Raw genomic sequence first — 115343 nt, 5'->3', positions numbered from 1 at the left:
GTCTCAGTTTATTTGAATCAATTTTTATGATAATTTGCTAAGCAAATTAGTTTGAAAACAATATGAAAATATAATTTTTATGGAATTCTATTCATAAATATTAAGAACGAAGTGAATAATATTAACCATCATTGTTAATTGTTAACTGTTAATTGGCTCTAAACATGATAATAAAAATAAACTGTAAGCTTAATATTATCATTTGATAAAGATACTATTTAAACATTGATTATTATAAATATTTATAGGGGGTTATGATATGAAAGATATAATTGTAATTGGGGGAGGACCAGGAGGTTATGTTGCAGCTATAAGAGGTGCACAATTGGGTATGGATGTTGCTGTAGTAGAGATGGATAGTTTTGGTGGGACATGCTTAAATAGAGGATGTATACCAACTAAAACATTATATAGAAGTGCAGAAATAATGAAAACACTTAAACATATTGATGATTTTGGTATAGAGGTAAATGATTACAAATTAAATGTAGAAAAAGTACAGGAAAGAAAAGCAAATGTGGTAAATACATTAGTTGGTGGTGTAGAACAATTATTAAAAGGAAATAAAGTTGAAATTGTAAAAGGAAAAGCTTTTTTACAAGATAAAAATACAGTTAAGGTTGAAACAAAAGATGGAGAAGTAATTTTGGAAGGAAAGAACATAATTATTGCAACAGGATCAAAGCCAGAAATGCCTAATATTAAGGGAATAGAAAATGAAAAAATTATAACTAGTGATGAAATTTTGGAATTTAAAAGCATACCTAAGGAACTTGTAGTTGTTGGTGGTGGAGTTATAGGTATGGAATTTGCAAGTATATTTAATGCTATGGGAAGTAATGTTACAGTTATAGTTGCAAGAGATTCAATATTATATGATGTAGATAGAGAGTTAACTAAACGATATACAGCTATGGCAAAAAAATCTGGAATAAGTATAAAAACATCTACTAGAATTAATGAATTTATTGATGCTGGAAATGAAGTTATTATTAAGTGTGAAGATAAAAAAGGAGATGTAGATTTTAAAGCAAATGAAGTTTTAATAGCAAAAGGAAGATATGGGAATTTTGATGGCATGAATTTAGAAAAAATAGGCATAGAGCATGATAGAAAAAGAATAAAAGTTGATAAAAACTATAAAACAAATGTAGAAGGAATATATGCTATTGGAGATGTAAATGGAATATCATTGTTAGCACATGCTGCATCACATCAAGGTGTAGAGGCAGTTGAATATATTTGTAAAAATAAACAATGTCATGAATCAATAATTCCAGGATGTATATTTACATTTCCAGAAATAGCAACTGTGGGTATGACAGAAGAAGTGATAAAAGAAAATAATATACCATATGTAAAAAACAAATTTTTATTTGGAGCTAATGGAAAAGCTTTAGCATTAGGTGAAGGTGAAGGATTTGTTAAAGCAATATGTAATAGTGAAAATCATAAACTATTAGGTATTCATATAATGGGACCACATGCTTCAGATCTAATTCATGAAGGAGTAGTTGCCATAGAAAAAGGAATGACTGTAGATGATTTTAAAGAAGTTGTGCATGCACACCCAACACTTGGAGAAGCTTTCCATGAAGCAATAATGGGATTAAATAAGGAAGCTATACACAGTATAAATAAATAATTTCTATATATAGGGTTTTAAGCTTAAAAATGAAATTATTCAAATGTTAACAATTAACAAAGAATGATAAAACTGATTTCACTTTTCACTCTTAACTCTTACTTGGTTCCAAATATAAAAATAGAAATAAACTGTAAGCTTAATAATATAATTTGAGAAAGACATTACTTTAAATTTGAACTTGGAACCCTATATAAAATTAGAATTATCAAAGAGTAGAGTTAGAAGGAGAAAATTGGATTAGAACCATAAGATAAAATTATTATTGTAACATTGAAATCTTACAAATGGGGGATTAAAAAATGAGATATATTGATAACTTGAGTACTGAACCATATTTTAATTTGGCATCAGAGGAGTACTTTTTAAAAAACACTGAAGAGGAGTACTTTATACTTTGGAGAAATGAGCCTTGTGTTGTAGTTGGAAAAAATCAAAATACTTTATCAGAAATAGATTTAGATTTTATTGAAAAGAATAATGTTAAAGTTGTAAGGCGTCAAACTGGTGGTGGTGCTGTATTTCATGATTTGGGAAATCTTAATTATACTTTTATAGTTAATGACGGGAAAAGTTTCAATGATTTTGAAAAGTTTAGTATACCAATAATAGGTGCGTTGAAAAATCTTGGTATTAAAGCGGAATTCTCTGGTAGAAATGATTTAACTATAGATGGAAAGAAGTTTTCCGGAACAGCTCAATGTAAATATAAGAATAGAGTTATGCATCATGGAACATTACTTTTTTCAGCAGATATTTCAAATCTAAGTGGAGCATTAAAGCCTAAAAAAACAAAATTTGAAGGAAAAGCAGTTAAATCTGTTACAAGTAGAGTTACAAATATAAGTGAATATTTAGAAAAAAAGATATCTGTATTAGATTTAAAAAAAGAAATATTTAACTATATAACAGAAAATGAGAATAGTGCAGTGATAACTAATTTTACAGTAAAGGAAATAGAAGAAATAGAAAAAATAAAAAATAAAAAATATAAAACTTGGGATTGGAATTTTGGAAAATCACCTAATTATAATTTTTATAACGAGTGTAAATTCAAAAGCGGCACTATAGAATTAAGTATTAAAGTAGAAGATGGAATAATGAAAAATGTAAAAATTCATGGTGACTTTTTTGGTGTTAAAGATATAAGTAATATAGAAAAAATCTTAGAGAATAAACCACATAGGAAAAATAATATAAAAGAAGCATTAAATGGAATAAAAATAAATGAATATTTTGCAGGAATTGAATTAGATGAGCTTATGAATTTATTTTAAAATATTTTTTGAATTACACTATTGAAATTTTCAAATTATTCGAATATATTATATGGAGAATAATTACAAAATTTAAATAATAATCTAATTAGTGTTTATGTAATTATTACAAAGAATATTAACTTTGAAATAAATATTAATAATATACATTAAATATTGTAACAATACAATATTTAATGTATATTACAATATGGATATATTTTACTTAAGATATAGAAATTTTAAAAATACGGTTTAATAATAGTGTAAGGGGATATGAATAAGGATGATAAGGTTGGCATTAAAAAACGATATAGATAATGTTGAGCAGATAGTTCACGAAAGTAAGTTATTAATAGAAAAACAAGGACCTGTATGTTGGGATATAAAATATTCTAGTGGAGATAACATTGCCTTAGATATAAAAGAAAAAGCTTTATTTGTTCAAGAAATAGAAAGGAGAATAGTTGGATTTATATGTGTAAATAATAAAGAAGTAGAAGGATACGAATCTATTAATTGGAGCTGCAAAGATAATTTTTTGGTTATTCATAGGATTTTAGTAGATAGAAGAATTAGACGAAATGGTGTTGGCACTATGCTAATGAAATTTACTGATGAACTTGCAAAAGAAAAGGGTGTAAAAAGTATAAGAGTAAATATATATAGTTTAAATATGAATGCACAAAATTTTATTGTTAATTGTGGTTATAAAAAGGTAGGGGAAATTTTTATACATGGAGTAAAAGAATATTTTTATTGCTATGAAAAAATTTTATAAAGAATTTATATTACTTTCTTTCAAATGTGATTAATAATTATGGAGTATATTTAAAATTATGTTATACTCAATTTAATTAAGGCATTTGAAAGAAAATAAAAATTAAAGTTAAATATGAAAGGAATTTTATAATGGAATATAAATTTAAATATGAAGATGAAGAATATGTTATTTTAAAAGAGAATTGTGAGTACATATTAAATGATGAAGAAAAGGAAGTTAACGACTTTAATATTGATAATGTTTTAGAACTTTTAAATAATTGTGACGAAGTTTTTTTTGATAAAGAATATTATAGTGATCCTTGTGAAGTTTGCTTGGAAGGAAAAAAAGAAAAACTAAAGTTTTTTAAATTTCTAGAATATCATTTTTACATATTCACAAAAGAAGAGAATTATGTAATTAGTAGTATTTCAGAAGAATATAAAAATACTTCTTTTATGAAACTATTAAGAGATAGAAAAATAGACAATAGTTATATAGTAAGTATTATATATTGTCCTTATTGTAAAAAATATACTATAGAAATAGAACAATGTGAAATGTAGATTTAAGTATTGAAAAATAAATATATTTTTTGTGAGAAAAATTTGTTATAATTAGTATCATTCAAAAAAATATAGAGAGGGTGTTTTTATGCCTATATTAAAAGTTACTGGTGTAGAAGAGAAAAAAGTATTAGAAGTAAGTGAAGAATTAATAAATGAACTTGAAAATATAATAGAGTGCCCAAGAGATTATTTTTCTATAGAATTTACAAATTCAAAATACATAATGGATGGAAAAATTGTAATGCCACCTACTATAATTGAAGTATCATGGTTTGACAGAGGACAGGAAGTTCAAGATAAAGTAGCATTAGCTATAACTAAATATTTTAAAGATGAAAACAAAGAATGTGTGGATGTTATTTTTAATAATTTAAAAGAAGAAAGATATTATGAAAATGGAAAACATTTTTAAATGTTAACACATTTTATACATATGAATTAAGACATAATTTATATAAACTATATAGAATAGCAGGTATCTAATTAAGTATTTAATTAGATACCTGTTTTAATAATTATTTAAAACTGTTATAATACTTAATAATATATATAGAAATAATGTGAAAAGTTAGATTGTTTTTTCTATGCAATAAATAAGTAATTTTTAAGTATATACTTAATTTTTAGTGGAGGTAAAGACTGTGGGCGTAAAAATAATAACGGATAGTACTAGTTATATACCAAATAAATTCATAGAAGAATATGATATATCTATAGTATCTTTAAATGTATTATTAAATGAAAAGAGTTATAGAGAAGTTGAGCTTGAAAATGAATTTTTTTATGAAGAAATGTCAAAGGCGAATGAAATTCCAACATCATCACAACCAAGTATAGATGAGTTTTATAATGCTTACGAGAAAATCGCTGAACAAGGAGATGATATTGTAGGATTATTTATATCATCTGATATGAGTGGTACATATTCAACATCAAATTTAGTTAAAGATATGATATTAGAGAAATATCCAAACTGTAAAATAGAACTTATAGATTCTCGTTCTAACTGTATGCAGATGGGGTTTGCTGCCATGGTAGGTGCAAGGATTGCTAATGAAGGTAAAGATATATGTGATGTAGTAAATGGTGTTAAAGATGTTATAAATAAAAGTAGATTTCTATTTGTACCAGATACATTAGAATATCTAAAAAAAGGTGGAAGAATTGGTGGTGCAGCTGCATTGTTTGGTGCAATTCTTCAAATAAGACCTATACTTACAGTTGTTGATGGAAAAACTACTGTATTTAATAAAGTTAGAACTAAGAAAAAAGCTGTTGAAAAAATTATAGAAACAGTTGTATGTGATATAAAGGAAAATGGGATTGGAGAAGTTATAGTTCATCATATTAATTGTGAAGAAGAAGGATTAGAGCTTGCTAATAGATTAAGAGAAGAGCTTAACGTAGATGTAACTATACAATCTATAGGACCTATAATAGGATTACATGTTGGACCTAAAAGTGTAGGTGTAGCTTATTATACTAAAAATTAAATTGTGAGTAAAAATATAAGTATCAAGAAAAGAACACAGTATTCAGACTGTGTTCTTTTTTTCTTACAAGCATGTAATGTTTATGAAATAAAAATCGATATTGAAGTTTAAAATTATTTATTAAAATAAAAACATAGAAATTACAAAAACAAATTAATAAATAGAAAATTAATGGAGGAATAAAATTATGAAAAAATTAATTATAGCATTAGTAACTGTTGGTATAGTTGGGGTTAGTGGAATATTATTTGTAAGACAAGGATTATATCCATTGAATCATAAAATAGAAATAAAGAAATATGCAGAAAAGTATAATGTAGAGCCTGCTTTAGTTGCAGCTACAATACATTTTGAAACAAATTTCAAAGAAACACCTTATAAAGAAGGTAAACCATCAGGGCTTATGAATATAAATGATGAAAGTGGAATAAGAATTGCGAATGAGGCAAATATAAAAATTGATAATAAAGAAGAGGTTGCACTTGCAGATAACAACATTAATATAGGTACATTTTATATATCCAAAATATTTAATGAAAAAAATTACAAAGAAATGATGGCAAAATGGATAGAAAGAAATGGAGAAGTAGAAGAAGCTGATAAAGTTTATGCAAGTCAATATTATGGAGAGAAAATAGAAAAACGAGAAAAAATATATAAATTCTTATATCCAAGTCTTAAATAATAGAACTAGTTAAATGCATTATTGTTGATGAAAAATTCAAATAAGCAAAGAATAAGTTGGAGGTTATTTCATGAATAAAGTATTAGAAATAAAAAGTGTATCAAAAGTATATAGAAATAAAGGCATACAGTATTCAGCGTTAAAAAATATTAATTTAAATGTATATGAAAGTGAGTTTATAGCAATTATGGGACCGTCAGGAGCAGGAAAAAGTACACTTTTAAATATTGTATCAACAATAGATAAGCCATCTAGTGGAGAAGTTTTGATAAATGAGAAAGATATATCAAAATTAGATAATAAAAAATTAGCTAAATTTAGAAGAGAAAATTTGGGATTTGTTTTTCAAGATTTTAATTTGTTAGATACGTTAACTATAAGAGAAAATATAGCATTGCCATTAGCTATAAGTGAGGTGAATTCAAAAGACATAAAAAAATCAGTAGAGAATGTTTGTGATATATTGGGAATAAAAGAACTTTTAGATAAGTATCCTTATGAAGTATCAGGAGGACAAAAACAACGTACAGCAGCTGCAAGAGCTATAGTTAATAATCCATCTATAATTCTTGCAGATGAGCCAACAGGGGCATTAGACTCTAAATCATCCAAAGATCTTTTAGAAAGATTTGAAAAACTTAATGATGAAAATAATGCAACAATTATGATGGTTACCCATGATGCAAATGTTGCAAGTTATTGTAAAAGGGTTGTATTTATTAAAGATGGAATGTTATATAAAGAATTAAATAGAAATTCGGGCAGAAAGGCTTTCTACAAAGAAATATTAGATACCTTAGCATATATAGGTGGTGATTCCTATGACGATAATTAATATAGCTAAGCAAAATGTAAAAGGAAATATAAAAAATTATATTATATACTTAATGTCAATAATAATTTCAGTAACAATATTTTTTATATTTAAGTCTTTAGAATACAATGAATCTGTAAATTTAGCATTAGAAGGAAGTGCTAAACTTAGTGTGGGGTTTAATGCAGCATCAATGGTTTTACTGTTCTTTTCAGGTTTGTTTATATGGTACTCAAATGATTTTTTCTTAAAGAAAAGGAAAAAAGAAATTGGATTATATGCCATCTTAGGTATAGAAAATAAAAAAATAGGAAAAATTCTATTTTTAGAAACATTTTTTATAGGAATTATTGCACTTGTTGTAGGAATAATTTTAGGAAGTGTATTATCTAGAATTTCTACTTTATTATTAATAAAGATAATAAATTTAAATGTGGAATTAGGACAAGTTATAACTATAAAAGCAATAATGAAAACTGTAATATCATTTGTTGCTATATTTATTATAGTATCTTTTATAAGTGGATCTACAATTTATAAATTTGAACTTATAGATTTATTTAAAGCTGAAAATAAAAGAGAAATTGAACCTAAAGCATCATACTTTAAATCAATATTATCTCTAGTATTAATAATTTCTGGATATTTAGTCTATTTGGGAGCTATGAAATCACCAAGTTTGCAAATATCAATAGTACTAACTTTAATGTTAGTTGTAAGTGGAACATTTTTGTTTTTTTCATCTTTCTTAATTTATTTAACTAAAATAAAAAGGAAAAATGAAAAGAAGCATTATAAAGGACTTAATATGATAATAACGTCTAAATTATTATATAGAATAAAAGGAAATGCTAAAAGTTTAGCATTAATATCAGTTTTAAGTGCAACAACTATAACAGCAATGGGTATTACTATAAGTTATCATAATAAATTCATTGGTGATTTTGATGAAGTATATCCATATTCATATGTTGTATCTACAAAAGATAAAAGTTTAAATGAAGGTATACTAAATACTTTAAGTGAAGAAAATAATATAGAAGTAATAGGAAATACTAATGGAGAAATAACTGATTTAGAAGTAAGCATAAATGGAGGAAAGAATTTTGTTAAGATGATTCCACAAAGTTATTTTTATAGTATCAATAAATTAAGAAAAAATAAGTATACTATGGAAAAATTAAATAGTGGGGAATGTGCTTATTTCTACGAATATGGAGAAGGAAGTAAGAGAGAATATAAGTTTTCTACAGTAGACATAAAAGATAGTGATATAAAGCTTTCCATAAAGGAATACTATAAGGGAAATTTATTAAATGAACATATGTCTATTGAAACTATGGTTGTAAATGATGATGATTATAATAAAATTAAAAGTGCAGGAGAAATATATAATTTAAATTTATATCAAATTAAAAGTAATAATGATTTAAAAGTAACTGATGATAAAATTGAAAATATGGTAGATAAAAGTTTGTTAAAAGACAAAAATAGTAATAAAATGCTGTCATATTCATCTTATTATAAAAATTTAAAAGAGCAATCAGCATCTATTGGCGGAATGTTATTTATAGGTGTTTTTATAGGAATAGTATTTTTAGCTGCAACAGGAAGTATAATATTTTTCAAACAAATTTCAGAAGCAACAGAAGAAGTTAATAGATATAAAACTTTAAGAAAAATAGGTGTGGATGATAAAGATATAAAAATTTCAATATACAAAGAAATGTTGAATGTATTTTTAGCACCATTATTTATAGGTGTGTTTCATAGTACTATAGCTATATCATTGATATCCAATGCTTTTAACCAAAATATAATATTAATTTTAATAAAAGTATTAACTCCATATATACTAATTTATTTAGGATATTACATGCTAACAGCAAAAAATTATTACAATATAGTAAACAATTAAAATATATTTAAAAATATTTATAAGCAGGGTAAACACCTTGCTTATTTTTTCGACAAAGAGTATATAGGGTTATAGATGATAAACTAAGGATATAAATTAATAAAGGTATAAATTGAAAAGCAAAGTTGTAATACTATATAGGATTCTAAGCTAAAAAATGAAATTATTCAAATATTAAATGAGAATGGTAGTAGGAAAGGAAACAGTAATTATTTAAAACGTTGTTCATAAAAATTTCAAAGAAACTCTAATAAATTTATCATTTTATTTTCAAGACTAAACGGCTATAAGTGAACTAAATTAAGACCTATGTAATTAAATTCTAGTCTATTTTTCATAACTCTTCGTCAGCAATTCACATTAATAAAATGCCATTATTGATGAGAATTACTTCCTTGATTTATAAAAAATATACATTGAATTTTCAATTACATATTTCTAAATTTAGTTCACACTACGTCCTGTCTAGGCAGTCGCTGAACCTGTCCTTGGGTTCAGGTCTTGAAAATAAAAAATAAATTAATAAGAGTTTCTAAATCAATTTTTAAAGAAATACTAATTTAAATAATTCCTGTTTCTTGATGAAAGAAAAAAGATTTTCAATTGAGAAAGATGTTATTTTAAATTTGAACTTGGAACCCTATAATAGATTTTAAAAGGAGTGACACAGATGAGTTATAAAATAATGATAGTAGAAGATGATATGAACATATCTAAGTTGTTAGGTGATTATATAGAAAGATATGGATATGATGTTTGTAAAATAGAAGATTTTGAAGATATTATGGTGAAGTTTAATGAAGAAAATCCAAGTTTAGTTTTAATGGATGTTAATTTACCTAAGTTTGATGGATATTATTGGTGTACAAAAATAAGACAAAAGTCACTTTGCCCTATAATATTTATATCTGCAAGAGATAGTGAAATGAATCAAATAATGGCAATAGAAAGTGGAGCAGATGATTATATTATAAAACCATTTAATTATGAAATTGTAAGGGCTAAGATAAAAAGTAATTTACGAAGAGTTTATGGTGAATATGCAACAAACACAAATGAGCGAGTTGTTAATTTAGAAGGACTTATATTATATCCAGAAAGATTAGAACTAGAAATGAATGATAAAAAAATAATTTTAAGTAAAAAAGAAAGTGAACTTATAGATTGTCTTATGAGTAAATATCCCAAAGTTGCTACAAGAGATAATCTTTTGGAAAAACTTTGGGATGATCAGTTTTTTGTAGATGATAATACTTTAAATGTAAATATAACAAGAGTAAGAAAAAGGTTTTTAGAATTAGGTATAGAAAATGCAATTGAAACAGTAAGAGGTGCTGGATATAGAATTAATATAAGTTGGAGGTAGAAAATGAAACTTTTTATAAAAGATAATTTAGGATTTATATTAATATATATTTTTAGTTTTGTATTAGTTTTCTCATCAATGCTTATATTTCAAGGGTTTAATACAATAGGTAATTGCATTTACTTTGTATTTTTAAATTTATTTGTTTTAACAGTATACATGTTATATAGATATTATAAAAATAGAAAGTTATATAATGGATTATCTAATAAGTATAATAATTTTGAAGAAATAGTAAATGAATTTGGTAATTCATATTTAGGAAATGAATTAAATAGATTAACTAATGATATGTACGGATTCTATCAAGGAGAAGTAAATAATCAAATAAAAAATCAAAAAGAGCAATTAGATTTTATGAATCAATGGGTACATCATATGAAAACTCCACTTTCAGTAATTAAATTATATATGCAAGAATATGAAGATGAAGAATTTGTTGATGATATTAAAAGTGAAGTTGATAAATTAGAAAGAGGATTAAAACTTGCATTATATAATGCTAGATTGGAAGATTTTAGGAATGACTTTTCATTAAAAAAATTTGAACTGCAAGGTGTTATTAAGGAATCAGTGAATTCTTTAAAAAGTTATTTTATAAAGAATAAAATTTTTCCTAAAGTTCAAATTGAAGATAATATTATAATTAATAGTGATAAAAAATGGATAGAATTTATATTAGAACAAATTTTAATAAATAGTATAAAATATTCAGTGGGAAAGGGAAAATATGTAGAGATTATGGCTAAAAAGGAAAATGAAAAAGTAGTTATTGAGATTATAGATGATGGTATTGGAATTTCTAAAAGAGACATAAAAAGAGTATTTGAACCTTTTTATACAGGTAGTAATGGTAGAGAATATGGAGAATCTACAGGTATGGGGTTGCATTTAGTAAAAGATGTTTGTGAAAAATTAAATCATGAGATTTATATAGAATCAGAAGAAGGTGTAGGTACAAGAGTAAAATTAGTTATATAGAAAGTTGGTGGTTTAATGAATTTGCTTGAGACAAAAGGAATTTATAAGATTTATAGTAAAGGTGAGATTGCTTTAAATAATATTAATTTCAGATTAGAGGATAAAGAGTTTGTTGCAGTTATGGGACCATCGGGCAGTGGGAAAAGTACACTTTTAAATATTTGCTGTGGAATGATAAAACCATCTGTTGGAAGTATAATTTTAAATGAAAAAGAAGATATTGTTAAATATAATGATGAAAAATTAAATATATATAGACGGTCAAATTTAGGATGTGTTTTTCAAGATTTTAAGTTATTAGATTATTTAAATATACAAGATAATATAATACTTCCATTAACATTAGAAAAAGTAAATATTAAAGAAATAAATAGAAGACTTAAATGGTTAGTAGAATATTTAAATATAGAAGATTTATTGAAAAAGAAAATATTTGAGGTATCAGGAGGAGAAAAACAGAGAGTAGCTATAGCAAGAGCATTAATAATAAATCCCCAAATTTTATTTGCAGATGAACCAACGGGAAGTTTAGATTTTAAAAGTAGCCAAGATGTAATGAAGCTTTTTAGTAATATAAATAAAAAAAATGGCACAACTATATTTATGGTTACCCATGATCCATATGTAGCTAGTTTTGCTGATAGAGTTTTATTTTTGAGAGATGGAGTTATATATAATGAAGTTTATAGAGGTGATAATAAAGGCTTGTTTTACAAAGAAATCTTAGATGTTCTTTCTTTTCTAGGAGGTAGAGATTATGAATTTTGAAGAGATACTTGTAAAGAGTACCTTAAGAAATCTTAGAACATATATAAATTATATATTAAGTAGTGCTAGTGCTATTTTTATATTTTTTATAACATCATCACTTATAAATCATCCTGTTATAAATCAACATAATGGAGAAGATATAAAGCTTGCTATTTTGTATACAAAGCTTGGCGTTTTTATAATTTCTATATTTTTTATAATATATTCAATTGATTTATTTGTAAAAATGCAAAAAAAGAACTTTGGAATATTTTTAGCATTAGGAGTGGATAAAGTTAAGTTTTATAAAATTTTTATTATAGAAAATTTAATTATTGGAGGTATTTCATTAATCTTAGGAATTATATTTGGAGTTATATTTTTAAAATTATTTTTAATAATATTTAGTTCTATAACTAATATAGACAATATAAAATTTTACTTGCCTGTAAGTAGCATAATAGAGTCTATAATTGTATATGGAATTGTATTTTTTTTAATTTCTATATATGAGTGTAAAAAAGTTTTAGAAGAAAATTGTATAGAACTTTTAAAAAATAATAAAAGTACTAATATTAAAATTTCTAAAATATTCAAAGTGTTGTTTTTAATTTTAAATGTAATGTCAATTATTATGTTTAGCATAATGATAATATATAGAGATGCTAAATTTATGAATTATGCAAAACTAATTTTTATGCCATTAGTGTTAATAAGTTTAAATATATTTTTGTTGAAATATATTATTCCATGCATTATACAAGTATTGTCAAATTTGAAATGGATTAAATTAAAAGCTAATAATATTATATTGTTTGCATCTGTTAAAGAAAGTTTTATAAATATGGCAAATATAATAGTATTAGTTACATTTTTATTTACAGTTACATTTTTTATAATATCTATAAACTATGTTAACATTGTTACTGTAAAAAGGAACTTAGAAATGGAAATACCATCTACATATAATATAATTATCAAAAATAAAAAACAGAGTATACCTTTTGAAAATGAACTTGAAAGTGTATTAAAAATGAACAATTTTAAATATGACAAAAGTAAATGCAAAATTTTAGTAACAGGAGAGAAGTATGATGATATTTCATTAATAAGTAATAGTGATTATAATAAATTAGCTATTTTAAGCAATAGGAAAACTGTAGAAGTAGAAGAAGATAAGTCATTTTTTGTGCCTGTATTTTTTACTGATTATGTAAGAGTAAAAATTTTAAATATTTTAGATGAAGAATTAATAGTAAATAATCAACAAGTAGAGAATGTAATTTATGGTCTATTTAATAATAATTTATATGTTGTATCTGATGAATTTTATAAAAAATTTGAAAAACATTTAGATTATATATATTATGTAGCATATAACTTAGAAGATTGGACTGATGCAACTAGTATAATTGAAGATGTTAGACAGCAATATTATAAGTATGATGAAGATAAACATTTTTATATGATATCTAGAGTAACAAGGTATGAAGAAAATATGTTAAGTGCAAAAATAGTAATGTATTTTTCAATTTTAGTTTGCATTTTACTATATTTTATGGCATTAAGTCTGTTACATATTAGATTTTATAATGAAAAAATAAATAATCAATATAACTTTAAAAATCTAAAAAGTATTGGAATAACTAATAAAGAAATAAAACAGATTATTTCTAAAGAAATGACAATAATATTCTTTATTCCATATATAATAGGAATATTTAATACATATATATTTATGAATATAATTAAAAAAATTTATGTTATAGATATAACAAAACAAATACAATTTATATTAATAAGTATATTGATTTTTAATATACTATACTTTTTTTTATGGAAATTCAAAAGTATAGATAAAATTTTGAGTGAATTACAATAAATGTATATTACAACATTGTAAGCTAATTGAAAGAAAATTAAATGTGTTCATTTTAACATATATAATAAAATATTTTTGTAGAAAGAAAAAATATTTTATTAGGAGGATTATAAATGGATGTATTTACACTTAAAATTTTAGCAATAATATGTATGGTATTAGATCATGTAGCAACAAATATCCCTGGTATGCCAGTATGGTTTCATTGGTTTGGAAAATTAGCTTCGCCTATATTTTTCTATTTTATAGTTGAAGGATTTTTCTATACAAGAAGCAAAACTAAATATATGGGAAGATTATTTGGATTTAGTATATTAATGATAGGAGTAGATTTAATATTTAATATTCATAACAACATATTTTTATCACTTGGAACATCAATATTATTATTAACAATAATAGAATACACAAAGAATAGCAAAAAATATATAATAGGTATCCCAATTGCTATAATAGCAGGACTTTTAGGTGCTTTTACAGAAGCATCATTATTTGGTGTAGGAATGACTTTAATATTTTATTTCTTTAGAGAAAAGAAAATAGCAATGTCAACTGTGTATATATTATTTTCGTTGTTAATAACTGGAACAATATCTATAGTGATACAAGGCAATGCATATGAACAATTATTTATAAATGATCCACAATGGATGATGATATTTTCTATAATACCAATACTTTTATATAATGGGAAAAGAGGAGTAAATAATAAATTTACAAAATACCTATTCTATATATTTTATCCAGCACATTTAATAATAATTTGTACAATAGCTAAATTTATAGCATAGAAATATTATAATAAAAAAGAAGGATATCTACTTTATAAGTGTAGGTATCCTTCTTTTTACCATTGATTAATTGTGGATTTAGAACTTATAATTAATAGAGTGTATAATTTTAATATAAATTATATATAGAATCTTTTTATAAAGGTGGGATAAAATGATTTTTTTTGAAGAAGTAACGAAGATACATAATAGAGTAGTAAGTTTGGAAAATTTAAACATAGAAATTAATTCGGAAAAAATAACAGTAGTATTAGGCAAAGGGAAAAGTGGAAAGACTACAATGCTAAATATGATTAATGGTTTGGATAAACCAGATATAGGTGAAGTTTATATAAATAATATAAATATAAAAGAATTTGATTCAAAAATTTTAAAAAGCAATTGTGGCTATATGACAACTGGCGGTAATTTATTTTCTAATATGAGTGTAAAAAAGAATATATATTTATTACCTAAAAAATTGAAATGGGATAAAGAAACCTATGAAAGTAGGGTTCAAGAGTATTTTGAAATAGTAGAATTAAATTATTATGAGTATATAAATAAAAAAGTATATGAATTAAATGAAGTTGAATACTATAAGATAGCATTAATTAGAGCATTCTTAAATAATTCTAGTATTGTAATTTTAGATGAACCTTTTAAGGAAGTAACAGTAAATACAAGAATGGAACTTCAAGAGGATTTAATAAAATTTCAAAAAGCATTGAAGAAAACAATAGTATTTGCAACAGATAATATAGAAGAGGCAGTTAAAATAGGAAATTATATTATAATTTTAAATGAAGGTAAATTAGAAGTTTATGATAAGGCAGAGAGTATTATGTCTAACCCCAAAAGTAGTATTTTTACAGAAAGTTTATCAAATGACTTATATTTAAATATGTTAGAAAGTATGAAAATTGAAGATTATATGATACCTAAGTACGGAAAGGAATTTAGTGAAAAAATTTCTGAAAATAAAACATTGAAGGATGCACTTAGTTATATGTTTCAGAAAACTGTATATGATTTGGATATAATAGGTGAAAATGGAAAAATTGTAGGGGCTTTAAATGTTAAGGATATAATTAAAGCATTAACATATTTGAAAGGTGACCCAAATGAGTAAAAAAAGATATATATTAATATTAACATTATCAATAATTCTTGGAATTTCAGTTGTAGTTTTAAATTTATTTTCAAAACAACCATTTTGGAATATATCTCATAGTGTTAAGTATTTATTTCTAAGTCATATATCAATGGCAATTATAACTATGATAATAGGAATTTTATTTACAATATTTATATTTATAATTTTAAACACTAAGATATTAGCTAAATTTTATTATATATACAAATTAATTATAGATATTTTAAGCAATGTACCAAGTATAATAATGTTAGCAATTTTGGGCATTTTAGTAGGAATGGGTAGAAAATCTATATTTATAGTATTGATAATATCTAGTATAATTATTTTTAGTAAAATGATTATCGAGATGAAAAAAAATATGAATATAAATTTATTAAGAACAGCTAAATCTATGAATATGAATACTTTTGAGATTGGAATAAATATTTATATAAAAGAACATAAAAATAAAATATTTAAAAGTGTTGTAAAATCTATTAGAGAAAATATACAAATATTAATATTTGCGCCAATGGTAGGGGTGTATAGTTTAGGAACACCAATATTACTTGCAATTGAAAGAAAAAACATTGAGTTAGTACTAGTAGGAGCATTACCTATAGTAATAATGATGGTTATACTAACATTATTACTTAATAATAATGAACAATAAAGAAGAGAGAAATCTCTTCTTTTTAATTGTAAAAGAATTTAAATAAGTAGGCTAAGGTTTGTTTTTGCAAATTTAATATAAAATTTTAAAATAACATATTGATTTATTAGTGTATTAACTATATAATACATACATAAAGAAAAATAATTAGAATAGATTCATATATTTTTTTGTCTTGAGTGTATTAATGTAATGATACATTGATTTTCAAGAACTATATAGGGGAGGTGTAATTTTGGAGCTTAATCAAGGTATTGTATTTATTATTGGATTACCATTATTAATGTTAGTAGTTTTTATAAGAGATGTTAAAAGGAAAAATAAAAAAGAATATATAGACTATAATAGAGAATTTATATGGATTTTATTTGTAATATACATATTACTACTTATATCATTATTTATTTTTCCATTAAAAATAGATTTGAGAAATGATTTATCAAGACCTGATATTAATATAATTCCTTTTATCTATACTTTAGAGAAAATTAAAACTTTTGATTTACAAAACAAGGTATATATTATAACATTTTTAAAAACTATAGTAGCACATATGTTAATTGTTTTACCTATAGGAATGTTCTTACCAATACTTTATAAAAAATTTAATGATTTTAAAATTATAATTACTAGTGGATTTATAATATCATTTGGAATAGAAGGAACTAAATATATGTTATATTACCTTGGAAATGGTGAAATTTTTAGTATAGATAATATAATATTGAGAGTTTTAGGGATTCTATTAGGATATTTTATATATCATATATTTATGATAAAAATTAATAAATTTCTATTTGAAAATATATAAATTGAAGAGGTGAAGTTAAAGTGATAGAAGTAAAAAATGCATTTAAAAAATTTGGTCGAATTAAAGCTTTAGATGGAGTAAGTTTTAATGTTCAAGAAGGAAAAATAACAGCATTGCTTGGTATTAATGGTGTGGGAAAATCCACAACACTAAAATCTATAATGGGACTTGTAAAACTTGATGATGGTGATATCTTTATTGATGGTGAAAAGCTTAAACATAAAACATACAATAAAATTGCAATGGTTCCAGATGTGGACACACAATATCCTAATATGACAATAAAAGATGCATTTGAATATATGGAAGTATTTTATGAAAATTGGGATATGGATAAAGCTTATAAAATGTTGAAGGTGTTTAAATTAAGTGATGATAGAAAAATGGCTAAATTATCTAAAGGAAATTTAGCAAGAGTAAAAATAATTTTAGGTTTTTCACAAAATGCAAAATATCTATTATTAGATGAGCCATTTTCAGGAATAGATGTTTTTACAAGAGAAGATTTTATTGAATCAATGATAAATTATATGGATGAGGATATGGCTATACTAATTACTACTCATGAGATAAAAGAAGTTGAGAATATAGTTGATGAAGTTATTTTATTAGAAGATGGGAAAGTAGTTTTAGACTTTAATGCAGAAGAAGTGAGAGAAAATGAAGGATTATCTGTATTAGACAAGATGAGGGAGGTATATAGGAGTGCAAAAGAATAATAAATTTTCATATTTATTGAATAATGAAATTAATAGAGGAAAGAAAATTTTATTAACTATAATTATTGGACTTATGATACTTACATTGTTTATAGGAATATCAAGTTCAGTTTCAATAAATGAAGAAATAAAACAATTAATTAAAGAAGGTAATACTTTAGAGCAGGCCTTATATTTAAATTTTAATGGAAGGCTTATAGCACCAGGTGAAACACAAAATTATGTAAGATATGGTATAACACTAAGTTCACCTTTAATTGGTTCATTTATAATACTATGTTATGCAGCATTTTGTTGGTATAGAGAGTGGTTTGGTAGCAATAAAACTATATATTCACTAATTATGTTACCAGTATCTAAATCGGTAATAATACTTTCAAAATTAGTATCAGTTGTAATTTACTTTTGTGTATTAATTGGAACACAATTTATAGCAGAATTTATAAATTATAAAGTTTTTTATGCAATTTTACCTAAAGACGGTGTATTAAACGTAAATTTTTTAGAAGTTGTTAATAGAGGGAATTTATCTATTATATTTGGAGAATTTTTAAATCCTATAGAACTTATATTATTTTTAACTTCAGTTATATTAATTATATTTACTGCAGTTTTTATAGAAAGATTTATAAAAGGAAAAGGATTAATATTAAGCATAATTTATGGTTGTATATATATTGCATTATATACATATGTACCTTTTGAAATGCTTACATTATTTGCAGGTGAAAAATTATTATACTTCATAATTGTACCTTCAATATCAATAATATCTAATTTTTATTTATCTAAATACCTATTTGAAAATAAAGTTTCAGTGTAAGGAGGTAAAAGTATGAAAAAGACATTTAATTTAGTTATGACAATAGTAGCAGTTGGTTTGACTCTAACTTTTGCAATAAGCAGTGTTATAGAAAAGCAACCATATAATAAAGTTGAACTGAAAAAAATAAGTGGAGATTATTCGGCACTTAATGATATAAATTTAGAAATTTTAGAACCTAAAACTACTTATTCTGCTGATAAATTAGTGATTGGCAATGATGGTGAAAAGGTAAGTAAGGTTAAATATGATTCATATAGAAATGTATCAGAAGAAGTTTTAAAAAATAAAAAACTGTATAGAGATGCAATGAGGCATAGTGGATATATAAACTATGATAACGAAAATTACAAATTTGTTGTATCATCATCTTTTGATTATACAGGACGTTCAAACAGAAATAATTATAGAAATACTATACATGTAGCATATAAAAATAAGGAAAATAATAATATAGAAAAATTTGAAAAAGTTATAGAAGCAGATGGAAATATAAATTTATTAAAAGCATTTGATTTTGAAAATAAAGTAATGCTTTTACTTGAAAACTCATCAATGAATGAAAAAGGTGAATCATATAAAAGTTTATTTTTATATGAATTAGAATTACAAAGTAAAGATATTAAATTAATAAAAGAATTTAAAGTAGAGAAAATTTCAGGGGTAGGCTCAAAAGATGTATTTATTATTAATGACAATGTTTATATAAACAATATGAATAGTGTTCAAGATGATAAAATGAGTTTTATAGTATTAAACCTTAAAGAACAAACTATAAATACAATTGAAACTGAAAAATTAAACTTTGGTAAGAAGGATTTACAAGTGCATAGTTGTAGCGATTTAGATGGTGAATATATATATACATTAGTAAATATTAGAGAGCATTATATAACAAATAAAGAAGAACAATATTTTATTAAATTTAATATAAAATCAAATAAATTTGAAAATATTAAAAAAATTGGGGATATTGACATGAGTGAAGGACAGTATAGTAACATAGTTGATTTAAAGGTTAAAGATGGAAACATGTATTTACTTTCACAAAAAGTTAAAGAAGAGTTAAATTATTATAATGATAAATTTGATTTGCAATTTAAAGTTTTAAATTTAAATGAAAATAAAAATAAATTAGAACTAAATATAGGCAATACTTCAGGATATTATAATGAAATAAAATTAGCAGAAGTGAATTTAAATGAAAAGTAAAGGGAGATGGTTTAGTGAATTTTTTAGTTAATGATAAGGAACCTATATATCTCCAAATAATAAGGCATGTAAAACAGTCCATAGTAAAAGGTGATTTAATGCCTGGTGATACAATTCCATCTAGAAGAGAGCTGGCAGAAATATTAAAAGTAAATCCCAATACAGTTCAAAGAGCATATAAGGAGATGGAAAGTATGGAGATGATAAATACAGTTAGAAATTTCCCAAGTAGTATAACAACTAATGAGGAAATTTTAAAAAATATAAAAGAAGAACTTATAAATGAATCATTAGAAGTATTTATAGAAAACATGAAAGCTATAAATGTTTCTAAGAATGAAGTTATAGAAATAATTAATGAAAGATACTAAAATATAAAAATTTAAATAATTAAGAATTAAGATTTAAAGAATGAATTCTAAGATATATATTAGTTTTAATCTACAATCATTAATTCTTAATTCTTTAAAAAGTTCTATTAAGAAGGGAAAGGGAGTAAGTACATGAAGAAAATAAAGAAAATTTTTAATATTGCTATTTTTATGTTGCTAATAATTCAATTTGTTGTGCCACAAAGTGTGTTTGCAAAAGATAATAAAAGTGATATTAAAATAAATAGTATTGAAGTCGGTTACGATAAAAAATATAAAGTTGGGTATGAAGTGCCAATAAAAATAGAAGTTGAAAATATAGGTAAAGATTTTAATGGACAAGTTCAAGTATTGGTACCTACAAAAGATAATAATAATATGTTTATGGAAAAATATTCTGGATATGTTGCATATTCAAATAATATTTCAATTGAGGCTAATACAAAAAAAACAGTGACAATATATGCTGAAATAGCTGATTATATTAGTAATTTAGTTAGAGTTACTGATGGAGAGAAAGTTATTGTAGAAGAAAAGTTAAAATCTTATGGTGGCTCATACTCAGATACTCCGTATATTGGAGTTTTAACGGATAATCCTACATCTATGACATATGTAAAAGACGCAATATTAAATGGGAACTCTAAAAGTACTGTTATAAATTTTACAGAAAAAAATTTACCAGATGTTTATGAAGGATTAAGGGCATTTAACTCAATCATTATAAGCAATTTTGACACTTCAAAATTATCAGAAAGACAATATGAAGCATTAAAAAAATGGGTTTTAAATGGTGGAAGTTTAGTATTAGGAACTGGAGAAAATTATGAAAAGACACTTAGCATATTCAAAGATGATTTTATTGTAGGTGAAATTAAAGGTTCACAAAAAATAGATAGTGATAAAATAGTAAGTTTTGTAAAAGGTGATGATGGAAATATTCCATTAAATATAGCTAGTATTAAAGTTGATGGAATGAAAATTATTTTAGAGGAAAATAAAGAAAATCCATTAATAGTTAAAAGTAATAAAAATAGTGGAAATATAATTATAGCAGCTTTTGATTTTTCAAGTAACAATATTTCAGAGTGGAATAAAAATAGTAATTTAATAGCTAATATATTAAATAATAACAAATTAATTGCTGATAGTAATAATACTTTCTATGATAATATTTGGGAACTGCCTAATATATTATCAAGATTTTCAGAGATAAATCAAATAAAGATAGGTACGCTTACATGGGGATTACTAATATATATACTACTTATATTCCCAGGTGCGTATATAATTTTAAAGAAAAAAGATAAGAAAGAAAAAATGTGGGTAGTAGCACCAGGTATAGCAGTTATATGTTCTATAGCAATGATATTTTATGTAAAGATGTCAGGGGTTAATAAAATTTATGCAACATCAGTTAATTTTGTTAATTTGAATAATAATAGGGAAAGCACTCAAAGTTTAATATCATTAAATAATTTAACTAAAAAAGAAAGTAGAATAGAGTCAGAAATAGATATTAAAAGATTAGAAACTAATAAAAATCAATATGATGATGGTAATGCAAAAATGGAAATACCTAATAAAATAAAGGCAACAGTTAATCAAGATGACAATTCACTAGTTCTAAATGATTTGAATTTAGTGGAAACTAACTTATTAAAAGGATATGGAACAAAAGGCGAAGCAGGTGATATATCTTTAGAATTTAAAGTAGAAGGTACAGAATTAATAGGAATATTAAAAAATAATACAAAGTATAAACTAGAAAATGCATTTATAATATCTAATTCAGGAACAATTATGAACTTAGAATCAATTGAACCTAATGAAGTTAAAGAGTTTAACTTAAATGATGTTAAACTTTCAAGTAGTTTATACAATGGTTCATGGGATGTAATAAATGAAATATTAAAAATTGATAGAAATCAAGATATAAGTAGATTAAAAGGAAAAGAGAAAGAGGAAAGAATAAATCTTGAACTGAAAGCCTCTATATATGAAATATTATTTAGGATGCAACAAGAGCAAGTTCAGAATGTTGGAAAATACAGTATTGGGGCAATAATAGACAATTATGAAACATCACCTATATTAGTAGATGGAAAAGAAATAAAAAAATATAATAGAAATACTTTATTTACTAGTATGGATGTGAAATTTGATATTCCAACAGGCAAGGAATTTGAACTTCCGGAGGAATTTGTAAATTTCACTGTACAGCCAATAGGGAAAGAATTTAACTTTGACAATTATAATAACACATTTTATAGCAATTCAATGGGAGAAGTAATATATTCATTAGGCAATGAATTTGAATATTCTAAAGTAAATATAAACTTTAGTGGAACGAATAGTGATTATGAAATATATAACTTGGAAAAAGGCGAATATGAAAAGCTAGAAAAAGATATTAAAAACAAAATTATTGATAAAGAAAGTATAAAAAAATATTTAGATGAACAAGCTCAAATAAAAATTAAAGTAAAAGTAAGTCCTGAGGGGGAAGCACTAGTGCCTAAATTATCAGTTAAAGGGGTGAAAAGATAGATGCTTAAGATAAATAATTTAGTAAAAAAATATGGCAACTTTAAAGCTGTAGATGATCTAAGTTTACATGTTAAAAAAGGCGAAATATATGGATTTGTTGGGCCAAATGGAGCAGGAAAAACTACGACAATGAAAATAGTGAGTGGGCTTTTAGCATGTACTAGTGGAGAGGTCTATATAGATGGTATAGATGCATTGAAAAATCGTAGATTAGTAAAAAGAAAAATAGGATATATGCCTGACTTCTTTGGAGTATATGATGATTTAAAAGTAGAAGAGTATTTAGAGTTTTATGCATCTATATATGATATTGAAGGAAAAGAAAAAGATGAATTAATAAAAGATCTTTTAGCACTTGTGAATTTAACTGATAAAAAAGATGCTTATGTTGATGATTTGTCTAGAGGTATGAAGCAAAGATTATGCCTTGCCAGATGTTTAGTTCATAATCCAGAACTGTTAATACTCGATGAGCCAGCATCAGGAATGGATCCTAAGTCTAGAATTGAAATGAAAAATATATTAAGAACATTAAAAGATATGGGAAAAACAATTATAATAAGTTCACATATTTTACCGGAACTTGCAGAACTATGTACAAATATTGTAATTATTCAAGGTGGAAAAGCAATAATAAGTGGTACAGTTAAAGAGGTTATGGATAATGTGTATAAAACTAAATCTATAAAAATAAAAGTTATAGAAAATGCTGACAATGCAATAAATACATTAAAAGAATATGTAGAAGTGAGCAATGTAAAAACATTAGTAAATAATATAATAACTGCAGATTTTAATGGAAATGATGAAGTGATGAGTAGTATTTTAGAAAGGCTTATAATGAAAAAAATAAAAGTAGTTGACTTTACAACTATGGAAGGTAACTTAGAAGAAGTATTTATGAAGGTAATTGGAGGTGAAAACATTGAAGAACATTAAAATGAATCCTGTATTGAAAAAAGAAATGAAAATATCTATGAGAAGTATAAAGAGTAGTGTAGTTGTAGCAATTTATCTTGGTATATTAGTACTAACTTTATGTGGTTCATTATATTTAGAATCGGCTTATAGAGGTATGATTATAAGAAGGGATGCAACAATAGCTTTTGTAATTTTAATGATTATTCAGTTTAGTTTAATATCATTAATAGCACCAACAATTACAGCAGGAGCTATTTCAGGTGAACGAGAAAAGCAGACATTAGATATACTACTTACTACAGATATGAAATTTTCCTCTATAATTACAGGAAAGTTATATGCATCTCTAAGTAGAATAGTGCTTTTAATATTAACATCAATACCTATATTTATATTTTTATTATCTTATATTGGAATAAATTTAAAATATGCTATATGGATATTAATTATGAATTTGATAACAGCAGCATTTGTTGGATCAATAGGTCTTTATGCATCAACTTATTTTAAGAAAACTATGGTAGCGACAATAGTTTCATATATAGTTATATTTTTAATATATGTATTACCAGTTATAATTTGTGGAATAACACAAATTTATAGTGCAAGCAAAGGAATGACACCATTAGTAAACTATGATAGAACATACTATTATATTCTTGTAAGTCCAGCTGTAGGCTTTGTGTCACTTATACTTTCACAATTGGGAATTTCAGTAGAAAGTATGTTTGGAAGTACTTTAAGCTTGAATTATCTAGGATTAAAGTCATATGGTGTTACAGCAATAATAATGATAATACTTACAATAATACTAATTATATTAGCTACAAGAAGAATAAATCCAATGAGAGAACGTAGGAAAAAAAATAAAAGAAAAAAAGAAGTAGTAAAGAGTTAATTTTTTTAGAGTTAAAAAATAATTAAATAGTAATATTAGAAAATTGAGAATGAAAAATTAGAAATAATAAAAGAAAAGATATTAATAAAATTATATTTTATATTCATTCTCAATTTTAAATTGATACATAAAAGTTTTAAATAGGGGTGGTGAATATAAGTGGATGTAAGAGATATTAAAAAAAAATTATTAAAGTGTAAAATTAGAATAGCTATAAAAAATTTCCTGAACAATATAGTAATTGCGTTGAGTGTAGTTTTTGCAATAGGATGTTGTATAAAAATAGCATCTATGATTATACCAATTTATGATATTTTAAATAAAACTATATGGTTGTCTTTTATAGTTTTAGCATTATCTTGTGTTTATAGTATTTACAAAGTTCCCAGTTATAAAGTTGTTGGAAAAGAAGTTGATTTTCTTGGATTAAAACAGAGAGTCACAACAATTTTAGAAATGAAAGAAGAAGATACTCCATATTACAAATTACTTTTTAATGATGTAAAAAATGAGTTAGACAATTTTGAAGTAAATAGTATAAGCATATTTCCACAAAAAAAGTATTTAAAAATTTGCTGTGGATTAATAGTAGTTTTTGCATCAATATTATTTATTCCAAGTCCAATGAAAGATAAAGCAGAAAAATTAAAAGCATTAAATGTTGAGCAAAAACATGAAGTTGAAAAAGTGGAAAAAATAGAAAAAGAAATAAAAAACAATAATGAAATTAATGAAATAAAAAAATTACAGATAGAAAAAGAATTAAAAGATTTAAAAAAAGAAATAAAAAAGAGCAAAGATGAAAAAGAAATTACAAAGTCGTTGGAAAAAGCTACAGTGAAATTAGATAATATAAAGAATAAGAATTTAAATGCTGTGGCAAATAGTTTAGAAAAGAATAAAAGTTTAAAAGGATTATCAGAAGCTATAAAAAATAAAGATAAATTAAAGGAAGAAATAAAAAAAGCAAAAGAAACTTTAAAAAGTGCTGATGATAGTGAAAAAAAGAGTATTGCAGAAGCGTTAAAAAAAGCAGCAGAAGACATGGATGATGCAAAATTAGGTGAAGCATTAAATAAAGTTGCAAAAAACATGGAAGAAAATGATGATGAATTATCAGAAGCTACAGATGCTTTAGAAAAAGAGTTAGAAGATGAAATGAATGAAGATGCCATTGAAAGTGTAAAAAAACAAGTTAAAAAGAATTGCAGTAGTGGTGGAACATGAAGTGCTAGTACGGATGGTAGTGGAACTACAAGTGCAAAGGGAACAGGAAATGGATCTGGAAATAGTGGAAGTAGTGGAAGTGGTTCAGGAAGTGGTGCAGGGAACGGAACTAAAGTATCAAATACTACAAAGGGTAGTACTAGTATTAGTACTGGTGTAGGAAAAGATAAAAAGAGCAATTATGAGGAAACTGAATGGGATAAAGTTTATGTAGGTGAAAGAATAAATAAAGATGGAAATGATGAAAAGATGAATGGAAAAGTAAATGATGATGGAAGTAGCACAATGCAGAAATCAAGTAAATCTAAAACTTCAGCTGGAAGTTATGTAGAGTACAACAAAGTTATAGGTGACTACAAAAATGAATCATTAGAATCTATGGAGAATAGCAGTATTCCAAAATCAATGAGAAATATAATAAAAGAATACTTTTCAATAATAGAAGAATAAACTTTTAAGCTATTCATGATGTGGTTGAGAATGAGAGCGTTGCAATGTTATACACAAATTAACAATTAACTATGAACAATTAACAATGAAGGATAAAACTGAAGTCTCAGTTTTTTAAAATCAATTTTTATAATGCATTACAAAGGAAATTATTTAAACACCATATAAAAACTAAATTTTATAAAATATACAAAGTAATAATTATATTTACTATTAAAACTATGATTAGTAAGAATATTATAATGGGGAATTTATTCTCCAAAATGAACTTTTTATGGATAAATATTATATTAATTTTATTTGAAGTGCAAATAAAACATTGTAGCGAGGATTTCAATCCTCGGGGATATCAACCATCATTGTTAATTGCTAACTGTTAATTGTTAATTGTTAATTGGTTACAAATATAATAATGGAATAAACTGTAAGAATAGTAGTATCATTTGATAAAGCTATTATTTTAAATTTGAACCCTAGAGTTATATTCAAGAGAAATTAAATATTATATGAAATACAAATTGAAACACAATAAAATGAGGAGATGATAAAGATGGAAAAACAAATAAGTTATGATGAAGATAGAATTAAGGAAATTATAGATAAGATAAATAAAGTTGAGAATGAGATTGGAAAAGCTATAATTGGACAGAAAGATGTTATAAGACAGGTTATTATAGCAATATTACAAGGCGGAAATGTTTTGTTAGAAGGTTCTCCAGGGCTTGGAAAGACACAACTTGTAAAGACATTATCAAATGTTATGGATTTGCCTTTTTCGAGAATTCAATTTACGCCAGATTTAATGCCAGCTGATGTTGTTGGTACTAATATAATTGTGAAAGATAAAGATGGAAATAGTGATTTTTCATTTCAAGAAGGACCTATATTTTCAAGTTTAGTTTTAGCAGATGAGATAAATAGAGCAACACCTAAAACACAATCTGCATTGCTAGAAGCCATGCAGGAGCATACAGTTACAGTTGGAAAGAAAACATATAAGCTTAAGGAACCATTTATAGTGCTAGCAACTCAGAACCCAATTGAAATGGAGGGAACTTATCCACTTCCAGAGGCACAGTTAGATAGATTTTTATTTAAACTAATTGTACCTTTTCCAACATTAGAAGAACTTAAAGAAATAATGAATGTAACAGTAAAAAATAAGGCTATAGATTTAAACAATGTGATTACTGGAGAAGAAATTTTAGAAATAAGAGAAATTTTAAGAGAAGTTCCAATGTCAGAAGCGGTTGAAGAATATGCATTAAGAATTGTTTTAGCAACTCATCCCGAATATGAAAAGGCTCCAGAAATAACTAAAAAATATATAAGATTTGGAGCAAGTCCAAGAGCAGCACAAGCATTAATTACTGCCTCAAAAATAAGAGCAATAATGGAAGGAAGATTTAATGTAGCTTTTGAAGATATTAAATATATAGCATATCCAGCACTTAGGCATAGATTCTTTTTGAATTTTGATGCTATAACAGATGATGTAAGCAGTGAAGATGTTTTAAAAGAAATATTAAAAATTGAATTAAATAATCTTCGCTAGAATAAGGTGAATCAAATGGAAAATAAGATTTTTGATAAAGAGTTTTTTAATAAACTAAAAACTATGTCATTACAAATAAAAGCATTGACAGAAGGTGGACAGTCTGGTGTACGTCGCTCAAAATCAAAAGGTACATCTGTTGAGTTTTCAGACTTTAGAGAATACAACATAGGCGATGATATAAGAAGAATAGATTGGAATGCATACGGACGATTTGAAAAATTATTTATAAAATTATTTGTAGAAGAAAAGGAAGCTAATATAAATATATATATAGATTGTAGTAAATCTATGGACTTTGAAGGAAAACGAGAAGTTACATTGAAGATTTCAGCAGTATTAGCTTATTTAGCATTAAATAATCAAGATAAAGTAAATATTAATTTAATTACTAGGGATGGAATAAAAAGTGAAAAATATTCAGGTATATTATCTTTTCAGAGAATACTTAATTTTATAGAAAAAGAGACTTTTGAGGGAACTGTAAAAATCAATAATTCTATAAAAAGAAATAAAATAAAATCAAAAGGATTATCGATAATCATATCAGATTTTTTAAATGAAGAAGATATAGAAGATAGTATTAGATTTTTAAAATATTGTCATCAAGAAATATTAATTATAAATGTTTTAAGTGACAGTGAATTAAACCCAAAGTTAAATGGTGAGGTTACACTTGTAGATAGTGAAAGTGATAAAAAAGTTCAACTAACAGTAACATCAAAAATTTTAACAAATTACAAAAAAGCATTAGAAAGATTTACATTAAACTTAAAAAATGTATCACAAAAGTATGGTGGAAAATTAATTCAGGTTTCAAGTAATGAATCAATAGATAAAATTATTTTTGATAAGCTTTTTAAGGAGGGAGTGATATAAAATGAAATTTTTCTCTCCAATGAATTTATGGTTTTTAATTTTAATTCCAATGTTTATAGCTATGTATATATTAAAGAGAAAACATGAAGAAGTGAATGTTTCTAGTACAATGCTTTGGAAAGAATCATTAGAAAATTTAGAGGCAAGTACTCCTTGGGAAAAGTTAAAAACTAATGTACTCTTTTTTTTACAATTACTAACATTATTGTTATTAATATTTTCACTTGCAACTCCTTTTATTTATAGCAATTTAAAAGGATATAGTAATGTAATTATAGCTTTTGACAATAGTGGTAGCATGAATTATAAAACTAAATCTGGAACTAAGCTTGAAGATAGTAAAAAGGAAGCAATAGATATAGTGAATAATCTTCCAAGTAGTGCTGAAGTTACAATAATAAAATCATCACCAAAGGCAGAGATAATTTTATCATCATCAAAGGATAAAAAAGCTGCAAGGAATATAATTAATGAAATAACTTCAAGTAATGCAATTGATGCAAATGATGGTGCAATCTCACTTATAAAATCTATGGCATCTGTAAATAAAGATATTGCATATTATTATTTTACAGATGAAGAAATTAAGATAGATAATGTAAAGGGTCAGGTAGTATCCTTTGAGAAGGTAGGAGAAAATGCATTAGTTGAAAATTTAGCTACGGTTGTAGAAAATAATGAAATAAATGCATTAGCAACTATAAGTAATAATTCAAAGGAACCTAAAAATTTAGAGGTATCACTTTATGGAGATGATAAGTTACTTCAAATTAAAGAAATTTCAATAGGTGGAGAAGAAAGTTTAAATGTTCAATTTGATAAAGTAACTAATAACATAGAAACTATGTATGTAGAAATAGATATAGATGATAGTTTAAATGAAGATAATAGATATTATAGTGTGGTAAATCAAGCAACTAGGAAAAAAATATTGATGATAAGTGAGCGGAATTTATTTTTAGAAAAGGCTATATCATTAAGAAATGATGTTGAGTTTTTTAAAACTAATGATGCAAATGAAATAAAGGAAGGCTATGATGTATATATTTATGATGGCATTATGCCAGAAGAACTGCCTAAGGGGGGAAATGTTTTAATTATAAATCCAAGTTTAGAGAATAAATATGTATCACTAGATAATGAAGTAGAAGGTGGAAAAGCATTATTTGTTAAATCTAAAGTTACCGAGTATATAGAAGGTGAAGGCTTTGAACTTGCTAAATTTAAACCTATAAATCTAAATGGAAACTTTGAAAGCTTTATAGAGTTAAATGATAAATCATTAGGAGCAGTTGGAGTAGTGAATAACTCTAAAATAGCAGTTTTGTCTTTTGATATACATGATAGTGATATGCCACTAACATATAATTTCCCAGTACTTATGAATAATTTAGTAAATTATTTATGTGGAAATAACATTATAGATAGAAGCGATTTTATTTGTAGTGAAGAGGTAAAAATATCTATTTTAAGTGATGTAAAGAACTTGAAAATCATAAACAATAATAAAGATGAAAAAACTTTCAATACAGATAATGAAAAAGAATTAATTTATAAAGATACAATTAATCCAGGAATATATGAAGCAATTCAAAATAGTAAAGAAATAAATTATGATAATAAATTTTCAGTAAATTTTCCAAGAGAAGAGAGTAAGGAAAGTAATTTCAAAAACAATGATAGTGTAGAAAAAAGTAATGATAATACATCTGTAAAGGGAATTAACATTACAAATTTATTAATAATACTTGCGATTATATTAGTTGTATTAGAATGGTTTTTCTATATAAAACTAAATAATAAATAAGGAGGGGACAATATGAATTTTTACTTTGAGAATAAGATATATTTATTACTATTGGTTTTTGTTCCTTTCATTATTTATTTTGGAATTAAGAAACTTAAATATATAGATGATAAAAAGAAAAAAATTATTATAACATTAAGAACAGTAGTAATAGTATCTTTAATTTTAGCATTGAGTGGAACTAGCTTCTATTGGAATGCTAAAAATACAACTACAATATTTCTTTTAGACAATTCACAGTCAGTAAAGTCAAGTCAAAAAGATTTTGAGGAATTTGTAAATAAGGCTATAAAAATAAAACCTTCAAAGGATAGTGTTGGTGTAGTAGCATTTGGAACAAAGCCATATATAGAAACTTTTGTTTCAAAGGATGGAAAATTTTCAAAAATATCTAATGAAGTAAATAATGAATATACAAATATAGAAAAAGCAGTTCAATATGCATTTTCTTTGTTTCCAAACAATACAAAAAAGAGAGTGGTTCTTTTAAGTGATGGATTTGAAAATGACGGTAATGTTTCCAATGTAGTTTCATCATTAAAGGAAGCTGGTGTTGATTTAAAAGTATATAAGTCAAAAGAAAAATCTTCTAGTGATGTTGCTGTAGATGAGATAAAAGTATCAGAAAAAGTTAATTTAGGAGAAACTTTTGATGTTAATTTAAAAATAAAAAGTACAGTAAATACAAAAGTTAAAATAACACTTTATAGTGGTAATGTGATTGTAGGAAAAGAAGAAGTCAATGTAAATAAGGGTGAAAATAATTTTGTATTTAAAGATACAGCTAAAGAAGGTGGCTTTAAAAATTATAGAGCTAGTATAGAAGCTGATGTTGATGAAGAAATAAGAAACAACGAAGCAAGTGCATTTACAGAAGTAATGGCAAAACCTAAAGTACTTGTGTTAGAAGATAAAAAAGAAGAAAGTGATGAATTAGTAAATATTTTAAATTCGTTGCAAATACCATATAAAAAAATGGATGCATCTGTAGCACCTAAAACTATAGAAGAATTAACAGCATTTAAAGCAGTTATAAGTTGTAATGTAGCTGTTGATAATATGGCAAAAGAATTTTTAAATTCAATTGATAGTTATGTTAAAGATTTTGGGGGAGGATATATTGCTATAGGTGGAGATAACTCTTATGCATTAGGTAGTTATATGGGAACACCTCTTGAAAAAGTATTGCCAGTAAATATGGAAGTAAAGGGAAAGAAAGAAGTTCCTAAAATGGCTATGGGACTTGTTATAGACCGTTCAGGAAGTATGTCTGATACTATAGGAGGGCTTAGCAACTTGGATCTTGCAAAAGAAGGTGCAATAAGAAGCTTGAAATCTTTAAGAAATGGAAAAGATGAGATAAGTGTAATTACCTTTGATGATGCATTTTCAAAAGTAGTTGATAGGCAAATAGTTAAAGATGAAAATAAAATAATAGAAGATATTGGTTCTATAACATTAGGGGGTGGAACTAGTATAGTTCCAGGACTTACTGAAAGTTATGAAAGTATGAAATCAAGTGATGCAAAGGTAAAACATATTATACTATTAACAGATGGTCAAGCTGAAAAAAGTGGTTATGATGAGTTAATAAAAAACATTAATGAAAATAATATTACGGTATCCACAGTAGCGGTTGGTCAAGGTGCTGATAAAATTCTTTTAAAGAATATAGCTGAAAGATGTGGTGGAAGGTATTATGAAGTTTCACAAGGAACAGATATACCACAAATATTTGCAAAAGAAACTTTTTTAGCACAAAAGTATTACTTAAATAATAGAGAACTTACTCCAGTTATAAATTCAAAAGGGGGAGTACTTACAGGAGTCTCAGAGAATGGACTTCCAACATTACTTGGATATATAGGAGCATCACCAAAATCAACAGCAAATGTACATTTAAAATCAGATGAAGATGACCCAATACTTACAACATGGCAATATGGTCTTGGAAAAACTGTTGCATGGAACTCAGATTTAACAGGACAATGGACAAAAAATTATGTTGGTTGGAATAACTTTAAAACATTGTGGAACAATTTAATAAATTATAGTACTAATAATTTTTCAGAAGGTGGAAATTATATTGAAAGTACTAAAAATGGAACTGATTTAAATATTGTTTTTAGAAAAGAAAGTGAAACTAATGTTGAAAATTCTAAAGCTAAAGCAATAGTTGTAACTCCATCCAAAGAAAGAATAGAAATTCCTTTAAATCCAAAATCATCTAAAGAGTATAACGGTACAGTTGAAGCAAAAGAAACTGGAGTTTACATGATACAAGTTGTAGAAGAAGTAGATGGAAAGGTAAATTCTACAGCTATAGGGGGATATTCTAATCCGTACTCAGAAGAATTTTCTTTAGATAATAAAAAGGATGTTACAGAGTATTTAATTAGTGAGTTAAATGCAAAAGTTATAACAGATGAAAATGAAGTATATAAAGAAAATAAAGTGGCAAAAAAGGCTAAGAGGGAATTAAGTGATATGTTCATCATAATAGCACTGATTACATTCTTTTTAGATATAGCCTTTAGAAGATTAGATTTATATAGTTATATGGGAAAATTTAAGAGGAAAATAAAAGTAGAAAAAAGTAATACTGTAAAAAATACAGATGTAAAAGTAGAAAAAACACCTAATGTTGAAGTAGAAAATAATTTAGAAAATGGCACTGAACTTTTAAGTAAGAAAAGCAAAACAAAAAAGGATAAGCAAAAGAAAAAGACTAAAATCCATGATGAAAAGAAAATATTAGATACAAAGTCGTTATTGAACAAGAAATAAGTTGAAAATATGATTTAATAGAAGATAAAGTACTTAAAATATCATTAGTAATTTGTACTTTATCTTTTCATTAGAAAATATACAAAAATTTCTTGAATTGTTTAATTATTAATACTATATTAGTAATTGGTGTGATTAAATAGATTTCACTATAAAAATTTTAGGTGGGATGGGGTTATGAGAAATAGATTTATTAGACTTCAATATTTGATAAGTAATGAGATGGATAGAGCAAAAAAAATTTTATTTCCATGTATATTAGCATTTATGGGATTAATTTTAGGCTATGGAACAGTAAAAACACTAAAATATAGAAAAAACATATTTCAATTAAAAAAAAATAATAGTAGTGATGAGATTATATTAAAGCAATTTGGTGATTATTTGACATCAATAAACTTATTTAAAGAAATATATACCTTTATGATTATAATTCTATTATTGGGATTCATATTTATAATGATTTATTCAGCATTTTCATGGTATAGAGAATGGTTTGGTGAAAATAAGACAATTTATTCTATAATTATGTTACCAATAAAAAAAAGCAATATAATTTTATCAAAACTTATAACTAGTATTATATATTGCTATTTATTCTTTTCAACTCAAATATTTTCATATTTTTTAATTTATAAAATTTTTTATATTGTAATACCAAAATTTTTTACTTCTAAAATAAAGTTTTTATATACAATTAGAATTATTGATTATAAAACTATATTTAAATTTGGAGCATTGGCTAACCTACATATGCTATTGTTTTTTTTATCTATAGTATTAATAATTTTTGTTATGGTATTTTTAGAGAGATGTTTTAAAAAGACAGGTATTATATTAGCTCTATTATATGGCAGTCTATTTGTATTTTTATATGGAATACTTCCATTTAAGTTTGTAAGCTTATTTTCTTTTGAAAGATTGGTGTATTTTGTAATTATATCAATTATATCAATTGTATTAAATTTTTATATAGCAAATACATTACTAAATGAAAAGATTTCAGTATAAATGAGGTGATGGTGAGTGAAAACTAGAGGGAATTCTATAATTATTGGAGCTACAGCTTTTATAATGCTAACATATATAACGTTATCTGTTGTTGGAGCTAGAGAAAATACAGAAATAGAAATAGAAAAAATAAATGGTAAAATATCACAATTAGGAAATGTAAAAGTTGTAGCTATTGCACCTTATAGTGATTTTAAAGCAAGAAAATTGATATTTAATAGTAATGGAAATAATGAAATAGAAGAGATAAAATATGATAGATTTTATAATGTAGATGAAAAAGTATTAAATAATAAGGACTTATATAGAGAAACTATGTATCCAACAACTAGCTTTGAAAATAGTGATGTACAAATAATCGGTAGTGGCGATTGGAATGAAATAGATATAGCTGAAAATTTGAATTCATACACTATAAATATAGCGTGTAAGGAAAAAAATAGTGGAAAGATAGAACGAATAAAAACTGATAAAAAGGTTTATGATATGTCATTATTAAAAATTCAAGTAGTAGGAAATAAAACATATTTAATAGCAGAAGAAGTAGAAATGAGCAATGATAAAATGGAACCTAAGCTTGTAGTGTATAATGTAGATTTTAAAAATAAAGCAATTGATGAAGTTAAGAGATATGATGTTTTGGAAAATACTAGATGCATTCCATCAAATAATTCTGTTAAAAATAATAAGTTTTATTTTTTAATAAATCATAATGCTGATGATTATTTAGGGAAAAAAAGTGCTTATAAGATATCAATAGGATGTATAAATTTAAATACACTAGAACTTGATACAGTGGATTATGATTTGTTTGAAGTAAATGATATGGAGTTAGATAGTTCTGTTCAATATTATATAGAAGGAAATAAACTTTATGGAATTAGCACTGTAGCCACTAATTATAATAAAATAAAGAGTGATTATTTTTTTCAATTTGATTTAGAAAAAAATAAGTTTGATATTGTAAAGGAATTAGGTATAAATGTTAATACAACTAAAAAAGAAGAAGATATAATAGATTTTAAAGTAGAAAAAAATAAAATGTGTCTATTATTAAGAAAAAAATATAAAGAAGATGATGGAAATCCGATAAGACAATCTGAGTGTTTTGTTAAAGTAATAAATATGGATACACAAAAAGAAGTAATGATGGCAAAAATATTGCCTAACAGTGAATATTATTATTCAATAAAACTAGATAAAGATTTGTCTAAAACTAAAGAAAAGGGAGCGTAAAAATGAATATTACAGTAGTGTCAGTAGGAAAATTAAAGGAAAAGTATTTAAAATTAGCAATAGATGAATATAGTAAAAGGTTATCAAGATATTGCAAGCTTGATATAGTAGAGCTGCCTGATGAAAAAACACCAGATAATGCATCAGAAAAGGAAGAATTAGCAATAAAGGATAAAGAGGGACAAAACATATTAAAACACATTAAAGAGAATAGTTTTGTAATAGCATTAGATTTAAAAGGTGAAATGATAACATCAGAAGGACTTGCAAAATATATAAAAGATTTAGGGGTAAGAGGAAATAGTAATATAGTTTTTGTAATAGGTGGTTCATTAGGACTAAGTAATGATGTAATAAAAAGGGCAAATTATAAATTATGTTTTTCTAAAATGACATTTCCACATCAACTATTTAGAGTAATGCTTTTAGAACAAATATATAGATCATATAGAATCAATAACAATGAGCCATATCATAAGTAAAAAATTGAAGTAACTAATATTTTAAATAAAAGGGTAAGCAAATGATTGGTTAATGGAGGAATTTAAGATGGGATATATTTTAGAAGCGTTGGCAGAATACGTTTTTATGTTACCAATATTTATTGTAATAGAGATAATAATTTGTTTCTATTATAAAAAAAAGGGTGTAGTAATAAAAAAAGGTTTTATCATAGGATGGCAATTATTAGCATGCTTAATGACTATGATTTTCTCAATTACTGGAGCAAGTGGGATTAGTGATATCGGAAATCATGGTAAAGCTATAATAAGATTAGATGAAATAAACTTAATCCCTATTATTAAATGGGGTATTGGAGATTTATTTGGAGTAATTATGAATATAATTATGTTTATTCCTTTTGGTATTGGAATTCCATTACTTTGGAAGAATAGAAATACATTTGTTAGAACTACATTTGTTGGTTTTGTGTTTTCATTGCTTATAGAAATAAGTCAGTTATTTAATTTTAGAGCAACGGATATAGATGATCTAATAATGAATACATTAGGAACAATGATTGGATATGGAATATATTATTTGTTGTTGAGAAAAATAACAATATTTCAAATGGATAATAGCAATAAGAAAAAGGTGTTGAAAAATACTGCATTAATTAATGTTGTTACAATATTTGGAACGTATTTTTTTATAGGAAATAGCATCATAAATTTAATATGGAGAAGTATATATAAGTACTAAAATAGATGTATACCCCCTTAATAATTATTTTTTAAATATTAAGGGGGTATATTTTTATTAATAGATGGTGTAAATATAATTAAGAGATAGTTAAAAATTTAGTTAATATATATCTTGGATATATAATCTTAAAAATGAAATACTAAATATGAGGTGATTTCATGGAATCGGTATGGAGTGAAAGTTGTAAGTTTAGAAAAAGAGAAGTTTTAAGTAGAGATATAAAAGCTGATGTTTTAATTATTGGAGCAGGAATATCTGGAATATTGACTGCATATATGTTAAAGCAAAATGGTAGAGATGTAATTTTAATTGATGCAGCTGAAGTAGCAAGTGGAAACACAAAGAATACTACTGCAAAAATAACATCTCAACATAACTTAATTTATCATAAATTAATATCAGAGTTTGGAGAAAAAAAAGCTAGACAATATGCAAAAGCAAATGAACTTGCTATAAAAAAATATAAAGAAATTATTGAAGAAAGAGAAATAGAGTGTGATTTTGAACCGAAATCGTCATATATATATTCTTTAAATGAAGTAAATAGTATTAAAGATGAGATAGAGGCAGCGAATAAAGTTGGTATTGATGCAGAATTTGTAGAAAAAGTTAATCTTCCTTTTGAAATTAAAGGAGCTATTAAATTTAATAATCAAGCACAATTTAATCCACTTAAATTTTTAAAAGATATTTCAAAAGAGCTAATAATTTATGAAAACACTAGAGCAATAGAAATTAAACAAAACTTAGTAATTACAAATAAGGGAAATATAACAGCAAATCATATAGTAGTGGCAACACACTATCCAATAATGAATACACCTGGATATTATTTTTTAAGAATGCATCAAGAAAGAGCTCATGTTATAGCTTTAGAAAATGTAAATGATGTTGATGGTATGTATATAGATGTTGATAAAGATGGATACTCTTTTAGAAGTTATAATAATTTATTATTATTAGGAGGGGTGAAGCAAAGAACAGGAGAAAATGAAGATGGTGGAAATTATGATAAATTAAGAGATGTGGCAAAAGAGTTATATCCAAAATCAAAGGAAAAGTATCATTGGTCAGCACAAGATTGTATGACTATAGATGGCATACCTTATATAGGAAAGTATTCTGATGAAACACCTAATATATATGTTGCCACAGGATTCAATAAATGGGGAATGACAAGTTCAATGGTGTCAGCTATGATAATATCAGATATGATATTAGAAAATGAAAATGATTTTTCAGAAATATTTTCTCCAAAAAGATTTGATTTATCATTATCAATAAACAATCTTACTAAAGATATTGGGGAAACAGCTAAGAATTTTATTGCGCAAAAAATATATATTCCTAGTAGCAAAATAGAACATATTAGAAATGGTCATGCTGGAATTGTTGAATATAATGGAGAAAAAGTTGGGGTTTACAAAGATAATGAAGGAAAAGAATTTATTGTATCTACAAAATGTAGTCATTTAGGATGTCAACTTCATTGGAATGCAGATGAATTAACATGGGATTGTCCATGTCATGGATCAAGATTCGACTATAAAGGACGATTAATAGGTAGTCCTGCAACTAAAGATCTTGTAAATGATTAAATATGTATTAAAAAAATAAAAAAGCAAGAGTATTATTGAATTATAATTTAGTAAATTAGAAAATAACAAATTTCATTTTAGAAATTTGTTATTTTTTTATAGTATATTAAATATCATTATTTTAATAAAAGATTTAAAAAAATCGATAGAAAAGGGAAATTGGAATATATATTAAAATTTAAAAGGTAAATAATAACAAATATAGAATAAAAGATATATTAGAATTTAAATTAAGGATGAATTAATTTAAAATTTTGCAGGGTGGGTGAATATAACAATGGATTTAACTTATAAAAATGCAGATAAAAGTGATATTGAATGTATATTTAATTTAAATAAAAATCTTATAGATCAATATGAAGATATAAAAAGTATAGATTATGAAAAGGTGATTTTATGGGTACATAAAAAAATTGAAAGACATATTTATGAGTATAAATGCATTATATTTGAGGGAAAAAAAGTAGGATATTATTTCTTTCATAAAGTTGATAGCAAAATGGAAATGGATGATTTATATGTATTTGAAGGCTATAGGAATTTAGGAATTGGAACAACTGTTTTAAATAATTGTTTTAAGAAAACAGATTTGCCTATTTTTTTATATGTTTTTAAGAAAAATATAAAAGCTATAAAACTTTATTCTTTATTGGGATTTAGAGTGAGTGAAGTATGTGGAAATACAAGATATATTATGCAAAAGCAAGATAATATTTAATGATTAATATCAACTAAAATAAAAAATTAATTAGTAAATAAAGCTGGAGGTGAAACATATGGAATTGAGAGAATGGAATAATTATATGAAGCAACTTAAGTCTATAATTTTAAAAGAAGATAGAATGGAAGAAAGCAAAGAAATAATTTTCAAAATACATTCAATGGTACATGCATCAAGTATGTCTGGAATAAATGAGATAACTTTTGAGGATAAAGTATGGGAGGGATTAGATGAATATACATTTAGAAGTTCAGTAAACGAAAAAGGGCGTACTGTAGCTTATGGAATTTGGCATTCTAGTAGAATAGAAGATATAACAATGAATATATTAGTTGCAGATACTAATCAGGTATTTAACGAGGAAAATTGGAAAAAAAGAATAGGATCCAAAATTAGTGACACAGGTAATGCCTTAGATAGAGAGGGAATATTAAGACTCAGTGAGAGTATAAATATGGAAGAATTAAAAAACTATAGAATTGAAGTTGGAAGAAGAACACAAGAAATTATTAAAAATTTAAATTGTAGTGATATGAAAAGAAAATTTAATAAAGACAAATTGCAACGTATATTAGATGAAGGTGCTGTTTTAAATGTAGAAGCATCAAATTGGCTTATTGATTTTTGGGGTAAAAAGAATATATCAGGAATAATTTTAATGCCAGCCACAAGGCATAATATGGTTCATATAAATGAATGTTTAAAAGCAAAAAAGAGTTTGAAAAAATAAATGATATATTAAAAGAACAATGATATGTAAAATGAAATATTAAAAAAACATATAATACAAATAGTAGTTCTAATTTATAAGTTGAACTACTATTTTGGTGTAAAATATAAAAATAGACTTAATCATTTTTACATGAAGTATTATTGAAAAATGATGATAAATTTTGTATTTAAAATATATATGTTTTGAGAATTTAGATCAATTAATTTATTAGGTAAGTTATTTTGAGGAAATATCATTATAATACTCATAATAATTTTTATTAAGTGTTGATTTTAATTTTGATCTACATTCTTTAATTTCATCATCAGAGAATGCAATTTTTTGAACTATAAGTGCTTGTGATTTAGTAATAAAAATGTATAGGACATCATTAAATTCATATACTTTGTGTAAAAATTCATACTTAATTTTAGATGTTCCATTCATTGAATCATTATTATTCTCTACCAATAATCTATCTTCAAAAAATATGTATTTAATTTTGGTATTAGCAATTTTAAAGTTGTTCTTCCAACATTTTCGAGGCATATATATCATTATAGTAATTGTTATTATACCTAGAGTTATATAAACTAAGGCTAAAGCTACGTAAGATCTATCAAATCCATTAAAAATTAATGATAAGATACATCTTATACTCCCTAAAAAACTTATTGCATAGATAAATGTAGGTATTATTTTATAAAATTTTGTTTTGTGTAAAGAGAAACAAAAAAAATTTCTAAAACTTTTATAATCTATACAACTTTCTACTTCTGCAATTTTATATTCATTCATTCCATCCATAAATTCATCCCTCCAAATTTATTATCGAATTATAATTATAAAAATATATAAAATTAGTTAAATTTATGAATAAAATGTTATTTATATGGTATTACATTATTAATGTCTTTTAAAATGTATATCCATATAAAAATACATTAAGGGTTGAGTTTAAAGAGTTAAAATAAATTTCTTTTTCAGCTAAACGGTTAAAGTTTTGACTATCATAAAACCCATAGTTGCAAATAGTATCTGTATATAAATATATAGATTTTACATTCATAGTTTTCATATAGTCACAAGCATATTTAATTAGAGCTTTGCCAATTCCTAAGCCTCTACATTTTTCAGTTACGATAAAAAGTTGTATACAACCTTGAAAATTAGATTCTTTTCCACTTATTAGTTCTTTATAAGTTTGAGTTATTTTTGAAAATTCTTTAAGATATAGTTTGTTTTCTTTTGAAGAAAATGATAATTTAATAGTATTTAGTGCAAGACTTAGTATATTATGAAATTTTTTAAGTTTATTATTATCATTTTTACAATCACCAAGAATAATTCCAATAATTTCATTATTTTTTACAGCAACTTTACTAAAAGAACTTGCAACAATACAATCTTCTAAATAAATAGTTAAAACTTTATCTAAAAACTTTTTATCTTTAACTATTTTACCAAATCCAAATGCTTCATTAATTAATTCTTTAATTTTATCATAATCATCTTTCAGTAATTCTCTATATATTATTTTATTCATATTTATAATCCTTCCATTTAATTAATTTAAATTTATTATCTAATTCTTTATAATGATAATAGAATCTCCCCTTAAAGGAGAGTCAAGTAAATTATAAAGGAAGTTAAAAAATGAAAAATCTATTTTCAATTGGTGAAGTTTCCAAGATTAAAAATATTACTATAAAGGCATTAAGATATTATCATAAGGTGGGTATACTTATACCCAAATACATAGATGAAGAAACAGGATATAGATATTATTCTATAGAACAATTTATATATATAGATGTAATAAAAGGCTGTAGAGCATTAGGTACTAGCATAAAGGAATTGCAAGAGATTTTTAAATCTTGTGATACGGATGAATTATTAAGATTTTTAAAAAAGAAAAAAATTGAAGCACAAGATAATATAAATAAAATGCAAGAAATAATAAATAATATCGATAATTTAAATAGCAGTGTAGAGTACTCTAAAAATGCATTAGTTAATGATAGTATAAGTATTAAATATTTTGAAGAACGTTATATAGTTGTAGTTCCTTGTGAAGAATCAGGAAGTTTAAAAGAATTAATATATTATTCTAATTTAGATAAACTTATAGAAAAAAATAATATAAAAACATCAATGGAAAGAGGGATAATATATAATGTTGATTTAGAAGGACAGGTAGAACCGAAATATGCATTTAGTGAATTAGGTGTTAAGAAAAATTTATATGATGATAAATTTATAAAAATTTTACCAAAAGGAAATTACTTGACATTATCATACACTAAAGATAATGAAAAGGAACGTGTAAATAAAGTATTTACATATATGAAAGAAAATAAATTAAAGGTAAAAAATTTTATAGAAATTGAGTTGTTTGATGATTTTTTTAATACAAATTCATATAGTTGTCAACTTCAAGTATTTATAGAAAGTTATTAATGATAAACATTGATGATTTAAAATATCAAATAATATTATATGAAAAAATGATTTAGGAGTTAAATAGTGAGTAAAAGTTTAAAAAAGAATATATTGAATATTTTTTTTGTAATTACAATTATACTAGTTGTAATTACATTATTTATTACATGGAATAGTGAAAAAGCACACTTGAAATCAACAGAAACACCAGAAAAAATTGAAATATTAGGCACATACTATCTAGAAAAAGATAATAATGTTTACAAACTTCCAATTGATAATAATCTTGATTTATCTGGATATAACAAAATTATTGTTAAAGGAAATTTTGATAAAGATATACCGAAGAATAAAATGTTATCCATGAGAATTGATAACATGAAAGTTAAGATTTATGTTAATGGAAAAAACATATATTCTTTTGGAGATGAAAAAAATCAGTCTATAAATTTTAAATCTAATGGTAATTTATAGGATTTTGTTGTTTCACCTGGAATTTCTCATAATGATGATATAAAAATAGAATTAAGTAATATATACACAAATCATGTATCTAGTACATTTAAAACATTTTTAAATAATATTTATAGTGGATATGAAAACATTTTAATTTTAAACAATATAAGAAGTAAATATAAAAATTTATTTTTATCAATGTTTATACTTTGTATGGGAATTATAACGAGTGTATTTTCCGGTGTTATGTACTATAGAAAAAAATCAATGCCTATTTTAGTATGTTTTTCAGGATTAGCAATTAGTAGTGGAATTTGGTTTTTTATAGATTTTAAGGTAATAAGTTATTTTATTCCTTATCCTATATTTAATAATAGCTTAGATATAATAAGTATGTTATTTACTATATTTTTCTTGCTATTATATTTTTTCTTTAATTTAAAAAGTATATATAAAAAATATTTAAAATATATTGCATATATTTTTATTATACTAATCAATGTAACTACAATTATGCAATTTACTGGAAATATGGATTATTATGAATTTATACCTTTGATAGATGTATTATGTATAATTTCAGCTATAATAATTTCAATAATATTGTTTTATGAAGTAAAAAAAATGAAAAATATTTATGCTAATAAATTAGTATGGTCAATAGGGATAATTTGTATTGGAGCAACACTAGATATTATATGTAACTATTTTGAAATTATATCTTTATCAGTTTGGTTTAAAATTAGCTTTTTTATATTTTTAATATTACAATTCATTGGTGTTACACAAAGCATATATAATATTATATGTGAAAATGAAAAGGTTAAAACTTTGCAGGAAATAGCATATGTTGATGCTCTTACAGGAGTAAAAAATAGAAGAGCTTATTGGGAAAAAATTAATGAAATAAACAAAAATTTAAATTTAGGTAATATATTTATAGTAATAATTTTTGATATAAATAATTTAAAAATTATTAATGATACATTAGGACATGAAAAAGGTGACGAACTTATTAGAAATGCATGTAGGATAATTACTAATTTATTTAAAGAAAATTCTATTTATAGAATAGGAGGAGATGAATTTGTAGTTATTCTAGAAAATTTGAATTCTAGTGATTATAGTAACTTGTTAAAACAACTTAAAGATGAAATGCAAAAATTCATATATAATTGTATATGTGAATTAGATATTAGTTTTGCACATGGTGTTGCAATTTACAATGCTGATAGTGATAAATCTTACGAAGATGTATTTAATAGAGCAGATAAATCCATGTATATTAATAAATCACAAATGAAATGTATGCAAAAGTAATAAAATAAAAAAATATAACTTAAAAATAGGTTAAAATCATATTTGGAGTATTGTTATTTCAGAAGAGTCTTTTAGGTTTATATTATAATGACATTATAGTAATATCAAATTGTAGCCAAATGTTTGAATTGGGGGACAATGAGATGTTAGAGAAAAATGATATATTTACTATAGAATGTGAAGATATAATTTAAAGAGAATTTCAAATGGAAGATTTAGATTCATTATATAAACTTACATTACAACCAGAGATAACAGATATTTTACCAGATTGGATAGGAACAAGAGATCAATACAAAGATTGGATAGAAAATAAATATATAAAAGGAAATATGAAGTTTAAAGATTCTATTCCAAGTATTGGTGGAAGATGGATATCACTAGGAATTATATTAAAGGAAACAAATGAGTTTATTGGTTGGTGTTGCAATGGAGAAAGTGATGAAATGGCAATACCCAATAGAGATATAGGATATGCAATTTCTAAATATCATAGAAATAAAGGATATGTGACACAAGCAGTTAAAGGACTAATAAAATATTTATTTGATAATACAGATGCTCAGTATGTTTATGCAATAGCATTAATAAATAATGGACCATCAAATAGGGTTATAGAGAAATGCAGATTTAAATATATTGAGGATATAAATATTGGAGATAGAAAATTTCATAGATATAAACTTAAAAAAGAAGAAATGAAATAACATTGTAAAAGCACTGATTTTTATAGAAATTAGTGCTTTTAGTTTAAAATAAACTTTAAATTTGCATTATGAGTTTACATTTGTTGTAAAATTAAATACTATGATATTAACAAGCTTAAAAATTAAGTATTTTGATTGGGGTGTGAAAAATACAATAATGCAAGAAGTTATAACTTACTCATTATGCAAAGAACATGAGAATTCAAATATATATTATGAATATATAAGAAACTTTACTGATGAAGTTATAAAAGAAATGAATGTAAAAACTGAGAAAATAGTTTATGATTTTGGGATGTTTATATTGGAAAACAATGTAGAAGAAATAAGAAAAAATATAGAATATTCTCTTGAAATACTTACACTAGGAGTTTTATGGCAATGTTATATAAACAGAGCTATAAAATTAAAAAATATTTCAAAAATGGCACTTATAAAATTGGGGGAGTTAAGAGAATATGAGTATTTAAAAAAATCATCAGATTTTTTAAGAGGGATTTTAGAAACAAAATTTTTAACTAAAATAGATAATGAAAAAGTAGAATGTACATTAGATAATTTTAAGAAATTAATTGATTGGTTAATGGCTACAGGTGAATTTAAAGAAGAAGTTAAAAGACTAAATAATTGGAATGAGTTTTTTCAAAGTAAATCTGAAAAAGATATAACAAGTATAATAAATATAGCAATAGATTTAGCTAGTTGGTTTAAAACAGAAAGTGAAAAAAAACTAGGTAAATACACAGAAAATGTTAAGAAATTCTATAAGTTAGAATACAATAAACATAAATGGAAAGAGGATTATATATATTGTGGAAGAAAAGAGATAGAATATCACCTTAATATGATAGGTGCAGAAATATTAAATGATGTATATAGAGAAGCATTTTTAAAAACAAAGGATAAAAGATTACTTTTGCCAGCATGTATGAGATTAAATTTAAATAATTGTAAAGCAGGTAAAACTAAATATGGATATGTATGCAGAAGTTGCACAAACAATTGTAAGGTTAGTAAGTATACAAAGTTAGGCAACGAATATGGTTTTAAAGTTTATATTATTCCACATGAATCATCAGCTTTTACAAAAGAAAAATTTGAAAAGAATTCTGTAGGAATAGTAGGAGTAGCGTGTGTTCTTAATCTTATTTCTGGTGGATGGAAAGCAATAAGGTTAGGATTAATTCCACAATGTGTTTTGCTAGATTATTGTGGTTGTAAAAATCATTGGCATGAAAGTGGTATTGTAACAGATATAAATAAGGATAGGTTGTTATATATTCTTGGAGAAAAATAAGATGATTAGATTAGTGTTAAAATATGGGGATATGTGGGAAATGAATGGTATAAGATTAAAAAAAAGGGAACTTAAACATGTGATAAAGTTTTGGGAAGAATCTAAAGATAGTGAATTACAAAGGCTATTTCCATTTCAAAATAATACATTAGAAGAAACAATAAAATTATATGAAGATTCATTATTAGAAAATGCTAAAAGCTACGGGAAAACAATTTATGTTGATGATTGTTATGTAGGAGATATATGGTGTTATTCTATAGATGAAACTTATGAAAAAAATTGTTTTGTTAGTATTGTTATTTTTGATGAAAATTATTGGAATAAAGGAATAGCAAGTATTGCATTAAGGGAGTTTAATAAAATAATTGCAAATAAATACGAAATCAATAGAATTTGTGCATTTACTTATAAGTTTAATATTGCATCAAGAAATTTATTAGAAAAAAATAATTTTAAATATGTTGAAGAATTTAAGGAAGATAATATAGAATCTTTATATTATGAATTGAAGATATAAGTAATAAAAGAATTAAGTTTATAAATATATAATATATAATGACTTTAACCTCTCATATTTACGTCAAAAAATGAGAGGTTTTTAGTGTTTTAAAATACTATACTAGTAATTGTAAGGGGATGATGTAAGTGGAATGGTTAGAAAGATTAAATAGTGCACTAAATTATATTGAAGATAATTTAAATGGAGATATTGAATATGAAAAAGCTGCAAAAATAGCATGTTGTAGTGTATATCATTTTCAAAGAATGTTCTCATATATAGCAGGAGTATCTTTATCGGAATATATAAGAAACAGAAGAATTACTAAAGCTGCATTGGATTTGCAAAATGGTGAAAAAGTGATTGATGTTGCAATGTGTTATGGATATGAGTCGCCAACAGCTTTTACAAGAGCATTTAAAAAGATACACAATGTCTCACCATCTAATGCTCAAAAGGAAGGAACTATTTTAAAAGCATATCCCCCTATAAGTTTTAAAATAACAATAAAAGGAGTAGTGGAAATGAATTATAGTATAGTAAAAAGAGAAGAGATTAGAATTGTAGGAGTTAAAGCTTCATTGTCAAATGATATTGAGAAAAACTTTAAACAGGTTCCTAAATTGTGGGATGAAGTTTCTATAAGTGGAAAAATTAATGAGATAGTAGAACTTATGAATAAAAATTCTAAGGGAGTATTAGGGGTTTGTTGCACTTGTATGGAGAAAGTAAGTGATTGGAGTTATTATATAGCAGTTGAAACAGATAAAGAAGTACCAGTTGGTATGGACGAATATATAATACCAGCTTGTACGTGGGCAATTTTTTCTGGTGAAGGTGAAATGCCAACTGCAATTCAAGAAGTTGAAAAAAGAGCAATTACAGAATGGTTGCCTACATCAGGATATGAATATGCAGATGCACCAGATATTGAAGTGTATTTAAATAAAGACCCTAAAAATGCAAAATTTGAAGTGTGGATACCTATTAGAAAATGATAATTAAACAATAATAAAATAAACCAATGAGTTTAAATCATTGGTTTATTTTATTATTTAGGAATCTAAGTTCAAAAATGCAATTAATCTTATTTCAGTTGGAAAAGAGATAATTGAACGTTATACATAAATTAACAATTAACGATAAAACTGAAGTATTAGTTTTTTATAAAACATCTAAGATGATAGTTATACTTACTATCAAAACTATGGTTAGTAAGTATATTATAATAGGGAATTTATTCTCTAAAGTAAACCTTTTATGGAGAAATATTATATTAATTTTATTTGAAGTGCAAATAAAACATTGTAGTGGGGATTTCAATCTCCGGAGATATTCACCATAACTTTTCACTTTTCACTCTTAGTTCTTAATTGATTCCAAATATAAAAACAGGAATAACTTGAAACTCTATAAATATCACTTGATAAAGATGTTATTTAAACTTCGAACTTGGAACCCTATAATATTAAAAAGTAATAAATTATTTATTAAGAATAGTGTAAAACAATAAATATTATGATATATTGATATAAATAAAAATATAGGAGGTACAACATGGGATTTTTTGATGGTTTAATAGGTAATGCATCAGAAGTAAAAGTTGAAAAAATAGTTGAGGAATATGAAAGATTGTTAGCGCCAAGTGAAAGAATAGAAAAAGCGTATAAATTAGTTAGAGATGTATTTATATTTACAAATAAAAGGTTAGTATTAATAGATAAACAAGGGGTTACAGCTAAAAAGGTTGAATATCATTCTATTCCGTATAGAAGTATAACACATTTTTCAATAGAAACAGCTGGACATTTTGATTTAGAAGCAGAACTTAAAATATGGATTTCTGGAACTTCAGAGCCAATAGAAAAAACTTTTAATAGCAGTTTAAATATATATGAAATTCAAACTGTTCTTGCTGAGTATGTATTAAGATAGAATAATAAAGGAATTTTAAATTACTCATAGAATATAATAAAATAGAAATGTTTTATTAATAAGGAGTGAGTTTTTTTATGAAAAAATATGTTATTTTTGCATAGCAGGGGCTATTGCAATTTAATTAAATAAATTTTGATATAGCCTTTGCTATTCCTGAAAGATTAAATTTTTTAGGAGGGCAAAAATGAGCTATAAAAAAGCTACAAAGGTTTTACCAATAGAAATTGTAAAGTTAATACAAGATTATATAGATGGTGAATATATTTATATTCCTAAAAAGGAAGAAAATAAAAAAAGTTGGGGTAGCAAAACCTCAACAAGAATTGAACTTAAGTCTAGAAATTCTAATATTTACAATGATTATTTAAATGGAATGAAGACAAGAGATTTAGCTGAAAAATATTATTTATCATTAAAAAGTATTCAAAGAATCATTTTAAATGAAAAAAAGTCATGTATATAAATAGAAAGAGTCTGTATGAAATTTATCATAGGGACTTTTTTTATTATCAAATATATAAATTTGTACCCTATATTTAATTGTTGAGTAATATATTATTAAATCAATTTAATATGTGGTGAAATATGAATTCTAATAATCTAAAAGATATAGAAGAGTTATTAAAGATAATAGGTTGTAATATAAAACAGGATGAAAGTAAAAAAAATGGACAAACAAAGTGTAAAGTTACAATAGACCCAACTGGGGGATCAGATACTAACTGTTGTGCTAATCAGGATTTAGATATTCCAAATGGGTTCCAAGATGTAGATCCTAAAGTTTTTGTTGTTTTAGGGGAGGTAGTAGGAAATGTTCTTTCTGGTGGATTACCACTAAATACCGCTAATGCAATATCAAATTGGTTTAACTTAATTGGGCAAGTAATAGAAACGTATTCATCTCAACAACAATATTTCCAATCAGGACCAGGAAGATTATATGATAAAAAATATAAAAATATTAGTAATCCATTTTGCACTTGTAATTGTACAACAGTAGATGAGAATGATAATAGCCAAAGTGAAAAATCAAATAATAATAGTGATATAATTGATATTAAAAATCAAATGGATAAGATATATAGTCATTTTGAAAGTGAGATATCAATTTTAAAAAATGAATTAGAGCTTTTAAAAAAAGAAAGAGAATATTAATGTAGACAACAGTTTTTTTTTGAGTATTATAGTAGTGAAATCATTTATAAGTGGTGAAGTATGGATTCCAATAACTTTCAATCATTTTGTAATATATTAAAATCTTTAGGTGTAACAAATTCAAATTCCCAAAACATAAATGATATTCAAATTGATCCAACGGCTGGAGCTAGTAGCAATAGTTGTAAATATGCTAATTTAGATATTCCATGCGGATTTCAAGATTTAGATCCTATGATAATTACTGTAGTTTCTGAGATGGTTGGAAATTTGTTATCTGGTGAGTTGCCTATAAATGTAGCAGGAGCGTTAGGAAACTGGTTTCAATTAATAGCACAAATAATAGAAATGTATATAGCACAACAACAATACTCACAGAGTGGACCAGGAAGATACTATAGTCCAGAGTATAGAAATGTTTCTAATCCATTTTGTGCAAATCCAGCTCAGCCAGATGGTCGTGAAGAAGTTACTCCTAGAGTAAAACCTAAAAAGGATAATAAGAAAAAAAGCAACAATGATATTAATAATAAAGAAATGGAAGAACTGAAAAAAGAAGTTGAGATGTTAAAAGAGGAAGTAAATATGTTGAAGCAACAAATATCTGCATTAAACAATAATAATGGCACATAAAATGTAAAGTGATAATATATTACTTTACATTTTTGAGTTATAAACAAAAAGTTAAATTATACTTTAATATATAAAGAAAAGAAGTAAAAATTGCGATAATAAATTCATAGTGCAAGAAAGGAGTACAGTACATGAAAAAAGGAAAAAGTATAAAAAGTTATTTAATTAGTTATCTAGGTATAACATTTGTGAGTGTATTTGTTGTAGCATTTTGTATGACATTCATAATTTCTAAAAATCAATTAGTTGATTTAAAGTTAGATAATATGGAAAGAATGCTTGAAGATTCTACAAAAATTTTAAATGCTAAATTAGAAAAGAGTATAACTATAGCAAAGGCAATTGCTACAGATGAAATTGTAGCTAATCCTAATATAAAATTTGAAGAGAAAAAATCTTCATTATTAAGATATGTTGAAGTGTATGATTTGCAAGCTATAGCATTTATAGATGAAAAGGGTTATTTAAAATCTACTGATGGATATGAAGAACATTTATCAAAAGATGGATATTATAAAACTATATTAGATGGAAAAATACATATGAGTGATCCAGTTTTAAATCCTCAAACAGAAAAACAAATTATATTTATAGGGGTTCCGATAATTGAAAATTCAAAAGTAGTTGGAGGAATAACAGTTACAATTGATAGTACATATTTATCAGAGCTAACTCAAAACTTAAAGTATTATAATTTAGGTGGATCATATATTTTAAATGATATGGGAACGACAATTGCATCAGATGATATTGAAAAAGTAAAAGAAGGATATAACCTTATAGAAAAATCAAGTGAAGATAAAAATTTAAAAGAAATAGCAGAAATTCATAAAAAAATGATAACTGGACAATCAGGACTTGATGAATATAAAGAAAATGAAAAAAAATATGTTGTATATAAACAAATAGAAGATACAAATGGTTGGACAATGGCATTTGAAGTAAATAAAAAAGATGTAATTAAGGAAGTAAATAAGTTAATAATAGTATATGTGTTAATGACATTAGTTGGATTAACTATTTTAGTAAGTATTGTATATGTTATTGGAAATAAAATTGGAAACAGATTAACAATGTTAAAAGATAATATAGAAGTTCTTAAAGAAGGAGACTTTAATATTAAGATTAGTGAATTGGAGATGAAAAAAGATGATGAAATAGGAGTAATAAACAATTCACTGCAAGAAACAATAATGTATATAAGAGAACTTCTTAAATCTGTAAAGGATGGAATACATATATTAAATAATCAAGCAGAGGGACTTAATACTACATCAGAAACTATTACAACTGGTTCAGATGCAATTTCATCTGCAATGAATGAAATTGCTATAGGGAATAGTGAACAGGCTGTTGAAGTTTCTAAGATTCAAAAAGAAATGGACGAATTTGGAACAAGTGTTACAGATATAGATAGTAATATAGGTAATGTTTTTCAAATTGCAGCAGATACAGGCTCTAAATTAGAAGCGGGAAAAAAAGAAATGGAAAAGTTAAATGAATCTGTAGTTAATTTTGATTCTAAATTTAAAGAATTTAATATTGATATAGAAAATATGAATGATAAAATATCATCTGTAAATGCAATAACAACAACAATTAAACAAATAGCTGAAAAAACTAATCTGCTTGCGTTAAATGCGGCTATTGAATCAGCAAGAGCAGGTGAAGCAGGAAAGGGATTTAGTGTTGTTGCTGAGGAAATAAGAAAATTAGCAGAACAAAGTCAACAGTCACTAGAACAAATATCTAAAGTTATTGAAAATGTATTACAAGAAGGCGACAAGATAATATATTCAACTAATGGAATGAATAAGGAAATGATTAATCAAAAAGAAAACATAGAAAAAACAATTGAATCATTTAATAATGTGGCAATGTCACTAGAAAACATTATACCTAAAATAGAAGTTATATCTGAAATATCTTATAACAATAATAACAGAACAAGCAATATAATAAGTTCTGTTGAAAGTGTTACAGCAGTATCAGAAGAGCTTGCGGCTACAACTGAGGAAGTTGCAGCTACATCACAAGATTTTACTCAATCAAGTAAAACTATTGAGGATGTTTCAAATAGTATATTAGAAATTATGAGTGATTTAAATGAAAAAATTGAGAGATTTAAATTAGATGAGGAAAAACAACAGTCATAATTAAATAAGAAAAATCGTAGAATTTAAAATACAAAGTAATTCTGCGATTTTTTTATTGTATATGAAGTTAAAATTAGAACATTATATGTTTGTTTATTTTGAGGAGTGATATATTTAAAAATGAATCAAATAAAGTTTAAGGCTGATATATCTTTAAAATCTTTAAATTACATATTTAAATCAAATAAAATACAATAATTTAAATATGATACATTATTATTTTATTTTTTAAAATTTAATAATAATAGTAATTAAATAAAAAGAAAAAATATGGGAATTTTTAAAAAAAATAAAAAAAATTAAAAAAAAGTTTACAAAGTTAATTGATTTTACATAAATATAAGTTTAATATAAAATTATAAAAATTTATATTTTATACAATAATGCAAAATATTATTGGTTTAAATAGATGGAATGGAGTGATTTTTGTGAACGTATTAAAAGATTTAAATCCTAAAAAGGTTTTTGGCTTTTTTGAAGAAATGTGTCAAATACCACATGGTTCAGGAAATGAAAAGGCTATAAGTGATTACTTAGTTAATTTTGCAAAAGAAAGAAATCTTGAAGTAATTCAAGAAGAAAAAGAGCCTAATGTAATTATAAGAAAACCAGCTACTGAAGGATATGAAAACATACCAGCTGTTATAATCCAAGGACATATGGACATGGTTTGTGAAAAAGATAGTGATGTAGATCATGATTTTGAAAAAGATCCACTAAATCTAATGATTGATGGAGATTTTGTAAAAGCTAAAGGAACTACTTTAGGAGCAGACAATGGAATAGCAGTAGCTTATGGACTTGCAATTTTAGATGCTTGTGATTTAAAACACCCTGCAATAGAATTATTTGTTACAACAAATGAAGAAACAGGAATGTATGGAGCAATAGCAGCAGATCCTAAAAATTTAAAAGGAAAAACACTTTTAAATATTGACTCAGAAGAAGAAGGAGTTTTCTTAGTAAGTTGTGCTGGTGGAGTTACTAACACTGTAAATATAAAAGCTGAATATGAAGATGCTAAAAATGAAGCATTAAGAATAGAAATTAATGGATTAAAAGGTGGACACTCAGGTCAAGAAATAGGAAAACAAAGAGGAAATGCTAATAAAATAATGGGAAGATTATTAAATAGCATTAAAAATGAAGTTGAATTTAATATAGTTACTATATGTGGTGGTTCTAAACATAATGCAATTCCACGTGAAGCTGAAGTAATAATAACAACAGAAGTAAGCAATGTTTCAAAAGTACAAGAAATAGCTTCAAATGTATTAAAAACAATAAAAGAAGAACTAAGAGTTCAAGATCCAGATATAACAATAACTGTTGAAAAATCAGAGTGCAAAAAGCAATTAACTAAAGATGTTACTGAAAAAATAGTTTCATATTTAGTTTTAGTACCAGATGGAGTTCAAACTATGAGTGAAGACATTAAAGGCTTAGTTGAAAGTAGTTTAAACTTAGGAGTAATAGAATTTAATGAAGATAAAATAACATTTGTTTCATCAATAAGAAGCTCAGTTAAATCATTAAAATATGCAATAGCTGATAAAATTGCATATTTAGCAAAATTAATTGGAGCTGAACTTGTAAGTGATTCAGATTATCCAGAATGGCAATACGAACAAAATTCTAAAATAAGAGATTTATCTATGCAAACATATAAAGAATTAACTGGAGAAGATGCCAAAATAGATGCTATACATGCAGGTCTTGAATGTGGTCTTTTAAAAGAAAAAATGCAAGATGTAGACATGATAAGCTTTGGACCAAACTTATATGATGTTCATACTCCAAGTGAACGTATGAGTATATCATCAGTTGAAAAAGTATGGAATTTCATAGTTAAACTATTAGAAAACATGAAATAATATTTACAACATGTAAATAAGTAAGCATTTATTTTAATGAGAAATAGATGCTTACTATTTTTTTTACATAATATTTAGCTTTTTAGAACAAATTATATAAAGAATATAGTAGCAATTATACTGTAAAAAAATATGATAAAGTTTTGAAAAGAAAGAGGTAAAGAAATGAGAAAGATGAAAAGTATGGATGGAAACACTGCAGCAGCATATATTTCCTACAATTTTACAGAAGTAGCTGCAATTTACCCAATTACACCATCAACACCTATGGCTGAAGTAGTTGATGATTGGGCTGCAAAAGGTAAAAAAAATATCTTTGGTAATACAGTAAAAGTAGTAGAAATGCAATCAGAAGCGGGAGCAGCGGGAGCATTACACGGTGTTTTACAAGCCGGAGCATTAGGAAGTACATACACTGCATCACAAGGGTTACTTCTTATGGTACCTAATATGTATAAAATGGTTGGAGAAAGACTTCCAGGGGTAATACATGTAGCTGCTAGAGCACTTGCAACATCATCATTAAGTATATTTGGTGATCATCAAGATGTTATGGCAACAAGACAAACTGGATTTGCGATGCTATCAGAAGGTTCAGTACAAGAAGTAATGGATTTATCAGCAGTAGCACATTTAACTGCAATTAAATGCAGAGTACCATTTGTAAACTTTTTTGATGGATTTAGAGTATCTCATGAAATACAAAAAGTTGAACTTTTAGAACAAGAAGATTTAATGCCTTTAGTTGATTTTGATGCTATTGATAAATTTAGAAAGAGTGCATTAAACCCAAATCACCCAGTTACTAGAGGAACAGCACAAAATCCAGATGTATATTTTCAAATGTGTGAATCAATAAATGGATTCTATGAAGATGTTCCAGATATTGTTGAAAATTATATGAGTGAAATAACTAAAATAACTGGTAGAGAATATCATTGCTTTGATTATTATGGAGCAAAAGATGCTAATAAAATAATAATTGCCATGGGTGCAGTTACCGAAGTAATAGAAGAAACTATAGATTATTTAAATAGTAAAGGTGAAAAATTAGGTCTTGTAATAGTTAGATTATATAGACCATTTGCAGTAGAAAAACTTCTAAAAGTTATTCCAGACTCAGTTAAGAAAATTGCAGTATTAGATAGAACTAAAGAGCCTGGTTCTATTGGAGAGCCACTATACTTAGATGTAGTAAAATCATTATTTGGAAAAGAGAATGCACCATTAGTTGTAGGTGGAAGGTTTGGATTGGGTTCAAAAGATCCAACACCATCAGAAATAGCTGCAGTTTATGAAAATCTAAATGAGACTAAACCAAAGGATAGGTTTACTGTAGGAATAGTTGATGATGTTACCAATACATCCTTAGAAGTAAAAGAAAAAATAGATGCAACTCCTGAAAGTACAAAATCTTGTAAGTTCTGGGGTCTTGGTTCAGATGGAACTGTAGGTGCAAATAAAAGTGCTATTAAAATTATTGGTGATCATACAGAGATGTATGCGCAAGGATACTTTTCATATGACTCTAAAAAATCAGGTGGTATAACTATTTCACACTTAAGATTTGGTAAAACACCAATAAAATCACATTATCCAATTGATAAAGCTGACTTTGTTGCTTGTCATAATCAATCATATGTTTATAAGTATAATATATTAGAAGGGTTAAAACAAAATGGAAAGTTCTTATTAAATACATTATGGAGTGAAGAAGAACTTGATAGTAGATTACCAGGAAAAATAAAAAGGTATATAGCTGAAAATAATATAGAGTTCTATACACTTAATGCTGTTAAAATAGCTCAAGAAATTGGTCTTGGTGGAAGAATTAATATGATAATGCAAGCAGCATTCTTTAAAATAGCTGATATAATTCCCGTAGATGATGCTATTAAGTATTTAAAAGATGCAGTTGTTACATCATATAGCAAAAAAGGCGAAAAAATAGTTAATATGAATCATGCAGCAATTGATACAGGAGTACAATCTATAGTTAAAGTAAATGTACCACAAAGTTGGAAAAATGCTGAAGATGATAAATTAGATGAAAAAGAAAATGTTCCAAGTTTTATAAAATCAATTGTAGAACCGATGAATAGTATGGAAGGTGATTCAATTAAAGTGTCAACTTTCATAAATGAAGGTGTTGAAGATGGTACATTTATGTCTGGAACAGCAAGGTATGAAAAAAGAGGTATTGCAGTTAGTGTTCCAGAGTGGATTCCAGAAAATTGCATACAATGCAATCAATGTTCATATGTATGTCCACATGCAACTATTAGACCTTTCTTGCTAAATGAAAATGAAAAAACAAATGCACCACAATCAATGAAGTTAATTGAACCAAAAGCACTTAAAGCTGAGGAAAAATTATATTACACAATAGGAGTTACTCCACTTGATTGTGTTGGTTGCGGAAACTGTGCAGAAATTTGTCCAGCACCAGGTAAAGCATTAGTAATGAAATCACAAGATAGTCAACATGAACAAATAGAATCTTGGGATTATGCAGTAGAAAAAGTATCTAAGAAAGAGAATCCAATGAATAAGAAAACTGTTAAAGGTAGTCAATTTGAAGAACCATTACTTGAATTCTCAGGTGCTTGTGCTGGTTGTGGTGAAACTCCATATGCAAAACTTGTAACTCAATTATTTGGAGATAGAATGATGATAGCAAATGCTACAGGTTGTTCTTCAATTTGGGCTGCTGGTGGACCTGCAACTGCATATAGTACTAATAAATGTGGTCATGGACCAGCTTGGGCAAACTCTCTATTTGAAGATAATGCAGAGTTTGGCTTAGGAATGCATATGGCTGTGAAAACAATAAGAGAAAGAATTGCTGATAATGCTAGAGAAGCTATTACATCTAACATATCAGATGAAGCAAAAAGTGCATTACAAGATTGGCTAGATAACATGAAAGTTGGAGAAGGTTCAAGAGAAAGAGCTGATAGAGTAATAAAAGCACTTGAAAGTGAAAATAATGATATTGCTAAGAAGATTTTAAATGACAAAGAGTTTTTAGTGAAGAGATCTCAATGGATGTTTGGTGGAGATGGTTGGGCTTATGATATAGGATATGGTGGATTGGATCATGTATTGGCATCTGGTGAAGATGTAAATGTATTAGTATTTGATACTGAAGTTTATTCTAATACAGGTGGTCAATCATCAAAAGCAACACCAACAGCTGCTGTAGCTAAATTAGCAGCATCAGGAAAGAGAAGTAAGAAAAAAGATTTAGGCATGATGGCTATGAGTTATGGAAATGTTTATGTAGCTCAAGTTTCTATGGGTGCAGATAAGAATCAAACAATTAAAGCAATTGCAGAAGCAGAAGCATATGATGGTCCATCATTAATAATTGCATATGCTACATGTATAAATCATGGAATTAAGAAAGGTATGTCAACATCACAAGAGGAACAAAAAAGAGCTGTAGAATGTGGATATTGGAGTTTATACAGATATAATCCAATGTTAAAAGAAGAAAATAAAAATCCATTTGCATTGGATTCAAAAGAGCCAAAGAGTGATTTTAGAGAATTCTTAATGGGAGAAGTAAGGTATGCATCTCTTGCAAAAGCATTCCCAGAAGAAGCAGAGATGCTATTTGAAAAAACAGAATTAGATGCAAAAGAAAGACTAAATAATTATAAAAAACTAGCAGAACAATAATAATAATAATAAACTGCTTTGAAATAATTCAAAAAATTATTTTAAAGCAGTTTTTTATGTAAGAATTAAGTTGAAAAGATAGAAAATTTGAAAATTAAACGTGGTAATTACAACCAAGGAGTATATTGGAAAAGTGATATTTTCTAGAGAATATCTAGGTTTTGATAAAATATACAGTTTCCATATGAGGACAATATTTCATCTAAAGTAGTATATAACAATGAAGGGAAAGAATTGGAGTAAAGAAAAAGGTAGTTGTTATGGTATAAATATATATGTCAGCAGTAGTGAAGTAAAAAGTACTTTAACTAATAAAATATTGAATTCAACATAAGAATTTGAAAAAATAAAAAGGAGTGGTACGAATGAAAAAGAAACTAATTGCGATGTTATTAACGACTACTATTATAGGAGGGGCTGGAGTTACTACTTATGCAGCAACAGAAGATGCAGTAGTTATTCAAGCTAATAGTGATTATTCTACAAAAGAAGTAAGTAAAAATAATCATTATTTAAAATTGACAAATACTAGTGAAGTAAAAGAAGATTCAACAGATAAAGTTGGATTTGTACAATATGTATATATAAGTATTAGAGATATTATAAATAGACTTAATGAGTTTATGGAAAATATTCTAAATGGTGATAATAATGAGCAATGTCCAGATGTAGGAGATGGAAATGTAAACAGCAAACCTAATAATGGACAAGACAACATAGTAAATAAACCTAGTAATAAGCCAAATGATAATAATGTTGGAAATAGTGAAAGTAATGGAAATAACACTGGTAATATAGGCAGTAATGAAGGTAATGTTGGGACAAGTACCGAAGAAAAACCACCAATAGTGAATACACCTTCAGAAAATGAAAAGCCACAAGTTCCACCAGCTGTTGAAACTCCACCGACAACTGAAGAGGAAAAACCACCAGTTGTGGAAATTCCAGAAACTCCAAACAGCAGTGATAAATTTATGGCTGAAGTTGAAACATTAATAATACAAAAAGTTAATGAAGAAAGAAGTAAAGCAGGATTATCTTCATTAAAAGATAATAAAACTATGGAAAAGTATGCGAGAATCAAATCACAGGATATGGGAGATAGAGGATACTTTGATCATAATGATCCTGAAGGTAATCTTATAACTGTTCAAATGCAAAAAGATGGAGTTAGTTACAATGCATGGGGAGAAAATATAGCTTATGTAGGTGGTACATCTGATGCAAGTTCTTTAGCAAATCAATTTATGGATATGTGGATGAATTCACAAGGTCATAGAGCAAACATACTATCAAGTAATTTTACTGATATAGGAGTTGGAGTATATAAAATAGGAAATACGGTGTATGCAACACAAGAATTTTATAGATAAATAAAATAAAAGGTAAACTTATTGAGAATAAGTTTACCTTTTATTTAAGTTATAGAAATTTTTGTCATATAAAAAACACATATATTTAATATAATAAATAATATAACGTAATTATTACTGCATAACTAATATAGTTATACCATTGAATTATTTAGTAGAAATTTATAAATTTAAATTATATATAATGAGAGATTGCAGATTAAATGTATATGTAAGTATGGTGCATGGGGTATTTAAATATGACATTAATGACTAAAAGAGAGCTTGCAACCTCTTTAAAAAAATTAATGCAAAAAAGCCACTTGAAAAAATAAGGGTAAAAGATGTAGTGGCTGATTGTGGAGTAAATAGGCAAACATTTTATTATCATTTCAAAGATATTTATGATTTATTAGATTGGATATACAAAACAGAAGCAGTAGACAGAATAGCAGGTTACAAAACATATGATACATGGAAACAAGGGTATTATATGATATTTAAATATGTGGCTGATAATCATGCATTTTGTATGAATACATTCTATTCACTTGGAAGAGATCATTTAGATAAGTTTCTTTATAATATAACGTTTCATTTATTGATTGGAGTTATAGATGAAATTTCAGTTGAATTAAACATAAAAAAGGAACAAAAAAATTTTGTTGCAGAAGTATACACATTTATTCTTATTGGACTTGTGGTTAAGTGGATGAAAAATGGAATGAAGGAAAATCCAGAAGATATAATTGAAAAACTTAATAAATTGATTGAGGGAGAAATAAAAAATGGACTTCAAAAATATATACAATAAAAAATATAATATTATGGAAGATTTTAATCTCCCATAATATTATAATGAGATAAATTGTTGTACATTTAATAAAACACCTTCATTACCAACATATATTATTATATCATTAGCCATTAATGTAAAGTATGGACCAGGTGATAGAAATGTTTCATTATTACGAATTATTCCAATTATTGTTGCTTGAGTGTTGTGCCAAAAGTTTAATTCACCTATGCTTTTGCCTATTATAGAGCTATTAGAAAGAATTTTACTTTCAAAAGGGATTATCTTTCCAACATTACGAAGTTGAGTAGCAAAATTAATTACAGAATTTAGATTTTTCTCAATTTGTTCATCAATTTTTTTCCTTTCTTTTAGTAACTCATAAGTTTCACATTTTAAACTGTTAAAATCAGATTCAGTTTTAAATTTGTTTAAAAATTCAACAGCATTTTTTTTATTGTTAATAATTATTCCACTTTTTTCATTTACAGTTACAACATTCATACTTTTTAATAAAGATATAGAACGTCTTATAGTTTCAGGAGAAACTTGATAAATGCTAACTAAAGTAGTTCTTCCAGTTATCTTGCTTCCCTCAATAAATTCATTATTTATTATTCTATAAGCTATATCAGTAGCTATTTTTATATAATTTGGAACTTTAAATTGTTTTTTCATAAATATGCACTCCTCTAAAATTATATAGGAATAAACCTTATCAATTAGTATTATAAGAATAAAATAAATTAAATACAAATTGATAAAATATTTATAATGATATTGTAACAAAAATACATATGTGTTTGAAATTTGAAAACTTATATGTTATTATAAGTGTGTCAGATAAATTTTTCTAAAATCTAAATTCATTTATATATTGTGAAAATTAGATTCCTATTTAAATCTTATCAAAATCAATTAATAATTTTATAAAAATCCAACATATGATTATAAAATTTTATAAGACTTCAATAAAGGATAATTTTGTAAATATAAGTACTTATATTGTTATAACTAAAAATAGTTTAAAATTATAAAATTTAAACTAACTGACAACTTTATAATTATAATAAAGTATTCAATTAAAGGGGGATTTTATGGATATAACTAGATACAAATGTGAAAGAAGAAAATTGATAGAGGAAAATATAGTTTATTATAGTTCAATAATATTTGCTATATTTGTTTTGATATGTGGACTTTTTTTCAGGCAGAGATTAGAAGAAGTAGTAAGTATATCGTATAATTTAATAATAAATAAATTTTCTTGGGTTTATTGCAGTTTAATGCTTATATTTTTCTTTTTTTGTATTTGGATAGTCTTTAGTAAATTTAAAAATGTAAAGCTAGGTGATGATGATTCCAAGCCTGAATTTTCAAACTTAACTTGGTTTTGTATGCTTTTTAGTGCTGGGATTGGAATAGGATTAGTATTTTGGGGAGTTGCAGAACCATTAACTCATTATATAAATCCATTGAATTTACAAGGCGGAAGTGAGGCGGCTAAAAAGTTTGCTTTTACAAAATCATTTCTCCATATTGGAATATCAGCTTGGGCATGTTACTCAGTTTTAGCATTAGCAATAGCATATATGCATTTTAGAAGAAAAAAACCTATACTTATAAGTAGTTTATTAATACCAATAATTGGAGAAAAAGGATCTGCAGGCATAGTGGGAAAAATTGTAGATATATTTACAGTATTAGCAACTATAGCAGGTATAGTAACTTCGCTTGGAATGGGAACACTTCAAATAAATAGTGGATTAAATTATTTATTTAATATACCTGATAATAATAAAGTGAAAATAATAATAATAACTATAATAACCATATTGTTTTTGATATCTGCATGTACAGGAGTGAATAAAGGAATAAAAATATTATCTAATACTAATATGTTTTTAGCAGCATTATTATTATTAATGGCAACATTAATAGGACCTTTTGGGGATATGATAAATAACCTGTTTATTGGATTAAAGGGATATACTGTAGAACTTTTAACTACTAATAATAATATATTTGTAAAAGGTGATTGGTATGGGAAATGGACTATATTTTATTGGGGCTGGTGGATTGCTTGGGCTCCATCAGTAGCTATATTTATTGCTAGAGTTTCTAAAGGTAGGACTATAAAAGAATTTATAATGGGAGTATTATTTGTTCCAGCTGGATTTTGCATTGTATGGATGAATGTATTTGGTACTTTAGGCATTAATGCTCCTATGAATATAGGTGTTAAAGCAATAGAAAAGGTTGAGACAGCATTATTCATGATATTTGAGGCATATCCATTAGGAGGGCTAATGTCTATAATAGCAATAGTGTTATTATTTACATTCTTTGTGACTAGTGCAGATTCAGCAACATATGTTTTAGCAATGATTACTTCAAATGGGAAATTAAATGTGAAGAATTCTAAGAAAATAGTTTTAGGAATAATGCAATCAGCAGTAACTATGGTTTTATTATTTGTTGGAGGATTAACTATGGTTCAAAATACATCTATAATTATGGCCTTACCATTTGGAATAATTATGCTTATTGCAATTATAGCTTTTACAAAGGAATTATATAAAGTTGAATGTAAAATGGAAAATAAATAAAAATATTTAGTTAAAAAATAATTATATACTAAAATAAAAAAATAAAGACATCTCAAAACTTTATATATTGAGGTGTCTTTACTTATTTCAATCTTAGGGTAAGCCTTAATTATTTTAAGGTCTAAGAGATATTTGTTATTTTGTATAATTATCGAAATAACCTTGAATAAATATTACAGGAGTACCTTTATCCCCACTTCCTGATGTTAAATCTGAAAGGGAACCAATAAGATCAGTAAGTCTTCTAGGTGTAGTTCCTTGAGACTCCATAGAACCTACAAGATCATCTTCTTTGTTTTTAATGTATTCAGAAATTGCATTTTTTAATTCATCACCTCTTAAAGATGCGAAATTATTGTCTGCAAGATATTTAAGCTTAACTTCGTTAGGTGTTCCTTCAAGTCCAGAAGTATATGCTGGAGAAACTACAGGATCTGCAAGTTCCCAAATCTTACCTACAGGATCTTTGAAAGCTCCATCTCCATAAATCATAACTTCAACGTTTTTACCAGTTTTTTCTTTAAAAAGAGATTGTATAGTATCAACAACTGGTTGACAATTACGAGGGAAAAGTTTAACAGTTTCTTCTGTAGATTTATTAGAGCCTAAAAGACCATAACATTCATTGTATCCACTGCCATCAATAGATTCACATAATATGTTATCAAGACTGTAAATATTTTCTCCACCGTTAGCTTTTAATATTTTTTTAGTTCTAAATCTTGTATGAATATCACAAGTAAGAACATTTTTAGTGTAATTTAAAATTGTTTTAGGACTATTAGAGAATATAACTTCACATTCAGTACCATATTCTTCTAGTAGTGATTTATAATAGTCTATATAATCTACTCCAGTAAAAGTATGTTTTTTATATCCAAAATAATCACGGAATTGTTTTTCAGTTAAAACATCTGTCCAAGGATTAACTCCTTTTTCATCTAACTCATCTATATCTACTAAGTGATTTCCAACTTCATCTGATGGGTAGCTAAGCATTAACACTACTTTCTTAGCACCTTTTGCAATACCACGAAGACATATAGCAAAACGATTACGGCTTAAGATTGGAAAAATAACGCCTACTGTATTATCTCCAAACTTAGATTTTACATCTTTAGCTATATTATCAATAGATGCATAATTGCCTTGAGCACGAGCAACTACAGATTCTGTTACTGTAACAATATCTTTATCATTAATTTTAAATCCTTCTACTTCAGCTGCTTTTAATACACTATCAACAACAATTTCCTCAATATTATCTCCATTATTAATAATTGGGCAACGAATACCTCTAACAACAGTTCCTACTACTCTTTCCAATTTAATCTCTCCTTTAAACATCTTTAATTTATATAAAGTAAAATTTGTTTCATAACTTATACTTGTAATATATAATAAAATCATGGTATAAGTAAAATAAATATATAGTATATTAGATATAAGGAGAGCTTATATGATAAGTAAATTAGATTTATATAGAGTATTTTGTGAAGTTGGAAAATGTCATAGTTTTTCTAAAGCTGCTAAAAACTTGTATATGACACAACCAGCAATAAGTCAGTCTATAATGCAATTAGAAAATGAAGTAGGAATGAGATTGTTTACTAGAATTCCTAAAGGTGTAGAACTTACTAATGAAGGAAGATTGCTATTTGAGTATGTAAATTCTGCAATAAATTTAATAAATACAGGTGAAAGAAAACTTTTAGAATCTAAAAATCTCATGATTGGGGAGCTAAAGATAGGTGTAGGAGATACTATATCAAGATATTTCTTATTATCTTATTTAGAAGAGTTTCATAGAGAATACCCTAATATTAAGTTGAAAATTATTAATAGAACTACACTTGAATTATGTGCAATGATCAAATCAGGAAAAATTGATATTGCTATTTGCAATTTTCCAGTGGAGGATTCTACATTAGAGAAAAAGAAGTGCATTGATGTACATGATATATTTGTTTGTGGAAATAAGTATAGAGGTTTAACTAAAAGAAAATTAGAGTTTGATGAACTTGCACAGTTGCCATTAATTCTCTTAGAACCAAAGTCAAATTCAAGACAGTATGTTGAAAAGTATATGATGACTAAAGGTGTTAAGATTTTACCAGAAATTGAATTAGGAGCACATGATTTATTGTTAGAATTTGCAAAGATAAATTTAGGTGTATCCTGTGTGGTTAAAGAATTTTCAGAAAAATATTTAGAAGAAAATATTTTATATGAAGTTAAAACTGTTGAAGAAATACCTAAGAGAAGTATAGGCTATTGTTTTCTTAAAAGTGTATCATTATCTCCAGCAGCTCAAAAATTTATAGAGATATTAGAAAGTAGTAAACAAATGTGATGATACATAGCGAAAAATAAAAGTATTCTAATTAATATATTTCGCTATACTATGCTTTTTTATATGTAAAAACGACAAAAAAGTTATTAAAACGAAAATTATTTCAGAATATTGATAATATATACTTTAAAGAGTATAATTAAATTGAAAATATTGGGATATGAGGTGGAGTTATGTCGTTTTTACATAATAATAAAATAATAGATAGTTATATAAATAATATGGAAAATCAGTGTAATGATGAAGAAACAATAGATATTATAGAAGAATATTTTAATAAAAAATTTGATTTAAACGAATTATTAGATATAGACTTAAAAGTTAAATCTAATATTTTATAGAAATTTGAACTGTGTTGATGCATACTTTACAGTATAGTTAATATAATTTTACTATAAATATAGTATAGCGAAGATTAAAAATTTACATATAAAAGAAATAGAAAAATTACAAACTATTTATTTAAGAAGAAATTTATTTAGGAAAAGCTAATATAAAATTTAATCAATATCTTAGGTTTATAGAATGAGGCATGTGAAAACATGCTTTTGTTATAGTATTATTTATAATATAAAATTTAAGGCATATATTAATAGTATAAAACATTTAATATAGTAATTAATTAAGTGATAAAAGTTGACAATATAAAAAAAATAATATAATATAACCATTGGTGAAAATTTAATAATTTATAATACTTAGTATAAGTATTAGCAAGTGTTTGAAACATCCACTTTGACAAAAAAACTCAAAGTTGGATGTTATTTTTATGTTTATTAATAACTAATAAGGAGGAATATATGAGTTTAGTTAAAAGCTTTAAAGAAGATAAGAAATTTTATAAGAGATTATTTTTAATAACACTTCCAATAGTTATACAAAATCTTATAGCATCATCACTTAATATGTTAGATACTATGATGATTGGACAAGTTGGCGAAGTAGAATTAGCATCAGTTGGAATAGCTAATCAATATTATTTTTTATTTAATTTAATTATAATGGGAATTAGTGCAGGTTGTGGTGTGTTTATAGCACAATTATGGGGAAAAAAAGATGAAAAAAATATAAAAAGAACATTAGGTATTGGGCTTATAGGTGGAATTTTAGCAACTTTAGTATTTGGACTTATCGGACTTTTAATTCCAGAAAAAATAATGGCCATATTCAATATAGATCCTAAAGTAATAGAAATAGGTAGTGAATATTTAGTTATTGTTGTAATGAGTTATTTATTTACGTCTATAACTTTTAATTATGCTGCAGCATTAAGAAGTGTAGGAAACACAGTTCTTCCTATGTGGGCTAGTTTTATAGGACTACTTACTAATGGATTCTTAAATTATGTACTTATATTTGGAAAGTTTGGTGCACCTGTTTTAGGTGTAAAAGGTGCAGCATTAGCAACTGTAACTGCAAGAGTATTTGAGTGTACAATAATTTTAATTGGAGTTTACTCTAAAAAGAATGTATTAAGAGCAAAATTAAGTGAGTTTGTTGGAATATCAAAAGAGGTATTTAAGGGGCTATATAAAGTTACTCTACCAATAATATTAAATGAGGCTTGTTGGGGACTTGGAAATGTAACTTATGCCGCAATATATGGAAGAATAGGGACTGGTGCTTCAGCATCAATACAGATATGTACAACTATAATGAATTTATTTATGATAATAACATTTGGACTTGCAAATGCATCAGTAGTTATAATAGGAAATGAAATAGGTGCTAATAGAGAAGAAGAAGGAAAAGTTTATGCTAAGAGAATTTCAAAATTAGCCATAATTGTTTCTATTATATTAGCAGGGATATTAGCATTATCAGCATCATCAATATTATCTATGTTTAATGTATCAGAAAATGTTAAGAGAGATTCTTTATATATATTATATATATATTCAGCTATATTAATAATAAGAGTTTACAATGCAGTAATGATAGTAGGAGTATTAAGAGGTGGTGGAGATGCTACATATGGTTCATTAGTACAAGGAATTACACTTTGGTGTATAGGAATACCACTTGCATTCATTGGAGCATTTGTAATTAAATTACCAGTATATTTAGTTGTACTTATGACATTTGCTGAAGAAGCTATAAAAGTTGTCGTTATGTTAAAAAGATTTAAATCTGGAAAATGGATACACAATATGGTTAAAGATATTTAACTGAAAAACCCTATAAATTTTACTAAGTAGGTTATAGTAAAATTTATAGGGTTTATTTTTCATACATTAAAATGAAACAAAATAGACATAAAAGTATTATAATATGTAAATATTATAGTTGTTTTGGAGGAAGTATTTGTGGAACTTAAGATATTTAGTTTTATAGAGGAATCAATAAATTTATTAGAAGAAAAAAGAATAGAACTTAAAGGTATTTCTAAGGAAATAGAGGAGTATTTTGAAGAAGTTTTACTATGTGTAAATGATGGTGAATTAAATGTTGTTACAAGAGTAAAATCTAAAGCTAGTTTAGAAGATAAGATAATAAGAAATAATTACTATAAAAAATACAATAGTTCGAAAGAAGTAATACTTAATCTACAGGATTTAATTGGTGCAAGAATAGAGTGCAGATTTATAGATGATGAAGAAAAAGTATATAATGAATTATTAAGTTTTTTTGATAGAAAACATAATGATGGAACTTCTTATAATGAAATAAATTCTAAAATAAGATTAAATTTAAAAAGTGAACAACCACAAAAACAAAAAAATGGATTTAAAATTTATAGAATTGATGGTATATATGATGATGGAATAATAAAATATAATTTTGAACTTCAAATAAAATCACTTGTAAATATGTTTTGGGGAGAAATCGAACATAAAGTAATATATAAAAATAAGAATTATATGGTTGTGGATGATTTCTTTAAAAATATATTAACTTCAATCAAAAAAAATTTATCTATGATAGATAATCAATTATCTTTAATTTGTGATTACTCTGTTAAATCAGATACTATAGATCCAATGATACGAAAAAAACAAGTAGAAACTATGTTATCTAAAATAGTATATGATTTATTTTCCAATAAAATGAAAGAAGACATAGGGTTTTCAGTAGATTTTAAGAAGAGTTGTGATGCTATTGTAAATTACTTATTTAGAAGCAATAATGCTAAGGAATTAGAAGATTATAATGAAACTCTTATAAAAATGCTATCAAGAGTAAATGAAATAAGTAAAAATGATATTAAATTTAATCAAGAAATAATATTTGATAGAGAAGTAAAATATGATAATAAATTTAGCAAAAAAGCAGGTACAAAACTTTTAGAAATTATAAATATAGATTTTGATTGGAACTTATTTTTTAGAATATTATTTGAAATAGAACCTGGTAGTAATGCAGAAGACTTTGAAAGTTTCACAAGTTATGTACAAAATAGATTTTATAAAAATGATAAGTTTAATATTTTAAAAGATAAATTTTCAAATGAAGAATTGAAGTATATCAAGTTAGATTTATTAGACACAGTATGTGAAATGTTCTGTGAGAAAAGTTCAATTGCTTTTATTTATGATAAGAATATAAATAAAATTAATAATATTATAGGAGAAATTATATTATTAATAAATGAAAGAATAAATACAATAGATGAATGGGAAATTTCTAAAAATGCATACAAGCAAATGCTATACATAAAGATTAGTACTGAAATAAAGTTATATTAAAGTATAAAATTTATAAATTTGTAAAAAATATAATGTAAAGTAATTATTTGAAAGGAAGAATGTTGTATGAAGGATTTGCAATCAAATCCATTTATAAATAGTGGATTTGAGAAATCAAAAAGTAATTATGCCGAAGATACAATGACAATTTCATCAACAATAATTAAGACATTAGTGTTAATAGCAGTATTATTCATATCATTAATGTTAACATGGAAAGTGTTATCTAATGGAATAAAGAATTTTAATAGTCTTTTAGTGATATCATCTATAGGAGCTTTTATACTTGCTATAATAACAAATTTTGTACCTAAAATAGCGCCTATAACATCTATATTTTATGCTGTGTTCGAAGGAGTATTACTTGGGAGTTTATCAAGACTTATGGAGTTTAGATTTCCAGGAGTAGTATTATCAGCAATTTGTTTGACTATAGCAGTATCTATTTCTACATTACTTATATATAGAAGAACTCCAACATTAGCTGGTAAAGTGAGAAAAGGAGTTGTTATATCAACAGTATCTATAGCTTTAATTTATTTAATATCGTTTATGTTAAGTTTATTTGGAGTAAATATACCTATATTTGGATCTGGATTTTTAGGGATAGGATTTAGTGTGTTTGTAGTAGCTATAGCATCAATTAGTTTAATACTTGATTATGATTTTATTCTAAGAGCTGCTCAGTATGGAAGTCCCAAATATATGGAGTGGTATGCAGGGTTTGGATTGTTAGTTACACTTATATGGTTATATGTTGAGATACTAGAGTTATTAGTTAAATTATTACAAAACAATAGTGAAAAATAAAAAATATACATAGTGCATTATAATTTGTGATAAAATAGAATTGAATATACTATAGATTCAAATTAACTATATAAATAACTCATTTCAAAAATTGGACATTCTTATAAGTATTCAAGAGTAGTAATAAATACTAAGTTGAATTTTGTTAAATGAACAAATTTAGAGGTGAGAGTATTTTTCTATATATAGAAATTTGTTTAATGATATATATAAAATTAGTTGACTAAATATGTGGAGGAATAATAAATGGAGGAAAATTTAATATCTAATTATTTAAAAGTAGCAAATAGAACCTTCAAAAAATTAGATGAAGAATTAATTAAATTGGGGTTATATAGAGGACAACCATCATTAATTATGGTTTTATATAACAATGAAGGAACTACTCAAAAAGATTTGTGTGAAAAATTATCTGTTACACCAGCAACTATGACTAAAATGGTTAATAGAATGGAGAAAACAGGCTTTATAATAAAAAAGACAGACACAGAAGATTTAAGAGTTAGTAGAATTTATTTAACACAAAAAGCTAAAGATATAAAACAAGATATATTTAGATTATTTAAAAGCTTTGATGAACAATGTTTCTTAAATATAGATGAAAATGAAAGAGATATATTTAGAAATGTTCTAGCTAAAATAGTTAAAAACTTAAGTTAGTAAATTGTAACAAATTAAAGTATGTACTTTGATTTGTTATTTTTATGAGTAAAACTTTAAACAATTCATGTTTCTTGATAAAAGCAAAAATCTTTCAATTTATAAATACATTACTTTAAATTTGAACTTGGAACCCTATAGCTTTGTTCTAAATATTAAAATATGGTATTATTATAATAAAATAAAAAACATAGTGATGGGGGAAAAGATGATAAGAAAAACATTCAAAATACTTATGTGTGTAGTTGTAATTCTATTATTAATAGTAATTGCATATTTAGTTTTTATGACGATTACAGATTATAAACCAGAAGAAGTAATCAATATAGAAATTGAAAACAATCAAAATGATGTTGTTAAATTAGATAAAGAAATGACTTTAACCACTTACAATATTGGATACTGTGGTATGGATGAAGAAATCCATTTTTTTATGGATGGAGGAAGTTTATCGCGTTCCATAAGTAAAGAAAAAACAGAGGCAAATTTAAAAGGAAGTATAGATGCTCTTAAGGAAATAAATGGAGAATTTACGTTTCTTCAAGAAGTAGATATAAATGCAACTAGAAGTTATAAAGTAGATCAGTATGAAGAAATAAAAAATGAATTTAAAGACTTTACTACAAGTTTTGCTATAAACTATAAAACTCCATGGGTTCCAATACCGTTAACAAAGCCACATGGAAAAGTATTGGCAGGGCTTATGAACTTATCAAAATACAAGGTTAATGAGAGCACAAGATATAGTTTGCCAGGACAAGAGAAATGGCCGAGACAATTAGCTGAGTTAGATAGATGTATATTAGTGAATAGAATTCCAGTAGAAAACAGTAAAGAATTAGTATTAATAAATGTTCATTTATCAGCATATGATAAAGGCGGTTTCATAAGAAAGCAGCAGTTGGGTTTTTTACAACAATTTTTGAAGGAAGAATACGATAAAGGCAACTATGTTATTGCTGGTGGAGATTTTAATCATCAAATTCCCGGTAGTGATCCTGAAAAGTTTGAAGCAACAGAGGAATGGCCGTCATGGTTACAAATGATACCAAATGAATTTTTATTAGATGGATATACATGGAAGTTTGATAAAAATACACCAACAGTAAGAACTGCAGGAACACCATATGTAAAGGGAGAAAATTTTAGAGCTATAATAGATGGATTTATAGTATCAGAAAATATAAAAACTATAGATATAAAAGGAAAAGAATTAGATTTTAAGTACTCAGATCATAATCCGTTAACTATAAAATTTAAATTAAGTTAATTAAATTATAAATATGATAATCAAGGAAATTTATTTCTATATTTCCTTGATTATTTTATTTTTATATAAAAAAATTATATAGAATATGATAAAATCAATTTATATAGGAAATAAATTCATATTTTAACTTATAAGTTTTCAATTTTAATTGTAATTTTAGGATAAGTTTATAATATAAAAGGGAGATTTATAATGGATGTTAGATCTCTAACTTTAGGAATATTTCTAATAATTGAAGGATGAAAGATTAATAGTATATGTTTGAAATTATATAGGGTTCCAAGCTAAAATTTTAAATAATAGATTTCTCAAATGATATTACTAATCTTATAGTTTATTCTATTATAATGTCTGGAACCAATTAACAATTAACAGTTAGCAATTAACAATGATGGTTAATATTATTCACTTCGTTCTTAATATTTATGAATAGAATTCCATGAAAACTATGTTTTTATATTGTTTTCAAACTAATTTGCTTAGCAAATTATCATAAAAATTGATTCAAATAAACTGAGACTTCAGTTTTATCCTTCATTGTTAATTTTGTATAACACTTCAAATTGCTCTTTCTCAACTTAAACATGAATAACTTAAAGTTTAAACTTAAATTCCTATAGTACTGATCAAATATGTATAAGTTAAAAAGTTAGAACCTATAAAAAATTACATATATAATTGAAAAAAAAGGAGATATTATGCCCAAAATTATTAAGAATTTAGATGAAAATATTAGAAATAAAGCATTTGAGTTGTTTTCAAACAGAGGTTATGATGAAGTAGATATAAAATTGATAGCAAAAGAATGCGGTATGGCTGTAGGCACATTTTATAACTATTATAGTAGTAAGATGGAATTATTCATGCATATATTAAAAATTTCATGGCAAAAAACTTTTAATAAACTTGAGGCTATAGAAAAATTGGACTTAGATTTAAAAGAAAAATTAGAATTACAAATAGAAGTTCTTTATGATGGTATAGAGGATAGACGTGGATTGGGTTTTTATGTTCAACAAAAATACACTTTTTCTAATAATAAGAATATAGAGATGCATGAGTTTATAAAAGAAATATCTCAAAGAGTAACTAAAATTTTTACTCCTCTAAAAAAAATAGAGGCTCTTTCGGAGTTTGAAAATGTAAATGAAAGATTAGGACAGATATTAATTGTTGAAATAACAAAAAGTTTATCTATGAGTCCTAAAGATCGGGAAAATAATATTAAATTTATAAAAGTACTAGTGTTAGCGCTTATAGAAGAATAAACTTCAGGTTTAAGTGAATAAATATTATGCTTTAAGATAACAATAAAAATGAAAGTGTTAATTAAAACATATAGAATCTTTTGAAGCATATAAGATATTCAAAAGGTAAACTTAATTATAAAATCGAGAGGAGTTTATGATTGATGAGTAAAAAAATGCACAAAGGTGAACATGAAAAACTTTTAAAGAAAGCTAGAACGCTTTTAGAAAGAAATATGGGAATAACTGAAATAATGGAAGCAACAGGATTAGGTCAACAAGACATTATGAAAGAACAACAAAAGATGAGAAAATAGAAATTTAAAATTAAAAATAAACAAAAAAGTAAAGATTCTTATTGAGAGACATTTAAATGTTAAATATATTTGAACATATATTCAATATTTAATTATATTTTTCTGTCTTGAAATAAGAATCTTTATTTTTATGGTATTATAAGTTTAATAAATTATATAATATCATCATTTTATGTATAAAAATTTACATTTCATGAAAACATTATTTGAAAATGAAAAAAATTAGCGTATTATATAGTTTGTAAGTAAAATATGTTGAGGAGTTGCTTATGAAGAGAATAGGAATGCGAAATATGAAGACTGGAATAGCTGTTTTCTTGTGTATAGTTATATCAAGATTACTTGGGTTTAAATCTCCATTTTATAGCTGTATAGCAGCAGTTATCTGTATGCAATCTACTGTTGAAACTTCATTTGAAGTAGGAAAAAACAGAATGATAGGTACTGCTATGGGGACATTTATAGGAATATGTTTTTCTTATATAGCACCAAACAGTATTATATTTACATGTATGGGAGTGAGTTTAATTATTTATATATGTGATTCATTACATAAAAATAAATCAATATCGATTTCGTGTATTGTATTTATTGCCATAATGACAAATTTGAATGATAAATCTCCCTTAGAATATGGAACATTTAGATTTATAGAGACAGCATTAGGTATTATTATAGCTGTTCTTGTAAATAAATACATATGCCCATATAAAGAAGAAAAAATTAGTGAAGATAAAATATTAAAAAAATAAAATAAATTTAATTATATAAAAACTATAGAATGATTTTATAATATAAAAATAGTTTTGAAGTAAAATAAAATATATTTATTTTGTACTTATAGTTTAAATGAATAGTATAGACTTTTCTAGATTTTAGAAGAGTTTATACTACAAAATTATAAATTACTACTTATAAAAAGGTGTTGATTTAAGAGTTTAGATATGAAAAATTATAATAAAACTTAGATTTAAACGTTGATACATAATAAATATAACTTAAATTAGATATAATGAAATACATACTTAAAAATTTTACTGAATATATGGACTATTTAAATAAAGTGAAGTATCATAATATTATGAACTAAACATTTCTATAGGGATAATGATGAGGTGTGAAAGTTGAAAAAAGATATAGGAAATAAAATTAAAGAGCTTAGAACAAATAAAAAAATGACACTTAGAGAATTAAGTGAAGGGACAGGCCTTTCAATAGGATTTTTATCTCAACTAGAAAGAGGTCTTACAAGTATAGCTACGGATTCATTAATGAAAATTGCAGAAGCTTTAGATGTTGATTTAAATTATTTTTTTGCAAATCCAAAAAGGAAAAATAGAGTAGTATTAAGAAGTTATGAAAAAGAAGTATTCAAAATTGATAGTTCTACTTTTATAAACTACAATTTAACAACAAATAATAGTGATAAATTTATGTTGCCAAGACTAATAGAAATATTACCTAATAATACTGAAGAAAATATAAGCCAATATAAACATGATGGAGAAGAATTTATATATGTTTTAGAAGGAACCTTAACTTTATGCATAGATAATGATCAACATGAGTTATACCCAGGTGATAGTGCTCATTATAAATCTGATATTATGCATAATTATTCCAATTACACTAATAAGATGGTAAGGATTATTGAAGTAAGTTATCCAAATCAGTTTAAAGATAAGGAGTGATATGATTGAGTAGGGCGTTAATCACTAATATACAGAGATGTTCAACAAAAGATGGCCCGGGTATAAGAACAACTGTATTTTTTAAGGGTTGCCCTTTGCGATGTGTATGGTGTCATAATCCAGAAACACAAAGTTATAATAAAGAAATCATACAGAACAATGAGAAGTGTATTTTGTGCAAAAAGTGTTTACTTGCTTGTCCTAATGATGCTATATCTGTGCATAATAATACAATATGCACAGATTTAAATAAGTGTATTAAGTGTGGCAGGTGTGTAGAATATTGTGTTAACAATGCACGTGATATAGTTGGGGAGGAATATACTCCAGAAGAATTATTAATAGAGATAAAAAAGGATGAAATGTTTTATGAAGAATCAGGTGGAGGTGTAACTTTATCCGGTGGAGAAGTTATGTCTCAATTTGAATTTATAAAAGAATTTTTAGTGCTATGCTATAAAGAAAAGATATCAGTAGCAATAGATACTTGTGGTTATTGTGATTTTCATAAATATGAAAGTATATTAAAATATGTCGATTTATTTTTATATGATTTAAAAATTTTAGATTCAATATTGCATAAAAAATATATTGGGAAAACTAATGATATTATATTAGGCAATTTGAAAAGGTTAAGTGAAGCACATGCAAATATAAATTTAAGACTACCAATTATAGAAGGTATAAATGCAGATATATGCCAAATAGAAGAAATTATTAAATTTATAAAACCTTTAAATATTATAAAAATAAATTTACTGCCTTATCATGATATAGGGGTATATAAGTACTTTAATTTAAATAGGAAATACACAAATATTAAGCTCGAAAAACCAAATGATGAACTTATGAGAAAAATAAAACTATGTTTTGAAAAAGAAGGATATGATGTTCAAATAGGGGGTTAATATATGGAAAGAGGGTTTAATAATAGAACTAGAAATTTAAGAAAACTTAGTGTTGAAACAAAGCCATATATATCAATGGAAAGAGCTAAATTATTTACAGAGGCTTATAAAAAATATGAGGGGAAAGTAGAAGTTCCAGTTTTAAGGGCATTATCATTCAAATACTTCATGGAAAATAGAACACTTTATATAGGAAGGGGAGAACTTATAGTTGGTGAAAAAGGAGAAACACCTCAAGGAGCACCAACTTTCCCAGAATTATGCTGCCATACTTTAGATGACTTTGAAATAATGAATTCAAGAGATAAAATAGCATTTAAAGTGAGTGATAAAGATAAGAAATTTCAAAAACAAGAAATAATTCCATATTGGGAAAAGAGAGCTATTAAAGAAAAAATATTTAATAGTATGACAAAAGAATGGATAAAATGCTATGAGGCTGGTATTTTTACTGAATTTATGGAACAAAGGGCTCCAGGGCATACTGCAGGAGATGGAAAAATATATAATAATGGATTTTTAGACTTTAAAAAGCAAATACAACGAGCATTAAAAGAATTAGATTATAAAAATGATTTAAAAGCATTTGAAAAAAAATCGGAGCTTGAAGCTATGGAGATTTGTTGTGATGCTATAATCATATATGGAAAAAGGTATGCAGAATATGCAAGAGAGTTAGCAGCTAAATCTGAAGATGAAAAAGAAAAAAAAGATTTATTATTAATTGCAGAAAACTGTGATATTGTTCCAGAAAAAAAACCACAAAATTATCATCAAGCATTACAAATGTATTGGTTTGTACATGTAGCAGTTACAACGGAACTTAATATTTGGGATGCTTTTTCGCCAGGGAGACTAGATCAACACTTATACCCATTCTACAAAAGAGATATTGATAATGGAATTTTAAATAAGGAACGAGCAAGGGAACTTTTAGAATGTTTTTGGATTAAGTTCAATAATGAGCCAGCACCACCTAAAGTTGGTGTTACCCTAAAAGAAAGCAGTACTTATACAGATTTTGTAAATATAAATACTGGTGGTATCACAAAAGATGGAAGTGATGGAGTTAATGAAGTGAGCTATTTAATACTAGATACAATGGATGAACTTAAAATATTGCAACCAAGTTCAAATGTTCAAATAAGTAGAAAAACTCCACAAAAATTTTTAAAACGAGCATGTGAAATTTCAAGAAAAGGATGGGGGCAACCAGCTTTTTATAATACAGAAGCTATAGTTCAGGAATTATTACAAATGGGAAAGAGTATAGAAGATGCTAGAGGTGGAGGAGCAAGTGGCTGTGTTGAAACAGGTGCATGGGGCAAGGAGTGTTATAATCTAACAGGGTATTTAAATCTGCCTAAGATATTACAAATAACATTGTATAATGGATTTGATAATATGTCAGGCAAACAAATTGGGTTAGAATTAGGATATGCGAAAGATTTTGAAAATTACGAACAATTATTCCAGGCTTTTAAGAAACAATTGAATTATATTATTGATATAAAAATTAAAGGAAATAATATAATAGAAGCAATATATTCTAAAAATATGCCATCTCCATTTCTATCTATTATAATAGATGATTGTATATTAAAAGGTATGGATTATAATAGTGGGGGAGCTAGATATAACACAAGTTATATACAAGGAGTTGGAATAGGAACTATAACAGATTGTTTGAGTGCTATTAAATATAATGTATTTGATAAGAAAAAGTTTACAATGGAACAATTAATAAATGCTATGGATGATAACTTTGAAAATCATGAATTTATAAGAGGCTTAATATTAAATAAAACACCCAAATATGGTAATGATGATGATTATTCAGATAGCATAATGAAAGAGGTTTTTGAAAGCTTTTATTTAGAAGTTACAGGAAGAAAAAATGTTAAAGGTGGAGTATACAGAATAGATATGCTACCAACAACATGTCATATATATTTTGGAGAAGTAATAGGTGCAACAGCAAATGGAAGGCTTAAAAACAAACCTGTATCAGAAGGTATTTCACCTGAAAAAGGTGCAGATATAAATGGTCCCACAGCAGTTATAAAGTCAGCAGCAAAGATGGATCATTTAAAAACAGGTGGAACACTTTTAAATCAAAAATTTACACCAGAAGTAGTTGCAGGAGAAGATGGGCTTAGCAATATGGCAAATTTGATAAAAACATATTTTAATTTTGAGGGCCATCATATACAATTTAATGTAATTAATAGGAAAACACTTTTAAATGCTCAAAAGAATCCTGATGAATATAAAGATTTAATAGTAAGAGTTGCTGGGTATAGTGATCATTTCAACAATTTAAGTAAAGTATTACAAGACGAAATTATAGAAAGAACAGAACAAAGTTTCTAAAAGTTATAATTTAGGAGGATACGAGGATACTATGAATAAAACTATAGGATTTGTTGGTGCTGGAAATATGGGAAAAGCTATGATTGGAGGAATTATAAAATCAGAGCTTGTTAATCCTAAAAATATAATAGCATCAGTTAAACATGAGGAAAAACTAATTGAATTAAATAGAGAATTTGGAATTAAAACTACTGCTAATTCCAAAGAAGTTGCTAAATTATCAGATATAATATTTTTAGCAGTTAAACCTAATATTTATGATGAAGTTATGAATGAAATAAAAAGTGAAATAAATGAAAGTAAAATAATTATTAATATAGCAGCAGGAAAAACTATAGCAAGTATTGAAAATGTATTAGGAGAAAATGTTAAGGTTGTTAGAAGTATGCCTAATACACCTTCATTAGTCGGTGAAGGTATGTCATCCTTATGTAAGAATAAAAATGTAAGTGATGATGAGCTATTAGAAATTAAATCAATATTTGAAAGTTTTGGGAAAGCTGAAATACTACCTGAAAACTTAATTGATTCGGTAATAGGTGTTAGTGGATCTTCGCCAGCATATGTTTTTATGTTTATTGAGGCATTAGCAGATGGTGCAGTATTAGGAGGTATGCCAAGAAATATGGCATATAAGTTTGCAGCACAAGCGGTATTAGGTTCAGCAAAAATGGTTTTAGAAACTGGAATACATCCAGGTGAATTAAAGGATATGGTCTGTTCACCAGGTGGAACAACTATAGAAGCTGTAAGAAGCCTTGAAAAAAATGGATTTAAATCAGCGGTTGTAGAAGCTATGTCTAGCTGTATGGAAAAATCAAAGGAAATGAGTAAAAAGTAAATATTATATTAAAAGAAGTGTCTCCAATTGATTTTGACGACACTTCTTTTGATAAGTATGCATTGAAAATGCAATACAAATATGATTTAATAAATAATATTAATAAATAATAATTATTTTCAGAGGGAGTTGTAGATATGAAAAATTTATTTTTAGAATATCCCAAATGCACAACATGCAAAAAAGCATACAAGTTTTTGGTAGAAAATAATATAGAATTTGAGGATAGACATATAGTTGAGTTTAACCCTAGTACAGATGAATTAAAAGGATGGATAGAAAAAAGTAGTATGCCAATAAATAAATTTTTTAATACTAGTGGAATTCTTTATAGGGAAATGAATCTTAAAGATAAGGTTAAAAATGGAGATTTTGAAGAACTTATAGAAATATTAGCATCTAATGGAATGCTTGTTAAAAGACCAATATTAATTTTAGAGGACAAAGTTCTAATAGGATTTAAAGAAGAGCAGTGGAGAGAAGCTTTAAAATTATAATTAATAAAATTATAAAGTTTTTTAAAAAAGTACTTGCATAATAAAAATATATATGTTATCATTAATTTCGTCGCTGAGGGGTAATCTCCTCGGAGAAAAAATGCGTTTTTAGCTCAGTTGGATAGAGCAACGCCCTTCTAAGGCGTGGGCCAGGGGTTCGAATCCCTTAAAACGCACCATATATGGTGATCGTAGTTCAGTTGGTAGAGCACCAGGTTGTGGCTCTGGGTGTCGTGGGTTCGAGTCCCATCGGTCACCCCATATATTGCGGGAGTGGCTCAGTGGTAGAGCGTCACCTTGCCAAGGTGAACGTCGCGAGTTCGAATCTCGTCTTCCGCTCCAAACTGCGGGTGTAACTCAATGGTAGAGTGCTAGCCTTCCAAGCTAGTTACGAGGGTTCGATTCCCTTCACCCGCTCCAATTTTAAAAAGTTAATATTGTCTCGGGGTGTGGCGCAGATGGGAGCGCGCGTGGTTTGGGACCATGAGGTCGCAGGTTCAATCCCTGTCACCCCGACCACTAAAACTTAATAATATGCGGGTGTAACTCAATGGTAGAGTGCTAGCCTTCCAAGCTAGTTACGAGGGTTCGATTCCCTTCACCCGCTCCAAAAAAAGATAGTCTTAAGACTATCTTTTTTTCATTTGGATTAAATATTATCAATATGAAATTAGAAAATGTTAAGTAAATAAAAAATACAAAGTTATTATATTAAATCATTAATCCTTAACTTATTTAATTTAAAAAAAAATAATAAGTTGTATAGCTTTAAAAAATATAGCGAACAATAGTGACAAAGACAATTTTAAAACTATATATTTATTTAAAAATTAGAAGAGGTGGGATAGTGAAAAATATTTTTAGAATTTACAAAAGAGATATGAAAAAGCTTTTTACAAATTATGTAGCAATTATAATAATATTAGCATTAAGTATACTGCCATCACTATATGCTTGGTTTAATATTAAAGCAAGTTGGGATCCATATGGAAGTACAAATGGAATAAAGGTAGCCATAGTTAATAAAGATAAAGGATATAGATTTAACAATATGGAGTTAAAAATAGGCGATGAAATGGTTAGTGAACTTAAAAAAAATAATTCCATTGGATGGGTTTTTACAAATGAAATAGATGCAAGTTATGGTGTGTCGCATGGAAAATATTATGCAAGTATAGTTATTACAGAAGATTTTTCTAAAAATTTGACATCTTTTCTTAATAAAAATCCTAAAAAACCAGAACTTATATATAGTGTGAATGAAAAAAGTAATGCAATTGCACCTAAAATCACAGATAAGGGTGCATCTACATTACAGCAAACAGTATCAGAAAACTTTGTTAAAACAGTAAATGGTGTTATATTTGAAAATTTTAATAAGATAGGAGTTGAGGTTGAAAATCAAAAACCTAATTTAATAAAATTAATTTCAATTGTTTCAGATTTAAATAATAATATGGAGAATATAGAAATCTTAGTAGATAAATTTTATAATGGTTCATTAACTCTAGATCAGTTTATTGGAAAAATACAAACTAATGTACCGGTGATGGAAGAAACTGTCAAATCAGCTATTGAGGTAGGAAATCAAAGTAAAAAATTTATTGAAGAGGGAAAAGAAACGATTGAAACAGTGTCACCATACATAAAAGAAAGTTTAGAGTTTGCAAGAGATACTGCAGTAGAGGCAAGTAATTTAATAGATTCTATCTTAAATAGTACAAGTGGAAATGAAACGGCTAAAATCTTAAATACAATAGAAACATTACTTAAAGCTACGGATTCTAAAATTATATCAATATATGAAAAAATAGATAAAATAAATAATTTAGTTCAAAATCCAACTTTGAATGAAGTATCAGCACAACTAAAAGATATTTCCACTGGGATAAAATCACAAATTTCAACAGTACAAGAATTAATTGTAGCTTCTGAAAAAGGTGATGAATTAGCTCAAAATACTCTTATGAAGCTAAAAAATGATATAAATCAAGTAATAGAATTTATAAATGAGAAAATAGATTCTTTTGACAATGAATTTAAACCAGCATTAACTGATGTAATTGAAAAATTATCTACTATAGCAGATAATTCATTGAAAATGCTAAATGATTTAAATAGTGATATGCCAACTATCACAAATCTGTTAAGTTTAGCAGATGAGGGCGCAACATTAGGTAGTGAAAAATTAAAAGAATTTAAAGATGCTTTGCCAGAAATAAAAGAATCATTATCAAAAGTTAATGATAAAATATCTGTTTTGAATGATGATGAGAAAATAAATAGTTTAATAGAGTTATTAAAAACTAATCCTGATAGTGCAAAAACATTTATATCAACTCCAGTAGAATTAGTGCAAAATAGTCTTTATAAGATACCAAACTATGGTTCAGCTATGTCGCCATTTTATACTGTACTTGCTATATGGGTTGGAACATTAATATTATCATCAATATTAACAGTTGAAGTTCATGAATTCGAAGGTGAAAGACCGTTAAAAAGTTATGAAAAATTTTTCGGGAAATATTTATTTTTTTTCACTATAGCAGTGACTCAAGGGTTAATAGTTGCAATTGGAGATAAATATTTATTAGGATGCTATGTTGTAGATGTTAAATTATTTATAGCTCTTGCAGCATTAACAGCTACAGTATTTTCAATGATAGTTTATTCATTAGTGTCAGTTCTTGGAAATGTAGGGAAAGCATTAGGTGTTATATTATTAGTATTACAAGTGGCCGCATCAGGTGGTACATTTCCAATAGAAGTTACACCTCCATTTTTTCAAGCAATAAATCCATATCTACCATTTACATATGCAATAGGAGCTATGAGAGAGGCTGTAGCTGGAGCTGTAGTAACAAATTTGAGAAGAGATATAACAAAACTTTTATTGTTTTTTATAGTATTTTTACTCATAGGAGTGCTATTAAAGAAACCTTTAGATAAAATAGTAGAGAAGTTTAATGCTAAATTTAAAGAAAGTGGATTATCAGAATAAAAAAATAAAAAGATATATTACATTTTAAGTGTAATATATCTTTTTTTCTATGATTTTGTTATATTTAAAATTTCAATATGATGAAGGGTTTCTTTTTCAATAAGACTTTGTGCTAGAACATTTAATGTATCTATATTATTAAGTAGTATATTTTTCGTATCTAAATATAATGTTTCTATTGTTTCTTTACATTCGTCAAAAATCATTTTAGAACTAGCATTTTTAACTTCGTCAGGCATTCCTGAAACTCTTATGAGCCCTAAAGATTCACCCATACCGTATTCTGCTATCATATTATAAATTATATTTGTACTTTGTTTTAAATCATTATAAGCTCCGGTAGTTATATTTTTTTCACCAAAAATAATTTCTTCAGAAGCACGACCACCTAAGAATACCATTACTTTATTGGTTAAATACTCCATGGTTTGGAAGTTGCTATCTTGTGGTAATGATAATGTATAACCGCCAGCACCTTTTGTAGTTGGTATTATTGAAATTTTGCTGACTTTTTCATTTGGCAACTTTAATAAGGAAACTAATGCATGTCCAGCTTCATGGTATGCAGTAATTTCTTTATCTTTAGAAGTTAAAGAAGTTTTATCAATTTTTTCATAACCAGCTATAATATTAGAAAAAGACTTATCTAAATGATGCTCTGTAATATAGGGTGCATTTTCTTTACAAGCTAGTATAGCTGCTTCATTTATTAAACTTTCAATTTTAGCACCAGAAAAATAAGCAGTTTTTATTGCTAGATCTTTTAAGTTAAAATTATTATATGGTTTGTTTTTTAAATGAAGGGAAATAATTTTTTCTCTAGCAGATATATCAGGTAATGCAACTTCTATATGTCTATCAAATCTGCCGGGTCTTAATAATGCAGAATCTAATACATCAAGTCTATTAGTTGCTGCTATTACAACTATATTATGACTTTCGTTGAAGCCTGACATTTCGGTAAGAAGTGCATTTAATGTTTGATCTTTTTCTTCAGAACTTCCATTGGTACTATTGCTTCTTTTTTTACCAATAGCATCAATTTCATCTATAAAAATAACAGCTTTCTTATTAGATTTAGCTTTTTTAAAAAGGTGTCGTATTCTACTAGCACCTACCCCTACATACATTTGTATGAAATCAGAACCAGAAACAGCGTAAAATGGAACATTTGCTTCACCAGCAATGGCTTTAGCTATAAGAGTTTTGCCTGTACCTGGGTCACCATGTAATATAATTCCCTTTGGCATTCTAGCACCATATTTTTTATATTTTTCAGGATTTTTAAGATAATCTACTATATCTTTAACATTTTCTTTAACTTCATCATTTCCAGCTACAGAATTGAAATTAAAATTATTAGCCATAGATGAAGATACATCTTGTGCATCTATACAAGAAATACCGCCCTTTGTTTTTTGATTTGACATAAAAAATGAAATTATAAATATAATTGATACAATAAAAGATATGGAAGCAACAGTTTGAATTTTAGAAATAGAAGAATTTAAATTAACTTCTATATTATTCTTTAAAAGTGACTCTTTTAAATTTGAACTATTAGGATTATCAGTTATATATTTACTCCCATCATTAAGTATTATTTCAATTTTAGAAGATGGAGATAAATTAACAGAATGTACAATTTTATTATCAACATCTTTTAAGAAACTACTATAATTTTTAAATGGCATATTTAAATTTGTAGAATTTATATAAACCATTATAAATAAAGACAAAAAAGCTATTACAGTTGGAATAGAAATAAGAAGTTTTTTATTAAGTTTCATAATATTCCTCACTTTCTTAAGAAAATATACTGTATAAAATATTATATAGTTTAAAATGTGTTTGTCTAATTAAAAGCATATAATATGGAAATGTAATTTATGGAATATAACTTGAAATATTAAAAGAGAAAGAAAACACATCTTTCTCTTTTAATAATGATTTGTACAATGAAATCTTATTATAATAAATTAAATTATATAAAAATTAGTGAATTGAACATCTGAATGATTAATAATTTTAGCTGGAATCCCAACTGCTGTAGAATTTGAACATAATGGTTTTAAAACTACTGAATTTGCTCCAATTTTGCAGTTATCACCAATTGTTATAGGTCCTAAAATTTTTGCTCCACAACCGATAATAACATTATTTCCAATTGTGGGATGACGTTTACCTTGATGTTTGCCTGTACCACCTAAAGTAACTCCATGATATATTACAACATCATCTCCAATAACGGAAGTTTCACCAATAACTACACCCATTCCATGGTCTATAAAAAGTCGTCTACCTAATGTAGCACCAGGATGAATTTCTATACCAGTTAAAAATCTAGCAACTTGTGATATAAATCTGGCTAAAAAGTATAATTTTAAGTTATATAATTTTTTAGCAAATCTATAAAATAATAAAGCATAAAATGAGGGGTAAAGGATTCCTTCAATATAGCTTTTTATTGCTGGATCCTGTAATTTAATAGTTTTAAGATCTTCTTTTATATATTTAAACATATAATATCACCTTCATTATTTAAAAATACCCATAGATAAGTATTTTTCACCTCCATCAGGGGCTATAGTTAATATTTTATGATTAGGTCCTAAAAGTTTTGCTAGTTGCAATGCCGCATAGATGTTTGCACCAGAAGATATTCCTAAAAATAGACCTTCTGAGGAAACTAGTGATTTAGTTGTTTCAATTGCATCTTCATCAGTAACTGCAATTATATAATCAACAAATTTTTTATTGTATATCTTAGGGATGAATCCAGCACCAATTCCTTGTATCTGATGAGAAGAAGGATTCCCACCAGACAGAACAGGAGAAGATTTAGGTTCAACAGCAACAATTTTTATATTAAAAGCTTTTTCTTTAAGTTTTTCACCAACTCCAATTAAAGTTCCACCAGTACCAACTCCAGCAACAAATGCAGATAAATCAGGAATATCATTTAAAATTTCTAATGCTGTGCTTTCATAGTGTTTTTTAGGATTGTTTAAATTTTCAAATTGATTTAATATAAAGCAATTTGGATTTTCAGAACATAATTCTAAGGCTCTATTTATAGCTCCGTTCATGCCTTTAGAACCATCTGTAAGAATTAACTCTGCACCGTAAGAACTTATAATATTACGTCTTTCAACACTCATAATTTCAGGCATTATTATTATTACCTTATAACCTTTTAATTTTCCAATCATAGCAATAGCTATACCGGTATTTCCACTTGTGGGTTCAACTATAATGCTATCTTTATTTAAAAGACCATTTTTTTCAGCAGCCTCGATCATTCCTAGAGCAGCTCTATCCTTTATGCTGCCAGCAGGATTACATTTTTCGAGTTTTACATAAACATCAGCCATAGATGGTGTTGTTAATTTATTTAACTTTACAATAGGTGTATTACCAATTAAATCTAAAACATTTTTATATAACATAATTAAGCCTCCTAATATTTTAAGTTTTTAACAAATTTTAATAGGTACCATTAAATTAATAAATTTATATATAAGAATAATCATAGCTATGTATTGAAATTTATATTTATACAATAAAAAAACTTCGTCTCTAATAATATAGAGACGAAGTATAAAACTCCGTGGTTCCACTCTAATTGGACAAAAGTCCCACTCGAAAAATTCAGATACTAATATATCCTATCGCTATAACAGGCGAACCTGGAAAATCCTACACGGAACAATATAAAAATTGTTTATTCGGATATTCTGCTCCAAAGGGCACTTCTCATAAATCTATAGTAAAGACTTCTCACCAATGTCTTTTCTCTGTAACTTAGTAATTATGATACTTTTCTTTATCAATGCATTTATATAATATTTTAATATGTTCAAATTAAATATACATGTAAATTAATAAAAGTTTAAAATCATTATAGAATAAATATATTAATAATACTAGGAAAATGTTACAAAATAATGATAATAATTATTAATAATATTAATTACAATGATTAATATTATTAATTACAAACCTAATATATGAGGAAAATAAAGAATAAAGTAATAAAATTTTTTTATGTACAATGACTAGTGTTTGAATTTTATATATAATTAAATTTTGTTGTTATTTTAATAAATTTGACTTATGATAAAGAAGAATTAAGAAGTTTAAAATGAAACTTGCAATTATGAATGATTATTATAAATATGTTCTTAACTGTGAGTAAATAATGAGCTTATAATCAATAATATTAATGTTTAGCAACTAAAATGTCATAAAATAATATTATTATATAATATGACAAATATAAAACTATGATTATATGAGGAGTTGAAAAAAGTGAGATTAAAAAATCAAGTTAATTTTTTAAGAAAATCTTATGAAGATATAAAAAAATTTGATATATACTTAAGTTTATGTGAACCAGAGATTAGTTGTGAAGTATCTTTAGCATTAAAGAGATATTACACATGGGTGTTGAAAAATAATTTTAAAATAGAATTAGAAGATGATGATGTTTTAAAATATTTCAGCAATATAGTAAAGGATTTAAGTTACATTCCTACATCGAAATTAAATTATGCAGATATGAAAAAATTAATAGTTGCACATTTTTCATTAGGAGAATTATATATACATAAAAATAATAGAAGTTTTGCTGAGGAACATTTTGAAAAGGTTATAGAGATTTTAAATAATGCAAATAAAAATGATAGTAAGTTTTTCAATATGGTTCAAGATGAAGATGACATAACTGTATTTGAACTTTCTATGTGGGCAAGAAAAAACTTAGGTGACATATGTAGTAATAATGAAAAGGCGTTAGTATTTTATGAAAGTATAGTTAGTGATAGAGAATTATTATACTTAGAAAAAAATAAATCCATATATTATATATCAAAAGTTATGGAAGATGTTGATAAAGCATATGAAGCAGCTATTAATATTATAAAAGTTATGCCAGACTATGAAAATGTAGGAAAAGATGCCGTAGAATTTTTAAGAAACAGTAAATTTTATTTGAAAGCATTAGAAATTTGTTACAATGAATATTATAAAAATGAAGATATATACTGGGTAAATGTAGCTATAAGCTGTTGTAATGTTGATAAAAGCTTTAATATACAATGTTTAGAAAGAACAGTAAAATTTTTAGAACTATTATTGACAACTCAACATTTTGATGAATGGGGAAATTTAGTTGAGGCACTATATAATGCAGTGAAGAATTGGAGTACGGGACTTCAAAATTTATTAGAATATCTTAGTAGTACTTTAAATAAGATAAATTATAAGTCAATAGATTATAGCAACTTTAGTAATTGTTTACCAGTTTTAAAAAATATATATAAAGAAATTTTAGATAAAAAATATGAGAATAAAAAAATAAGGGGATTTGAAGAAGATTTTAATTTTTACTTTATGATGGCTTCATTTAGAAATAAAAATTATAATGATAGTTTTGAAGCTTCTACTAGATTATTGGCTATGAAAGTTCAAGGTAGTTTGAAATATGATATAAATTATATAGAGAAAGTTATGAAAGCTAGTTTAGAGAATGTTTCTCAAAATGAAGATAATGTAAAAATTTATCCTTGGATGGAATTAATAAATAAAGTAAATTTCATAGGTGAAAAATGCGATTTTAACAATGATATAACATATGATGAGCAATGTAGAATAGTAAACAGAAAAATAAAAATACTAATTTTATGTGAAGATTTAAAACGAAAAGAAGAGTTTTTAAATAGTATGCAACAAAACATATTTAAAATAGTAAATAAAATAGAAAGTGGAGAATTTGTTGTTGTAGAAGATCAAAATATAGATATTGCTGATATAGCTATAGTTTTATTAGAAAATAATAATATAGAAAAAGGCATAAAAGATAAAATTAGTGAGCTAGATTACAAGAATACAAGTAAATTTTTATGGATAGTTAGTAGTGATATCTCAGATGCAGAAGTGAAAGAAACTAAACAAATTTTGAAAAATAAGGGTATTTTATCTCACGAAGAAATTTATAAAGAATCAGATGTAGAAGATATATACAATAAAATAGAAGAATCAGTTCCTAATAGTATTACTATGTATAGATATAATGATTTTTCAAATTTAGTAAAAAAACATTTAAAAGATATAGATAAAGAAACAGAGAGAGAATTTCTTGAAAAAGGTTTAGAAGTACAGTCTGTTGAGGATTCAACCTTTAAATATGAAGAAGACTTAAAAATAATAAAAAATAATGTTGAAGATTTTAAGGATAAAATAAATAATGACTTAGAATCTTTGAAGGATTATGTTGGAAATAAAATAGATACAGTTGTACCTGCAATTATAGATTCAAATTCAAGGATTATTGACACTATAGAAGAAGGAAAAAATTTAAGAGATGAAGCAGAAAGTGCTATCAGTAATAAAATTGTAGAGTGGTGTAATGAAGAAATAGTAGATATGCTAAAAAATCAATTTAATATGTTTTTAAATAAATATGATAAGGTATATTTTTCTCAATTAGACTTAATTAGAAGTACAAATAATAATACTAGGAAGATTAAACCAATTGCTTTAGATTTTGCAGATGACATTAAAGAAGTCAATTTTATCTCAGAAGATGATTTAAAAATAAAAATAAATAATTACTATGAGGAATTTCTTGAAAACTTAGATTTCAAATTTAAAATGTTTCCAAGAAAAAATATAATAAAAAGTATAGCAACTGGTTTATCTGGAATTTTTTTGAAACAAGGGGACAAAATAAGTAATAAAAAAGAATTAGTAAAAGCTGAGTTAATTGAAGAAAGTGATATAGTTTGTGATAATATTTATAATAAAATATTTGATAAATTGGAAGAATTAACTTTAAAAATACACATGGAAATTGATGATATATTTAAAGAGCTAATTGATGATATAGAAAAAAATATATTAACATCTAAAAAGATTTTTGAAACTAAAAAAATAGAGAGAAATGGATTAGAAACAAGAAATAAAGAGATTGTAATAAATATATCATTTATAAATAGTGAATTAGAAAAATATAAAAAACAATTATTACTTGGAGTATTGTATTGTAACGGAACAGTTTATAAAATATAAATTTTAATGTTGAAAGTAAAGTCGTATTTTTACTAAATTTGACTTTACTTTTTTATTATACAATATTTTAAAATGTATATATCATAGAATGCATTTTATTAAATAGAATATCTAAATTTTTTTCTTTATCATTAAAATTAGATAAAAGTAATGAGTCAATGTTATTTAGTAAGTGTAAAATAAATGTTGAACTATACAAATAGTTAACTATAGAATTAGAATCTTGTTCAAGTGAATTAACTATATGGGAAATAGGTAAAGAAAGGTTAGTGTAATAACTTTGAATAAAAATATATTTTTTTATATCCTTAGTTAATGGATATAAGGTATACATATCATCATAAATTATTTCAATTATATCTTTAAGTTTTGATCTATTATCTAAAGAGGAAATTCCTTTGAGTTTTGAAAAAGTGTTTTGCCAATGATTATCTAAAATTTTTACAATTATTTTACGTTTATTGGGGAAATAATTGTAGAGAGTACCAATAGATAAATTGCACTTTTTAGAAATTGATTTCATGTCTACATTTTCGTATCCTCTTGAAATAAATAAAGTTTTAGAAGTATTTATAATATTATATTCTATGTCTTCGTTATTAATATTAGGCAACTTGTAAATAACCTCCCTGCAAAAAGAATAAATCTTCGTTATATAAAACATAATATTCATAAGGAGTGATAAATATGAAATATAATTTTAATAATGAATGTAAAAATACTATTTCAAAAGTAAGAAAGAATTCTGATGGCGACATTACAGATGTTATGCTTTCAAATGGAGACACATACTCAATAAAAGAAGGAATAAACATGGCTAAGAATGGAATGATTGAAGGTGTAAATGTAGGAAAGGCTAAAAACGGAAGAGAATTTTTAAGAAGTAATCCAAATGGAAAAGAGGATGATAACTTAGACAATAAAGAGATGTTTTAAAAAAGAGCTGATTAGCATCAGCTCTTTCTATTCTTCCAATGAATATGATGAATTAGTTATTTTAAAGTTGTTTTTAATTCCATCAGTTATAAAGATCTTTTTATCTTTAGTTATAAAAATAGCATCTATATTATCTAAAGACTCTATAAATTCTAGACCTTTTTTAGAACCTAAAGCAAAAGTAGTTGTAGAAAGTGCATCTCCATCAATAGATTTATCACTTATTACAGAAACACTTAATAAATCATTATCAAAAGGATAGCCAGTTTTAGGATCTAAAATATGATGATAAATTTTGCCATCTACTTCTAAGTATCTTTGATATGTACCAGATGTAACTATAGATTTGTTCTTTACAAGTAAATTACCTACAGAACCTTTTGTGTCATTAGGATCTTGGATACCAATTCGCCAATCAGTTCCATTAGGTTTATTACCTAACATATATATATTTCCACCTAAATTTATCATAGCACTACTAACATTATGTTCTTTAAGCAAGTCAGTTAAAATGTCAGCAGCATAGCCTTTAGCTATTCCACCAAGATCTATTACCATATTTGGTTCTTTTAAAAATATAGTTTTATCATTTTCATTCAAATCAACATTTTTAAAACCTACATAAGATAAAGTATCTTTTATAAGTGTATTTTCAGGGACTTTAGCATTCTCAGTTCCTATTCCCCAAAGTTTTACAATTGGGCCTATAGTTATATCGAAATTTCCATTTGAAAGTTGAGAATAATAAAGGCCTCTTTTTACTATATTAAAAGTATCATCACTGACTTTAATAGGTTTATTTCCTGCATTTTCATTTACTGTATCTAATTCTGTACCAGTTTTATTTATACTTACCAAATCTTCTAAATTCTTAAGTTCATCAAAACATTTATCTAAAATACTTGTATCTTTAGAATCAAATATTTGAATTGTACAAACAGTACCTATTATCATATCAGTTCTAGAAATAGGTTCAGAACTTTGTTTTGAACATCCAAATATGAAAAATGAAGATAAGATAGTACAAAATAATATACATTTTTTTAAAAAATTCATATGTAATAACCTCCTAACTGTATAGTTACAAAAATTATAAATATAATTTAAAATTATTATATCATAAAAAGAGACTTTAGGATAAAACCTAAAGTCTCATATTGGCTTGTACTATATTGAAAAAATATTGTACCAATATATTATTTTGCTGGTTTTACTTTAACTACATCAGTATTACCTTTTTCAGCTGCTTTTAAAGCTTCTGTAGCTAAAAGTTTGAAATCAGATGATGAAGTAGTAGCGCCTGTTATACTATCAACTTCTTCTATATTTCCTTTTTCTATTAATTGTTTGCTAAATTTTTCTGAAAATTCTTTTGGATAAGTCTTTGCAACTGGTTCCATTTGTGCTTTGTAGTCTTCATCTTCAGATTTTAATTTATCTTCTTCATTTTTGTAATCAGCTTTACAATCAACTATTTTTCCTTCTTCAATAGTTAATTCTACAAATCCAGTCCAACCATGGCTATCAGCTTCACTGAATTCAGCTTTGTATGTGCCATCTTGAGGGCCTTCAGTTTTAGAAGATCCACATCCTACTAGTAATGTTCCTGCTAATAATGCTGCTGAAACAGCACTTAAAAGTTTTTTATTCATTTAAAAGTCCTCCTATTAATAAAAAAAAGATGTATTGCTATTTTAAATTGTATATAATTTAACTAAAAAAGTAAATATAAAATATCGAAAAAATTCAAAAATATTAAAAAATATGTAGAAGTAGAAGAAAAATTTAATGAAAACAAATAATAATTTTACAGTTTAATACTTAATATATATATTTAGGTTAAATATCGAGTTGAATTTTAAATTAAATAAAACAATAAAGAAAAAATATTATATAAATTATAAAGTTGTATGACTAATTTATAACGATAATAAACATATCAATAAGATTATTAATTGAAAAATTAAATTATTATAATTATATGGAGAAACCATATGTAATGTCATTGTATTATTTAAAGCAATATTGTATTATGAAGAAAGCTAAAAGATATATAATTAAGAATATACTATTAAGGTTCGAAAGGGAAATTATGAAAATACTAAAAAAATTTGATATAGTGATAATAATAGTATTACTGTTGTTGTCTTTTATTCCATATGGAGCAATTATGATATTCAATATTAATGGAAATAGCAATGGTGTATATGCTAAAATAACTGTTAATGGAGAAGAATATAAGATTGTAAGATTAGATACACATAGTGGAGTTGAAGAATTTAATGTAAAAACCTCAAAAGGTTATAATACAATAAAATTAGAAGATGAAAAAATAGCAATAGTTGATGCTGATTGTAATGATAAAGTTTGTGAAAGAGTAGGGTACATATATAAAGTTGGGCAGACTGCGGTGTGTCTACCACATAAATTAATAATAGAGATTACCGGTGAGGTAAAAGAAACTGAAGAGGAAGACTTTATAGCTAGATAGGAGAGAAAAAATGAAAGATACTAAAAGATTAGTGTATATATCGCTCTTGATAGCAGAAGCTTTGGTTTTACATATAATTGAAGGAATGATTCCAGTACCATTTATTACTCCTGGAGCAAGACTAGGTTTTGCAAATATAATAACAGTAATTTCCTTATATACATTAAGTTATAAAGATACTGCTGTGGTTTTATTTGTTAGAATTTTATTATCAGTTATGTTTGGGGGAAGTATTTCAAGATTAATGTATAGCTTAGGTGGAGCTGTTTTTAGCTTTATATCAATGATAATTGCAATAAATTTATTTAAGGATAAAGTAAGTATTATAGGGGTAAGCGTTATAGGTGCAGTTTTTCATAATGTAGGGCAGTTGATAGTGGCATCATTAATAGTAGAAACTTTAGGTGTAATGCTATATTTGCCGGTAATGACAATAGCTGCAATAGGCACTGGAATATTTGTAGGATTAACTTCTAACTTTGCAGTAAATCATTTAAATAAAATAAATAAGAAGCTTAAAATGTATTAAGTTTGAATGAAAGTAAAATAAAAAAGTATATGAAGATTTTATCGGAGGGAGACCTCCGTAATTTATCTTTAGTAAAATTAAATTGTTAAATGGGAATTTTTGAATCAGGTGGGGATATGGGAATGAAATTGAATACTAACATATTAGAATCTATATTAGAGTCTTTAGATGAATATATAGTTATTATTGATAAAGATTTGAATATAGTTATGTTTACTGAGTTATTTAAAGATTTTTTTGGGGAAAAGAATATTTTGATAGGTCAGAAAATTGATAATATTATATATAATAATAATTTTAAAAAAGTTATGGCAAGTAAAGATAGAAAAGAACAGCTATTAGATGAAACAAAAGAAAAGAATGCTATATTTATACAAAGTCCAATTATTGAAAATAATATAGTTTTAGGAGCTGTAGGTAAAATTGTTTTTGAAGAAGATATAGGCAAAAGGGAAGATGAAATAGTAAATAATTCATTAGAGAATACAGCAAAATATAATTTTAACAATTTAATTGGTAAAAGTGATAAATTTATAACATGTATAAATTTGGCAAAAAAAGTTTCAAAAGGAGATTCAAATATATTGATAACAGGTGAAAGTGGAACTGGAAAAGAGCTAGTTGCACATTCAATACATAATGCAAGTAAACGTAAAAATAAACCATTTGTAAAGATAAATTGTGCAGCAATACCATCAGAATTATTTGAGTCTGAAATGTTTGGTTATGAGGAAGGAGCGTTTACAGGAGCAAAACGTAAAGGAAAAAAAGGGTTATTTGAAATCGCAGATGGAGGTACAATGCTTTTAGATGAAATTGGAGATATGGATCTTAATATGCAAGTAAAACTATTAAGAGTTCTTCAAGAAAAAGAGGTTTCAAGGGTTGGTGGAGGTGAAGTAAAAAAGATAGATGTTAGAGTAATAGCAGCAACTAATAAATCACTTCTTAAACTTATTGATGAAGGCAAATTTAGAGAAGATCTATATTATAGATTGAATGTTATACATATAAATTTACCATCTTTAAAGGATAGAAAAGAAGATATAGAACCACTTTGTGATATGCTTATCAAAAATATATGTGAAAAATATGGGGTATATTGCAAAGGGACATCTAAAGAAGCTATGAAATGCTTAGAAGAATATAATTGGCCAGGTAATGTTAGACAATTAGAAAATATTATAGAAAGAGCTATAAATTTGATTGATGAAGATGTTTTAATAAAAACTAAACATTTGCCTGAACAAATAATTGAATATAAAAATGTAAAAACTGTTTTTTTAGAGCAAGGAACACTAAAAGATTCAGTTGAAAAATTAGAAAAAACACTTATTATTCAAACACTTAAAGACGTTAGAGGGAATAAAAATAAAGCAGCTAATATATTGGGATTAAGTAGAGCTGGATTATATAAAAAAATTGAGAGGTATAGTATTAAGACAAATTAAAATAATAAAGAAACGCAAAAAGATAAAGCGAAAAATAAATTAATAAGGTATAGTAATTCAAAATATGTAAACAAAGTATACATGTGTATTTTGTTTACATATTCAGAATTTTGTTAATTAAAAGACAAAGTAATTGCTAAAACCTTAACAAAGTATAATGTTGAAAAAAATGTAATCATTTACTATGTAAACAAAGTATACATAAAAAATAGCCTTTAATATTTAGATACAATATAAAATGGCTATATAGTGGGAATTAAGATAGTTGGCATGAGTATTGCTTATTAATATTAATGTAATAGGGAAATGAAAATTATGACTATAATTACGTGATTATTTTATTAAGGGGATTATAAAATTTATCATTTTGTAATTTAAAACATAATTTAAAATATTATTCATGGGGGTTTAAATATAATGAGAGAAGTAGTAATAGTAAGTGCAGTTAGAACTGCGATAGGATCATTTGGAGGAAGTTTAGCAAAGCTTTCAGCTGTAGATATTGGTGTAATAGCTGCGAAAGAGGCTATAAAAAGAGCTGGAGTTAATCCAGAAATAATTGATGAAGCTATAATAGGAAATGTTTTAACAGCAGGAGCAGGACAAAATACATCACGTCAAATAGCATTAAAAGCAGGTTTAAATCCATCATCAACAGCTATGACTGTAAGTAAAGTTTGTGGATCAGGACTTAGAGCTGTAAGTTTAGCAGCTCAAATAATAAAATTAGGAGATGCTGATGTAATTTTAGCAGGTGGAACTGAAAGTATGAGTAATGCACCATATGTATTACCAAGCAATAGATGGGGCCAAAGAATGGGCGATGGAAAAGTTGTAGATACTATGATAAAGGATGGATTATGGGAAGCATTTAATGATTATCATATGGGAATGACTGCTGAAAATATAGCAGAAGAATACAATTTTACAAGAGAAATGCAAGATCAGTTTTCATTGACTAGTCAATTAAGAGCTGAAAAAGCAATTAAAGAAGGAAGATTTAAAGATGAGATTGTTCCAGTGGAAATACCACAAAGAAAAGGTGATCCAATAATATTTGATACAGATGAATTTCCAAAAGCTAATTCAACAATAGAAAAATTAGCTAAATTAAAACCAGCATTCAAAAAAGGTGGAACAGTAACAGCTGGAAATGCATCAGGAATAAATGATGGTGCGGCAATGCTTATCATAATGGCAAAAGAAAAAGCAGAAGAATTAGGTATAAAACCTTTAGCTACTATAAAATCTTATGCATCAGCAGGTGTAGATCCAAAAGTTATGGGTTGTGGACCAATACCAGCTACTAAGAAGGCATTAGAAAAAGTAAACTTAAAAGTTGAAGATTTAGATTTAATCGAAGCAAATGAAGCATTTGCAGCTCAATCATTGGCTGTTTTAAAAGATTTAAATTTAAATCCTGAGATAGTAAATGTAAATGGTGGAGCTATTGCATTAGGACACCCAATAGGAGCATCTGGTGCTAGAATATTAGTTACTTTATTACACGAAATGGAAAAAAGAGATGCTAAAACAGGTCTTGCAACTTTATGTATAGGTGGAGGACAAGGAACTGCATTAGTAGTAGAAAGAAACTAATAGTTAACAAAAATTTATAATGATATTTAAGGCATTATTAGAATTGAATTAGATTCTAGTAGTGCCTTTTGAAATTATATAAATTTTAATCATAATTTGTAAAAATACTTATATAAATATTAAAGTATGATAATAAATTTAATAATATATTGAAGTTTAATTTATAAGTATAAATACATAAATTGTAATAACTAAATTACTGAAAAAACTAAATTTATATGGTATACTAAATAATGAATTTATAATGTTTTATCATACTTTAAGCTTTTAAAGAAAAGTGAAAGGAATTTGGTTTATGGATAAAAACTTAGAAGGCTCAGATAAAAAGAAAAAAAGAAAAAGAAAATCTAAAAATAAAACAAGGTTGTCGAAAAATGTTAAAATTTCAATAGGTGTATCGGCAGCAGTTATAATAGTTGGGTTAATTGGCGGGGGTGTTTATGTAAAAACAAGTGTTGAAAAATATAAAGAAGCCATATATCCTGGTATGAAGATTCAAGGTATGGATTTATCAGGCAGAAATAGGGAAGATGCTATAAAAATAATAAATGAAAACTATACTAAAGCAATGAATGAAAAAAGAATTGTAATTAAAAGCAAAGATAAAGAGTATGATATAAAATATTCAGACTTAGGGTTAACATTTGATTATGAAAACACAGTTGATGAAGTTTTAAAAGAAGGAAAAGATAAGGACTTATTTGAAAAATTTAAAATGATAAAGTACCCAAAGGAAAAAGATCATGAAATTAAATTTACTTATAATGAAGCACCTGTAAATGAAAAAATTAAAAATGTAGCAAAAGAATTAAATAAAAATAAAGTAGAAGCAACTATATCTGGATATGGTGGAAACTTTAATATTACTGATGAACAAGTTGGATATAAAGTTGATGAGGAATCTTTAAAGAAAGACATATTAAAGCATATAGCTGAATCAAAAATAGATGAAAAAGAAGTAGTTGTTGAGGTTAAATTAATAGAGGATAAACCTAAAATAACAAAAGCTGAACTGAAAAAGGTAGATACTTTAATGTCATCTTATAGTACAAGCTATGCAGGTGGAACCATAGATAGATCTACCAATATAGAAATATGTACTAATACAATTAATGGTAAAGTATTAATGCCAGGGGAAAGTTTTAGCTTTAATAATATAGTTGGAGATACTACACCTGATAAAGGATATCTAGAAGGTGGAGTATATGTAGGAAATAAATTAGAAAAAGGTTATGGTGGAGGCATATGTCAAGTATCATCTACTTTACATAATGCTGTTATAAAAATGGGTATACTTCCAGATCAAAGATTGAATCATAATATGACAGTTGGATATGTGCCACTAGGATTAGATGCTACTATTGCATATCCATATATAGACTATGTATTTACTAATCCTACTAAGTTTCCATTATATATAGAAGGAGTTGCTGGTGGTGGAACAGTTCAATTTAATATATATGGAAATTCAGCAGCTAAATCTTCAAAAACATATGAATTTACAAGTGAAACATATGAGACAATAGCTGCAACAGCTCAATATGAGGATGACCCAACATTACCAGAAGGTAAAGAAGTTGTAGTACAGCAAGGTGTTGATGGATGTAAAGTTAAAGCATATAGACTTACTTATGAAAATGGAGCTTTGATAAATCAAGAATTAATGAATAATGATACTTATGCAGCAATGCCAACTACTATAAAAAGGGGTACAGCTAAAGTTCAAAAACCAGCAGAACCACCAAAAAAAGAAGAACCACCTAAGAAGGAAGAACCTCAAAAACCAGCAGAAACACCGAAACCAACTGAAACTAAGCCACAAACAGGCAGCGGACAATAATATAAGAAGGAAACTAGAATTATACTAGTTTCCTTTTTTTATATTATCGATAACTATTATAAAAAATAGTATTATAATAAAGGATAGGAATAAATCTTTTACTATTTTAAAGATTGAGTTTAAAATATATAGAAATAAAGATAAATTTATTTTTATATTATATATATTGTTATTAATAAATATATATATGCAACAAATAAAAGTTGAAACACAACCGAGGATAGAAAGAAATTTAGCAATTTTATATAAATAATAATTGTTAGCATTAGAAGATAAATAAAAATATTTTATTAATAGAAACAGAAATAAACCAATAAGAAAAGATTCGAATCCATTGAAAATTACTAAAATTGAACAAAATATATAAGTTAAAATTAGTATGGTGTTATCATTTAAATGTAAAAGAATTTTACTAGATTTAAAAAAAATAAATTTATGATTAGGCAAAGAACGAATAAATAGATCAAATAACAACAAAAATACAATAATAGAAATTATAAAAATTATTAAATTATTCAATATAAATCACCTCGAATAATTTATAAAGTTAAGCTAAAAAATAAGATATTATAAGCTTTTAATATATATTACTAAGTTTTACATTAAAAGTTGCAAGGGAGATAATTATGGATAAAAAACAACAGTTTAATGAATTTGATAAAGTTTTACTAAACGAAGATAAACCATCTATTTTTTTTGAAAAATTAATGAATAATGGAAAATTCCCTAGTGAGTATCCTTTTAATATGTTAAGTGATTTAAAAAATGTAAATCAAAGCAAAGAACATCATCCTGAAGGAAATGTTTGGAATCATACAATGCTGGTAATAGATGAAGCTGCTAAAAGGAAAAACAATAGCAAAAACAAGATGGTTCTTATGTGGGCAGCACTTTTACATGATGTAGGAAAAGCACATACAACTAAATTTAAAAAAGGAAGGTATACAGCATATAATCATGATAAAGTAGGGGCTGAGATGGCAGAAGAATTTTTAAAAGAATTTACAAGTGATTATGAATTTATAAGTGAAGTAAAGAAAATGATATTTTATCATATGCATATAATGTTTATAGTGAAGGAACTTCCATTTGGAGATATAAAATCAATGATAAAAGATATAGACTTAAATGAATTAGCACTTTTAGGATATAGCGATAGATTAGGTCGTGGAAACTTAAAGAAAGATATAATTGAAAAGGAAGAAAAAAATGTTAAAATGTTCTTAGAGATTAGTAAGAATTATAAAAGGAAATACTTGTATAGTTGAAAAGAGGTTAATTGCATTGAAGAATAAGATATTAGATAAATTGAAAGAAAATTCTACGGAATTTATATCTGGAGAAAATTTAAGTAAAGAGTTAGGTGTAACAAGAGCTGCAATATGGAAACATATAAATGGATTAAAAGAAGAAGGATATGAAATAGAATCTGTATCTAAAAAAGGATATAGAATTATTTCTTCACCAGATAAATTAAATGAAAATGAAATAAATGAAATTTTAGAAACAAATTACATAGGAAAAAAAATAATTCATTATGATACTATAGATTCTACCAATAAGGTTGCTAAAAATTTAGCATATAATGGAGCGGAAACAGGAACAGTTATAATATCAGAAGAACAAACACTAGGTAGAGGTCGTTTAGGGCGAAATTGGAGTTCGCCAAAGGGAAAAACAATTTCTATGAGTATAATATTAAAGCCTAATATACCTACTGTTATAGCGCCGAAAGCAACAATTTTAGGTGCGGCAGCAGTTTATTGTGGACTAGAGGATATGGGTATACATACACAAATAAAGTGGCCTAATGATATTATTTTAAATGGTAAAAAAGTATGTGGAATATTAACTGAAATGAGTGGAGAAATGGATAAACTTAATTATATTGTCATGGGTATTGGAATAAATGTAAATAGTGAAGAAGAAGACTTTGATGATGAAATTAAGATTAAAGCAACATCTTTAAAAATAGAAGAAGGAAGAGAAGTTAATAGAAAACAAGTAGTAGCAAAAACATTATACTATTTAGAAAAATATTATGAAAAATTTAAAGTGAACGGTGATATACAAGATGCAGTAGAAATCTGTAAAAAGCACTCAATTATAATGAATAAAGAAGTTAGAATTATAAGTTGTGGTATAGAAAAATTAGGCAAAGTAATAGATATGGATAATGATGGCGAATTATTAGTTGAATATGATAATGGTGAAAAAGAAAAAATTATTTCAGGGGAAGTTAGTATTAGAGGAATTAATGGTTATGTATAGTAAAGATTTATTATGTTAAGAATTAAAGTCAACCTAAAATATTAATAGGTTGACTTTGATTTTGGATGCAGTGATTTTTAAGAGAAAAAATCAAAGGATACATTTATAGTGCTTTCAGATAATGTTAGACGAATATACGAAAAAAAACGCTCTTTTCTTTTACTTGTAGGTGACCCTGGATTTATAATTAATATATTATTTTTGGTAGTTAAAAAGGGTTTATGACTATGACCAAAAATTATTATATCTAAATCATCATTTTTAAAAACATCTAACACATTATCTAATGTATTTTTAAATATTCCATGTCCGTGATAAATTCCTATTTTGTAATTTTCAAGTGTGAAAATTTCCTTTTCATTAAGCAATCCTCTTGTTTTTTCTTTATCATTATTTCCAGAAACACCAATAACTTTGTAATTAGTTTTTAAATATGGTAAAAGTTCAGGATTGGTAAAATCACCAGCGTGAATTATAAAATCTATATCATTAAGTTTGTTTTCTAAAAATGGCTTTATTTTATCAAAATTTTTTCTAATATGGGTGTCAGAAAGAATAGCAACTGTAATTATTTTAATCACCACCTAATAAAAGTATCTGTTAATTTATTGTATTTAAGTTAGTAACTATATGTGATAAAACTACATAGTATAAGTATAGAATTACATTTTTGTTATGAATTAATACTGATTTTTTTATTTTAATATGATATTATAAAAATATATACTAGTCCATAAAAGTGGAGGTAATAGATATGGTAATATTAGATCTTTATTTAGTAACTATTATATTTAGTATATTGACAATAATGTTGATTTTTTATGCACTAAATAACAATGAAGAATTTCAAAATAAAATGTTAGATACAATGATGAAAAGTGAAGAGAGTGGACAAGAACCACCACAGAGTAAAGTTGTTGATTTTATAGTTTCAATATATTTTTTTGTACCAATTTTAAATATTATTGCGTCTATAGCTCTTTTAACTACTTTATATAGTAAAAAGCAAAACTAAATGCTACAAAATATACTTTGTAGTATCTAGTTTTGCTTTTTATTTAAATAAATATATAAATTTTTAACATATATAGGAATCCAAGTTGAAACTTTAAGTTATTCATGTTTCGGTTGAGAAAGTGCTATACAAAATTAACAATTAACGATAAACAATTAACAATGAAGGATAAAACTGAAAGCTCAGTTTTTTATGGATTTTTAAAATAATTTGTAGAACAAATTAATTAAGGATTATATAAAAACTTAGTTTTTATGGACGTCTATTCAAAAATATTAAGAACGAAGTGAATAATATTAACTACCATTGTTAATTGCTAACTCTTAGTTTTTAATTGGTTTCAATCATGATATAAGAATAAACTATAAGATTAGTATTATCATTTGAGAAAGAGATTATTTTGAATTTAAGCTTAGAACCCTATAGTTTGAAGTTTTTATAGTGAGGATGTAAATATTATGACACAAAAATTAAAAGATACTATTAGAATAGGACAATTAAAAGAAAAGTCAGTACATAAAAGTTTAAAAATGATTTACAAAGATAGTGGACAAGTTGAGGTTGAAGTACTAGGATATATCGTTGATGTTTTAAAAGAAAACACTATATATGAGATACAAACAAAAAAATTTTATAATATAAAAGAAAAAATAATTAATATATGTAAGGAACATCCTGTAGTATTAGTTCACCCAATAGCAATAGAAAAATATATTGTTACAGTGGATGAAAATGGGAATGAAATATCAAGAAGAAAATCACCTAAAAAAGGTAATAGATTAAATATTTTTGATGAGTTAGTATCAGCACCAGAATTTATAAAAGAAAAAAATTTGACTATACAAGTTTTACTTATAAAAAAAGATGAATATAGAATTAAAGATGGAAAGGGATCATGGAGACGAAAAGGAGTGTCTTTACTTGATAATGATTTGGTGGAAATAGTAAATGTAGTTGAATTTAAATCAATAGATGATTATATAGAGATAATTCCTAGCTATTTGTATGAGTTTACAAATAAAGAACTCTCAAAAGAACTTAATATATCGATTAATTTAGCAAGAAAAATAACTTATACTCTAAGAAAAGTAAATGTTTTAGATGGGAGTACTAAGCGAGGAAGGGAAATTTTATACAAGATAAACAAAAATTAATACAATAAACATATGTTTAAAAATATCGATATTTGTAGTATAATGAAGATAGTAGTATAGCATAAAAAAGAAAGTATACTACACTTTCTTTGAGGTTTACTATAAATTTGATATTCTTTTACAGTAATGGTCAAAGTTGTTGAAATTTATTAAAAAATAATTAATTTTCACAAAAAAACTGTAAATAATCAATATTATTTAATAAAAATTATTGTAAAAGTTAGAAAAAAACAATATACTTAGGTTAAATCTAAAGAAAAGTTAAAAAGTTTATACATAAATTTTATAAGATGGAGTGATTAAGTATGGATATGGAAAAAGAAGTATTATCAATAATTCAAAATAACACATTAACTTATCAAATGAAAGTTATATCATTAGCTAAATTAGCAGAGAATAGCATAAACATATTAGATATAAGTGACGAAATAAAGGAATATATGAATGATGAGATAATTTGTGATTTAGGTGAAGGAAATGCACCTTATAGACCAAGATACATTGTTCCTGATTATGAAAAATTTATGAAAGAAGGAAGCAAATTTTTAGGGTTAGAACCAGCTAAAAATATATGGGAAGCTACACATAACTTATTAATGCTATATAAGCATGTTCCGTCAGTAACTACATTTCCAGTATATGTTGGAAATATAGATACACTATTAGAACCATTTGTGAAAGATGAAGAAGAAGCATATAATGCTATAAAATTATTTTTAATGCACATAGATAGAACTATAACAGACTCATTCTGTCATGCAAACATAGGACCTATAGATACAAAAGCAGGAAGATTAATTTTAAAAGCTGAAAGGAAACTTCAAAATTCTACACCAAATATTACGCTAAAAGTTAGTGAGGAAACTTCAGAAGAACTTATGATTGAATCAGTTAACACAGCTTTAAGTTGTGCAAAACCAAGCTTTGCAAATCATGAAATGTTTACAAATGATATTGGTAACTATGCTATAGCAAGTTGCTATAATGGTTTAAATATAGGTGGAGGTAGTTATACATTAGTTAGATTAAATCTAGGAAAATTAACATCGAAAGTTAAAACTGTAGATGATTTATTTAATAAAGAGTTACCACATTCTATGGAACTTATGTTAGATTTAATGGATAAGAGAGTTAATTTTATAGTAGAAGAAAGTGGATTTTTTGAATCAAACTTCCTAGTTAAAGAGGGATTATTAGCAAAAGATAAATTTACAGCTATGTTTGGAATGGTAGGACTTGCTGATATGGTAAATCATTTATTAGGAGCGGAAAAACAAGAAGATAGATTTGGATATTCTAAAGAGGCTAATGAATTAGGACTTAGAATAGTTGAAAAAATGCAAGAAATAGTAGATGCTCATGAAAACAAATATTGTCTAGGAAATAATAAAAAGTATGTTTTACATGCACAGGTTGGATTAGATACAGACAAAGGTGTAGCTCCAGGATGTAGAATTCCAATAGGAGAAGAACCATCAATGCCAGAACATTTAATGCAAAGTGCACCATACCATAAATATTTTCCATCAGGAATAGGTGATATATTTAAATTTGATGAAACATCAAAAAGAAATCCAAAGGCCATAGTTGATATAATAAAAGGAGCATTTAAATTAAATATAAGATATATATCTGTTTATTGTGAAGATTGTGATGTTATAAGAATAACAGGATATTTAGTTAAAAGATCAGATATAGAGAAACTAGAAAAAAATGAGCAAGTTTTAAATGATACTGTTGTGTTAGGATATGGTGCAGCTAAAAATGCAAAAATATTAGAGAGAAGACTAAGACATAATGAAAACTAAAGCTTTAGTTAATAAAATAATTCCATTTAGCTCAGTAGATGGAGAAGGAAATAGGATGGCAATATTTCTTCAACAGTGTAATTATAATTGTTTATATTGTCATAATCCTGAAACTATAAATTTATGTATAAATTGTGGGAAGTGCGTAAGTGAATGTAAGTATGGAGCACTTTCCATAGTCAATAAGAAAGTTAGTTATGATAGAAGCAAGTGTAAAAATTGTGATGCTTGTATAGCTGCATGTAGTATAAATAGTACTCCTAAAACTACAGAAATGACAGTAGATGAAATAATAGAAGAAATTAAGAAAGTTCAAATGTTTATATCTGGAATAACAGTTTCAGGGGGAGAATGTACTCTTCAAAGTGATTTTCTTATAGAACTATTTAAAAAGGTAAAGGAATTAGGATTAACAACATTTATTGATACTAATGGATCAACAAATTTATATAAAAATGAGGAATTACTAAAAGTTACAGATAAAACTATGATAGATTTAAAAGCATTTAATGCAGATGAAAATAAGGAATTAACTGGACTTTCCAATGAGATAGTTATAAAGAATATCGAAGAACTTACAAAGCTTCATAAAGTTTATGAAATAAGAACAGTAGTAGTACCAGAACTTTTAGATAATGAATATACTGTTGATATGGGAAGTAAGCTTATTGCTAAATTAGATGAAAATATAATATATAAAATTATTAAATTTAGACAGTTAGGTGTTAGAGAAGAGCTTTTAAAAGCATACACACCTAAACAGGAATACATGGAAGAATTAAGAAAAATTGCAATTGAAAATGGTGTAAAAAACGTAGTTATCGTATAATATATTGAAAAATGTATATAATAATTAGTGATTTTAACAGTTTTAGGTCTTGACATTTCAATTGTGTCAATATAAAATCATATTAAGAATTCAAATTTAAATAAAAAGACGATGAAGAGAAGAGTAGATGTAAGAGGTAATTAAAGCGAGTTGACGATGGTGTGAGGTCAATATGAAACTTATGTTGAAGAACATCTTGGAGTTTCTAACCGAAATTGTAAAAGAGTAGGCTTAGACGGATTCAAACCGTTATAATTTTGAACAGTATCGATAAAAATCCGTACTGGTAGAGTGGTCATTTATGACAATTTGGGTGGTACCGCGAAATAATACCTTTCGTCCCTATTTGGGATGAAAGGTTTTTTTATTTACCCAAAATTAATTTGTTTAATTTAAAAATATTAATATATAAAGTATTTTATGCAAGGTATGTTGAATATGCCTAAATCAAGAAGGAGGAATAAATATGGAAAAGGTAGTTGTAAAACAACTTTACAGAGAACAAGAAAAATATGCAGATCAAGAAATAAGTATAAGTGGATGGATTAGAACATTAAGAGCTTCTAAAAACTTTGGGTTTATAGAAATTAATGATGGTAGCTTCTTTAAAAATATTCAAGTAGTATTTGAAGAGGAATTAGAAAATTTCAAAGAAGTATCAAAATTAAGTATAAGTTCATCTTTAACAGTAGAAGGAAAACTTGTTTTAACACCAGGAGCTAAACAACCATTTGAATTAAAAGCAACTAGAATTGAAATAGAGGGATTATCAGACAATGATTATCCACTACAAAAGAAAAGACATAGCTTTGAGTTCTTAAGAAGCATAGCTCATTTAAGACCAAGAAGTAACACATTCTCAGCTGTGTTTAGAGTTCGTTCATTAACAGCATTTGCTATACACAAATTTTTCCAAGAAAGAGGGTTTGTATACACTCATACACCAATAATCACTGGTAGTGATTGTGAAGGTGCTGGAGAAATGTTCAGAATTACAACTATGGATTTAGATAATGTTCCTAAAACAGAAGATGGAGCAATTGATTACAAGCAAGATTTCTTTGGTAAAGAGACAAATTTAACAGTTAGTGGTCAACTTGCAGCAGAAGCATATGCATTAGCATTCAGAAATGTATATACTTTTGGACCAACATTTAGAGCAGAAAATTCAAATACAGCAAAACATGCTGCAGAATTCTGGATGATAGAGCCAGAAATAGCATTTGCAGATTTAATGGATGATATGGAACTTGCTGAAGATATGATAAAATATATTATAAATTATGTTATGGAAAATGCTCCAGAAGAGATAGATTTCTTTAATAGTTTTGTAGATAAAGGACTAAAAGAAAGATTAATGCATGTTGCAAGTTCAGAGTTTGGTAGAGTAACTTATACAGAAGCAGTTGAAATGCTTAAAAAATCAGGAAAAGAATTTGAATATCCAGTTGAATGGGGTATAGATTTACAAACTGAACATGAAAGATATTTAACAGAAGAAATATTTAAGAAACCAGTATTTGTAACTGACTATCCAAAGGAAATAAAAGCATTTTATATGAGAATAAATGATGATAATAAAACAGTTGCAGCTATGGATTTATTAGTACCAGGAATAGGAGAAATAGTTGGAGGAAGCCAAAGAGAAGAAAGAATTGATGTATTAGAAAGCAGAATGGCTGAATTAGGACTTAAAAAAGAAGATTACTGGTGGTATTTAGAACTAAGAAAATACGGTGGAACTAAACACGCTGGATTTGGATTAGGATTTGAAAGAATGATAATGTATATGACTGGTATAAGCAATATAAGAGATGTAATACCATTCCCAAGAACAACAGGAACAGCTGAATTCTAAAAAATACTATATGAATAATAATAAGAGGGCAAAGATTTAATTTTGCCCTCTTATTAATTTTAATGCTTTTTTATTTTATATAATATAAATTTATATTTTTGAAACTTTATAGTATTTAAAATAGTAAATAAAAAATATTACATTATAATCAGAAAATAAATAAAAAAGGAAACACTGTAAATTTAAAGTTAAGTTTTAAAATAAAGAAAATTATATGAAAAAATGTTTATATAATTAAAGTTTTATGATAATATAGATATATTAGTAGTAATATTTTAGAAATTATTAAAAAAATATCTTATAAAATATAAATAAAATTAAAAAAATACGAATAAAGAATATATAAGATGTCCAAGCTTAAAATACTTAGCATCAAACAAAAATATATTTTGGAGGTAGTTTTATGGGATTAGTATCTGATATGAAAAGAAGAAAAATAGAACTGGAAAAGAAAGAGAAAAAGAGACAAAGAAGAAAAATAGCTATGACTGCAGCAGCAAGTACTACATTAGGGCTTATAGGAGGAATGTTATTAGCACCTAAGTCAGGAAAGGAAACAGTTGGAGATATAAAAGATAAAGCTAAAGAAGCTAATGATTTATTAAAAGATAAATCATTAGAATTAAAAGAAAATGTAAATGAAGCTAAAGAAAAAATAAGTGAATATATAGTTGAAAAGAAAAAATCTATGTGTAAATGTGATTTAGAGTCAGATGAAAATATTGAAGAAATTGTTGAAGAAGCTTTAGAAGAAGCATTCAAAGAAGTGATTAAAGAAGAACATAACATAGTTGATGATGAAGAAACACTTGGAGAAATTCCACAGGAAAATATGGAAGAAGAAAAATAAGATTAACATTGAGAGTGTTCAAGTTTTTAAATTAATAATTTAAAAGATAAATTTGAAATTCTATATATAGGAATATAAGTTTAAACTTTAAGTTATTTATGTTTTAGTTGAGAATTTTAATTTTAAGTTTTAATCTATATTTTTAAAAATTGACAATGGACAATTGACAGTGGACAGTGGACAGTGAAGGTGAAAATTGGATTTCCAATTAGTTAAAAACAATATAAAAACATAGTTTTTATGTATTTCTATTTTAAATATTAGGAATGAAATGAGTAATATTAACCATAACTGTCAATTATCAATTATCAATTTTCAATTGTCAACTGGTTCCAAATATAAAAATAGCAATAAACTGTAAGCTTAATAATATCATTTGATAAAGATGTTATTTAAAATTTTAGCTTGGAATCCTATATTATCACAAGAAATAAGGTGAAGTTTTAATGTATATATCAGTTGAAAATTTATTTTTTATAATACTAAGTATACTTGGTGGAACAGCATTAGTATTTTTAATTATTTTCTTAAGTAAAGGAATAAAGTTCCTACAAAATTTAAATAGTATTATAGAAAAAAATGAAGGAAATGTAACTAAAGTTATTGATTCATTGCCAGAAGCGGCAGAAAACATAGTAAATATAACTGATAATGTAAAAAATGTTAGTGAAGCTGTAAATGATGTTACAGAGGAAGTTGTTGAAACAAAAGACAGTTTGACTGAATATTTAAAGATAGGAAAAGACATATTTGCAATAGTTAAAGATGTATTTAGCAAGTAAGGATAATCATGGGAAAATTTTTTCTCATGATTTTTATTGAAGTTTTTTAAATGTTAACATTCTATTAACAAAAAATATATTACAAAATTAAACTATATGAAGAGTATTATTATGAACTAATGAAAATAATAACATTAATAGATGATGTTATTATACTGAAAGGAGAGAATTATGAGTAAGAAACTATTTAAAGAGTTATTTTTTATAACTATTGGATTAATATTTTTAGCAGCTGGATTATCTATATTTTTGGTTCCTAATAACTTAGCAGCAGGTGGAATATCAGGTATAGCCATAGTAGTAAATAATTATATACCAGCATTAAGTGTTCCAGTAATAATGCTAGGGTTAGATGTTATTTTATATATAATTGGATTTATATTTATAGGAGCGAGTTTTGGAGTAAAATCAATTTATTGCAGTTTAATGTTGCCTACATTAATGGCTGTAATACCAAAAGTACTTGGTTTAAATGGACCAATTGTAGATGATTTATTAATTAATTTAGTTTTTGGTATTATAATAGGTGCTGTAGGAATGGGAATTATATTTAATCAAGATGCATCAACTGGTGGTACAGATATAATAGCAAAAATACTTAATAAATATTTAAGATTAGATATAGGTAAAGGATTACTTATTACAGATTTTTCTGTAACATTAATGGCAGTTGCAGCCTTTGGACCGATGATAGGTATGTATTCTTTACTTGGTGTTATAATTAATGGATTTACAGTAGATTATATAATTGATGGATTTAATGTAATTAGAAAAGTTGAAATAGTAAGTTCAGAAAATGAAAAAATAAAGAAATTTATAATGGAAGAGTTAGGAAGAGGAGCTACAGTGTATGAGGCTAAGGGTGCATATACTGAGGAAAGAAAGCAAGTATTAACAGCAGTAATGGACAAGAAAGAGTTTATAAAATTAAGAGGATACATAAGAGAAAATGATAAAAATGCATTTGTAATAATATACAATGTTCATGAAACTTTAGGAGAAGGATTTGGAAGCATAGTATAAATTTAATTACATATAATAGATAAACAAATTTTAATTTATAAAAAATTTTTGCAAAATTTTAATTTAAATTAAGTTTTTGAATTTAACATCATTTAAAATATGTTTAGCTATTAAAGGAATTACAGTTCAAAACAATTATAAAACAAATCTTCAAAAATTAATTTTGTAATAATTTTATATTGCTACACATTTATAATTATAATGTGTAGCTTTTTTACTTTAAATGTAAAATATAAGCTTGTACAAAACAAAAGGCTGATTTTAAAAAAATCAGCCATTTCCTATTAAATATAATAGGTTAATATGTTAAATTATTCTTGAGCTGGAGCTCCAACTGGACAAACGTTAGCACAAGCACCACATTCGATACAAGTGTTAGCATCTATAACATATAATCCGTCTCCTGCACTTATAGCGTTAACTGGGCATTCTGCTTCACAAGCACCACAGCTAATGCAAGCATCAGCGATTTTGTAAGCCATAATACAAACCCCCCTTACTACGATTTCTAGTTAATAATATCATAAATTTCAATAATAATAAAGGCTTTATCTAAATATTTTGAAGTTTATCAATAAATGGTATAATATTTATTGATAATAATAAAAAGTAAAATAATAAATATACATAAATATAGTGTTAATAGGGATACAAGTCTAAACTTTAAGTTATTCATGTTTCAGTTGAGAATTCTAATTAGTTTAATTGAAAATTGAAAGTGAATGTAAAAATTGGATTTCCAATTTAAAAGAATGATTTTTTATTAAATTTTCAAAGCAAATTATTTAAACGTAATATAAAAACTAGTTTTTATATATTTCTATTTTGGGATATTAGGAACAAAGTGAGTAATAGCTACCATAACTTTTCACTCTTACTTCTTAGTTCTTAATTGGTTCCAAATATAAAAACATGAATAAATTTCAACTCTAGAATTATCATTTGATAAATGTATTATTTAAAATTTGAACTTGGAACCCTATAGTAGGAGGAAAAATGAATTTACAAGGTAAGATTGCAATAATTACAGGTGCAAGTAGAGGAATAGGAAAAAGTATAGCTTTAGAGTTAACTAAAAGAGGTGCTAGTGTTGTAATTAATTATAAAGATAATGATGAAGCTGCAAGGAAAACATTAGAAGAAATAAAAGAAATTGGAGGGTATGGTATTTTAGTAAAAGGTGATGTATCAAATTATGAATTTTGTAATGAATTAGTAACCAAGACACTTAATACTTTTAGTAAAATAGACATATTAGTAAATAATGCAGCAATATCTAAAGTTGGATTATTTATAGATATGGATGAAAAAGATTTTGATGATATAATGAATATTAATATTAAAGGAATATTTAATATGTGTAGAAATGTTTGTCCACACATGATAAGTAGGTCCCAAGGTAGCATAATAAATATTTCTTCAATGTGGGGAAATGCAGGTGCAGCTTGTGAGGTGATTTATTCTACATCAAAAGGTGCAGTAAATTTATTTACTAAAGCACTAGCAAAAGAATTAGCACCAATGAATATAAGAGTTAATGCGGTAGCGCCGGGAGTAATAAATACAGAGATGAATTCATTTTTATCTGATGAAGAAATGAATGAGCTTATTAATGAAATACCAATAGGTAGATTAGGAGAAGGAAATGAAGTGGCTAATACTGTTGCTTTTTTAGCATCTAAGGAATCTTCTTATATAACAGGTCAAATAATTAATGTAGATGGAGCTTTTTTATAAATTTTTTCTATTGAAATTAAATTGAAACAAACTTATAGTATAATAATAATGCTAAGTTTATATAGGAAGAGGTGAATACAAGAATGAAAGGTAAAAATATAATATATGTAATATTAGGTATTATTCTTATTATAGTTTTAGGACCATCAATATTAACCATATTTGGTACGATTATAAGTGGTATTTTTACTATAATAGCTTTTGTTATATTAGTAGCCGTTTTAGGGCTTGTATATTTAAAATATAAAGCTAAAAAGGAAATTAATAAGTCTAATGAGAATTATAGTCAATACAACTATTCTAACAAAGAAAATTTAGGTACAGAAGAAAATGATAATGATGATTCTGTGATTATAGATGTTGATTATAAAGAAGTAGATAATGATAAGTAAAGTCACAGAAGTTTATGTGACTTTTTATTATATAAAAAATTAGAGAAAGGTGATATTGAGAATGGAGAAAATCTTAATTGTTGAAGATGAAAGTTCAATTAGAAAGTTTTTAAAAATAAGTTTAAAAAGAGAAAATTTTATAGTTATAGAAGCTGAAAATGGAGAAGACGGAGTTCAAAAAGCTAGAGAAGAAAATCCTGATATAGTTATACTGGATGTTATGTTAGGCAATGGAATTGATGGGTTTAAAGTATCTGAAATTTTAAAAAAGGAATATCCAGAGATGGGTGTTATAATGCTAACAGCAAGGGGGCAAGATACAGATAAAATTCAAGGATTAAGTTTTGGGGCAGATCATTATCTAGTAAAGCCATTTAACCCCATGGAATTAATTGCTATTATTAAATCCTTGCTTAGGAGATTAAAACAAACCAATAAAGATAAAAATAGCAACATGTTATTATCTGGAGAATTTAAAATAGATTTATATAGTAAGAAAGTATATAAAAATGGTGAAGAAGTAGATTTAACACCAAAAGAGTATATGCTAGTTAAAATGTTTATTGAAAATAAAGGAAAGGCATTTAGTAGAGATGAACTTTTAGATATGGTTTGGGGATATAATTATGTAGGTGATAATAAAATTGTAGATGTTAATATAAGAAGACTTAGAAGTAAAATAGAAACTAATGCTTCTGAACCAGAATATATTGAGACTGTTTGGGGTACAGGATATAGATGGAAGGAGATATAGATTGGCTTCAATAAAAAGTAAAATAGCAGGTGGATATTTAATTAGTATAATAATTACTATTGTATTTGTGGAAATTATAGCAATAGTAGCAATCAGAAGTTACTATTATAGGAGTCTTGAAGAAAGATTAACAAATCAAATATCCATTTCGAGTAATTTCTATAATACGTATTTTTATAATTCCACACTAAGAAGCAATGTTGCAAATGATGTAGATTTATTCTGGGAAGATACAGATGTTAAAGCACAAATTATTGATAAAAATGGAAATATAATAATGGATTCACAAGGAGAAATTTTTGATAAAATAGAACGAAATGATAACTTTAAAAATTTAATAAGTGGAAAAAACAGAATGTATAAGGAAAAGACAGATATAAATGGTGTATCAGTAATTAGTGTATATATGCCATTGTATTATAATAGTGAGATTGATGGAGTACTAAGGTTTATTTCATCAACAGAAAATATAAAAACAAGTATAATTAAGTTATCTAAATATGCAGTAATGTCAGGTATAGGAGTTGTTATTTTATCAAGTTTTGTAAGTGTTTTAATTTCTAATAGCGTAAGCAGACCATTAAAAAATATATCTGATGGTGCGGAGAAAATGGCTAAAGGAAACTTTAAAGAAAAAATTCCTAAGTTTGCAGATGATGAATTAGGAAAGTTATCAGATACATTAAATTATATGTCAGAAGAAATTCTTAAAAATGAAAAAGTTAAAAATGAATTTATTGCATCTGTTTCACATGAACTTAGAACGCCTCTTACTTCTATAAAAGGATGGTCTATAGTTTTAAAATCATCTGATTTTGAAGATGAAGAAGAAATTAAAGAGGGATTAGATATTATAGAGCAGGAAGTAGATAGATTAACATATTTAGTTGAAGATCTTTTAGATTTTTCAAAATTATTATCAGGAAATATAACTTTGAAAAAGCAAAATACTGATATGGAAGAGTTAGTTGAAAGTGTGTGTAGACAAGTAAATCCTAGAATTAGGAATGAAGGCTTAGGGTTGTCATTAAAAATAGATGGTCAAATACCAATAGTAATGGTTGATAAAAATAGGATAAAGCAAGTGCTTATAAACATAATTGACAATGCAATTAAATTTACTGATAAAGGTGGAAATATAGGTGTGCATTTAAGAGCAGATGAAAATAATATATATATGTCAGTAAAAGATAATGGAAGTGGAATTAGCAAGGAAGATTTACTGAAGGTTAAAGAGAAATTCTATAAAGGTAATAGTTCTAAATCTAGTAATGGAATAGGGTTATCAGTATGTGAGGAAATAATGGAGTTGCATAATGGAAAGCTAAAAATAGAAAGTGAAATAAATATAGGGACAGAAGTTACCCTTAGTGTACCTATAAAATTATTATCATAGAGGATATGAATTTATGAAAAAGATATTTAAGTATATATTATTATTTTTAATAATAATTATATTCACTGGTTGTAAATATGAAGCAGATGAATTTGGAATAAATACAGAAAAACCAGAAGCAACACCAATAATTTCAGGACAATGGCTAATAAATAAACATACTGTATTGGAAAACAAAATAAAAGATGATAGTATACCTTCAGCAACATGGGATGAAAAGATAATTATACTAAATAAAGAAGTAGCTATATTTCCTAACAATACCTATAAAAATCCTAATTATAAATTAAAAATTGTAGATTCAAATGAGTATATTTTTAATAAATATGGAAAACTTCCAGAGGAAATAGGGATAAAAGAAGAAGAGGTGAAAGTTGTATCTATATCTTCAAAAGAACGATATTATGAAGAAATAATATTAATAGATGATAATAATGCTATTATAGAAAATAATGATATTTTATATCACTTATCTAGAATTAGTGAAGGTGATATGGATACTATTAAGAAAAAGAGACAAAATAGGGGTGTATCTATAAGTGGCTTTGAGGAAAGTTCAATTAATCACAATGATCAAAAAAGTGGTGTATTAATAGGATTAAAATCTAAAAATGAAAATTATAATGTACATTATCCAGAAAGATTTTTAAATTATACAGATAATATAAATAATTTTTTGTATAGAACAATATGGATTGGATATAATGGAAGCACTATAGAAATAAAAGAAATTCCATATATATTATTACCAAGAAAAAGTGGATTTTGGAAAATTAATTCTGAAA

104 protein-coding genes, 6 tRNA genes and 2 other annotated features (1 of these 112 cut by a window edge) are annotated in these 115343 nt (G+C 25.7%); of the genes, 98 read left to right on the top strand and 12 right to left on the bottom strand.

What is annotated here, in order from left to right; genetic code table 11:
* The first annotated feature begins 259 nt into the window (after window positions 1-259).
* The 37 genes from lpdA (at window position 260) to AC07E4_RS19340 (ending at window position 40215) form a co-directional block, all read left to right on the top strand.
* Entirely contained in the window at window positions 260-1645 is a 1386-nt protein-coding gene (gene lpdA, locus AC07E4_RS19520) for a dihydrolipoyl dehydrogenase (protein WP_430830812.1), read from the top strand.
* Window positions 1646-1947: 302 nt separating this feature from the next.
* On the top strand, window positions 1948-2922 hold the full coding sequence (locus tag AC07E4_RS19515; protein ID WP_040330020.1) for a lipoate--protein ligase: 975 nt from the start codon (window positions 1948-1950) through the stop codon (window positions 2920-2922).
* Window positions 2923-3196: 274 nt separating this feature from the next.
* The gene (locus AC07E4_RS19510) at window positions 3197-3682 is read left to right on the top strand and encodes a GNAT family N-acetyltransferase (RefSeq protein WP_478217236.1); all 486 of its coding nucleotides are present in this window, start codon (window positions 3197-3199) and stop codon (window positions 3680-3682) included.
* Window positions 3683-3876: 194 nt separating this feature from the next.
* The gene (locus AC07E4_RS19505; protein ID WP_423219659.1) at window positions 3877-4230 is read left to right on the top strand and encodes a DUF3785 family protein; all 354 of its coding nucleotides are present in this window, start codon (window positions 3877-3879) and stop codon (window positions 4228-4230) included.
* Between the two features lie 88 nt (window positions 4231-4318).
* Window positions 4319-4645 carry a DUF1904 family protein gene (locus AC07E4_RS19500; RefSeq protein WP_040330022.1) on the top strand — a complete coding sequence of 109 codons (327 nt, stop codon included), beginning with the start codon at window positions 4319-4321 and terminating at the stop codon, window positions 4643-4645.
* Window positions 4646-4874: 229 nt separating this feature from the next.
* Window positions 4875-5726: a DegV family protein gene (locus AC07E4_RS19495; RefSeq protein WP_040330023.1), complete on the top strand. Its 852-nt coding sequence runs from the start codon at window positions 4875-4877 to the stop codon at window positions 5724-5726.
* Between the two features lie 187 nt (window positions 5727-5913).
* The gene (locus AC07E4_RS19490) at window positions 5914-6411 is read left to right on the top strand and encodes a transglycosylase SLT domain-containing protein (protein ID WP_040330025.1); all 498 of its coding nucleotides are present in this window, start codon (window positions 5914-5916) and stop codon (window positions 6409-6411) included.
* 70 nt (window positions 6412-6481) lie between these two features.
* A complete protein-coding gene (locus AC07E4_RS19485; protein ID WP_478217235.1) occupies window positions 6482-7246 on the top strand; it encodes an ABC transporter ATP-binding protein in 765 nt (254 codons plus the stop codon).
* Window positions 7233-9143 carry an FtsX-like permease family protein gene (locus AC07E4_RS19480; RefSeq protein ID WP_478217234.1) on the top strand — a complete coding sequence of 637 codons (1911 nt, stop codon included), beginning with the start codon at window positions 7233-7235 and terminating at the stop codon, window positions 9141-9143. Before AC07E4_RS19485 ends, AC07E4_RS19480 begins: the two co-directional genes overlap by 14 nt.
* A 670-nt stretch (window positions 9144-9813) precedes the next feature.
* Complete coding sequence (locus AC07E4_RS19475; RefSeq protein WP_040330029.1) at window positions 9814-10509, top strand: response regulator transcription factor; 696 nt, start codon at window positions 9814-9816, stop codon at window positions 10507-10509.
* A 3-nt stretch (window positions 10510-10512) separates the two neighbouring features.
* Window positions 10513-11490 (top strand): sensor histidine kinase, encoded by a 978-nt coding sequence (locus tag AC07E4_RS19470; protein WP_040330030.1) that lies wholly within the window; start codon window positions 10513-10515, stop codon window positions 11488-11490.
* Window positions 11491-11505: 15 nt separating this feature from the next.
* Entirely contained in the window at window positions 11506-12258 is a 753-nt protein-coding gene (locus AC07E4_RS19465) for an ABC transporter ATP-binding protein (protein ID WP_040330031.1), read from the top strand.
* Window positions 12248-14122: an FtsX-like permease family protein gene (locus tag AC07E4_RS19460; RefSeq protein WP_478217233.1), complete on the top strand. Its 1875-nt coding sequence runs from the start codon at window positions 12248-12250 to the stop codon at window positions 14120-14122. The genes AC07E4_RS19465 and AC07E4_RS19460 overlap by 11 nt, the downstream gene beginning before the upstream one ends.
* Before the next feature lie 113 nt (window positions 14123-14235).
* Entirely contained in the window at window positions 14236-14913 is a 678-nt protein-coding gene (locus AC07E4_RS19455; protein WP_478217232.1) for a TraX family protein, read from the top strand.
* Window positions 14914-15067: 154 nt separating this feature from the next.
* Window positions 15068-16024 (top strand): ATP-binding cassette domain-containing protein, encoded by a 957-nt coding sequence (locus AC07E4_RS19450; RefSeq protein ID WP_478217231.1) that lies wholly within the window; start codon window positions 15068-15070, stop codon window positions 16022-16024.
* Complete coding sequence (locus tag AC07E4_RS19445; protein ID WP_478217230.1) at window positions 16017-16703, top strand: ABC transporter permease subunit; 687 nt, start codon at window positions 16017-16019, stop codon at window positions 16701-16703. The genes AC07E4_RS19450 and AC07E4_RS19445 overlap by 8 nt, the downstream gene beginning before the upstream one ends.
* A gap of 235 nt (window positions 16704-16938) precedes the next feature.
* A complete protein-coding gene (locus AC07E4_RS19440; RefSeq protein ID WP_478217229.1) occupies window positions 16939-17514 on the top strand; it encodes a VanZ family protein in 576 nt (191 codons plus the stop codon).
* Between the two features lie 20 nt (window positions 17515-17534).
* Window positions 17535-18233 carry an ABC transporter ATP-binding protein gene (locus AC07E4_RS19435; protein WP_478217228.1) on the top strand — a complete coding sequence of 233 codons (699 nt, stop codon included), beginning with the start codon at window positions 17535-17537 and terminating at the stop codon, window positions 18231-18233.
* Window positions 18220-19056, top strand: a complete 837-nt coding sequence (locus tag AC07E4_RS19430; RefSeq protein ID WP_040330039.1) for a hypothetical protein — start codon at window positions 18220-18222, stop codon at window positions 19054-19056. The genes AC07E4_RS19435 and AC07E4_RS19430 overlap by 14 nt, the downstream gene beginning before the upstream one ends.
* Before the next feature lie 12 nt (window positions 19057-19068).
* Window positions 19069-20268 (top strand): hypothetical protein, encoded by a 1200-nt coding sequence (locus AC07E4_RS19425; protein ID WP_478217227.1) that lies wholly within the window; start codon window positions 19069-19071, stop codon window positions 20266-20268.
* Between the two features lie 14 nt (window positions 20269-20282).
* Window positions 20283-20639 (top strand): GntR family transcriptional regulator, encoded by a 357-nt coding sequence (locus AC07E4_RS19420; RefSeq protein ID WP_040330041.1) that lies wholly within the window; start codon window positions 20283-20285, stop codon window positions 20637-20639.
* Window positions 20640-20771: 132 nt separating this feature from the next.
* Complete coding sequence (locus AC07E4_RS19415; RefSeq protein WP_478217226.1) at window positions 20772-23189, top strand: hypothetical protein; 2418 nt, start codon at window positions 20772-20774, stop codon at window positions 23187-23189.
* Window positions 23190-24128 (top strand): ABC transporter ATP-binding protein, encoded by a 939-nt coding sequence (locus tag AC07E4_RS19410; protein ID WP_430830801.1) that lies wholly within the window; start codon window positions 23190-23192, stop codon window positions 24126-24128.
* Entirely contained in the window at window positions 24115-25008 is an 894-nt protein-coding gene (locus AC07E4_RS19405) for an ABC transporter permease (RefSeq protein ID WP_040330045.1), read from the top strand. The genes AC07E4_RS19410 and AC07E4_RS19405 overlap by 14 nt, the downstream gene beginning before the upstream one ends.
* A gap of 159 nt (window positions 25009-25167) precedes the next feature.
* A complete protein-coding gene (locus AC07E4_RS19400; RefSeq protein WP_478217225.1) occupies window positions 25168-26235 on the top strand; it encodes a coiled-coil domain-containing protein in 1068 nt (355 codons plus the stop codon).
* 249 nt (window positions 26236-26484) lie between these two features.
* On the top strand, window positions 26485-26685 hold the full coding sequence (locus AC07E4_RS19395) for a hypothetical protein (protein ID WP_040330048.1): 201 nt from the start codon (window positions 26485-26487) through the stop codon (window positions 26683-26685).
* Between the two features lie 550 nt (window positions 26686-27235).
* Window positions 27236-28240, top strand: coding sequence for an AAA family ATPase (locus AC07E4_RS19390; protein ID WP_478217224.1), 1005 nt, complete (start codon window positions 27236-27238; stop codon window positions 28238-28240).
* 15 nt (window positions 28241-28255) lie between these two features.
* On the top strand, window positions 28256-29119 hold the full coding sequence (locus tag AC07E4_RS19385) for a DUF58 domain-containing protein (RefSeq protein WP_478217223.1): 864 nt from the start codon (window positions 28256-28258) through the stop codon (window positions 29117-29119).
* A gap of 1 nt (window position 29120) precedes the next feature.
* Entirely contained in the window at window positions 29121-30926 is a 1806-nt protein-coding gene (locus tag AC07E4_RS19380) for a vWA domain-containing protein (protein ID WP_478217222.1), read from the top strand.
* A gap of 12 nt (window positions 30927-30938) precedes the next feature.
* A complete protein-coding gene (locus AC07E4_RS19375) occupies window positions 30939-33713 on the top strand; it encodes a VWA domain-containing protein (RefSeq protein WP_478217221.1) in 2775 nt (924 codons plus the stop codon).
* Window positions 33714-33890: 177 nt separating this feature from the next.
* A complete protein-coding gene (locus tag AC07E4_RS19370) occupies window positions 33891-34724 on the top strand; it encodes a hypothetical protein (protein ID WP_478217220.1) in 834 nt (277 codons plus the stop codon).
* A gap of 15 nt (window positions 34725-34739) precedes the next feature.
* Complete coding sequence (locus AC07E4_RS19365) at window positions 34740-35960, top strand: hypothetical protein (protein WP_040330056.1); 1221 nt, start codon at window positions 34740-34742, stop codon at window positions 35958-35960.
* A 2-nt stretch (window positions 35961-35962) separates the two neighbouring features.
* A complete protein-coding gene (rlmH, locus tag AC07E4_RS19360; RefSeq protein ID WP_040330057.1) occupies window positions 35963-36442 on the top strand; it encodes a 23S rRNA (pseudouridine(1915)-N(3))-methyltransferase RlmH in 480 nt (159 codons plus the stop codon).
* A gap of 67 nt (window positions 36443-36509) precedes the next feature.
* A complete protein-coding gene (locus AC07E4_RS19355) occupies window positions 36510-37163 on the top strand; it encodes a VanZ family protein (RefSeq protein ID WP_478217219.1) in 654 nt (217 codons plus the stop codon).
* Between the two features lie 161 nt (window positions 37164-37324).
* A complete protein-coding gene (locus tag AC07E4_RS19350) occupies window positions 37325-38764 on the top strand; it encodes an FAD-dependent oxidoreductase (protein ID WP_478217218.1) in 1440 nt (479 codons plus the stop codon).
* 277 nt (window positions 38765-39041) lie between these two features.
* A complete protein-coding gene (locus tag AC07E4_RS19345; RefSeq protein WP_478217217.1) occupies window positions 39042-39482 on the top strand; it encodes a GNAT family N-acetyltransferase in 441 nt (146 codons plus the stop codon).
* Between the two features lie 58 nt (window positions 39483-39540).
* Window positions 39541-40215, top strand: a complete 675-nt coding sequence (locus tag AC07E4_RS19340; RefSeq protein ID WP_478217216.1) for a DinB family protein — start codon at window positions 39541-39543, stop codon at window positions 40213-40215.
* A gap of 219 nt (window positions 40216-40434) precedes the next feature.
* On the opposite strand, the gene AC07E4_RS19335 is transcribed toward AC07E4_RS19340, so the two are convergent.
* Together AC07E4_RS19335 and AC07E4_RS19330 are read right to left on the bottom strand one after the other, a co-directional pair.
* Entirely contained in the window at window positions 40435-41004 is a 570-nt protein-coding gene (locus AC07E4_RS19335; RefSeq protein ID WP_040330062.1) for a YcxB family protein, read from the bottom strand.
* Window positions 41005-41113: 109 nt separating this feature from the next.
* On the bottom strand, window positions 41114-41743 hold the full coding sequence (locus tag AC07E4_RS19330) for a GNAT family N-acetyltransferase (protein WP_478217215.1): 630 nt from the start codon (window positions 41741-41743) through the stop codon (window positions 41114-41116).
* 110 nt (window positions 41744-41853) lie between these two features.
* On the opposite strand from AC07E4_RS19330, the gene AC07E4_RS19325 reads away from it, so the two are divergent.
* The 16 genes from AC07E4_RS19325 (at window position 41854) to AC07E4_RS19250 (ending at window position 60527) form a co-directional block, all read left to right on the top strand.
* Window positions 41854-42657 carry a MerR family transcriptional regulator gene (locus AC07E4_RS19325; RefSeq protein ID WP_478217214.1) on the top strand — a complete coding sequence of 268 codons (804 nt, stop codon included), beginning with the start codon at window positions 41854-41856 and terminating at the stop codon, window positions 42655-42657.
* Between the two features lie 66 nt (window positions 42658-42723).
* Window positions 42724-43113: a hypothetical protein gene (locus AC07E4_RS19320; protein WP_478217213.1), complete on the top strand. Its 390-nt coding sequence runs from the start codon at window positions 42724-42726 to the stop codon at window positions 43111-43113.
* A 228-nt stretch (window positions 43114-43341) separates the two neighbouring features.
* Complete coding sequence (locus AC07E4_RS19315; RefSeq protein WP_478217212.1) at window positions 43342-44415, top strand: GGDEF domain-containing protein; 1074 nt, start codon at window positions 43342-43344, stop codon at window positions 44413-44415.
* Window positions 44416-44621: 206 nt separating this feature from the next.
* Window positions 44622-45122 carry a GNAT family N-acetyltransferase gene (locus AC07E4_RS19310; RefSeq protein WP_478217211.1) on the top strand — a complete coding sequence of 167 codons (501 nt, stop codon included), beginning with the start codon at window positions 44622-44624 and terminating at the stop codon, window positions 45120-45122.
* 142 nt (window positions 45123-45264) lie between these two features.
* Window positions 45265-46419, top strand: coding sequence for a DUF116 domain-containing protein (locus AC07E4_RS19305; protein ID WP_478217210.1), 1155 nt, complete (start codon window positions 45265-45267; stop codon window positions 46417-46419).
* A gap of 1 nt (window position 46420) precedes the next feature.
* Entirely contained in the window at window positions 46421-46939 is a 519-nt protein-coding gene (locus AC07E4_RS19300) for a GNAT family N-acetyltransferase (RefSeq protein ID WP_478217209.1), read from the top strand.
* A gap of 128 nt (window positions 46940-47067) precedes the next feature.
* Window positions 47068-47919, top strand: a complete 852-nt coding sequence (locus tag AC07E4_RS19295) for an AraC family transcriptional regulator (RefSeq protein ID WP_430830782.1) — start codon at window positions 47068-47070, stop codon at window positions 47917-47919.
* Between the two features lie 559 nt (window positions 47920-48478).
* Window positions 48479-48856 (top strand): PH domain-containing protein, encoded by a 378-nt coding sequence (locus AC07E4_RS19290; protein ID WP_040330073.1) that lies wholly within the window; start codon window positions 48479-48481, stop codon window positions 48854-48856.
* Between the two features lie 187 nt (window positions 48857-49043).
* Window positions 49044-49322, top strand: coding sequence for a CD3324 family protein (locus tag AC07E4_RS19285; RefSeq protein WP_040330075.1), 279 nt, complete (start codon window positions 49044-49046; stop codon window positions 49320-49322).
* Window positions 49323-49444: 122 nt separating this feature from the next.
* A complete protein-coding gene (locus tag AC07E4_RS19280) occupies window positions 49445-50014 on the top strand; it encodes a hypothetical protein (RefSeq protein WP_040330076.1) in 570 nt (189 codons plus the stop codon).
* A gap of 60 nt (window positions 50015-50074) precedes the next feature.
* On the top strand, window positions 50075-50647 hold the full coding sequence (locus AC07E4_RS19275; RefSeq protein WP_478217208.1) for a coiled-coil domain-containing protein: 573 nt from the start codon (window positions 50075-50077) through the stop codon (window positions 50645-50647).
* 131 nt (window positions 50648-50778) lie between these two features.
* A complete protein-coding gene (locus AC07E4_RS19270) occupies window positions 50779-52803 on the top strand; it encodes a methyl-accepting chemotaxis protein (protein ID WP_478217207.1) in 2025 nt (674 codons plus the stop codon).
* Window positions 52804-53231: 428 nt separating this feature from the next.
* Entirely contained in the window at window positions 53232-54677 is a 1446-nt protein-coding gene (locus AC07E4_RS19265; RefSeq protein ID WP_040330081.1) for an aminoacyl-histidine dipeptidase, read from the top strand.
* A gap of 165 nt (window positions 54678-54842) precedes the next feature.
* Window positions 54843-58361 (top strand): pyruvate:ferredoxin (flavodoxin) oxidoreductase, encoded by a 3519-nt coding sequence (nifJ, locus tag AC07E4_RS19260; protein ID WP_478217206.1) that lies wholly within the window; start codon window positions 54843-54845, stop codon window positions 58359-58361.
* 365 nt (window positions 58362-58726) lie between these two features.
* Window positions 58727-59734 (top strand): CAP domain-containing protein, encoded by a 1008-nt coding sequence (locus AC07E4_RS19255; protein ID WP_478217205.1) that lies wholly within the window; start codon window positions 58727-58729, stop codon window positions 59732-59734.
* A gap of 328 nt (window positions 59735-60062) precedes the next feature.
* Window positions 60063-60527 (top strand): TetR-like C-terminal domain-containing protein, encoded by a 465-nt coding sequence (locus AC07E4_RS19250; RefSeq protein ID WP_478217204.1) that lies wholly within the window; start codon window positions 60063-60065, stop codon window positions 60525-60527.
* A 39-nt stretch (window positions 60528-60566) separates the two neighbouring features.
* Here the strand turns inward: AC07E4_RS19250 and AC07E4_RS19245 are convergent, their stop codons facing one another.
* Complete coding sequence (locus tag AC07E4_RS19245; protein ID WP_040330085.1) at window positions 60567-61187, bottom strand: GntR family transcriptional regulator; 621 nt, start codon at window positions 61185-61187, stop codon at window positions 60567-60569.
* A 419-nt stretch (window positions 61188-61606) separates the two neighbouring features.
* Between AC07E4_RS19245 and AC07E4_RS19240 the strand changes: the two genes are divergently transcribed.
* On the top strand, window positions 61607-63118 hold the full coding sequence (locus AC07E4_RS19240; protein ID WP_040330086.1) for a BCCT family transporter: 1512 nt from the start codon (window positions 61607-61609) through the stop codon (window positions 63116-63118).
* Between the two features lie 135 nt (window positions 63119-63253).
* Here the strand turns inward: AC07E4_RS19240 and AC07E4_RS19235 are convergent, their stop codons facing one another.
* Window positions 63254-64444, bottom strand: a complete 1191-nt coding sequence (locus AC07E4_RS19235) for a coenzyme F420-0:L-glutamate ligase (protein ID WP_478217203.1) — start codon at window positions 64442-64444, stop codon at window positions 63254-63256.
* Window positions 64445-64577: 133 nt separating this feature from the next.
* Between AC07E4_RS19235 and AC07E4_RS19230 the strand changes: the two genes are divergently transcribed.
* From AC07E4_RS19230 to AC07E4_RS19125, 22 genes are all read left to right on the top strand, one after another.
* Window positions 64578-65471, top strand: a complete 894-nt coding sequence (locus AC07E4_RS19230; protein WP_040330089.1) for a LysR family transcriptional regulator — start codon at window positions 64578-64580, stop codon at window positions 65469-65471.
* Between the two features lie 173 nt (window positions 65472-65644).
* On the top strand, window positions 65645-65812 hold the full coding sequence (locus AC07E4_RS19225) for a hypothetical protein (protein WP_158644508.1): 168 nt from the start codon (window positions 65645-65647) through the stop codon (window positions 65810-65812).
* Window positions 65813-66271: 459 nt separating this feature from the next.
* On the top strand, window positions 66272-67639 hold the full coding sequence (locus AC07E4_RS19220; RefSeq protein ID WP_040330090.1) for an MATE family efflux transporter: 1368 nt from the start codon (window positions 66272-66274) through the stop codon (window positions 67637-67639).
* A 138-nt stretch (window positions 67640-67777) separates the two neighbouring features.
* Window positions 67778-69157, top strand: coding sequence for a GTP pyrophosphokinase (locus AC07E4_RS19215; protein ID WP_040330091.1), 1380 nt, complete (start codon window positions 67778-67780; stop codon window positions 69155-69157).
* A gap of 66 nt (window positions 69158-69223) precedes the next feature.
* Entirely contained in the window at window positions 69224-69967 is a 744-nt protein-coding gene (locus AC07E4_RS19210) for a Bax inhibitor-1/YccA family protein (RefSeq protein WP_040330092.1), read from the top strand.
* 246 nt (window positions 69968-70213) lie between these two features.
* On the top strand, window positions 70214-70627 hold the full coding sequence (locus tag AC07E4_RS19205; protein WP_040330093.1) for a MarR family winged helix-turn-helix transcriptional regulator: 414 nt from the start codon (window positions 70214-70216) through the stop codon (window positions 70625-70627).
* A 208-nt stretch (window positions 70628-70835) separates the two neighbouring features.
* Window positions 70836-71897: an exonuclease/endonuclease/phosphatase family protein gene (locus AC07E4_RS19200; RefSeq protein WP_040330094.1), complete on the top strand. Its 1062-nt coding sequence runs from the start codon at window positions 70836-70838 to the stop codon at window positions 71895-71897.
* A gap of 698 nt (window positions 71898-72595) precedes the next feature.
* Entirely contained in the window at window positions 72596-73165 is a 570-nt protein-coding gene (locus tag AC07E4_RS19195) for a TetR/AcrR family transcriptional regulator (RefSeq protein WP_051540468.1), read from the top strand.
* A gap of 143 nt (window positions 73166-73308) precedes the next feature.
* Entirely contained in the window at window positions 73309-73461 is a 153-nt protein-coding gene (locus AC07E4_RS19190) for a hypothetical protein (protein ID WP_187372147.1), read from the top strand.
* A 269-nt stretch (window positions 73462-73730) separates the two neighbouring features.
* Window positions 73731-74213 (top strand): FUSC family protein, encoded by a 483-nt coding sequence (locus AC07E4_RS19185; RefSeq protein ID WP_040330095.1) that lies wholly within the window; start codon window positions 73731-73733, stop codon window positions 74211-74213.
* Between the two features lie 372 nt (window positions 74214-74585).
* Complete coding sequence (locus tag AC07E4_RS19180; RefSeq protein WP_040330096.1) at window positions 74586-75152, top strand: helix-turn-helix domain-containing protein; 567 nt, start codon at window positions 74586-74588, stop codon at window positions 75150-75152.
* A gap of 5 nt (window positions 75153-75157) precedes the next feature.
* Complete coding sequence (locus AC07E4_RS19175) at window positions 75158-76060, top strand: glycyl-radical enzyme activating protein (RefSeq protein ID WP_040330097.1); 903 nt, start codon at window positions 75158-75160, stop codon at window positions 76058-76060.
* 3 nt (window positions 76061-76063) lie between these two features.
* Entirely contained in the window at window positions 76064-78433 is a 2370-nt protein-coding gene (hypD, locus tag AC07E4_RS19170; protein ID WP_478217202.1) for a trans-4-hydroxy-L-proline dehydratase, read from the top strand.
* A gap of 31 nt (window positions 78434-78464) precedes the next feature.
* Window positions 78465-79274 carry a pyrroline-5-carboxylate reductase gene (gene proC, locus AC07E4_RS19165; RefSeq protein WP_040330100.1) on the top strand — a complete coding sequence of 270 codons (810 nt, stop codon included), beginning with the start codon at window positions 78465-78467 and terminating at the stop codon, window positions 79272-79274.
* A gap of 137 nt (window positions 79275-79411) precedes the next feature.
* A complete protein-coding gene (locus AC07E4_RS19160) occupies window positions 79412-79771 on the top strand; it encodes an arsenate reductase family protein (RefSeq protein ID WP_040330101.1) in 360 nt (119 codons plus the stop codon).
* A 102-nt stretch (window positions 79772-79873) separates the two neighbouring features.
* Window positions 79874-79950, top strand: a tRNA-Arg gene (locus AC07E4_RS19155).
* Window positions 79951-79956: 6 nt separating this feature from the next.
* Window positions 79957-80032 (top strand) — tRNA-His (locus AC07E4_RS19150).
* A gap of 6 nt (window positions 80033-80038) precedes the next feature.
* Window positions 80039-80113, top strand: a tRNA-Gly gene (locus AC07E4_RS19145).
* 4 nt (window positions 80114-80117) lie between these two features.
* Window positions 80118-80191 (top strand) — tRNA-Gly (locus AC07E4_RS19140).
* 23 nt (window positions 80192-80214) lie between these two features.
* Window positions 80215-80290, top strand: a tRNA-Pro gene (locus AC07E4_RS19135).
* A 17-nt stretch (window positions 80291-80307) separates the two neighbouring features.
* Window positions 80308-80381, top strand: a tRNA-Gly gene (locus tag AC07E4_RS19130).
* Between the two features lie 237 nt (window positions 80382-80618).
* Window positions 80619-82772 (top strand): YhgE/Pip domain-containing protein, encoded by a 2154-nt coding sequence (locus tag AC07E4_RS19125; protein WP_478217201.1) that lies wholly within the window; start codon window positions 80619-80621, stop codon window positions 82770-82772.
* A gap of 47 nt (window positions 82773-82819) precedes the next feature.
* Here AC07E4_RS19125 and AC07E4_RS19120 read toward each other — a convergent pair whose 3' ends face one another.
* The 3 genes from AC07E4_RS19120 to cysK form a co-directional block, all read right to left on the bottom strand.
* A complete protein-coding gene (locus AC07E4_RS19120) occupies window positions 82820-84562 on the bottom strand; it encodes an ATP-dependent metallopeptidase FtsH/Yme1/Tma family protein (protein WP_478217200.1) in 1743 nt (580 codons plus the stop codon).
* A 189-nt stretch (window positions 84563-84751) separates the two neighbouring features.
* Complete coding sequence (gene epsC, locus AC07E4_RS19115; protein ID WP_040330104.1) at window positions 84752-85294, bottom strand: serine O-acetyltransferase EpsC; 543 nt, start codon at window positions 85292-85294, stop codon at window positions 84752-84754.
* Between the two features lie 15 nt (window positions 85295-85309).
* Window positions 85310-86221: a cysteine synthase A gene (cysK, locus tag AC07E4_RS19110; protein WP_478217199.1), complete on the bottom strand. Its 912-nt coding sequence runs from the start codon at window positions 86219-86221 to the stop codon at window positions 85310-85312.
* 137 nt (window positions 86222-86358) lie between these two features.
* Window positions 86359-86614, bottom strand: a binding site (T-box leader).
* A gap of 469 nt (window positions 86615-87083) precedes the next feature.
* On the opposite strand from cysK, the gene AC07E4_RS19105 reads away from it, so the two are divergent.
* Window positions 87084-89843, top strand: a complete 2760-nt coding sequence (locus AC07E4_RS19105; protein ID WP_478217198.1) for a hypothetical protein — start codon at window positions 87084-87086, stop codon at window positions 89841-89843.
* Window positions 89844-89910: 67 nt separating this feature from the next.
* On the opposite strand, the gene AC07E4_RS19100 is transcribed toward AC07E4_RS19105, so the two are convergent.
* Window positions 89911-90456 (bottom strand): TetR/AcrR family transcriptional regulator, encoded by a 546-nt coding sequence (locus AC07E4_RS19100; RefSeq protein ID WP_040330107.1) that lies wholly within the window; start codon window positions 90454-90456, stop codon window positions 89911-89913.
* 74 nt (window positions 90457-90530) lie between these two features.
* Between AC07E4_RS19100 and AC07E4_RS19095 the strand changes: the two genes are divergently transcribed.
* Window positions 90531-90779 carry a DUF3892 domain-containing protein gene (locus tag AC07E4_RS19095; RefSeq protein ID WP_478217197.1) on the top strand — a complete coding sequence of 83 codons (249 nt, stop codon included), beginning with the start codon at window positions 90531-90533 and terminating at the stop codon, window positions 90777-90779.
* Window positions 90780-90806: 27 nt separating this feature from the next.
* On the opposite strand, the gene AC07E4_RS19090 is transcribed toward AC07E4_RS19095, so the two are convergent.
* Entirely contained in the window at window positions 90807-91835 is a 1029-nt protein-coding gene (locus AC07E4_RS19090; RefSeq protein WP_478217196.1) for an FAD:protein FMN transferase, read from the bottom strand.
* Window positions 91836-91975: 140 nt separating this feature from the next.
* Window positions 91976-92431 (bottom strand): FMN-binding protein, encoded by a 456-nt coding sequence (locus AC07E4_RS19085; RefSeq protein ID WP_040330110.1) that lies wholly within the window; start codon window positions 92429-92431, stop codon window positions 91976-91978.
* A gap of 440 nt (window positions 92432-92871) precedes the next feature.
* Here AC07E4_RS19085 and AC07E4_RS19080 point away from each other — a divergent pair, with 440 nt between their 5' ends.
* The 7 genes from AC07E4_RS19080 (at window position 92872) to AC07E4_RS19050 (ending at window position 100960) form a co-directional block, all read left to right on the top strand.
* The gene (locus tag AC07E4_RS19080; protein ID WP_187372148.1) at window positions 92872-93270 is read left to right on the top strand and encodes a NusG domain II-containing protein; all 399 of its coding nucleotides are present in this window, start codon (window positions 92872-92874) and stop codon (window positions 93268-93270) included.
* Between the two features lie 10 nt (window positions 93271-93280).
* A complete protein-coding gene (locus AC07E4_RS19075; protein WP_040330111.1) occupies window positions 93281-93799 on the top strand; it encodes a Gx transporter family protein in 519 nt (172 codons plus the stop codon).
* Between the two features lie 116 nt (window positions 93800-93915).
* On the top strand, window positions 93916-95250 hold the full coding sequence (locus tag AC07E4_RS19070) for a sigma-54 interaction domain-containing protein (protein WP_242838446.1): 1335 nt from the start codon (window positions 93916-93918) through the stop codon (window positions 95248-95250).
* Window positions 95251-95667: 417 nt separating this feature from the next.
* Window positions 95668-96849, top strand: a complete 1182-nt coding sequence (locus AC07E4_RS19065; RefSeq protein WP_040330112.1) for an acetyl-CoA C-acetyltransferase — start codon at window positions 95668-95670, stop codon at window positions 96847-96849.
* Window positions 96850-97144: 295 nt separating this feature from the next.
* Window positions 97145-98689 carry a VanW family protein gene (locus tag AC07E4_RS19060; protein ID WP_478217195.1) on the top strand — a complete coding sequence of 515 codons (1545 nt, stop codon included), beginning with the start codon at window positions 97145-97147 and terminating at the stop codon, window positions 98687-98689.
* Between the two features lie 626 nt (window positions 98690-99315).
* Window positions 99316-99957, top strand: a complete 642-nt coding sequence (locus AC07E4_RS19055) for an HDIG domain-containing metalloprotein (RefSeq protein WP_478217194.1) — start codon at window positions 99316-99318, stop codon at window positions 99955-99957.
* Window positions 99958-99973: 16 nt separating this feature from the next.
* Entirely contained in the window at window positions 99974-100960 is a 987-nt protein-coding gene (locus AC07E4_RS19050; RefSeq protein WP_040330114.1) for a biotin--[acetyl-CoA-carboxylase] ligase, read from the top strand.
* A gap of 77 nt (window positions 100961-101037) precedes the next feature.
* Here the strand turns inward: AC07E4_RS19050 and AC07E4_RS19045 are convergent, their stop codons facing one another.
* Window positions 101038-101541 (bottom strand): metallophosphoesterase family protein, encoded by a 504-nt coding sequence (locus AC07E4_RS19045; protein WP_242838447.1) that lies wholly within the window; start codon window positions 101539-101541, stop codon window positions 101038-101040.
* Window positions 101542-101714: 173 nt separating this feature from the next.
* Here AC07E4_RS19045 and AC07E4_RS19040 point away from each other — a divergent pair, with 173 nt between their 5' ends.
* The 8 genes from AC07E4_RS19040 to AC07E4_RS19005 all read left to right on the top strand — a co-directional run bounded on the left by AC07E4_RS19040 (window position 101715) and on the right by AC07E4_RS19005 (window position 110279).
* Window positions 101715-101975: a hypothetical protein gene (locus tag AC07E4_RS19040; protein WP_040330115.1), complete on the top strand. Its 261-nt coding sequence runs from the start codon at window positions 101715-101717 to the stop codon at window positions 101973-101975.
* A 458-nt stretch (window positions 101976-102433) separates the two neighbouring features.
* A complete protein-coding gene (locus AC07E4_RS19035) occupies window positions 102434-103129 on the top strand; it encodes a DUF8091 domain-containing protein (RefSeq protein WP_478217193.1) in 696 nt (231 codons plus the stop codon).
* Between the two features lie 305 nt (window positions 103130-103434).
* Window positions 103435-104937, top strand: coding sequence for a YjjI family glycine radical enzyme (locus AC07E4_RS19030; RefSeq protein WP_478217192.1), 1503 nt, complete (start codon window positions 103435-103437; stop codon window positions 104935-104937).
* The gene (locus AC07E4_RS19025) at window positions 104927-105766 is read left to right on the top strand and encodes a YjjW family glycine radical enzyme activase (RefSeq protein ID WP_040330118.1); all 840 of its coding nucleotides are present in this window, start codon (window positions 104927-104929) and stop codon (window positions 105764-105766) included. Before AC07E4_RS19030 ends, AC07E4_RS19025 begins: the two co-directional genes overlap by 11 nt.
* Before the next feature lie 102 nt (window positions 105767-105868).
* Window positions 105869-106113 (top strand) — a binding site (T-box leader).
* Between the two features lie 119 nt (window positions 106114-106232).
* Window positions 106233-107624, top strand: a complete 1392-nt coding sequence (gene asnS / locus AC07E4_RS19020) for an asparagine--tRNA ligase (RefSeq protein ID WP_478217191.1) — start codon at window positions 106233-106235, stop codon at window positions 107622-107624.
* A 403-nt stretch (window positions 107625-108027) separates the two neighbouring features.
* Window positions 108028-108474 (top strand): YtxH domain-containing protein, encoded by a 447-nt coding sequence (locus AC07E4_RS19015; protein ID WP_051540470.1) that lies wholly within the window; start codon window positions 108028-108030, stop codon window positions 108472-108474.
* Window positions 108475-108920: 446 nt separating this feature from the next.
* Complete coding sequence (locus AC07E4_RS19010; protein WP_040330120.1) at window positions 108921-109256, top strand: hypothetical protein; 336 nt, start codon at window positions 108921-108923, stop codon at window positions 109254-109256.
* A gap of 171 nt (window positions 109257-109427) precedes the next feature.
* Window positions 109428-110279 carry a YitT family protein gene (locus tag AC07E4_RS19005; RefSeq protein WP_040330121.1) on the top strand — a complete coding sequence of 284 codons (852 nt, stop codon included), beginning with the start codon at window positions 109428-109430 and terminating at the stop codon, window positions 110277-110279.
* A 311-nt stretch (window positions 110280-110590) separates the two neighbouring features.
* On the opposite strand, the gene AC07E4_RS19000 is transcribed toward AC07E4_RS19005, so the two are convergent.
* The gene (locus tag AC07E4_RS19000) at window positions 110591-110761 is read right to left on the bottom strand and encodes a DUF362 domain-containing protein (protein WP_040330122.1); all 171 of its coding nucleotides are present in this window, start codon (window positions 110759-110761) and stop codon (window positions 110591-110593) included.
* A 514-nt stretch (window positions 110762-111275) separates the two neighbouring features.
* Between AC07E4_RS19000 and ymfI the strand changes: the two genes are divergently transcribed.
* The 5 genes from ymfI to AC07E4_RS18975 all read left to right on the top strand — a co-directional run.
* Window positions 111276-112016, top strand: coding sequence for an elongation factor P 5-aminopentanone reductase (gene ymfI, locus AC07E4_RS18995; protein ID WP_040330123.1), 741 nt, complete (start codon window positions 111276-111278; stop codon window positions 112014-112016).
* An 83-nt stretch (window positions 112017-112099) separates the two neighbouring features.
* Entirely contained in the window at window positions 112100-112408 is a 309-nt protein-coding gene (locus tag AC07E4_RS18990; RefSeq protein WP_040330125.1) for a hypothetical protein, read from the top strand.
* 61 nt (window positions 112409-112469) lie between these two features.
* Window positions 112470-113162, top strand: a complete 693-nt coding sequence (locus tag AC07E4_RS18985; protein ID WP_040330126.1) for a response regulator transcription factor — start codon at window positions 112470-112472, stop codon at window positions 113160-113162.
* A 1-nt stretch (window position 113163) separates the two neighbouring features.
* Entirely contained in the window at window positions 113164-114558 is a 1395-nt protein-coding gene (locus tag AC07E4_RS18980; RefSeq protein WP_040330127.1) for a sensor histidine kinase, read from the top strand.
* Between the two features lie 13 nt (window positions 114559-114571).
* Window positions 114572-115343, top strand: the 5' portion of a protein-coding gene (locus AC07E4_RS18975; RefSeq protein WP_478217190.1) for a hypothetical protein. Its footprint extends 770 nt past the window's final position; the window shows 772 of its 1542 coding nt (coding positions 1-772); the start codon lies at window positions 114572-114574; the stop codon falls past the right edge of the window.

This window comes from Clostridium amazonense (assembly GCF_056431285.1).
Note: the sequence above shows the minus strand (reverse complement) of the source record. Positions and strands in the feature narration are given on the sequence as shown.

Excerpts from the sequence above, each read along its gene's own strand:
- AC07E4_RS19065 (WP_040330112.1), top strand. The coding sequence starts at position 95,668 with ATGAGAGAAGTAGTAATAGTAAGTGCAGTTAGAACTGCGATAGGATCA.
- AC07E4_RS19340 (WP_478217216.1), top strand. The coding sequence starts at position 39,541 with ATGGAATTGAGAGAATGGAATAATTATATGAAGCAACTTAAGTCTATA.
- AC07E4_RS19005 (WP_040330121.1), top strand. The coding sequence starts at position 109,428 with ATGAGTAAGAAACTATTTAAAGAGTTATTTTTTATAACTATTGGATTA.
- rlmH (WP_040330057.1), top strand. The coding sequence starts at position 35,963 with ATGAATATTACAGTAGTGTCAGTAGGAAAATTAAAGGAAAAGTATTTA.
- AC07E4_RS19015 (WP_051540470.1), top strand. The coding sequence starts at position 108,028 with ATGGGATTAGTATCTGATATGAAAAGAAGAAAAATAGAACTGGAAAAG.
- AC07E4_RS19335 (WP_040330062.1), bottom strand. The coding sequence starts at position 41,004 with ATGGATGGAATGAATGAATATAAAATTGCAGAAGTAGAAAGTTGTATA.
- AC07E4_RS19210 (WP_040330092.1), top strand. The coding sequence starts at position 69,224 with ATGAAGGATTTGCAATCAAATCCATTTATAAATAGTGGATTTGAGAAA.
- AC07E4_RS19010 (WP_040330120.1), top strand. The coding sequence starts at position 108,921 with ATGTATATATCAGTTGAAAATTTATTTTTTATAATACTAAGTATACTT.
- AC07E4_RS19300 (WP_478217209.1), top strand. The coding sequence starts at position 46,421 with ATGATTAGATTAGTGTTAAAATATGGGGATATGTGGGAAATGAATGGT.
- AC07E4_RS19085 (WP_040330110.1), bottom strand. The coding sequence starts at position 92,431 with ATGAATAAAAAACTTTTAAGTGCTGTTTCAGCAGCATTATTAGCAGGA.
- asnS (WP_478217191.1), top strand. The coding sequence starts at position 106,233 with ATGGAAAAGGTAGTTGTAAAACAACTTTACAGAGAACAAGAAAAATAT.
- AC07E4_RS19445 (WP_478217230.1), top strand. The coding sequence starts at position 16,017 with ATGAGTAAAAAAAGATATATATTAATATTAACATTATCAATAATTCTT.
- AC07E4_RS19160 (WP_040330101.1), top strand. The coding sequence starts at position 79,412 with ATGAAAAATTTATTTTTAGAATATCCCAAATGCACAACATGCAAAAAA.
- AC07E4_RS19280 (WP_040330076.1), top strand. The coding sequence starts at position 49,445 with ATGAATTCTAATAATCTAAAAGATATAGAAGAGTTATTAAAGATAATA.
- AC07E4_RS19285 (WP_040330075.1), top strand. The coding sequence starts at position 49,044 with ATGAGCTATAAAAAAGCTACAAAGGTTTTACCAATAGAAATTGTAAAG.
- AC07E4_RS19500 (WP_040330022.1), top strand. The coding sequence starts at position 4,319 with ATGCCTATATTAAAAGTTACTGGTGTAGAAGAGAAAAAAGTATTAGAA.
- AC07E4_RS19415 (WP_478217226.1), top strand. The coding sequence starts at position 20,772 with ATGAAGAAAATAAAGAAAATTTTTAATATTGCTATTTTTATGTTGCTA.
- AC07E4_RS19090 (WP_478217196.1), bottom strand. The coding sequence starts at position 91,835 with ATGAATTTTTTAAAAAAATGTATATTATTTTGTACTATCTTATCTTCA.
- cysK (WP_478217199.1), bottom strand. The coding sequence starts at position 86,221 with ATGTTATATAAAAATGTTTTAGATTTAATTGGTAATACACCTATTGTA.
- AC07E4_RS19225 (WP_158644508.1), top strand. The coding sequence starts at position 65,645 with ATGTCGTTTTTACATAATAATAAAATAATAGATAGTTATATAAATAAT.
- AC07E4_RS19515 (WP_040330020.1), top strand. The coding sequence starts at position 1,948 with ATGAGATATATTGATAACTTGAGTACTGAACCATATTTTAATTTGGCA.
- AC07E4_RS19375 (WP_478217221.1), top strand. The coding sequence starts at position 30,939 with ATGAATTTTTACTTTGAGAATAAGATATATTTATTACTATTGGTTTTT.
- AC07E4_RS19255 (WP_478217205.1), top strand. The coding sequence starts at position 58,727 with ATGAAAAAGAAACTAATTGCGATGTTATTAACGACTACTATTATAGGA.
- AC07E4_RS19200 (WP_040330094.1), top strand. The coding sequence starts at position 70,836 with ATGATAAGAAAAACATTCAAAATACTTATGTGTGTAGTTGTAATTCTA.
- AC07E4_RS19410 (WP_430830801.1), top strand. The coding sequence starts at position 23,190 with ATGCTTAAGATAAATAATTTAGTAAAAAAATATGGCAACTTTAAAGCT.
- AC07E4_RS19490 (WP_040330025.1), top strand. The coding sequence starts at position 5,914 with ATGAAAAAATTAATTATAGCATTAGTAACTGTTGGTATAGTTGGGGTT.
- AC07E4_RS19395 (WP_040330048.1), top strand. The coding sequence starts at position 26,485 with ATGAATGGAAAAGTAAATGATGATGGAAGTAGCACAATGCAGAAATCA.
- AC07E4_RS19220 (WP_040330090.1), top strand. The coding sequence starts at position 66,272 with ATGAGTTTAGTTAAAAGCTTTAAAGAAGATAAGAAATTTTATAAGAGA.
- AC07E4_RS19385 (WP_478217223.1), top strand. The coding sequence starts at position 28,256 with ATGGAAAATAAGATTTTTGATAAAGAGTTTTTTAATAAACTAAAAACT.
- AC07E4_RS19120 (WP_478217200.1), bottom strand. The coding sequence starts at position 84,562 with ATGAAACTTAATAAAAAACTTCTTATTTCTATTCCAACTGTAATAGCT.
- AC07E4_RS19230 (WP_040330089.1), top strand. The coding sequence starts at position 64,578 with ATGATAAGTAAATTAGATTTATATAGAGTATTTTGTGAAGTTGGAAAA.
- AC07E4_RS18990 (WP_040330125.1), top strand. The coding sequence starts at position 112,100 with ATGAAAGGTAAAAATATAATATATGTAATATTAGGTATTATTCTTATT.
- AC07E4_RS19325 (WP_478217214.1), top strand. The coding sequence starts at position 41,854 with ATGAAAAATCTATTTTCAATTGGTGAAGTTTCCAAGATTAAAAATATT.
- AC07E4_RS19025 (WP_040330118.1), top strand. The coding sequence starts at position 104,927 with ATGAAAACTAAAGCTTTAGTTAATAAAATAATTCCATTTAGCTCAGTA.
- AC07E4_RS19195 (WP_051540468.1), top strand. The coding sequence starts at position 72,596 with ATGCCCAAAATTATTAAGAATTTAGATGAAAATATTAGAAATAAAGCA.
- AC07E4_RS19075 (WP_040330111.1), top strand. The coding sequence starts at position 93,281 with ATGAAAGATACTAAAAGATTAGTGTATATATCGCTCTTGATAGCAGAA.
- AC07E4_RS19060 (WP_478217195.1), top strand. The coding sequence starts at position 97,145 with ATGGATAAAAACTTAGAAGGCTCAGATAAAAAGAAAAAAAGAAAAAGA.
- AC07E4_RS19390 (WP_478217224.1), top strand. The coding sequence starts at position 27,236 with ATGGAAAAACAAATAAGTTATGATGAAGATAGAATTAAGGAAATTATA.
- lpdA (WP_430830812.1), top strand. The coding sequence starts at position 260 with ATGAAAGATATAATTGTAATTGGGGGAGGACCAGGAGGTTATGTTGCA.
- AC07E4_RS19275 (WP_478217208.1), top strand. The coding sequence starts at position 50,075 with ATGGATTCCAATAACTTTCAATCATTTTGTAATATATTAAAATCTTTA.
- AC07E4_RS19000 (WP_040330122.1), bottom strand. The coding sequence starts at position 110,761 with ATGGCTTACAAAATCGCTGATGCTTGCATTAGCTGTGGTGCTTGTGAA.
- AC07E4_RS19330 (WP_478217215.1), bottom strand. The coding sequence starts at position 41,743 with ATGAATAAAATAATATATAGAGAATTACTGAAAGATGATTATGATAAA.
- AC07E4_RS18985 (WP_040330126.1), top strand. The coding sequence starts at position 112,470 with ATGGAGAAAATCTTAATTGTTGAAGATGAAAGTTCAATTAGAAAGTTT.
- AC07E4_RS19035 (WP_478217193.1), top strand. The coding sequence starts at position 102,434 with ATGACACAAAAATTAAAAGATACTATTAGAATAGGACAATTAAAAGAA.
- hypD (WP_478217202.1), top strand. The coding sequence starts at position 76,064 with ATGGAAAGAGGGTTTAATAATAGAACTAGAAATTTAAGAAAACTTAGT.
- AC07E4_RS19485 (WP_478217235.1), top strand. The coding sequence starts at position 6,482 with ATGAATAAAGTATTAGAAATAAAAAGTGTATCAAAAGTATATAGAAAT.
- epsC (WP_040330104.1), bottom strand. The coding sequence starts at position 85,294 with ATGTTTAAATATATAAAAGAAGATCTTAAAACTATTAAATTACAGGAT.
- AC07E4_RS19095 (WP_478217197.1), top strand. The coding sequence starts at position 90,531 with ATGAAATATAATTTTAATAATGAATGTAAAAATACTATTTCAAAAGTA.
- AC07E4_RS19030 (WP_478217192.1), top strand. The coding sequence starts at position 103,435 with ATGGATATGGAAAAAGAAGTATTATCAATAATTCAAAATAACACATTA.
- AC07E4_RS19240 (WP_040330086.1), top strand. The coding sequence starts at position 61,607 with ATGGATATAACTAGATACAAATGTGAAAGAAGAAAATTGATAGAGGAA.
- AC07E4_RS19380 (WP_478217222.1), top strand. The coding sequence starts at position 29,121 with ATGAAATTTTTCTCTCCAATGAATTTATGGTTTTTAATTTTAATTCCA.
- AC07E4_RS19470 (WP_040330030.1), top strand. The coding sequence starts at position 10,513 with ATGAAACTTTTTATAAAAGATAATTTAGGATTTATATTAATATATATT.
- ymfI (WP_040330123.1), top strand. The coding sequence starts at position 111,276 with ATGAATTTACAAGGTAAGATTGCAATAATTACAGGTGCAAGTAGAGGA.
- AC07E4_RS19190 (WP_187372147.1), top strand. The coding sequence starts at position 73,309 with ATGAGTAAAAAAATGCACAAAGGTGAACATGAAAAACTTTTAAAGAAA.
- AC07E4_RS19315 (WP_478217212.1), top strand. The coding sequence starts at position 43,342 with ATGTACTATAGAAAAAAATCAATGCCTATTTTAGTATGTTTTTCAGGA.
- AC07E4_RS19345 (WP_478217217.1), top strand. The coding sequence starts at position 39,042 with ATGGATTTAACTTATAAAAATGCAGATAAAAGTGATATTGAATGTATA.
- AC07E4_RS19350 (WP_478217218.1), top strand. The coding sequence starts at position 37,325 with ATGGAATCGGTATGGAGTGAAAGTTGTAAGTTTAGAAAAAGAGAAGTT.
- AC07E4_RS19455 (WP_478217232.1), top strand. The coding sequence starts at position 14,236 with ATGGATGTATTTACACTTAAAATTTTAGCAATAATATGTATGGTATTA.
- AC07E4_RS19370 (WP_478217220.1), top strand. The coding sequence starts at position 33,891 with ATGAGAAATAGATTTATTAGACTTCAATATTTGATAAGTAATGAGATG.
- AC07E4_RS19465 (WP_040330031.1), top strand. The coding sequence starts at position 11,506 with ATGAATTTGCTTGAGACAAAAGGAATTTATAAGATTTATAGTAAAGGT.
- AC07E4_RS19245 (WP_040330085.1), bottom strand. The coding sequence starts at position 61,187 with ATGAAAAAACAATTTAAAGTTCCAAATTATATAAAAATAGCTACTGAT.
- AC07E4_RS19450 (WP_478217231.1), top strand. The coding sequence starts at position 15,068 with ATGATTTTTTTTGAAGAAGTAACGAAGATACATAATAGAGTAGTAAGT.
- nifJ (WP_478217206.1), top strand. The coding sequence starts at position 54,843 with ATGAGAAAGATGAAAAGTATGGATGGAAACACTGCAGCAGCATATATT.
- AC07E4_RS19185 (WP_040330095.1), top strand. The coding sequence starts at position 73,731 with ATGAAGAGAATAGGAATGCGAAATATGAAGACTGGAATAGCTGTTTTC.
- AC07E4_RS19070 (WP_242838446.1), top strand. The coding sequence starts at position 93,916 with ATGGGAATGAAATTGAATACTAACATATTAGAATCTATATTAGAGTCT.
- AC07E4_RS19270 (WP_478217207.1), top strand. The coding sequence starts at position 50,779 with ATGAAAAAAGGAAAAAGTATAAAAAGTTATTTAATTAGTTATCTAGGT.
- AC07E4_RS19355 (WP_478217219.1), top strand. The coding sequence starts at position 36,510 with ATGGGATATATTTTAGAAGCGTTGGCAGAATACGTTTTTATGTTACCA.
- AC07E4_RS19080 (WP_187372148.1), top strand. The coding sequence starts at position 92,872 with ATGAAAATACTAAAAAAATTTGATATAGTGATAATAATAGTATTACTG.
- AC07E4_RS19475 (WP_040330029.1), top strand. The coding sequence starts at position 9,814 with ATGAGTTATAAAATAATGATAGTAGAAGATGATATGAACATATCTAAG.
- AC07E4_RS19425 (WP_478217227.1), top strand. The coding sequence starts at position 19,069 with ATGAAAAAGACATTTAATTTAGTTATGACAATAGTAGCAGTTGGTTTG.
- AC07E4_RS19040 (WP_040330115.1), top strand. The coding sequence starts at position 101,715 with ATGGTAATATTAGATCTTTATTTAGTAACTATTATATTTAGTATATTG.
- AC07E4_RS19480 (WP_478217234.1), top strand. The coding sequence starts at position 7,233 with ATGACGATAATTAATATAGCTAAGCAAAATGTAAAAGGAAATATAAAA.
- AC07E4_RS19205 (WP_040330093.1), top strand. The coding sequence starts at position 70,214 with ATGGAGGAAAATTTAATATCTAATTATTTAAAAGTAGCAAATAGAACC.
- AC07E4_RS19290 (WP_040330073.1), top strand. The coding sequence starts at position 48,479 with ATGGGATTTTTTGATGGTTTAATAGGTAATGCATCAGAAGTAAAAGTT.
- AC07E4_RS19055 (WP_478217194.1), top strand. The coding sequence starts at position 99,316 with ATGGATAAAAAACAACAGTTTAATGAATTTGATAAAGTTTTACTAAAC.
- AC07E4_RS19310 (WP_478217211.1), top strand. The coding sequence starts at position 44,622 with ATGGAAGATTTAGATTCATTATATAAACTTACATTACAACCAGAGATA.
- proC (WP_040330100.1), top strand. The coding sequence starts at position 78,465 with ATGAATAAAACTATAGGATTTGTTGGTGCTGGAAATATGGGAAAAGCT.
- AC07E4_RS19460 (WP_478217233.1), top strand. The coding sequence starts at position 12,248 with ATGAATTTTGAAGAGATACTTGTAAAGAGTACCTTAAGAAATCTTAGA.